Origin of the sequence: Roseateles cavernae, assembly GCF_040187885.1 — a bacterium.
Taxonomy (GTDB): domain Bacteria; phylum Pseudomonadota; class Gammaproteobacteria; order Burkholderiales; family Burkholderiaceae_C; genus Roseateles_E; species Roseateles_E cavernae.
In genome coordinates this window covers 114,324-226,598 of record NZ_JBDPLH010000007.1, presented here as the reverse complement: position 1 = coordinate 226,598, position 112,275 = coordinate 114,324, and the positions used below count along the sequence as shown (strand labels likewise).

The following is a 112,275-nucleotide window of genomic DNA, read 5'->3' as shown; positions in this document are numbered from 1 at the left end:
GCTGGGTCAGCTGGGCGCCGCTGAGGCCCTGGATCTGCTGGCTGTTCAGGGCCTGGATGGCGGCGCTGGACAGGGCCGCCGCCTGCTCGGGCTGCCAGGCCTGCAGGGTGGCGGCGCTCAGGCCGGCGATCTGGGCGCTGCCCAGCGCAGCGATCTGCTCGCTGCGCAGCGCGGGCAGGGCGCTGGTGGCGAAGTGTGCGATCTCGGCACTGCTGAGCGTGGCCAGCGCGGCCGGGCTCAGTGCCGCCACACCGTTCATGCCCAGGCCGGCACCCAGCGCAGCCAGCTGGGCCGTGCCCATCGGCGCGACCGCAGCCGCTGTCAGTACGGCGATCTGCTGGCTGCTGAGCTGGCCCAGGCGCTCGGCGCCCAGGGCCTGGAAGTCGGCGCCGTCCAGGGCCTGCAACTGCTGGCTGCCCAGCAGGGCCAGGCGTTCGGCGCTGAGGGCCTGCAGCGCGCTGCCGCTCAGCGCACCGATGGCACCGGCGCCCAGGGCCTTGAGCTGCTCGTCGCTGAGCTGGGCGATGGTGGCGCTGCCCAGCATCTGGGCCTGGGCCGCACCCAGGCCTTGCAGCTGGGCGGTGTCGAGCCGGGGCAGGCGGTCCTGCAGCGCCTTGATGTCGCTGGGCGCCAGCGCGGCGAGCTGGGCATGGCTGACGCCCGCCCACTGCTCGTCGCTGAGCCAGCCCAGCTGGCGCACGCTCAGGCCGTCGAAGGCCGCCGGCGGCAGGGCCTTGATATGGTCGGGGCTCAGCGCCTGGATCTGCGCGCTGCCCAACTGGCTCAGCTGTTGGGCACCGAGACCCAGCCATTGCGCGCTGCTGAGGGCCTGCAGCTGGGCCGGGCTCAGCGCCACCAGGTCGCCGGCCTCCAGACCGCGCAGCGCCTGGCTGCTCAGCGCGCCGAGCTGCTCGGTGCTGAACTGGACGATCTGGGCCGAGCTCAGCGTGTTCAGCCCGGCGGCGCTGAGTGCGCCGACCTGGGCCGTGCTGAGCCAGGCGATCTGCTGGCTGCCCATCACGCGCAGATCGGCCACGCTCAGCGCCGCGATGTCGCGGGTCTCGATGGCCTGCAGCTGGGCGCTGCCCAGCGACAGGAACTGGGCCGTGCTCAGGCCGGCGATCGCGTCGCTGCTGAGCGCGGCGATCTGCGCGGTGCTGAGCCGCTGCAGCTGCTCGTTGCTCAGCGCCTTGATCTGCCGGCCGCCGAAGCCGCCCCATTGCTCGTCGCTGAGCTGGGCCAGGGTCTGGGCGCTGAGGCCGCGCAGCTGGGTGGCGCTGAGGCCGGCCAGTTGCTGGTGGCCCAGGGCCTGCAGCTCGGCGCTGCTGAAACTCTCCAGCTGGGCCACGCTGAGCGCGCCCAGCTGGGTGCTGCCCAGCGCGCGGATCTGGTCTTCGTCGAGCGCCTGGATCTGCTGGCTGCTCATGGCCCGCAGCGCCTGGGTGCCCAGGGCCTGGATCTGGCCGCTGCTCAAGGCGCCCAGCTGGGCCTCGCTGAGCACCCGCGCGTCCGCCGTCGTCAGGCCGCGCAGCGCGGCCAGCGAGACGGCGCCGATCTGATCGGCGCCGAGCAGGCTCAGCTGCGCGCCGCTGAAGGCAGCGAACTGTGCGGCGTCCAGGCCGGCCAGCTGCTCGGGCCGCAGCGCCTGCATGTCCTCGATCGAGATCGCGGCCAGCTGCTTGGCGTTGAGCGCCTTGAACTGTTCGCTGCTGAGCGCCGCCAGCTGTTCCGAGCCCAGCGCGGCCACCTGGGCCGTACCGAGCGCGCGCAGCGCCGCCAGGCCCAGCTGGGCCAGGTGTTCGGGGCCCAGGGCCTGCAGCTGGGCAGGTGTCAGCGCGCCGATCTGCTGCGGTCCGAGTGCGGCCAGCTGCTCCTCATCCAAGGCCAGCAGCTGGGCGGGTGTCAGCTTGGCGATCTGGGCAGCGGTCAGCGCCAGCAGCTGGGGCTTGGACAGCGCGCGCAGCTCCTCGTCGCTGAACAGGCGCAGATGTTCGGGCTTGATCGCGGCGATCTGCTGCGGGCTCAGGGCGGCGATCTGGCCGTCGCTCAGCGCGGCCACGTCCTCGCTGCCCAGCGCGCCGATCTGGGCGACGCTGAGCACGCGCAGCTGGGTCTCGGTCAGCGCGGCAATCTGGGCCTCGCTGAGCGAGGCGAGCTGGGCACCGCTGAGCGCGCGCAGCGCCGCCGGGCTCAGCGTCGCCAGGATGTCGGTGCCCAGCGACTGCAGCTGACCGGCGCTCAAGCCACCGAGCTGGCGGCCGTTCAGGCCGGCCCACTGCTCCTCGCTCAGCGCCTGCAACTGGGCCGGGCCCAGTGCCGCGAACTGTGCGCTGCCCAGGCTGTTGAGCTGGCCCAGGCCCAGCGCGCGCAGGTCCTCGGTTTCCAGCGCCGCCAGCTGCGCGGGCTTGAGCACGGCCAGCTGGCTGTTGCTCAGGCCGGCGATCTGGGCCGTGCCCAGGCCCTGGATCTGCGCGGCGTTGAAGGACTGCAGGGCCAGCGGGCTCAGCATGCGCAGCTGGGTGCTGCTCAGCTCGGCCAGATGCTGGGGGCTCAGTGCGCCGATATGGGCGGGGGTCAGCGCGGTCAGGGCTGACGGGCTAAGGTGGCTGAAGTGTTCCGGGCTGAAGGCCTGCAGCTGGCTGCCGCTGAGACCTTGCAGATGCTTGACGCCCAGATGGCCGACCTGCTCGGGGCTCAGTGCCCGCAGCTGGCCGACGCTGAGGCTGGCGAACTGGACGCGCGAGAAGGCATTGAGCTGGACGCTGTCGAACTCGGCCAGCCGCTCCGGCCGTATCGTGGCGATCTGCTGGGGTGTCAGGCGCGCGATCAGCGCGGGTGTCCAGATCGACCCGGGGGTGCTGCTACTCATTTTTTCTCTCCCTTGGTCCTGGGACTCAAGTCCCGGCTCCATTTGTCCGATAAGCCTAAGTGGATCTGCGGCCGGCGGTCGCCGGAATAAGGCTGCGCTTCCGGTTCAGCGCCTGTTGTTTGTGCGTTGCTCCACCCTCTATTCGAGGCTGTCGCTGCGCGCGTGATCGGCGATGATGGTCGTCAACCCAGCCCACCTCCACCCGAGACCGATCAGACCATGCAGCACATGGCGGCCCCGCCCACGACAGGATTGATACTGACCGGCGGCGGTGCGCGCGCCGCCTACCAGGTCGGTGTGCTGGCGGCGCTGGCCCAGCTCAAGCGCGATGCCGGCGTCGTCGAGGGCAATCCCTTCAAGGTGATTGCCGGCACCTCGGCCGGCGCCATCAATGCCGCCACGCTGGCCTGCAATGCCGACGACTTCGATGGCGCGGTCGACGGGCTGACGCATCTGTGGCAGAACCTGCATGTCGAGCAGGTCTATGCGGCCGACTCCTTCGGCGTGATACGCACCGGCGCACGCTGGATGACGATGATGAGCCTGGGCTGGGCCTTGGCGCGCTGGAAGCGCTCGCGCCCGCGCAGCCTGCTGGACAATGCGCCGCTCGGAGCGCTGCTGCGCCGCTGGGTGCGCATGGAGCGGCTCGATGAGATGCTGGCGGCCGGCCATATGCACGCGCTGGCGATCAGCGGCTCCAGCTACACCTCGGGCCAGCATGTGACCTTCTACCAGACCCAGCTGCCGTTCGAGCCCTGGCTGCGCTCGCAGCGGGTGGCCGTCAAGACGCGGCTGTCGATCGAGCATCTGATGGCCTCGTCGGCCATCCCCTTCATCTTCCCGGCCGAGCTGCTGGACCTGGACGGCCGGCAGGAATGGTTCGGCGACGGTTCGATGCGCCAGAGCGCGCCGATCTCGCCGGCCGTGCATCTGGGCGCCGACCGGGTGCTGGTGATCGGCGCGGGCCGCATGCACGAGCCGCCGGGGGCGCGCCGCGAGGTGCTGGTCGAGGGCCACCCGAGCATGGCGCAGATCGCCGGCCATGCCTTGTCGAACATCTTTCTGGATGCGCTGGCGGTCGATGTCGAGCGCCTGCAACGCATCAACAACACGCTGGGTCTGCTGACGCCCGAGGCCCGCCGCGCGACGCCGCTGCGGCCGCTCGATGTGCTGGTGATCGCGCCGAGCCGGCGCCTCGATGATCTGGCGGCCGAGCACCAGGCCAGCCTGCCGCCGCCCATCAAGGCGCTGCTGCGCAGCGTCGGCGTGGCCGGCGAGGGCAAGGCCGCCAGCGGCTCGGCGCTGACCAGCTATCTGCTGTTCGAGCCCTCGTTCACCGGCGAGCTGATCATGCTGGGCATGGCCGACACGCTGGCGCGCCGCGCCGATGTGCAGCGCTTCTTCGGCTGGCCGGCCCAGGCGCCCAGCGTCGATCCGGCCGCGATGCGCAAGCGCCGCGCCGGTTTTGCCGAGACCCTCAGCCCGGCGTAGCCAGCGGCAGCAGCAATTCAGCGCGCAGGCCGCCCTCGGGGCGATTGATTAGCTGGAGGCTGCCGCCCTGGCGCTGCATCAGGTCGCGGGCGATATAAAGCCCCAGACCCATGCCGCCGGTGTCGCGGCTGCGCGAGCCCTCCAGGCGGTAGAAGGGCTGGAACACCGCCTCCAGCTGGGCCGATGGGATGCCGGGCCCCGAGTCGTCGATGCGGATGCAGACCTGGCGGCCCCGCGACTCGACCCGGATGTCGGCGCCGCCGCCATAGCGCAAGGCATTGCCCAGCAGATTGCCCAGCACCCGGCGCAGCGCCAGCGGGCGGGCCCGCGCGATGGCCGGCGCGGCGGTGTAGGCCACCGGGTGGCCCTGTTCGACCAGGTCATCGCTGAGCGCCTGCAGCAGCGCGTCGATATCGGTGTCCTGCAGCGGTTCGGCGGCCTGGGTCTGGCTGCGGAACAGTGCCAGCACCGTGTCGATCAGACCGTTCATCTCGCGGATATCGGCAACCGAGCGCTCGCGCAGCGCCGGTGCCGCGTCCATGGTTTCCAGCCGCATGCGCAGCCGCGTCAGCGGGGTGCGCAAGTCATGCGAGATCGCCGCCATCATCAGGCCGCGCTCGCTGAACTGGCGCTGCAGCTCGCGGGCCATGCGGTTGAAGACCCGCGCGGCTTCCCGCACCTCCTGGCTGCCGCTGTTTTCATCGAGTGCCGGCAGGGGCTCCTGGCCGCCCAGGGTCTCGCTCAGGGTCTGCGAGGCCTGCACCAGACGGCGCACCGGCGCGGCCACCCAGCGCGAGCCGAACCAGGCCGCGAGCGCGATCACCAGCAGGCGCACACCATAGTCCAGCAGCAGCGCGTCGGCGGGCAGGCCGGCCGCCTGCGGGGGCGGCTGGCCCGGGCCGTCGGGTGGTGGCGGGCCCGGCGGCGGCTCGCGCTGAGCCTGGGGCAGGCCGGGCGTGGGCGGCAGCGAGGGAAACACCGGCAGCCGGGCCGGCGTGCCGCGTTCGAAATGCAGCAGATGGACGGCCGCGAACGCGGCCAGGTGGCTGGCCACCAGGGCCGCCCACATCAGCAGGAACAGGCGCTTGGCCAGGGTGTCGGTGAACCAGCGCATGCTGCTCAGCCCAGCTTGGCGTCGAACAGATAGCCCTCGCCGCGCATCGTGCGTATCAGGCGCGGTTCGCGGGAGGAGTCGGCCAGCTTCTGGCGCAGCCGCGAGACGGTCAGGTCGATGCTGCGGTCATTGACCTCGACGCCCGGCGCGCGGGTCAGCTCGATCAGCTGCTCGCGGCTGAGCACCCGGCCGGGCCGCTCGACAAAGGCCGACAGCAGCCGGTACTCGGCGCTGGACAGGGCCACCACCACCTCGGCCGGCGAGACCAGCTGGCGCAGCAGCCGGTCGAAGCGCCAGCCCTCGAAGCGAAGCTCGCGCGGCGGCTCGGCGCTGGACGCTTGCTGGCGTTCGCCCGGCTGGACGCGCCGGCGTATCGCATGGATGCGGGCCACCAGCTCGCGCGGCTCGAAGGGCTTGGGCAGGTAGTCGTCGGCCCCCATCTCCAGGCCCAGCACGCGGCTGATCGGGTCGCCCTGGGCGGTCAGCATCACGATGGCCGTGCCGGGGTGCTGGGCGCGCAGCCACCGGCACAGCGACAGCCCGTTCTCGTCGGGCAGCATCAGGTCCAGCACGACGACATCGAAGGCCTGGGCGCCGACCCGGCGGCGCATCTCGGCGCCGTCGGCCGCAGCGGCCACCTGCATGCCGAAGCGCTGCAGAAAATCCTGCAGCGCGCTGCGGATCTCGCCGTCGTCATCCACCACCAGGCAGCGGATCGCGCTGGCGTTCATAAAGCCTTCCCTCGGTGCATCGGCGCACGATACACCAGCGCTCAAGCGGCGATGCCCACGCTCAGGCTGGCGCTGTAGCCGGCCGCGACGCTGCCACCCATCGTTGCGAGCTGGGTGCTCACGCCGTCGCTGAAGACGTTGTCGCTGGCAAAGCTGATCGCGGCCAGGTTGCGGATGCTGGCGCTGTAGGCGGCCACGCTGTTGTAGACGCTGCTGCAGACCTCGGTCGGGAAGGCGATCTGCGAGGTCTTGAGCTTGTTGCTGTAGGCGCTGGCACTGTTGACGCTGCGGAACACCTCGAAATGCATATGGGGCATGCGGCCGGCGTAGCAGCCGGGCACGATGGTGGTGAAGCTGACCGTGCCGTCGCTGCCGGTTTCCTGCACACCGCGCAGATAGTTTTCGGCCGTGATGCCGCTGGAGTACATCGAGTAGCGGCCTTCGGCGTCGCAGTGCCACAGATAGATCGCATAGCCGGCCAGGTCGGCACAGCCGCCGTTGGTGTTGAGCAGCTTCAGCGTGAGGGTCAGCGGCACGCCCGCTGCGCTACCGCTGGCGCCGGCGATGCTGCTGCGGATATCGCTGCGCACGATGCCGCTGAGGGCCAGGGCATTGGCGATGCCGCCACCCGCGCTGTTGGAGCCATCGCCGGGGTAGGGGCCGGCGGTCTCCTCGGGGATGACCGAGCAGCTGCCGGTGGTCGTGCCGCTTGTTGTTCCGGCGCCTGTTGTTGTGCCGCTGCTGGTCGCGGTGGCGGCGCTGTCCTCGCTGCCACCGCCTCCGCAGCCGAGCAGCATCAGACCGCCGGCACCGGCCAGCAAACCGAGCGCGCGGCGGCGCTGCGCCTGTTGTGACTGAAGGCGGGCCAGGTCATGGGCCAGGCCATGGTCGTGACTGTCGTGGCTGGTGGCTTTGTGCATGCAGGCTCCTGTTGGGGTGGACATCGGGGCGCTGATCGCCCGGTGTCTGCATTGGAGCCGCCGGCCTTGTCGGCAAGATAGGCAGATTGTGTCGGGCCTGACACATCAGCCGGGAGCCCGCTCCTCGTAGGGCAGGCCCTGTACCCGGAGTCCCTGGGCCGAGAGCCTGCGCGCCAGCGCCGCGCCGATGCCGCGCACCCGGCGCTGCAGATCGGCCCAGTCCTTGAACGGGGCCTGGGTCCGCGCGGCCAGCAAGCGCTCGGCCAGCGCCGGGCCGATGCCGGCCAGCGATTCGAGCTCGGCCTGGCTGGCGCTGTTGAGCTCCAGCGGCGCGGGCTCGGCAGCGGCCAGCACCGGCAGCGCCGCGAGGAGCCCCAGGAGCTGGCGACGCCGCATCATCATTGTCGTGCTCAGTCGCCGATCTGCGCCTGCACCATCGCGGCATACGCGCCGCCCCGGGCCAGCAGCTCGGCATGGCTGCCGCTCTCGATCACCCGGCCGGCACCCAGCACATGGATGGCATCGGCCGAGCGCACGGTGGACAGGCGGTGGGCGATCACGATCAGGGTCTTGCGGCCCTGCCATTGATCGAGCGCCTGCTGCACCGCGCGTTCGCTCTCGGTGTCCAGCGCCGAGGTGGCTTCGTCGAAGACCCAGATCGGCGCGTCCTTGTAGAGCGCGCGGGCGATCGCCAGGCGCTGGCGCTGGCCGCCGGACAGCATGCTGCCGTTGGCACCGATCGGACTGTCCAGCCCCAGCGGCAGGCTTTGCACAAAGTCCCACAGATGGGCAGCGCGCAAGGCCTGCTCCAGGCGTACCGGGTCGCGCGGCTGGGCATAGGCGATGTTGTCGGCCACCGAGGCGTCGAACAGCACGATGTCCTGCGAGACCACCGCGAACTGGCGGCGCAGATTGGCCTTCTTGAGGGTCTGGATGTCGACGCCGTCCAGCAAGACGGTGCCGCCATCGGGTCGGCCGAAGCCCAGGAGCAGATGGATGATGGAGCTCTTGCCCGCTCCCGAGGCGCCGACCAGCGCGGTGGTGCGTCCGGCCGGAATCGGCAGATCGAGCCCGTCCAGCGCGGCCCGCTCGGCCCCCGGGTATTGCAGCCGCACCTGCTCCAGGCGCAGCTCGCCCCGCACCGGCAACGCCAGCTCCCGCTGGCCCTGGTCGGGCTCGGACGGCAGGTCCAGCAGCTGCATGCAGCCCCGCGCGATCACGCGGGCATTGGTGATCGGCGTGGCCAGGTCGCTGAGATGGCGCAGCCGCGAGACCAGCAGCAGCAGCGCGGTGATATAGGCCGCGAAATCGGCCGCCGAGGCATGCTGGCTGCGCGCCTGCAGCAGGGCCAGGCTGACGATGATGGACAGGCCGACGCTGGCCACCAGCTGCGACAGCGGCGAGCTCAGCGCACCGGCCGCGACCTGCTTGAGGCTGTTGCGGCGCACCTGCTGGGCGATCTCGGCGAAGCGTTCTCGCTCGTGCTCGGCGGCGTCGAAGCTGCGCACCACGCGCCAGGCCCGGGTCAGGTCGTCGACCTTGGCGGAGAGCTGCATCTGGGCGTCGTAGCTCAGATTGCCCATCGCGTGGACGCGCCGGCTGACCTGCTTGACCACCACGGCCATCAGCGGCAGCGTGACCAGGGACAGCAGGGTCAGCTGCCAGTTCAGGAAGAACAGATAGCCCAGCATCGCGACGGTCGGCAGGCCGTCGCGCAGCAGGGTGGTCAGCACACCGCCCAGCAGGCTCAGGGCCTGCTGCGGGTCATTGACCACCTTGGTCACGACCGTACCGGGCTGCAGGCTGTTGTAGACGCTGGCGTCGGCGCGCAGCATCGCGTTCATCAGAGTCTGGCGCAGGTCCATCACGCTGCGCAGCACGGTCCAGTTCAGCAGGTACTGGCCGGCAAAGCTGGCCGCGCCGCGCAGCGCGAACAGACCGATCAGCACCAGCGGAATCCACCAGATCGAGAAGGTCTGCTGCTCGAAGCCCTTGCCGAACACCACCCGCAGCAGCTCCGGAATCAGCGGCTCGGTGGAGGCCGCCGCCAGGTAGGCGACAAAGGTCAGCAGCACGCCCAGACGATAGGGTTTGACATAGGCCAGCAGGCGGCGCAGCGTCGGGTCCATCTTCATGTCGAGGCCTTCGCGGCACGCCGCAGCCAGTAGTGCAGCCGGCAGGCGCGCCAGAGCCAGCCGCGCGCCAGATAGGCGCGCAGCAGGGCCGCAGCGCTCAGCGGCGAGTTGCCCTGGAACTGCTGCAGGCAGCGCGCCAGCGCCGCCCCGTCCGCATGGCGGGCCATGAAGCGGGCCGCGCTGACGAAGCCGCGTCCGGCATAGTTCGCCAGCGCAAAACGCGCTGCCGTGCCGATCGGCGGCTGCTGGGCGTCCAGCCGGGCCGGCAGGCCGGCCAGGGCCTGCATCATGTCGTCGATCTTGCGGGGGCTCAGCGTGGCGAGAATGCTGCCGCCGCGCTGGCGGTAGCCGACCCAGACGCGCGGCGCATAGACATAGCTGGTGGCGCGCAGCGCCAGGGCCGGGGTGGTGTACATGTCTTCGTAGTAGCGGCCGACGGGGAAGCGCAGATCATCGCCCCACAGCGCGCGTCGCGAGATTTTGCTCCAGCTGTGCAGCTGACCCAGCGCGAACAGGCCTTGCAGCAGGGCCGAGCGGTCGCTCAGCAGCCGGTCGCCCGGGCCGTCGAAGCTGCGGCGGTGCAACTCGCCGCGCCAGACATGCTTGCGCTTCATGCGCTCGCGCAGGGTCCGGAAGTCGCACAGCACCAGGTCGGGGGCATGGCCCTGCACGATGGCCGCCAGGTCCGCGATCGCGCCCGGCATCAGCTCGTCGTCGGAATCCAGGAACCACAGATACTCGCCGCGGCTGGCTTCGAGCAGGGTGTTGCGCGCGGCGCTCAGGCCGCTGTTGCGCTGGTGGCGCAGCAGGGTCAGCCGGCCCGGGTTCTTCTCGGCCAGGGTCTGCATCAGCGCGGCCGAGCCATCGGTCGAGACATCGTCGAGCAGCAGGATCTCGACGCCGGCATCAGCCTGCGACAGCACCGAGGCCAGGCAGGCGCGCAGCCAGGCCTCGACGTTGTAGACCGGGATCAGCAGGCTCAGCCAGGGCCGGGCTTCGGTGGGCGGGCTCATGCCGTCGGCGCGGCTTTTCTTTGCGCGCGCTTGAAGCGGCGCTGCGCGTTGAGACGGCGCAGCGCCAGGCTCAAGCGGGTCAGCCAGTCGGGGCGTTGCTGGCTGACGACGCTGTGCAGCACCAGGCGCGCCGTGCTGCGCCGCGACCCCAGGCCGTAGAGCTTGACCAGCTTGGCCTCGTCCAGGGCGGGGTTGAGTTCGGGGTTGTTCTTGTACAGATCGCCGCCCAGCGGTCGGGTGTGCTTGACCGGCGTGGCGTCGATGATGGCGACGGCCGCGTCGCGGCCGCGCGAGACCAGGCTGGGCCAGACCCAGTCGAGGCCCCAGCCGCTGCGGCTTTGCGAGAAGGTGGGCAGGCAGACACGCAGCGCATGCCGGTCAAACAGCGGCGCCATCACCTCGACAAAATCGACATGGCGCAGGATGTAGGCGGGGTTTTGCAGCACTGCCTTCCAGCTGTAGTAGGAGTCGGCAGTCAAGGCCGGCTGCGCCAGCGCCAGCGCATGGCCATGGAACAGCGCGAACATGCGGTTCAAGGTCTCGGTGCCTGCGGCCAGGTCGTCATCGGGAAACCAGAAGGCGTCGTATTGCTCCAGCAATTGCGGGTGGGCTTGCAGCAGCTCGGCAATGCAGGGCCATTTGGGACCGGGGCGGTGCTCGTAGTAGTCGGCGCTGTCCTGGTGCAGGCCGGGCTGCTTGCCGTAGTAGCTGACGAAGATGTCGAAGTCGCGGTTGGGCTGGGCGATCCAGCCGGGGTGCAGGGAGCCGTCGCCGGCCCGCAGCACGACGAGATTCTTGCGGCGCAGGGGCGGTGTCGCACTCATGCCTGCGGCTCCAGCAGCTGGTTTGCGGTCTTCAGCGCGGCGGCAACGATCTGGTCCATGTTGTAGTAGCGATACTGGGCCAGGCGGCCGACGAAGCTGACCTTGGGCAGCGAATCGGCCAGGGCCTGGTAGCGCTTGTAGAGCGTCTCGTTCTCGGGCCTGGGGATCGGATAGAAGGGGTCGCCCTCGGCCTGAGGATACTCACGCACGATCGAGGTGCCGGCGGCATGCTGACCGGTCAGATGCTTGAACTCGGTGATGCGGGTGTAGTCGTGCTCGTTCGGGTAGTTGACCGTGCCGACCTCCTGAAACTGCGCCACATCGGGCAGGTGCTGGTGATCAAAGCGCAGGCTGCGGTAGGGCAGGCGGCCGTAGCAGTGATCGAAGTAGGCGTCGATCGGGCCGGTGTAGATCAGATGCTGGGCATCGCTGTCGGCCTTGATGCGACGGAAGTCGGTCGCCAGCTCGATGCTGATCAGCGGGTGGTCCAGCATGCGCTCGAACATCGCCGTATAGCCCTGGGCGGGCATCAGCTGGTAGGTGTCGCTGAAGTAGCGGTCATCGTCGTCGCAACGGGTCGGAATCCGGGCGGCGACACCGGCCGACAGCTCGGCCAGGTCCAGCCCCCACTGCTTCCTGGTATAGCCGCGGAAGAATTTGTCGCACAGGTCGCGGCCCACCGAGTTCAGCACCACGTCCTCGCTGGTCTGCAGCGGCTCGCGCGGTTCGCGCACGCTGTCCAGATAGGCCTGTACCTCGTCGCCGCTCAGGCTCAGGCCATAGAGCCGGTTGATGGTGGTCCGGTTGATCGGGATCGGCAGCAGTTGCTGCTCCACCTGGGCGAGCACCCGGTGCTCGTAGAAGCGCCACTCGGTGAAGCGCGACAACCAGGCCAGCACCGCCTTGCTGTTGGTATGGAAGATGTGCGGGCCATAGGGATGGATCAGCAGGCCCTGGGCATCGCGGGTGTCGTGGGCGTTGCCGCCGATATGGGGGCGCTGGTCGATCAGGCGCACGCGCTTGCCGGCATCGGCCAGCACGCGGGCACAGACCGAGCCGGCAAAGCCGGCGCCGACGATCAGATAGTCAAACTGGGGCATGGGAACTTCTTGCTTCAGCGAACGTTCAATTCTGGAAAGGGATCCGGCAGCGCCTGCAGCGCCCGGTTGGCGCGGGTATTGCCGCGGCTGTAATGCCATTGTGTGCGACCCTTGCGCCAGCGCCGCGACCACCAGGCGCCGAACTCGCGGCTGCCTATGCTGGAGGTGGTGGCCTCGTCGGTCTGGCCGGCCGGGTAGGGTGTGAGGCCGAACAGGCGCAGATCCGCTTCCCACCAGTGGCGCAGGTCGACGTCGATGGGCCGGAAGAACGGCCGGCGGCTGCGCAGCAGTTTCAGGGCACCGTCGCGGCTGACCAGGTAGGCACAGGTCAGGCTGGGTGCGCGCTGGTAGCGGACCAGCTCGGCGGCACAGCCCGGCAGGGGCCAGCTTTGCAGCACCGACTCGGGCTCGCGACCGATCAGCTTGATCATGTCCCAGTGCGGCGGCAGGGCCGCCACGGCTCGCAGCGTGGCAGGCAGCTCCGGGCGCAGCTCGGCATCGTCCTCCAGCACCAGCGCATGGGGCGCGCCGCTGTCCACCAGGCGCTGCCAGACCTGCAGATGGCTGGCGTAGCAACCGATCTCGCCGGGCGCCATGGCTTGGTGGAAGCGGGCGCGGTTGAGTGCCGGGCTGTACAGCCTGGCCCGCTCTTCGGCGGACAGGTCCCGACCGTAGACGGCCGGCGTGACCTCGAAGGGCAGCGCCAGGCGCTGCAGCTGGGCTTGCATCACGGCCAGCCTGCGCGTGTCGCGGGGCAGATTGATCAGGTAGACAGGGCAGCTCATTGCTCGCGGGCCAATCGGTTGAACAGGTCTTCGTACTGGTTCGTCATGCCGGCGAGGCTGTGCTCGGCCAAGGCGGCATGGCGACCGCGTTCGGCCAGCGCGGCGGCGGCCTGGGGCTCGCGCAGCAACTCGGCCAGCACATCGGCCAGGGCTCGGGCATCGCGATGCGGCACCAGGCGGCCGGTGTCGCCGTCGCGCAGCAATTCCTGCACGCCCGGTACGGCCGTGCCGACCACGGCGCAGCCGGCCGCCATGCCCTCGACCAGGGACAGGGGCATGCCCTCGTAGTGGGTGGAGAGCACCGCGATCTGGTGCTGCATCAGCAGCTCGGGCAGTCCGGCTTGGAAGCCGAGGAACTGCACCTGCTGCTGCAGGCCCAGGCTTTGCGTCAGCGCCCGGGCGGCGCGCAGATGCCGCTCGCCGCCGCCGCCGGCCAGCAGCAGCGGTGGCCTGAGGCCTTGCTCGCGCAGCAGGGCCAGGGCCTGCAGCAGGGTGGCGTGGTCCTTCTGGCCGGCAAATCGGGCGGCCATCACCAGACCCGGCACGCGCCGGGCATAGGGATGGCGCTCGGCGTCGGCAAACGGTTCCAGCCGTATGCCATTCGAGATCGCCAGGGTCTTGTCCGCCGGCATGCCCAGCGCCAGCAGGCTGTGCCGCACGCCCTCCGAGCAGCCGACGATGGCATCGCTGCGCCGCGCCAGCCAGCGGGCTTGCAGCAGGCGCCAGCGGCTGTAGCGCTCGCGCGAGTTGTGCTCGACATGCACCAGATGGGGCACGCCCGCCAGCAGCCCGGCCCAGCGCCCCAGCAGGTGCTCGGGGAAGCCGTGGGCGACCAGCACATCGGGGCGGAAGCGGCGGCAGAGCTGCTGCAGGCGCCAGATCGTGGCCGCATGGCTCCAGCCCGGCACGAGTTCGATCGGCAGGCCTTGCTGCTGCAGTGCGGCGATGCGCTGCGGGTCGGTCTGGCGTTTTTTGCGCAGCACCAGCAGGGGCTCGCTGCGGCCGCTGGCCTGGGCCGCCCGCACCAGGTCGAGCGCCACCTGGGTGGCGCCGGAGAAGCCGCCGGTGACGAAGTGCAGAACCTTGGGTGGCGGGCTCATTCGCGCCAGTGATCCGCGATCCAGGGCGCCGGCTTGGCGCGGCGCCAGTTGCCGTTGCTGCGGCCGGCCAGCGCGTCGGGCGGGTTCATCACGCCGTGGAAGATCAGGATGCGGGCGCCCTTGGGAACCATGGGTGCGCGCCAGTAATTGCTGGGCCAGCGCGGGATGCAGTGGTATTTGTAGCTGGCGCACCAGGCCGCGTCCCAGTAGGTCAGCAAGCCTTTGGCCTGCATCTCGTTGGACAGATAGGCCTGCTCGTTGCGCACCTGGGCGCGGATGCTCTCGAACTCGCGGCGGAACTTGGCCAGCACATCGGCATGCGCACCGAGCGTGAAGCGATACACCGAGGAGTTGCCGGTGATGCGCCAGGGGCGTTTCCAGTCATGGATGATTAGGAACTCGCCGGGCACCTCGAAGAAGGGCGTGATGTCGTCGACGATGACGACATCGAGATCGAGGAACAGCGCCGTGCCCTTGAGGCCGTGCAGATCCGCCTCGAAGGTGGTCAGCTTGGTCCAGCCGCGCTCGGGAATGCCGGGCGGCAGGGCCAGGTCGGGGATGGGCAGGCACTGGACCTCGGCGCGGATGCCCTCGCTGCGGTCGGTCAGGCAGACGAAACGGAACTCGCCGCGCAGATGGCGGCGCACCATCGCATACAGACGGTTGACGTACTCGGGGCCGTACTTGCTGCCCCATTTCATGCAGAGGATGACGCGGTCGCTCGCCATGGTGTCTTTAGAGTTCTTCCACGTGGCGTGGCGGGTAGGTGTCCCAGTTCAGGCAGCCCGGGCATTGCCAGAAATAGTGCTGGGCCTCGAAGCCGCAGGCGGCGCAGCGATAGCGCTGCAGCGGCCGGCTGGCGCGGTCCAGCGCGGCGGCCATCAGCGGAGCTTCCTCCTCGCTGAGCTGGGCCTTGCTCTGGGTCAGCAGCATGCGGGCGGCGCTGAGGCTGGGCTCGGCGCGCAGATGGGTCACCAGGCGCTGGCGCTGGGCGGCGGCGGCCGGCTCCAGCTTGGCGATGGCCAGCAGCAGATGCATGCCGGGCGCGCGCTGGTACTGGGCCAGCAGCGTGGCCAGCGCCGGCTCGGTCGCGCCGATGGCCAGGGCCGCGTCCGCATAGTCGCCGGCCACCAGATTGAAGGCCTCGGGCTTGGCGCTCAGCAACTGGGCATAGGCGGCCATGGCCTGCTCGGGCTGACCGCGCCGGGCCAGCATCTGGCCGGCCAGCACATGGGCGCGGGCGGCCTGCGGCGCGGTCTTGCGGGCCTGGGCCAGCAGCTCCTGCGCCTCGCCGTGCTCGTTGCGGGCCTGGGCTTCCAGCGCCTGCTCGCAGAGATAGTTGGCGATGCGGGCCGCGAACGAGGCGGTGCCGCCTTGCTCCAGATGGCGGGCTACCTCGGCAGCCTTGCGCCATTCGCGCGAGCGCTCGTACAGCGACAGCAGGGCCAGCTCGGCCTCGGTCTCGAAGGCGGTGCCGCGCAGCGCGGCAAAAGCCTCCTCGGCACGGTCGAACAAGCCGGCCTTGAAGAAGTCCTGGGCCAGCGCATGCTGGGCGCGGTCGCGCTCGGCGCGCGGCAGGTCTCCGCGCTGCAGCAGATGCTGGTGCACCCGCACCGCGCGCTCGTACTCGCCGCGGCGGCGGAACAGATTGCCCAGCGCGAAGTGCAGCTCGGAGGTGTCGGGATCGTTCTGCACCGCCTCGATGAAGGCGTCGATGGCCTTGTCCTGCTGCTCGTTGAGCAGCAGATTCAGGCCCTTGAAGTAGGCCTTGGGGGCATCGCGCTGCTCACGCTTCCACTGCCGCGCATCGAGCTTGGAGGCCAGCCAGCCGAGGCCGAAGGCCACCGGCAGCGCGAACAGCAGCCAGCGCAGATCAAAGTCCATCGCGCACGCCGCTGGGGGTCTGAACTTCGGTGGACGTGGGAGCGTCGGAAACGGCCGGTGCGATGTCGCCGCCGCGCTGTGCGACGCGGCGGTGCTTCCACCAGGCCGGCACCATGGCCAGCACGCCTAAAGCGGCGCCGCAGCCGAAGGCCAGCAGCACGATGATGACCATCGGTGCGCGCCACTCGTGGCCGAAGAACCAGCGCACGGTGGCCTCCTGGCTGTTGTTCAGCGCGAAGGCGAAGAGGGCGAAGAAGATGAAGGCCCGGAAGAGCCAGACGAAGATACGCATCGAGGCAGATTCTAGGGGGCGGCGGTCGTGGCGCTCAGGCGTGAATCTCGCTGCCCTTGTCGTCGAGCACCGGCAGCTGTTCGTCGACCGACTCGCGCAGGGCCTTGCCCGGTTTGAAATGAGGCACCAGCTTCTCGGGGATCAGCACCTGCTCGCCGCTGCGCGGATTGCGGCCCATGCGGGGCGGGCGGCGGTTGATCGAGAAGCTGCCGAAACCGCGGATCTCGATGCGGTGGCCCTTGGCCAGCGCGTCGGACATCGCGTCCAGAATGGTCTTGACCGCGAACTCGGTGTCGCGCTGGGTGAGCTGGCCAAAGCGCTCGGCCAGATGGGCAACAAGATCGGATCGGGTCATGACGTGAAAATTCTTGTGATTGGAATTGAAACAGGCTCGCCCTCGAAAGAGTGGCGAGCCTGCGGCATCACCGGCAAGGCCCTAGGCTACCAGAGCCCGGGCCCTTGCGAGCAATGATTAGTTGCCTTGATTGTCCAGCTTGGCGCGCAGCAGAGCGCCCAGGCTGGTCGTGCCGGCGTTCTCACGCTCGGACGTGGCGGACAGACGCTGCATCGCCTCTTGGCTGTCTGCATTGTCCTTGGCCTTGATCGACAGCTGGATGTTGCGGGTCTTGCGGTCGATGTTGACGACGATGGAGGTGACTTCGTCGCCTTCCTTCAGCACGTTGCGGGCGTCTTCCACGCGATCGCGGGAGATTTCCGAAGCGCGCAGATAACCCAGCACGCCATCGGCCAGTTCGATCTCGGCGCCACGCGCGTCGACCGTCTTGACCTTGCCGGTCACCGACATGCCGCGGTCATTGACCGTGGTGTAGGCGGTGAAGGGGTCGCTGTCCAGCTGCTTGATGCCCAGCGAGATGCGCTCGCGCTCGACGTCCACGGCCAGCACGACGGCTTCGACTTCCTGGCCCTTCTTGAAGTTGCGCACGGCAGCTTCGCCGGTCTCGTCCCAGGACAGGTCGGACAGGTGCACCAGGCCGTCGATGCCTTGAGCCAGGCCGACGAACACGCCGAAGTCGGTGATCGACTTGACCGGGCCCTTGACCTTGTCGCCGCGCTTGACGTTCTCGGCGAACTCTTCCCAAGGATTGGCCTTGCACTGCTTCATGCCCAGCGAGATGCGACGCTTGTCTTCGTCGATCTCCAGCACCATGACTTCGACCTCGTCGCCCAGCGAGACGATCTTCGACGGTGCGACGTTCTTGTTGGTCCAGTCCATTTCGGAGACGTGCACCAGGCCTTCGATGCCCGGCTCGATCTCGACGAAGGCGCCGTAGTCGGCGATGTTAGTGACCTTGCCGAACAGGCGGGTGCTGGTCGGGTAGCGGCGAGCAACGCCGAACCACGGGTCATCGCCCAGCTGCTTCAGGCCCAGCGAGACGCGGTTCTTCTCGGCGTCGAACTTCAGGACCTTGGCGGTCAGTTCCTGGCCAACCGTCACGACTTCTGACGGGTGACGGACACGGCGCCATGCCATGTCGGTGATGTGCAGCAGGCCGTCGATACCGCCCAGGTCCACGAAGGCACCGTATTCGGTGATGTTCTTGACCACGCCGTTGACGATCGCGCCTTCGGACAGGGTTTCCAGCAGCTTGGCACGCTCTTCGCCCATCGAAGCCTCGACCACAGCGCGGCGCGACAACACGACGTTGTTGCGCTTGCGGTCCAGCTTGATGACCTTGAACTCCATGGTCTTGCCTTCGTACGGGCTCATGTCCTTGACCGGACGGGTGTCCAGCAGGGAGCCCGGCAGGAAGGCGCGGATGCCGTTGACCAGCACGGTCAGGCCGCCCTTGACCTTGCCCGACACGGTACCGGTCACGAAGTCGCCCGACTCCAGTGCGGTTTCCAGGCTCAGCCACGAGGCCAGGCGCTTGGCCTTGTCGCGCGACAGGATGGTGTCGCCGTAGCCGTTTTCGATGGCGTCGATGGCGACGGACACGAAGTCACCGACTTGAACTTCCAGTTCGCCCTGGTCGTTCTTGAATTCTTCGATAGGCACGTAGGCTTCGGACTTCAGGCCTGCGTTGACGACGACGAAGCTGTGCTCGACGCGAACGACTTCAGCGGAGATCACTTCGCCGGCGCGCATGTCGGACTTCTGCAGCGACTCTTCGAACATTGCTGCGAAGGAGTCCATGCCGGAAGCGGTTTGGGTTTGGGACATTCTGGTTTCCTGTGCGTCGACCAAGGCGTTTGGTCCAGGCGCGGTGGGTGCAAGACGGGCTTGCGGGTTAGGTTGTAGACATCGCCGCCCTCGATGAACTGGCGTTCGGAGGGAAGGGCGGCGGGCCCTGGCTTCTCAGGCCTGGACCGTCTCCCACTCAACGCTGGGTTTGAAACGGCCGGCGCTCTTCCCACCAAGCCAGCACCTGATCCCTTGATTGCTCAATGGTCTGGGCCGAGTTGTCGAGGCTTTGCGCGTCTGCGGCGGGCTTCAAAGGCGAGGCGCTGCGATTGCTGTCGCGAGCGTCCCGTGCTTCCAAATCCGCACGCAAGCCCGCGATATTAGCCGAAATACCCTTGGAAATCAATTGCTTATGGCGGCGCTCGGCGCGCGTCTGGGCGCTGGCGGTCAGGAATACCTTCAGCGCGGCGTCCGGAAACACGGCCGAGCCCATATCGCGACCATCGGCCACCAGGCCGGGCAGCTGGCGGAAATCGAGCTGCAGCTGGTTCAGCGCGGCGCGCACCTCGGCATGGACCGCCACCCGGGAAGCCATCAGGCCGACGGCTTCGGCACGCAAGAGCTCGCTAATGTCCTTATCACCCAGATAGGCCCGGCCTTTGCGGAAGCGCAGATCGAGGCCCGAGGCCAGCGCGGCGACGGCCGGACCATCGTCCAGATCGATGCCGGCACGCGAGGCGGCCAGGCCGGCGGCGCGGTACAGCGCGCCCGAATCCAGCACGATATAGCCCAGAGCATGGGCGACCTCATCGGCCAGCGTGCCCTTGCCGGACGCGGTCGGGCCATCGATGGTCAGCACCGGGATGTCGTCGGCGCGGGCCTGCACCAGTTCGAACAGGGTCTCGAAATAGTCGGGGAAGGTCTTGGCCACGCAGTGCGGTTCGAGAATGCGCACCGGCAGCGCGGGCTCGGCGACCAGCGCGTTGAAGGCAGCCAAGGAGAAGCACATCGCGACCCGGTGGTCGTCATAAGTGTGGATGGCGGCCGGCTGCCAGACCTTGGGCGGCTGCACACGCAGCCAGTCCGGGCCTTCGTCGACCTCGGCGCCGAGCTTGCGCAACTCGATGGCCATCGCGGCCAGGCGGTCGGTCTCCTTGACGCGCCAGGAGGCGATATTGCGCAGGGTGCTGGGGCCGTCGGCGTACAGCGCCATCACTGCCAGTGTCATCGCCGCGTCGGGGATGTGGTTGCAGTCCAGGTCCAGCGCCTTCAAAGGCCAGGCGCCACGCCTGACTTCGAGCCAGTTGGGCCCGGACTCGACCAGGGCGCCCATGGCCCGGGCGGCCTCGACAAAGCGCACATCGCCCTGCAGCGAGGCCGAGCCCACGCCTTCGATGCGGACCGGCGCTTCAAACGCTGCGATCGCACCCAGCGCGACAAAGTAGGAGGCCGACGAGGCATCGCCCTCGACATGGGCCTCGCCCGGCGAGCGGTAGCGGCTGCCGGCCGGTATCGTGAAACGCTGCCAGCCTTCGCGCCGCACCTCGATGCCGAAGCGCTTGAGCAGTTCGAGCGTGATGTGGATATAAGGCTTGGAGATCAGTTCGCCAATGACTTCGATCTGCACCTCCTGCTCGGCCACCAGGGGCAGGGCCAGCAGCAGCGCGGTCAGGAACTGGCTGGAGACATCGCCGCGCACGCGCACCGGCTCGCTCAGGCGCAGGCTCGATGGGCCGCGCAAGCGCAGCGGCGGATAGCCCGGCTGGCCCAGGCAGTCGATCTCGCAGCCCAGGCCGCGCAGCGCATCGACCAGATCACCGATAGGCCGCTCATGCATGCGCGGCACGCCGCTGAGCTCGAACTCGCCACCCTGGGTGGCGGCCAGCAGGGCCAGCGCGGCGGTCAGCGGCCGCATCGCGGTGCCGGCATTGCCCAGGAAGAGCTTGGCCTGCTGGGTGCCCAGACGGGCGCCGATGCCGGTGAGCTTGAGCGGGCCACCGTCGACCTGCTCCAGCGTGCAGCCCAATTCCTTCAGCGCGGCCAGCATCACGGCGGTGTCGTCGGAGTCCAGCAGGTCGTGGACCAGCGTCGTGCCCTCTGACAGGCCGGCCAGCAGCAGCACCCGGTTGGAGATGCTTTTGGAGCCCGGCAGGCGCACGGTACCGGCGGCGCTGCGCAGCGGCGGCAGGTCGAGGAAGGGAATCTTGAACATGGAAAAAGGGCGAATCAGTTGTCTTTGCGCGTGGTGGCGCGTGGCGCATTCATATGCCAATTGGCGCGGGCCTCGGCGATCAGGCGGATGCGGGCCTCAAGCGCGGCGGCATCGCCGCTGTGGATCATCGCTTCCAGTGCGTCGAGCGCCTGCCGGAACAGGCGCGACTGCGCCAGCAACTCGCCCTTGTTGGCCATCAGGATGTCGCGCCAGACCGCCGGCTCGCTGGCGGCGATGCGGGTGAAGTCGCGAAAGCCCGGGCCGGCCAGGCTCAGATAGTCGCGCCCGGCGGGCTGGCTGGCCACCGCCTGGAAAAAGGCGAAGGCCAGCAGATGCGGCAGGTGGCTGACGGCGGCAAAAGCAGCGTCATGGTTCTCCGGCGTCATCTTCAACACCTGGGAGCCCAGGGCCGACCAGATGTCGGTGGCCTTCTGCACCAGGCCGGCATCGGTCTCGGGGAGCGGCGTCAGGATGACCTGGCGGCCCTGGTAGAGCGCGGCGTCGGCGTTCTGCACGCCGCCCGACTCCTTGCCGGCGATCGGGTGGGCCGGCACAAAGGCGGGCAGCTTGTCGCCCAGCGCGCGTCGTGCCGCCTCGGCCACATCGCATTTGGTCGAGCCGACATCCATGAACAGCACCTTGCGTTCGACCAGATGGCGCACCGCGCGCAGGCTGGCTTCGGTGGCCGCCACCGGCACGGCCAGCAGCACGATGTCCGAGCCGGCCACCGCCTGCAGCGCCGACTCGGCCACCATATCGATGACGCCCAGGCGCTTGGCTGTTTCAGTGGTCGACGGCGACTTGCTGTAGCCGACGATGCGCTTGACCAGGCCGGCCTTCTTCATCGCCAGCGCGAACGAGCCGCCCATCAGGCCGCAGCCGATCACGCCCAGTTGTTTGTACATCTCAGTGTGAATCCAGCGGGTAAGTGCCCAGCAGTTTGAAGAAGGCGCAGGCCTCGCGCAACTCGCGCAGCGCCTGGGCCACATGAGGCTGGTCGGGGTGGCCTTGCAGATCGATGTAGAAGTAGTACTCCCACTGGCCCGAGCGGGCCGGCCGCGACTCGAAGCGCGTCATCGAGACGCCGCGTTCCTTCAGCGGCACCAGCATGTCATGCACCGCGCCGGGCTTGTTGGTCACCGAGACCACCAGGCTGATGCAGTCGTTGCCCGAGGCTTTCGGCGCCGGGTGCCGGTCCGGGTGAGTGACGATGGCAAAGCGGGTGCGGTTGTGGGCATCGTCCTGGATGGCGGGGGCCACCAGATGCAGGCCGTACTCGCTGCCGGCGCGCTCGCTGGCGATGCCGGCCAGGCGCTTGTCCAGCGAGGCCAGGCGCGCGCCCTCGGCATTGCTGGACACCGGGCGGCGCTCGGCATGCGGCAGATGGGTGGACAGCCAGCCATGGCACTGGGCCAGGGCCTGGGGGTGGGCGCAGACGGCCTGGATGTCGTCCAGAGAGTTTTCGCGCCGCAGCAGGTTGTGGCGCACGAACAGGCTGGTCTCGCCGATGATGAACAGCGGCGTGGTCAGAAAGAGGTCCAGCGAGCGCGCGACCACACCCTCGGTCGAGTTCTCGACCGGTACGACGCCGAAGTCGGCGGCGCCGGCGGTGGTGGTGCGGAACACCTCGTCGATGCTGGTGCAGGGCACTTGCACGATGGAGCTGCCGAAGAAGCCCAGCGCGGCCTGCTCGCTGAAGGTGCCGGCCGGGCCCAGATAGGCGACGCGGGTCGGCGTCTCGAGCGCGCGGCAGGCCGACATGATCTCGCGCCAGATCGGCGCGACACTGTCGCTCATCAAAGGGCCGGGGTTGTGCGACTTCAGGCCGCTGATGACCTGGGCCTCGCGCTCGGGGCGGAAGACCACCGAGCCTTCCTTCTTCTTCAGCTCGCCGACCTCGGAGGCCAGCGTGGCGCGGCGGTTCAGCAGCTGCAGCAGTTGCTGGTCGACCGCGTCGATCTGATCGCGCAGTTTCAGCAGTTCGGGATCGGCACCGGGATTGCTGCCGGGTTGGGGGCTATCAGCCATGGCTTGTCTCAAAGTCCTTCAGATACGTGACCAGCGCCTGCACGCCTTCCAGCGGCATGGCGTTGTAAATGGATGCACGCATGCCGCCCACCGACTTGTGGCCTTTGAGTTGCAGCAGCCCGCGCTCCCTGGCACCGGCCAGGAAGGCGTCGTTCAGGCGCTCGGTGTTGTATTCACCGCGCAGATAGAACGGAATATTCATGCGCGAGCGGCAGTCGGCCGCGACGCGGTTTTCAAACAGGCCCGAGCCGTCCAGCGCGCCGTAGAGCAGATTGGCCTTGTCGATATTGCGCTGCTCGATCGCGGCCAGGCCAGTCTTGCCGGCATGGCTGAATGTCTTCAGCCACTGGAACACCAGGCCCGCGACATAGATCGCGAAGGTCGGCGGCGTGTTGAACATCGACTGCGCATCAGCCACGATTTTGTAGTCGAAGGCCGAGGGGCAGGCCGGCAGCGCATGGCCCAGCAGGTCCTCGCGCACATAGACCAGGGTCACGCCGGCCGGGCCGATATTCTTCTGCGCGCCGCCAAAGGCCAGGCCCAGCTTGGACCAGTCGATGGCGCGCGAGAGCTGATGCGAGGACACATCGGCCACCAGCGGCGCGTCGCTGCCCATGGCCTTGATGTCGGGCAGGGTGTGGAACTCGGTGCCGTCTATGGTCTCGTTGCTGCAGATATGGACATAGGCCGCATCCTTGCGCAGCCGCCAGTCGCCCGGCAGCGCGGTGTAGCCGGTCGCTGCACCGTCGGCGGCGATCTGCACGTCGGCGTAGCGGCGGGCCTCCTCGGCGCTCTTCTTCGACCAGGAGCCGCTGACCACCACGTCCACTTTGCCGCCGCGTGAGAGGTTCAACGGCACGATCGCGTTCTCGGCCAGGCCACCGCCCTGCATGAACAGGATGCGGAAGTTGGCCGGCACCTGCAGCAGCTCGCGCAGGTCGGACTCGGCGCGCTCGGCAATCGAGACGAACTCGCGGCCGCGATGACTCATCTCCATCACGCTCATGCCCGAACCCTGCCAGTCCAGCATCTCCGCCGCCACCTGGCGCAACACCTCTTCGGGCAGGGCGGCGGGGCCGGCGGAGAAATTGAACGGGCGCTGGGTCATGGGTCGTGGCGGCTGAGCTCGTGAGACGGGTGTTGCTTACTTCTTCGCGGGGCTGGCGGCAGGCGCCGGCGGGGGGCTGATGCCCAGCTGCTTGGCCACGTTCTGCTCCAGCGTCTTGAGCCGGGTCTCGACCGTGCCGCGGGTCTCGGCGACCAGCTTTTCGGTCAGCGCTTTTTGCATCTCGGCGCCCATCTGGTTGTACTTCTTGTTGACCGGCGATTCGAACCAGGCCACCAACTGCTTGAGCTCCTCTTCGGTGAAGCGCTCTTCCAGCATCGCACCGACGGTGGACGGCGCCAGCTTGATGGCGCGGTCGCGCATCAGGCCGCCGGTTTCGTCGACAAACTTCTTGATGTCGGTATCGATGGCCTTGATGGTAGCTTCGCGCTTTTCCGGCGGCACTTGCTGCAGGGCCTGGCTGGCGCCCTGCATCAGCTGGGTGACGGGGCGCTGCAGCAGGCTGCGCCCCAGGGTCTCGAAGCCGGGCTGTTGCAGTTGCAGCAGCTTGGCCACCAGTTCCTTCTTGGCGGGGCTGCTGCTGGCGGCAGCCGGTGCGGGCTGGGCTGCCGGCGCTGCCTGGGCCAGCACGTTCTGGGCGGAGGCGGCCAGCAGTGCGGCGGCGGCGAGAGTTTTCAGGGACTGAGAGTTCAAAACATCATTCCTTGTTGGCATCGTCGGCAGCGCTGCTGTCGTCGGCTGGGGTTTCAGCATCGCTGCTGTCGTTGGCATCGTTTTCGACGATACGCTGCAGGCCCGACAGCTTGGCGCCATCGTCCAGCGCGATCAGGGTCACGCCTTGGGTGGCACGGCCCAGCTCGCGGATCTCGCTGACGCGGGTGCGCACCAGCACGCCCTTGTCGGTGATCAGCATGATCTCGTCATCGGCATGCACCAGGGTGGCGGCGACGACGCGGCCGTTGCGCTCGCTCTGCTGGATCGCGATCATGCCCTTGGTGCCGCGGCCGTGGCGGGTGTATTCGGTGATCGCGGTGCGCTTACCAAACCCGTTCTCGGTGGCGGTCAGCACGGACTGGTTCTCGTCCTCGGCCACCAGCATCGCGATCAGGCGCTGATCGGGCTCCAGCATCATGCCGCGCACGCCGCGGGCCTGGCGGCCCATCGGCCGCACATCGTCCTCGTCGAAGCGCACCGCCTTGCCGCCGTCGCTGAACAGCATCACATCATGCTTGCCGTCGGTCAGCGCAGCGCCGATCAGATGGTCGCCCTCGTCCAGGTCGACCGCGATGATGCCGGCCTTGCGCGGGTTGCTGAAGTCCTTCAGCGAGGTCTTCTTGACCGTGCCCAGGGCGGTGGCCATGAAGATGAAGTGATCCTCGGGGAAGACGCGGAACTCGCCGGTCAGCGGCAGCACAACGGTGATCTTCTCGTCCTGCTGCAGCGGGAACATATTGACGATGGGCTTGCCGCGCGAGTTGCGCGAACCCTGCGGCACTTCCCAGACCTTCAGCCAGTAGACGCGGCCGCGGTTGGAGAAGCACAGGATCCAGTCATGCGTGTTGGCGATGAAGAGCTGATCGACCCAGTCGTCTTCCTTGGTCTGCGTCGCCTGCTTGCCGCGGCCGCCGCGCTTCTGGGCGCGGTACTCGCTGAGCGCCTGGCTCTTGATATAGCCGGTGTGCGAGAGCGTCACGACCATATCGGTCGGTGTGATCAGATCCTCGGTGCCGAGTTCCTGGGCGTTGTGCTCGATCACGCTGCGGCGCGCGCCCAGCTTGGTCTGGCCGAACTCCTGGCGAACCTGGACTAGCTCTTCGCCGATGATGACGGTGACGCGCTCGGGCTTGGCCAGAATGTCCAGCAGATCGGCGATGACGGCCATCACTTCCTTGTACTCGCCGACGATCTTGTCCTGCTCCAGCCCGGTCAGGCGCTGCAGACGCATCTGCAGGATTTCGCCGGCCTGGTCGTCGGAGAGGCGGTAGAGACCGTCGGCCTGCATGCCGTACATCGCCGGCAGGCCCTCGGGGCGGAAGGCGCCGCGGCCGCCGGGGGTGTCGCCCTCGGCGCGCACCAGCATCTCGCGCACCAGCGAGCTGTCCCAGCTCTTGGCCATCAGCGCGGCCTTGGCGACCGGTGGGGTCGGCGAGGTCTTGATGGTTTCGATGAATTCATCGATGTTTGCCAGCGCCACCGCCAGGCCTTCCAGCACATGACCGCGGTCGCGCGCCTTGCGCAGCTCGAAAATCGTGCGCCGCGTCACGACCTCGCGGCGATGCTCCAGGAAGACCGTGATCAGATCCTTCAGATTGCAGAGCTTGGGTTGACCATCGATCAGCGCGATCATGTTCATCCCGAAGCTGTCCTGCAGCTGGGTCTGCTTGTACAGATTGTTCAGCACCACCTCGGGCACTTCGCCGCGCTTGAGCTCGATCACCACGCGCATGCCGGACTTGTCGCTCTCGTCCTGGATGTGGCTGATGCCCTCGATCTTCTTCTCGTGGACCAGCTCGGCAATGCGCTCCAGCAGGGTCTTCTTGTTGACCTGGTAGGGGATCTCATCAACGATGATGGACTGGCGCGAGCCCTTGTCGATGTCCTCGAAATGGACCTTGGCGCGCATCACCACCTTGCCTCGGCCGGTCCGGTAGCCTTCGCGCACGCCGGACATGCCGTAGATGATGCCGGCGGTCGGGAAGTCGGGGGCCGGGATGATCTCCATCAACTCATCGATCGAGCAGTCCGGGTTCTTCAGCGAATGCAGGCAGGCGTCAACGACCTCGTTGAGGTTGTGCGGCGGGATGTTGGTGGCCATGCCCACGGCGATGCCGGAAGCGCCGTTGATCAGCAGATTCGGCAGGCGGGCGGGCAGGACCAGTGGTTCCTTGAGGCTGCCGTCGTAATTGGGCCCGAAATCGACGGTTTCCTTGTCGATGTCAGCCAACAATTCGTGGGCGATTTTGTCGAGGCGAATTTCGGTGTATCGCATCGCCGCCGCGTTATCGCCGTCGATGGAGCCGAAATTGCCTTGGCCATCGATCAGCATGTGGCGCAGGCTGAAGGGCTGGGCCATTCGCACGATGGTGTCGTAAATGGCGGAGTCACCATGCGGGTGGTATTTACCCATGGTTTCACCCACGGCCTGTGCACTCTTGCGGTACTTGGCGTTGTAGGTGTTACCCATTTCATTCATGGCGTAAAGCACGCGCCGGTGCACCGGCTTGAGGCCGTCGCGGGCGTCGGGGAGGGCACGTCCGACGATCACGCTCATCGCGTAGTCGAGGTACGAACGCCGCATCTCCTCTTCCAGGCTGATGGGCAGGGTTTCCTTGGCGAACTGGGTCATGCGCGGGCGCGGCTCACACCCCGTGGTGCGGCCAACGTCAATAGAGACAGGAGCGCGAATTCTAATTGCGCGGCGCTGTAGTGGCTGCGCAACATTGGCGTGATGTGGTGCGGCGGGCGCCGCCACAATGCAAACCGTCTGGGTGCCCTATGGCACAATCGACGAGTCCCTAGGAGAAACCCGAATGCTGGGAATCTTCCTGAGGTTTAGTTCCAGCTTTGGAAAATTTCGCAGGGCAACTGCGGCCTTCCTTGAGAGGAGAATCATGAAGAAATTGAATCGCGTGGCGTCGCTCTTCGCAGTCGCTGTTGTTGCTTCGTCTGGCGCTTTTGCTCAGACCGTCGACAACTGGCGTGCAACAGACGGTACCGTCTGGAAGAACGGCACCAACGAATATTGCTGGCGCAACAGCAATTGGACCCCGGCTACTGCCGCCAAGGATTGCGACGGCGCCCTGAAGCCGGCACCGAAGGTTGAGCCGGTCGCTCCGGTCGCTCCGCCGCCGGCTCCTGCCGTGAAGCCGCCCGCACCGGTCGTGCCGCCCGCTCCTGTGAGCGAAAAGGTGACCTTCGCTGCTGACGCCTTCTTCGACTTCGACAAGTCGGTGCTGAAGTCCGAAGCCAAGGCCAAGCTGGATGACCTGGTCTCCAAGACCGGTGGCATCAATCTGGAAGTCATCATTGCCGTGGGTCACACCGACTCGGTCGGCTCCGATGCCTACAACCAGAAGCTGTCGGTGTCGCGTTCCGAAGCCGTGAAGGCCTATCTGGTCTCCAAGGGTGTCGAGAAGAACCGCGTCTACACCGAAGGCAAGGGCGAGAAGCAGCCGGTTGCTGACAACAAGACTGCCGAAGGCCGCGCCAAGAACCGCCGCGTGGAAATCGAAGTCGTCGGTACCCGCAACAAGAAGTGATCTCGGCGGCTTCGGCCGCTTGAGAACCAACCCCGCAGGAGCTCGGCTCGGCGGGGTTTTTTATTGCCCTATCATTGCCGCCCATGATCAATGCCGACCCTCAAGAGCTCGCCAAGTTCGGCGAGTTGGCCCATCGCTGGTGGGATCCCGACAGTGAATTCAAGCCCTTGCACCAGATCAATCCGCTGCGCCTGGGGTGGATCGACAGCCTGTGCCCGCTGGCCGGGCTTGATGTGCTGGATGTGGGTTGTGGCGGCGGGATCCTGACCGACTCGATGGCGCGCAAGGGCGCGCGCGTGCTGGGCATCGATCTGTCCACCAAGCCGTTGAAAGTGGCTCAGCTGCATGCCATGGAGGCGGGTACCGAGAACGTCGATTACCGCGAGATCGCGGTCGAGGCGCTGGCGGCCGAGCGACCGGCTTCGTTCGACGCCGTGACCTGCATGGAAATGCTGGAGCATGTGCCCGATCCGGCCTCGGTAGTGCGTGCCTGTGCCGACCTGGCCAAGCCCGGGGGCTGGCTGTTCTTTTCGACCCTGAACCGTAACTTCAAATCCTTCATGCTGGCCATCGTCGGCGCCGAGTATGTGCTGAAGATGTTGCCGGCGGGAACGCATGAGTACGCGCGCTTCCTGAAGCCTTCGGAGCTGGCGCAATTCGGTCGTGATGCCGGTCTCGAGTTGCACAGCAGCAAGGGTCTGAGCTACAACCCGCTGACCCAGCGCTACAGCCTTGGCACCGATACCGATGTCAATTACCTGATTGCCTGTCGCAAACCCTTGATATGAGTGCAGTCCTGAACCCGGCCGCTTCGCTGGCCCATGTGCGTGCCGTGCTCTTTGACCTCGACGGCACGCTGATCGACAGCGCTCCCGATCTGGCGGGTGCTGCCAACGAGATGCGCATCGAGCGCGGCCTTGATCCCTTGCCCTATGAGGCGCTGCGTCCGATGGTGGGCTCGGGCGCGCGCGGTATGTTGGGGCGGGCTTTGGACGTTGCGCCCGGTCATGCGGACTTCGAGCTGCTGCGCGCCGATTTTCTGGATCGCTATGAGCGCCGCATGCTGCGTCTGACCGCTGTGTTTGAAGCGATGCAGCCGGTGCTGCATGCGCTGAGCACGGCGGCCATGCCCTGGGCCATCGTGACCAACAAGGCCGAGCGCTTCGCGCTGCCGATGACACGGGCGCTGGGCCTGTTCGAGCAGGCCGGCGCGGTGATCGGGGGCGACACCACGCCGCATGCCAAACCGCATCCCGGCCCATTGCTGGAGGCGGCGCGTCGCCTCGGCATCGCGCCGGACCGGTGTGTCTATATCGGCGACGACGAACGTGATGTGCAGGCCGGTCGCGCCGCCGGCATGGCCACGGTCGCTGCCGGCTGGGGCTATCTGGGGCAGGGGGCTGATGTCGAAGCCTGGGGCGCAGATATTGTCATCAATGAGCCGGCCCAGCTCTTGAAAGAACTGGTTCTGCCTTAAACTACAGGTCTTAGGGGCCGACCCGGTTTCGACGTGGGTGCGGATCCGAAGTAGGGCATGTCGAGCACCAGTCCGCTCGTAAAACCACTGGAAACAAAGTAACTGCAAACGACTCTACGTTCGCACTCGCTGCTTAATTGCAGTTGAGCTTCTCAACGGCAGGCCGATGGGCCGGGCTCAAGTCGCAAGACGGAAAGCTGAGAAGTCATTCACATCGGCTGGTTTCTTGTCGGGTCACTCGATAGGGAACAAGATTTAGTGACTGGCGGGAAAGGTAGCGTGCCGCTGCGCGACCTGAACGCGAGATTCAAATCAGACGGCTACACATGTAGAACTGCTCGGTGATGGCTTGCGGACGGGGGTTCAATTCCCCCCGGCTCCACCACAACAAGGTTCGCAGAAGTTCGCGAACAACCAGAAGGCCCAAGTAAATCAACGACTTGGGCCTTTTTCTTTGTCTGCGTAGGACCGCTTGCATGTAGCGCGCGACCACACAACAGTCAGCAAAGCAGCACAAACCCAGATCCGGGATTTGTGCGGTATGCGCGGTGTGGCCGGGCTCAGCGACAAGGCCACCAAGCCAGCCCTCAGGCATGCGGTAGAAGGCGGCAAGGCGGTCACGAAAACACGGCACGGGCCTGATTCCCGAATGTTCAGTCGTCGGGCGCAGGCTGCGGTGCCGACGAATCACGGCCTTGGCATGCGTCCAACTGATCTCAATTCATTGAGAAAATCTGAGTCTTTCGGATCAGATCGCTTGTCGCGACCATCCTTCTAGCGCTCGATGCATGGGGCACCGACGCGGTTGCTGCCGAGAGGGATCCATGTCTGTCACCCGCAAAGTCATTCCGCTGCTGTCCGTGCCTGGCGGTGTCGAACCTGAGCTGCACATCCAGGCGCGCTCGGTGCGCGGCCTGTTTGCCCGCTGGCGCTGGTCCCTGGTGTGGCTGACGCAGCTGCTGTTCTATGGCCTGCCATGGCTGCAGTGGGACGGGCGTCAGGCGCTGTTGTTCGATCTGGAGGCGCGGCGCTTTTACATGTTCGCTGCGGTGCTGTTCCCGCAGGATCTGATCTATCTGACCGGGCTGCTGGTGTTCAGCGCGCTGCTGCTGTTCTTCGCGACCGCCATCGCCGGCCGGGTCTGGTGCGGCTTCGCCTGCCCCCAGACGGTCTATACCGAGATCTTCATGTGGATCGAGCATCGCTTCGAAGGGGACAGGCGGGCGCGTTTGCGGCTCGACGCGGCAGGCTGGGGTGCCGACAAGCTCGGCCGCCGCGGCGGCAAGCACCTGGCCTGGCTGGGTTTCAGCCTGCTGACGGGCTTCAGCCTGGTCGGCTGGTTCACGCCGATCCGCGAGCTTGTCGCGGCCCTGCCGGCGCTGGGGCCTTGGGAGATGTTCTGGACCTTGTTCTATGGCGCGGCGACCTATCTGCATGCCGGCCTGTTGCGTGAGAAGGTCTGCCAGCATGCCTGCCCCTACGGCCGTTTCCAGGGCTCGATGCTGGATCCCGCGACCCTGGTGGTGAGCTATGACGAGGTTCGCGGGGAGCCGCGCGGCGCACGCTCGCGCGGGGTGGACGCGAGGGCGCTGTCGCAGGGCGACTGTGTGGACTGCAGCCTGTGCGTGCAGGTCTGTCCGGTCGGCATTGATATTCGCCAGGGGCTGCAGGCGGCCTGTATCAGCTGCGGCCTCTGTATCGACGCTTGCAATCAGGTGATGGACAAGCTGCGGGCGCCGCGCGGGCTGATACGTTTCAGCGCCTTGCAGGGGCACGCATCGCAGCGGAGGGCAGGGCCTGCCTGGCTGCGGCCTCGCGTCTTGGTCTACGGCAGCTTGTTGATGCTGCTCGGCGCAGCGCTGGTTTGGGCATGGCTGGCGCGGCCGGCGCTCAGGATGAATGTGCTGCGTGATCGCGCGGTGCTGTCTCGCCGGGCCGAGGACGGTGCGGTGGAGAACCTCTATCGCCTGCAGCTGATGAATGCCAGTCTGCAGGCACGACGGCTGAGCCTGCAGGCCAGCACGACCGGCGCCGAGCCGCTGGCCCTGCAGCTGGCCTATCGCGGCGAGCTGCAGGTCGAGCCGGCCGGGACGAGCAGCACCGTGGTGACGCTGCGCATGGCCGAAGCCGATGCACAGCGGCTCGCCAGCGGCAAGCCGCTGCCGATCCGCTTCGAGCTGCGCGACGCGCAGGGCAAGTCGGTGGAAACGGTCCGGGCCGATTCCACCTTCATGCTGCGCTGAGCCTCCGGGCCTGCTCGGTCTGCAACAGCCCCATCACTAGCCGGGAGGCATCGGCCTCCAGCAACTCGTCTTCGCGAAAGAAGAGCTGGTCCAGCGTGAGCAGCGCACGGCGCTGCGGGCGCTCGTCGCCGGCCAGCGGCGTTAGGTGCAGGCCGTCCTGCTCGCCATCGAGCAGGGCGAGACCCGGCGGGCGTTGCGCATCCCATTGCACCGGGCTGAGCACGATGAAGGCACAGCCCTGCGGGTGCAGGATGCTGCCGATGGGACCGTTCAGGCGCAGCCCGCGGCCGGTGTCGGTGGCGATGACCGAGGCGCTGCCCAGCTCCGCCAGGGCCTGCATGGCCACCCCGGGCCAGGCGCCGAACACCGAGCCGTCCAGCAAGGCCGGCAGGCGGTACTCGCGCAGCCCCCTGTTGCGGCAGCGGCGCAGCGCTTCCACGCTCAGGCGCTGCGACTGCAGCACTTCGGCTGCGAAAGCCTTGCGCTGGCGCAGATCCTGTATCGCCTCGGCCAGATCGGCCGCGCTGCCGCCCTGGCCGCCCTCGGCCGGCGGGATGCCCAGGCTGATCAAGCCCGCGTCGGCGATGTGCTGCAGGCAGTCGGCCAGCGAGGCGCTGGCGTCGGGGAGGTGGTTCATGAGCTGGTCCGATAACGCCAGGAGCTGGCTGGAAATCCGGCACGCCATGGCGTACCGAGGGGCTGCACGCAGTGTTGCCGCAGGTGTCTGCGCCCAAAAGCATCAGAATCTTGAGAGTTCAACGTATCAGACACGCCCAGGAACCCGATGAAACGTTACGAGGTCTATGCCGAGTCCATTGCCCAGCGCATCCGCAGCGGCAGCCTGAAGCCAGGGGACCGCCTGCCCTCGGTGCGCGAGGCCCGGGGGCAGCAGGGGCTCAGTGCCTCGACGATTTTCTCGGCCTACTACCTGCTGGAAACCCAGGGGCTGGTCGAGGCGCGGGCGCGTTCGGGCTATTACGTGCTGAGCCGAGCCGGCCGCAGCGAGCCGGAGCCCGCCGCCAGCGAACCGCTGAGCCACAGCATGGCGGTGGATGTCTCGGCCCTGGTGTTCCAGGTGCTGGCCCAGGCGCGCCAGCGTGAGCTGGTGCCGCTGGGGTCGGCATTCCCGTCGCCGACCCTGTTTCCGCTGGAGGCGCTGGCGCGCGGCATGGGGCGGGCGATGCGGGCCATGGATCCGTGGCGCACCGTGGAGGACATGTCGCCGGGCAATGGCGAGCTGCGGCACCAGATCTCGCTGCGCTATGGCCTGGCCGGCATCGATGTGCCGCCGTCCGAGATCGTCGTGAGCAATGGCGCGATGGAGGCGCTGAATCTCTGCCTGGAGGTGAGTACGCAGCCGGGTGATGTGGTGGCCATAGAGACGCCGTGCTTCTATGCGGCGCTGCAGGCCCTGGAGCGGCGCGGGCTGCGGGCGGTGGAGGTGGAGACCCATCCGCGCACCGGCGTCGATCTGGACTCGCTGCAGCGCGTGCTGGCACAGCATCCGGTCAAGGCCTGCTGGCTCATGCCGACCTTCCAGAACCCGATGGGCGGCACCATGCCCGATCAGGCCAAGGCCAGTCTGGTCGAGATGCTGAGCGCACGGCGCATCCCGCTGATCGAGGACGATGTCTACGGCGAGCTGCACCACGGCCCGCGCCGCCCGCCGCCGGCCAAGGCCTGGGACCGCGAGGGCTGGGTGATGCACTGCAGCTCCTTCTCGAAGTCGCTGGCACCGGGCTACCGGGTGGGCTGGGTGGCGGGTGGGCGTTTCGCGACCGCGCTGGGGCGGCACAAGCTGATGAGCTCGCTGGCCGCCGCCATGCCCTCGCAGCTGGCGCTGCAGGAGTTCCTGCAGCAAAACAGCTTCGACCGCCATCTGCGCAGCCTGCGGCATGCGCTCAGCCGCCAGCAGGCCTCGGCGCTGCGGGTGATAGCGCGTGAGTTCCCCGCCGGCACCCGGGTGACCCGGCCCGAGGGCGGCTATTTTTTATGGGTCGAGCTGCCGGCCGCCGTGGACGCGCTGGACGTGCATCGCCGCGCGATGGCCTGCGGCGTCGGCGTCGCGCCCGGGCATCTGTTCTCCGCCGACCGGCGCTACCGCCACCATCTGCGCATCAACCATGGCTATCCGGGCGATACCCGTTTCGAAGCGGCACTGTGCAGCCTGGGGCGCATCGTCAGCGAGCTGGCCCTGATGTGAGGGCTTGTGCGACCATAGGGCAGTAGCACCGGCAAAGCCGGGCACACCGCATGTCCATCGACACGCGGAGGACTGCAGTTTTAAGGAGGCCGCAGTTGAAAGCACTACTCGCCACCGCCGTTGCGGAACTCGCGCGTGAGCCCTCTCGGGGGGCGCATGCCGCGGCAAGACCATCGCTGGCACGCGCCCTGCACGCTATCCGCACCCATCTGGACATGGATGTCGCCTTCATCTCTGAGATGGTGGAGGGCCGCCGGGTCTTTCGCCATGTCGATGCGCGCCCGGGAAATGATCTGGTGCAGGTCGGCAATTCCGATCCCTTGGAAGACAGCTACTGCCAGCGCGTCATCGACGGCCGGCTGCCCGAGCTGATGACCGACGCCTGCTTGAACGCCGAGGCCCTGAGCCTGCCGGTGACGCGTGCCTTGCCGGTTGGTGCACATCTGAGCGTGCCGATCCGGCTGGGCGACGGGCAGCTGTACGGCACCTTCTGCTGTTTCAGCCACGCGCCGGACAGCAGTCTGACGGCGCGTGATCTGGCGATGATGCGTGTCTTTGCGGAGATGGTTGGAGAGCAAATCCAGGAGGAGCTGTCGACGCGCCAGGCCATTCAGCGGCTGGATCAGCGCATCGACACGGTGCTCGAGCGCGGCGGTTTGCAGATGGTCTATCAGCCCATCTTCGATGTGCTGAGCAACCGTGCCATCGGCTTCGAGTCGCTGGCACGCTTCTCCTCGGACCCCTACCGGTCGCCGGATGTCTGGTTTTCCGAAGCGGCCATGGTGAACCGCGAACTGGAGCTGGAGTCCCAGGCCATCCGCATCGCGCTGGGCGCGCTGCCGCAACTGGCTCCCGATGTGTATATCGCCGTCAACGCCTCTCCCGAGATGATTGTCAAAGGCGACTTTGCCGGCATGCTGCAAGGATTCCCGCTCGACAGAATCGTGGTCGAGGTCACGGAGCACCAGGCCGTTGAGCGCTATGAGGACATTGCCGCCGTGCTGAGCCCTCTGCAAGCACAGGGCCTGCGCGTCGCCATCGACGATGCCGGCGCCGGCTATGCCAGCTTCAGGCACATCCTGAATCTGCATCCCCACATCGTGAAGCTCGACATCAGCATCACGCGCGCCATCGACACCGATCACTCGCGGCGCGCTCTGGCGGCGGCCCTGCGCGGATTCGCTGCCGAGACCGGCTGCAGCATCGTCGCCGAGGGTGTCGAGACCTCGTCCGAGCTGGACACCCTCCGGGGACTGGGCATCGGCAGTGCTCAGGGTTATCACCTGGGCCGGCCCATGCTGCTGCAACAGGCGAGGGCGCTGATCCACTGAGCTCCGTCAGACCGCGCTCAGCCTGTTTCCTGCCCCAGTCAGACCGTCAATACACAGGCCTCCTGAAATTTGCGCAAACGCATGAATGCTGGGGCGCAAACGTTTAGCGTTTTCCTTGAGCTGCCATTACACTGACATTTCCTACAATCCGTCCGGTCTCGCCTCTGCGCTTGTTCGATGTCCGTCCCCGTGGCGAGGCTGGCAGCGTGGCGAGCTGTGTTCAACCAGTCTTGATGGGTACGCAATGATCGCTCAATCCACGCTCGTCGGCGCCATGCTGGCCGCCTCCCTGTCCGCCGTTTCGCTGTCGGCGTCGGCCCAGGCTCAGCCGGCCATCATCTTCGACATGGGCGGCAAGTTCGACAAATCGTTCAACGAGTCGGCTTACCGCGGCATCGAGCGCTGGAAGCAGGAGAGCGGCAAGACCTATCTCGAGTTCGAGATCAGCAACGACACCCAGCGCGTGCAGGCGATCCGCCGCATGGCCGAGCGCGGCGCCAGCCCCATCATCTCGATCGGCTTTGCCCAGGCCTCGGCGCTGGAGCAGGTGGCCAAGGAATTCCCGAAGTCGCAGTTCGCCATCATCGACATGGTCGTGAACCTGCCGAACGTGCAGTCGGTGGTGTTCAAGGAGCATGAGGGCAGCTTCCTGGTCGGCGCGATGGCCAGCCTGTCGAGCAAGACCGGCAAGGTCGGCTTCATCGGCGGCATGGACATCCCGCTGATCCGCAAATTCCAGTGCGGCTACGAGCAGGGCGCCAAGGTGGCCAACACCAAGGCCGAGGTGTTCAGCAATATGACCGGCACCACCGCCAGCGCCTGGAACGATCCGACGCGCGGTGGTGAGCTGGCCAAGGCGCAGTTCGCCAAGGGCGTCGATGTCGTGTTCGCCGCCGCCGGCGGCACCGGCTCGGGCGTCTACCAGGCCGCCAAGGATGCGTCCAAGCTGGCCATCGGTGTGGACAGCAACCAGAACCATATGCAGCCCGGCACGATGCTGAGCTCGATGGTCAAGCGCGTCGACGTGGCCGTCTACAACGTGCTGAAGTCCTACAAGCCCGGCCTGAGCGTGCTGGGCCTGAAGGAAGGCGGCGTCGACTACGCGATGGACCAGCACAACGCCAAGCTGGTCAGCGCCGCGCTGAAGACCAAGGTCGATGCCTACAAGGCCGACATCATTGCCGGCAAGATCAAGGTGGCCGACTACATGGCCGACAACGCCTGCAAGTACTGATAGCCCGAGAGCACGAGCACTGATTCCTGATGTCAGAAGCAAGCAGCGGCACACGAGTGCCTCCGGCGGTACGCCTGTGCGGGATCAGCAAGCGCTTCGGCGCGGTGCAGGCCAATCGCAGTGTGAATCTGAGTGTGGCCCCGGCCACGGTGCACGGCCTGGTCGGCGAGAACGGCGCCGGCAAGAGCACCTTGATGGCCATTCTCTATGGCTATTACCAGGCCGATGCCGGCCATATCGAGGTGGCCGGTCGCTCGGTGGCGATCGCCAACTCGCACCAGGCGATCGCGCTGGGCATAGGCATGGTCCACCAGCATTTCATGCTGGTCGAGACCCTGAGCTGCCTGGACAATGTGATGCTGGGCGCCGAGCCGGCCTTCTTCCTGGGCCGCGCCAAGCGTGAGGTGCGGGCCAAGCTGGAAGCGCTGATGCGCGACACCGGCCTGCATGTGCGGCTCGACGAGCTGGTCGGCGACCTGCCGGTCGGCGAGCTGCAGCGCCTGGAGATCCTGAAGGCCCTGTACCGCGGCGCCAAGATCCTGATCCTGGACGAGCCGACCGCCGTGCTGACCCCGCAGGAGACGCTGCAGCTGTTCGAGACCTTGCGCCGCCTGAAGGCCATGGGCACGACCATCATCCTGATCACCCACAAGCTCAAGGAAGTGATGGCCTTGTGCGACGAGGTCACGGTGATGCGCGCCGGCCAGGTGATCAAGACCAGCGCGATCGCCGACACCAGCCCGGAGGATCTGGCCGAGGCCATGGTCGGGCGCAAGGTCAATCTGGGCCGCAGCGGCGGCGCCAGGCGCGGCGACAGCCTGCGCCTGCAGGCGCAAGACCTGGCCCTGCGAGATGCGCAGGGCGTGGCGGTGCTGTCGGGCATCACGCTGCGGCTGCAGGCCGGCGAGATCGTCGGCGTCGCCGGCGTCTCGGGCAATGGCCAGAGCGAGCTGCTGGAGGTCTTGTCGGGCATGCGCGCGCCCGATGCCGGCCGGCTGAGCGTCGGCGCGGCGAGTTTCGATGCCGCCACCGCCTGGCTGGAGCCCGGCCAGGCGCGGCTGCTGAAGCTGGCCCATGTGCCGGAAGACCGCCAGGTCTGCGGCATGGTGATGAGTTTCCCGGCCTGGGAAACCGCCGCGCTGGGCTATCACGAGCAGGCGCAGTACCGCGCCGGCCCGGCCGGCTGGGCGATGAATCAGGGCCATATGCGGGCGCAGACCGCCGAGATGATGGAGCGCTTCGATGTGCGGCCGCGCGATGCGCAGCTGGGCTCGTCGAAGTTTTCCGGCGGCAACCAGCAGAAGCTGATCCTGGCGCGCGAGATCGGCCAGGCGCCGACCGTGCTGCTGGTGGGCCAGCCGACGCGCGGCGTCGATATCGGCGCCATCGAGTTCATCCACCAGCAGCTGCGCACGCTGCGCGATGCCGGCTGCGCGGTGCTGCTGGTCAGCTCCGAGCTCGATGAGATCCTGGCGTTGGCGGACCGGGTGCTGGTGATGAATGGCGGCCGCATTACCGGCGAGCTGGCCATCGATCAATGTGATGAGAAGAGTCTGGGCCTGCTGATGGCGGCCCAGGCGGCGGAGCCCGTGGAGTCATGAGTAGCAGTCAATCCTTGCAACTGCCGCGCTGGATGGATATCGGCCTGTTGCCGCTGTGGAATCTGTGTGTGGCGCTCGCGGTGGCGGGCTTGGTGGTGCTGGTGATCGGGCAGAGCCCGACCCAGGCGCTGGCGGTGCTGCTGCAGGGTTCTCTCGGCAGCGTGCGCGGCCTGGGCTACACGCTGTACTACACGACCACCTTCATCTTTGCCGGTCTGGCGGTCGCGATGGCCTTTCATGGCGGCCTGTTCAATATCGGCGGCGAAGGCCAGGCCACCTTCGGCGGGCTGGGCGTGGCCCTGATGGCGCTGGCCTTGAGCGCGAGCCTGCCGGCCTGGCTGATGCTGCCGCTGCTGGTGGTCTCGGGTGCTCTGTTCGGCATGGTCTGGGCCCTGGTGCCGGCCTATCTGCAGGCCTGGCGCGGCAGCCATATCGTCATCACCACCATCATGTTCAACTTCCTGGCCAGCAGCCTGAATGTCTATCTGCTGGTCAATGTGCTGCGGCCCAAGGGCAGCATGGCGGTGGAGAGCGCGAACTTTGCCGACAGCGCCCGCATGCCGGCCCTGCACAACCTGGCGCAAAGCCTGGGTGTCGAGATGCCCTCGTCGCCGCTGAATCTGAGCCTGCTGCTGGCCCTGCTGGCCTGTGTCTTCGTCTGGTGGTTTCTGTGGAAGAGCCGCGCCGGTTATGCGCTGCGCTCGGTCGGCAGCGCGCCCAAGGCGGCGCACTATGCCGGCATCCGGCCACGCATGCAGGTGCTGATCGCGATGGGCCTGTCCGGCGCGCTGGCCGGCATGGTCGGGGTCAACGAGATCTCCGGCGTGCAGGGCAAGCTGACGCTGGACTTCGTCGCCGGCGCCGGCTTCACCGGCATCGCGGTCTCCCTGATGGGCCGCAACCATCCGGTGGGCATCGCTCTGGCCTCGCTGCTGTTTGGCGTGCTCTACCAGGGCGGGGTCGAGGTGGCCTTCGAGGTGCCCGGCTTCAGCCGCGAGATGGTGGTGACGGTGCAGGGGCTGATCGTCTTGTTTGCCGGCGCGATGGCCATGGTCAGCGCGCCGCTGTTTGCCAAGCTGTATGCGGCCTTCCAACGCACGGCGGTGTCCCATGGATGAAGTGCTGATCGGATCCGTGCTGGCGTCCACCCTGCGCGTGACGACGCCGCTCTTGCTGTGCGCGCTGGCCGGCCTGCTGTCGGAGCGCTCCGGCGTCATCGACATCGGCCTGGAAGGCAAGATGCTGTTCGCAGCCTTTGCCGCGGCCGCTGCGGCCAGCGCCAGCCACTCGACCGGCATGGGGCTGATGGCGGCCATCGCCGTGGCCTGCGCGCTGTCGCTGCTGCACGGCTTTGCCTGTGTCAGTCATCGCGGCGACCAGGTGATCACCGGCGTGGCGCTGAATATGGTGGCCGCCGGCCTGACCGTGGTGCTGGGCATCGCCTGGTTCGCCCAGGGCGGCCAGACCCCGCCGGTCGGCACCGAGGTGCGCCTGACGGGCTTGAGCACCGCCTATGCCGAGCCGGTGGCCGGCGACTGGTGGGGCGCGGTGATCGGCCACGGCCTGCTGAGCCATAACGTGCTGGTCTACCTGGCCTTCTTCCTGGTCGCTGCGGTCTGGTTTTTCCTGGAGCACACCAAGCCGGGCCTGCGCCTGCGTGCGGTCGGCGAGAACCCGGCCATGGTCGACGCGGCTGGCGTCTCGGTGCCGCGGCTGCGTTATGCGGCGCTGCTGATGAACGGGCTGCTGTGCGGCCTGGCCGGCAGCTATCTGACCCTGGCGCAGAACGCCAACTTCAGCCCGAATATGACGGCCGGCCGTGGCTTCATCGCGCTGGCCGCGATGATCTTCGGCAAGTGGAAGCCGGTGCCGACCATGTTCGCCTGCCTGCTGTTCGGCTTTCTGGATGCGGTGGCGATCCGGATGCAGGGCGTGGCGCTGCCGGCGGCGCTGGGAGGTGGCGAGGTGCCGGTGCAGCTGATCCAGGCCTTGCCCTATATCCTGACCGTCGTGCTGCTGGCCGGCTTCATCGGCCAGGCGCTGGCGCCCAAGGCGCTGGGCCGACCCTATATCAAGGAACGTTGATCATGACCCTGACGCCCGAGTTGCAGCAGCGCCTGCTGGAGGCCTCGCTGCAGGCCCGCCAGCGTTCCTATTCGCCGTATTCGCGCTATGCGGTCGGTGCCGCCGTGCTCGACGAGCACGGCCTCATCCATCTGGGTGCGAATATGGAGAACGCCGCCTATCCTCAAGGCTGGTGTGCCGAGGCCACGGCCCTGGGCGCGATGCTGATGGCCGGCTCGCGCCGGGCCCAGGCGGTGCTGGTCAGCGGCCCGGGGCCCGACATCATCACGCCCTGTGGCGGCTGCCGCCAGAAGCTGCGCGAGTTCGGTGGCCCCGATCTGCTGATCATCGCGGCCGACCCGGGCGGCATCCGCCAGCAGTGGACGCTGGAGCAGCTGCTGCCCTTCAGCTTCGGCCCCGAACATTTGAAGACCTGAACTCCCGGGAGACAAGAACAATGAACACACAGGAACAGGCGATCACCGCCACCGTTGCCAAGCTGCAAGCCCTGTTCGGCCCGGCCCCCGAAGTGGCTGTGGTGCTGGGCTCGGGCTGGGCCGGCGCGGTCAGCCATGTCGAGGGCGCGCAAAACCTGCCCTATACCGAGCTGCCGGCCTTTCCGCAGCCCAAGGTTGAGGGCCATGTCAACGAGATCGTCGTCGGCCAGATTGGCGCCCAGCGCGTCGTGATGCTGCGCGGCCGTGCCCACACCTACGAGAGCGGCGACTGCACCGGCATGGCCGGTGCGCTGCGCAGCTTGAAACGCTGGGGCGTCAAGGTGCTGCTGCAGACCAATGCCTCGGGCTCGCTGCGCGCCCACACGCCGCCGGGCAGCCTGATGCTGATTGCCGACCACATCAACGCGCCGCAGCGCTCGCCGCTGATCGGCGAGCCGGGCAGCGAGCGCTTTGTCGACATGAGCACGGCCTATGACGCCGAGCTGCGCGGCCACGCCAAGAAGGTGGCCCAGGCCCAGAACATGAAGCTGGGCGAGGGCGTCTATGTCTGGGCCCTGGGTCCGCAGTTCGAGACGCCGGCCGAGATCCGCATGTTCGCGGCCTGGGGCGCCGATGCCGTGGGCATGAGCACCGTGCCCGAGACCATCCTGGCCCGCCATGCCGGCCTGCGCGTGATGGGCATCGCGTTAATGACCAATATGGCCGCCGGCCTGTCGGCCGAGGCCCTGACCCATGCGCTGACCTTGCAGCAGGCCCAGGCCTCGGGCGACAGCGCGGCGAAATTCCTGGCCCAGGTGATTGCGGGCCTGGCCGAGCTGCCCTCGCTGCGGGCCTGATGGTCATGGACCTGCATGTTGCCGCCCGCCAGGCCTTGGCCTGCCTGGATCTGACCAGCCTCAACGAGGCCGACAGCGCCGCCGATATCGAGGCGCTGTGCCGCCGTGCCCAGACCGAGTTCGGCCCGGTGGCGGCGGTCTGCGTCTGGCCGCGCTTTGTCGCGCAGGCGAGGGCGCTGCTGCCGGCCGCGATCAAGGTGGCGGCGGTGGCCAATTTCCCTGCTGGCCCACTCGATCTGGCGCGCGCGCTGGCCGATGTCGAGGCGATTGCGGCGGCCGGTGGCGACGAGGTCGATGTGGTGCTGCCTTACCGTGCGCTGATAGCCGGGCAGGCGGCCGAAGTCGCCGAGTTCCTGGCCGAGGTGCGCCACGCCAGCCGCCCGCTGACCCTGAAGGTCATCATCGAAAGCGGCGAGCTCAAGACCGGCGAGCTGATTGCCGAGGCGACCCGTCTGGCCCTGATGGCCGGGGCCGATTTCGTCAAGACCAGCACCGGCAAGAGCCCGCTGTCCGCCACGCCGCAGGCGGCGGCGGTGATGCTCGGCGAGATCGCGGCGAGCGGCCTGCCGCACGCTGGTTTCAAGGCCTCCGGCGGCATCCGCACGGTGGCCGAGGCCCAGGTCTATCTGCAGCTCGCCGCCGACAAGCTCGGCGCTGCCGCGCTGACGCCGCAGCGCCTGCGTTTCGGTGCCAGCGGCCTGCTCAACGACATTCTCGCGACGCTGTCGGGCCAGGCCCCGGTGCCCGCCACCAGCGCCTACTGATTCATTCAAGAGAGGAGCGGCAGCGATGATGCTGGCTCAGGAAATCATCCGCAGCAAGCGCGACGGCGCGGCGCTGTCCGAGGCGCAGATCCAGGCTTTTGTGCGCGGCCTGGTCGATGGCAGCTGGAGCGAGGGCCAGGTTGCGGCGCTGGGCATGGCCGTGTTCCTGCGCGGCATGGGGCGCGACGAGTGCGTGGCGCTGACGCGGGCGATGATGCACTCCGGCCGTGTGCTGAACTGGCCGGACATGCCCGGCCCGGTGCTGGACAAGCATTCCAGCGGCGGCGTCGGCGACAAGGTCAGCCTGATGCTGGCGCCGCTGGTGGCCGCCTGCGGCGGCTATGTGCCGATGATTGCCGGCCGTGGCCTGGGCCATACCGGTGGCACGGTCGACAAGCTCGAAGCGATACCCGGCTACACGACGACGCCGGCCCCGGCCGAATTCGACCGCATCGTGCGCTCGCTGGGCTGCGCCATCATCGGCCAGACCGCCGATCTGGCCCCGGCCGACAAGCGCTTTTACGCCACCCGCGACGTCACCGCGACGGTCGAGAGCGTGCCGCTGATCACCGCCTCCATCCTGTCCAAGAAGCTGGCCGCCGGTCTGCAGGGCCTGGCGATGGACGTCAAATGGGGCAACGGCGCTTTTGCCGACTCGCCGGCGATGGCGCAGCAGCTGGCCCAGAGCATTGTCGAGGTGGCCAATGGCGCCGGCATGAAGACCCGGGCGCTGATCACCGATATGAACCAGGTGCTGGGCAGCGAGGTCGGCAATGCGCTGGAAATTCACGAGACCATTGCCTATCTGAGGGGCGAGCCACGCGAGCCGCGCCTGCACGAGGTGACGCTGGCGCTGGCCGCCGAGATGCTGCTGCTGGGCGGCCTGGCCGGTGACGAGGCCCAGGCGCGTGCCAAGCTGCAGCGGGCGCTGGACAGCGGCGCGGCGGCCGAGAAGTTCGCGGCGATGGTCGCGGCGCTGGGCGGCCCGGCCGACCTGCTGGAGCGGCCGGCCGCCTATCTGCCCGAGGCGCCGGTGCTGCGCCCGGTGCCGGCCTTGCGAGCCGGTCGCCTGACGGCGATGCGCACCCGCGAGATCGGCCTGATCATCGTCGAGCTCGGCGGTGGCCGCCGCCAGGCCGGCGATGTGATCGATATGCGCGTGGGCCTGTCCGGCATGCGCCAGCTGGGCGATGAGCTGCAGGCCGGCGAGCCGCTGGCCTGGGTGCATGCGGGCAGCGAGCCCGATGCCGAGCGCGCGGTGGCTTCGCTGCAAGCGGCCTGCGAACTCGCCGAGCCCGGCGCGCCCTGGCAGGCCTTGCCGCTGATCGCGGCGCGGGTCGGCTAGACTTTCGCCCCCTCTCCCTCTCCTTGTCTCCGCCATGTCCGACTCTCCCGACACCCCGCCGCGCCGCGCGATCAAGAGCTTTGTCACGCGCGCCGGCCGCATGGGAACGGGCCAGATCAAGGCCCTGGCCGAGCTGGGCCCGCGCTTTGTGCTGCCCTTCAAGCCAGAGCTGCTGAAGCCGGCCGAGGTCTTCGGCCGCGAGGCGCCGCTGGTGCTGGAGATCGGCTTCGGCATGGGCGGGGCCACGGCCCAGATCGCGCAGACCCTGCCGGACCATGATTTCATCGGCTGCGAGGTGCATGAGCCCGGTGTCGGCGCCTTGCTGAAGCTGATCGACGAGCAGCAGATCGCCAATATCCGCATCGTCCAGCACGACGCGGTCGAGGTGCTGGCGCAGATGATTGCGCCCGGCTCGCTGGCCGGCGTGCACATCTTCTTTCCGGACCCCTGGCACAAGAAGCGCCACAACAAGCGCCGCCTGATCCAGGCCGAGTTCGTCGCCACCTTGATCCAGCACCTCAGGCCCGGCGGCTATCTGCATCTGGCCACCGACTGGGAGCCCTATGCCCAGCAGATGCTGGAGGTGCTGAGTGCCGAGCCGGGCCTGGAGAACAGCGCCACAGCCTATGCCGAGAAGCCGGCCTACCGGCCGTTGACCAAGTTCGAGAACCGCGGCATCCAGCTGGGCCACGGCGTCTGGGATCTGGTGTTCAGGCGCAAGACCTGACCCGCTGCTAGAGTGCGGCCATGTCTGAAGCTACACAACTCGCCGGCAAGCATGTCTTGCTGGGCCTCTCGGGCGGCATCGCCTGCTACAAGTCCGCCGAGCTGGTGCGGCTGCTGATCAAGGCCGGCGCCACCGTGCAGGTGATGATGAGTGAGGCCGCCGAGGCCTTCATCACGCCGGTGACCATGCAGGCCCTGTCCAACCAGCCGGTGCTGATGAGCCAGTGGGACGCCCGCGAGCTCAACAATATGGCCCATATCAACGCGACACGGCGCGCCGATGTGATGCTGGTCGCGCCGGCCAGTGCCGACTTCATCGCCAAGCTGGTGCAGGGCCGGGCCGACGATTTGCTGAGCCTGACCGCACTGGCTCGGCCTGCCGAGCGTTGCCCGCTGCTGGTGGCGCCGGCGATGAATCGCGAGATGTGGGCGCACCCGGCCACGCAGCGCAATATCGCGCAGCTGCGTGCCGATGGTGCCGTCGTGCTGGGCCCCGGCAATGGCGACCAGGCCTGCGGCGAAATCGGCGATGGCCGCATGCTGGAGGCCGCCGAGCTGCGAGACGAGCTGATCGCCTTCTTCCAGCCCAAGCTGCTGGCCGGCAAGCAGCTCCTGATCACGGCCGGTCCGACATTTGAGCCCATCGACCCGGTGCGCGGCCTCACCAATCGCTCCAGCGGCAAGATGGGTTTTGCGATCGCGCGCGCGGCGGCCGAGGCTGGCGCCGAGGTCACCTTGGTGGCCGGGCCGGTGCATCTGGCCACGCCGCGCGGCGTGCGACGTGTCGATGTGCAGACCGCGCTGCAGATGTATGACGCGGTGCTGCCGCGCGCGGCGGCGCACGATGTCTTCATCGCGACCGCCGCGGTGGCCGACTGGCGGCCGGCGCAGATCAACGAGCACAAGATCAAGAAGGACGGCAGCAGTGCCAGCGCGGCGCCGAGCTTTGAGCTGACCGAAAATCCCGACATCCTGGCCGCCGTGGCGGCGCTGGCGGACAAGCCGTTCTGTGTGGGCTTTGCCGCCGAGAGCCGCGACCTGCTCAAGCATGCGCGCGAGAAGCTGCTGCGCAAGGGCGTGCCGTTGATCGTCGGCAATCTGGGGCCGGCCACCTTCGGCCGCGACGACAATGCGCTGCTGCTGGTCGATGCCCAAGGCCAGCGAGAACTCCCTCACAACGACAAACTGAGCCTGGCGCGCGATCTGATCCGCGAGATCGCGGCGCGCCTGCAAGAACAAAAGCCATGACCACGACGACTGTTGACCTGAAAGTGCTCGATGCCCGCATGGCCGAGCAACTGCCCGCCTACGCGACCCCCGGCTCGGCCGGTCTGGATCTGCGCGCCTGCCTCGATGCGGCCGTCACCTTGGAACCCGGTCAGACCACCTTGATCCCGACCGGCCTGGCGATTCACATCGCCGACACCGGCCTGGCCGCGCTGATACTGCCGCGCTCGGGCCTGGGCCACAAGCACGGCATCGTGCTCGGCAATCTGGTCGGCCTGATCGACAGCGACTACCAGGGCCAGCTGATGGTCAGCTGCTGGAACCGCGGCCAGACCACTTTCGTGATCGAGCCGATGGAGCGCATTGCGCAGCTGGTGCTGGTGCCTGTGGTGCAGGCTGCGTTCCGGCGCGTCGAGGATTTCGATGCCTCCGCGCGTGGCGAAGGCGGTTTTGGATCGACCGGAAAGTCTTGATCAATGAAGTGAAGCGTCCGGCGGCGCGCCGCTGACCAGGCTGAACACCGCCTCGCCGACGCTGCCGGCCTCGATCTCTTCCTCGCTGGCCTCGCGCACATCGCGCACCTTCAGGTGCATGCGCAGGCCGATGCCAGCCAAGGGGTGGTTGCCGTCAAGCACCACATGTTCGGGATAGACCTCGGTGACGGTATAGACACGGTCGGCCGGCATGTCTTCGCTGGCCGCACCTTCGGGCAGGCCTTCGAACTGCATGCCTTCCGAGACGTTCTCGGGCAGCACGGCGCGGCTCTCGAAACAGACCAGGGCGGAGTCGTACTCGCCAAAGGCGTCTTCGGGCTCCAGCGCCAGGCTGGCTTCGAAGCCGATCTCCTGGCCGGCCAGCGCTTCCTCGACCTTGGTGAACAGGTCGTCGCCGCCGTAGAAAAACTCCAACGGCTCGCTCAGCTCGTCGATCAACTGGCCTTGGGCATCTTCAAGTCTCCAGCTCAGGGAGACCACACAGGGGGCGGAAATTTGCATGGGCGGGATGATCGCATACCGCAGGCAGGCCACAATCCAGGCCCATGAATATTGACCAATCCACGCCACTTCTTGGCGGTTTGTCCCCGGCGCAATTCATGCGCAGCCACTGGCAGAAGAAGCCGCTGCTGGTGCGCCAGGCCCTGCCGGGCATCACGCCGCCGGCCACGCGCGCCGAGCTGGCACGGCTGGCTGCCAGCGAGGATGTCGAATCGCGTCTGGTGACGGCCTTCGATGGCCGCTGGAGCCTGCGCCAGGGCCCTTGCCCGAAGCTGCCGCCCTTCAGCAAGCCGCACTGGACCTTGCTGGTGCAGGGGCTGGATCTGCATCTGCAGAGCGCGCATGACTTGCTGGCGCGCTTTCGCTTCATCCCCGAGGCGCGGCTCGATGATCTGATGATCTCCTATGCCAGCGACGGCGGCGGCGTCGGCCCGCATTTCGATTCCTACGACGTGTTTTTGATCCAGGTCCACGGCAAGCGCCGCTGGCGCATCGGCCGCCAGCCGGACGCGCGGCTGCGCGACGATGTGCCGCTGAAGATCATCGCCAACTTTCAGCCCGAAGAGGAGTTCCTTCTGGAGCCGGGCGACATGCTCTACCTGCCGCCCGGCTGGGCGCATGACGGCGTGGCCGAGGGCGAGTGCATGACCTGTTCGGTGGGTTTTCGCACGCCCTGGCGGGCCGAGCTGGCGCGCGAGCTGCTGCCGCGCCTGATGGATGACGAGACCCGGCCGCAGGCCAACCGCATGTATGCCGACCCCAAGCAGCCGGCCACCGCCGAGCCGGGCCGGGTACCCGAGGCCTTGCTGGCCTTTGCCCGCGATGCCGCCGAGCGCGCGCTGCGCGAGCCGCTGGCGCTGGAGCGGGCGCTGGGCGAGGCGCTCAGCGAGCCCAAGCCCAAGGTCTGGTTCGAGCCCGGCGCGGTCTTGCCCGATGGCGCCGCTGCGCGCCTGGACCGGCGCAGCCGCATGTTGTATGACCAGGCCCATGTCTTCATCAATGGCGAGTCCTACCGGGCCGGTGGCCGCGACGCCAAGCTGATGCAGCGCCTGGCCGATCTGCGCCGGCTCTCCGGTGCCGAGGTCGCCAAGCTCAGCGAGGGCGCCCGCGAGCTGCTGGATCAGTGGGCCGAGGACGGCTGGGTGCAACAGGATTTGTAAGAGGAGCGGGGCATGGCAGTGAGCTTGACCGAGGGCATCATCACGGGTCGCCAGGACTTTGTGCAGGCCTTGCGCGAGGGCCTGCAGTACGCAGCCGAGCAGGGTGGGCGCGAGCTGCTCTGGCTCGATGCCGATTTCGCGGCCTGGCCGCTGTCGGAGCCGGCGATGCTGGAGGCCTTGAAGCAATGGGCCCTGCCGCATCGGCGGCTGCGGATCGCGGCGGCCCAGTACGACACGGTGCAGCGCCTGCATCCGCGTTTCGTCCAATGGCGGCGGACCTGGGACCATGTGGTGCAGGCGGTGCAATACCAGGCCGAGGATGTCGGCGTCGGTCGGCCGGTGGGGCTGCTGATGGCGCCGGGGCTGTTCAGCCTGCGCCTGCTGGATGCCCAGCAATGGCGGGCCGCGCTATCGGTGCGAACTGCGGATGAGGTGGCTTGCAGGGAATGGTTTGATGCGGTTTGGCAACGTTCGACGGAATCCTTTTCAGCAAGTACCCTGGGCCTGTAAGGAGTTTCCCCAAGTGACGCTACAATGCTGGGCTAGGCGAGGGAAGCGTTCGAGGTTTCCACGTCTTGTTCTACTGAGGCACGCTGTCGGGTGGTAGTGCGGCGCTGCTTCAAGAAATACCGGTAATTGTTTCTTCGTCTAATTGATTCTTTGAGGACACGTATGAAAAAGTCGATCCTGTTGGCCTCCCTGCTGGCTGCTGTTGCTCTCTCCGCTTGTGGCAAGAAGGAAGAGGCTCCTGTCGCCGCTGAGCCGGCTTCGGCTGCTGCTCCGGCTCCCGTCGCTGATGCGGCCAGCGCTGTTGTCGACGCTGCTTCGGCTGTCGCCGGCGCCGCTGCCGACGCCGCTTCGGCTGTCGCCGACGCTGCCGCTTCGGCTGCCAGCAAGTAATCGGTTTTCCGGTCACTGAAAGCCGCCCGGCGCAAGCCGGGCGGCTTTTCTTTTGGGGTCGCCGATCTGAACTGCCTCAGTTCAGATCCAGCCATTCCATACCCAGGGTCTGGCTGGCCACCGGAATATCTGCCGGCGCCGCACCCAGTATCTCGGCCAGTGCCGCCGCCGCCAAAGCCGGCGAGTTATTGCGCTCGCTCAGATGCGCCGCCACCACATGCCGCAAGCCCTGATGCAGGCACTCATTCAGCAGCGCGGCGGCCGACGCATTCGAGAGATGGCCATGGCTGCCCAGGATGCGGCGCTTCAGGCTTGCCGGATAGCTGCTGGCCCGCAGCAAGGCCTCGTCATGATTGCATTCGAGCAGCAGGGCGTTGCAGTGCTGCAAGTGCTGTACCACCGAGGGCGTCAGCGAGCCGATATCGGTGATCACGCCCAGACGCCGGTGGCCGTCGCTGGCGCTCAGCTGCAGCGGCTCGTTGGCGTCGTGCGGGACCGCGAAGGGCCGCAGCTCGATGTCGCCAAGCGTCAGCCGCTCGCCGTCCTGGGTCAGGTGCAGCAGCGCTGGGTCGAAGTCCGGGCTGCCGATGGCGCGCCAGGTGCCGCGGCTGGTGAAGATCGGCAGCCGGTACTGGCGGGCCAGGCTCAGCGCGCAGCCGGCATGGTCGCCGTGTTCATGGGTGATGAAGATCGCGCTGAGCTGCTCGGGGGCGCTGCCGGCGCGCGCCAGGCGACGGCCGAGCTCGCGCAGGCTGAAGCCGCAGTCGATCAGCACGGTGGTGCTGGTGATGCCTTGGCTGGCTTCGATCAGGGTGGCGTTGCCGGCGCTGCCGCTGCCCAGGCTGCAAAAACGCATCGAAAAGCCTGCTGTGTGATGAAGGTTGGACCGAGGTCGTACAAGAAAAAAGCCGCCGCTGCGTCAGCAGGCGGCGGCCATGTCGGAGCTTAGGTTGCTTCAGCGCAGATCGTCCATCAGCAGGTTCAGAATGCGCTTGGCGTTCTCGTCGGTCTGCTGCTGGCCCTGGTTGTTGAGCACGCTGACCGTGCTGCGCTCGCCCTCGGACTTGACCGAGACGCGGTAGCGGTTGGCGGTCACGGCCTGCTCGCCCTTGAACAGGCGCTGGAAGAAGTTGGGTTCTTCCTTGCCGGCCTGGGTCGGGTCGGCATAGCGCAGGAAGAACAAGCCCTGGCTGCGGTCGCGGTCCTCGACGGTGAAGCCGTGGCGATCCAGCGACTGGCCGACCCGGCGCCAGGCGCGCTCGAAGCCCTCATTGACCTGCAGCGTGTCGGGCACTTCGCTCAGCGGCCGGCTGCGCGCGCCGCCGCGCGAGGGCGGCAGTTCGGACGAGGGGATCGCGACCGGTGCGGCGGCGCCCGCCACCACGGCCTTGGCCGCTTCGGTCTGACCGCCCAGCTTGAGCATCAGGCGCGACAGCATCTCGCCTTCCAGCGAAGCATCGGCGGCACGCGGCTGCCAGGCGGTCTGCTCGCGCTGGCTGGTGGTGTAGACCTCCTGCATGCCGCGATGGCTGATATAGATGTCGGTGCCGCCGCCGGCCACGCGCTCGATGCGGGTGCGGTACATATCGCGCTCGCCGGTCGAGTAGACCGAGTCCAGCACCGTGCCTATGGTGCGGCGGATGAAGTCCTGCGGCAGCTTGGCGCGGTTCTCGGCCCAGCTGGTTTCCAGCAGGCCCACGGCGGCATCGTCCTTGACCAGCTCGAAGCCGGACTCCTGCCAGAAGGCACGCAGCTGCGGCCACAGCTGGTCGGCATTGGCCGTGCTGCGCAGCCAGCGCACCTCGCCGTTGCGCTCCAGGCTGACATTGCCGGCCGCCTTCAGCGCCACCTGGTTGCTGGGGGCTGCAGCGGCCGCACGCGCTGCGCCGCCGCCTTGCTGCAGTGCCGAGGCGCTGACCGAGCCGCCCTGGACCTGGGAGCGGTTGTCGCGGGCCAGCTGGGTCAGGTCCGGCGGCACGTCCAGGCCGGTGGTCTGGCGGGCGGCGGTGCGGTAGTCGACCTTGTCGGAGCTCAGTACGCCGTCAAAGGAGCTGCAGGCAGCCAACGAGGCGATCAGCGCGGTGCTCAGGGCGGTGCGGGCCAGGCGCGTGGCCTTGGCATCGATGGGAAAGGAACGGGTCACGCTAGACATCTCCGGACTGAAGGCTGGATAAACGGGAAGAACCTGGAGCAAGAAGCCCCGGGTCAGAGCAGGCCTGCTTCGCTCATGGCTTGCGCCACGCTGGCCTGGCCGGCGGCCGTCAGCGGCGTGATCGGCAGGCGCAGTGCCGATTTGCAGCGGCCCAGGCGCTCCAGCGCCCATTTGGTGGGGGCCGGGCTGGGTTCGCAGAACAGCTGCTTGTGCAGGCCCAGCAGCTGCATATGAATGCGGGTGGCCTCGCGCACATTGCCGGCCAGCGCGGCCTTGCAGAGCTCGTGCATCGCGCGCGGTGCGACATTGGCGGTGACGCTGACATTGCCATGACCGCCCAGCAGCATCAGGGCCACGGCCGTGCCGTCATCGCCCGAATAGATCGAGAAGCCGGCCGGCGCATGCTTGATCAGGTAGGCGGCGCGCTCGATATTGCCGGTGGCTTCCTTGATGCCGATGACGCCGGGCAGGGCCGCGCAGCGCAAACTGGTCTCGGGCGCCATATCGGCGACGGTGCGGCCGGGCACGTTGTACAACATCATCGGGATGTCGACGGCCTCGGCGATGGCCTTGAAATGCTGGTAGATGCCTTCTTGCGAAGGCTTGTTGTAGTAGGGCACGACCGACAGCGTGCAGTCGGCGCCGACCTGCTTCGCGAAGCGGCTCAGATTGATCGCCTCGGCGGTGGAGTTGCCACCGGTGCCGGCCATGATGGGCACGCGGCCGGCTGCATGCTCGACCGCCACGCGGATGATCTCGCAGTGCTCCTCGACGCTCACGGTGGGCGATTCGCCGGTCGTGCCGACCACGCCGATGCAATCCGTGCCTTCGGCAATATGCCAGTCAATCAAGCTGCGCAGCGCGGCGTAATCGACGCTGCCGTCCTCTTGCATCGGCGTCACAAGCGCGACGATGCTGCCAACAATCGGTGTCATGGAATTCCTCGCAATCGGCGGATTCTACTGAAGCGCGCCGGCCTCTTGGCTCAGTCCAGGCGGTAGCGCTGGAAAACCCCCGGCTCGCTGCTTTCACGAACCGCAGCAACGCGCTGCAGATAGCGCGGGTTGACCCCGTCCAGAAAACCGTCCTCATAGGCGACGACGCGCAGCCCGGCACAGGCTTGCAGCAACTCGCCGGGCCGCAGCAGAAACTCCGGATTGGATGGTCGGCCCACACTTTGCTGGCCTTGGGTAAAGGTTTCGTAAATCAGCCAGCCGCCCGGTGCGACGGCCGCCGCGATGCGCGGCAGCAGCGGGCGCCACAGGTAATTGGTGACCAGCACCAGGTCAAACCGGCGCTCGCCCAGCGGCCAGGGGCCGGCTTCGATATCGGCCACCAGGGTGTCGGCCAGGCCGCTCAGCGCGGCCAGGGCCTGGGCATCGCGGTCCACGGCGGTGACCCGCATGCCTAGGGACGCCAGATGGCGCACATGGCGGCCCGAGCCGCAAGCCAGGTCCAGCGCGCTGGCACCGGCCTTGCAGGCCTGGGGCCAACGCAGCAGCCAGGGGGAGGGGGGGCTCAACATCTCAGAAACAGGCCCAGATCTGTTCGGACAGCTGCCGCATCAACTCGGGCTGCAGATAGGAAGCAAAGACGGCGGCCAGCAGCAGCAGGGCCGCCGTCCAGGCCAGGCCGCGCCGCCAGTTCATGCCGCAGCGGGCGCGGCACGCGCGATGGCATGCTCGCGCACCGGCAGATTGATCAAGGCCGCGGCCACACCCAGCGCGACGGCCAGCCACCAGACCACGTCATAGCTGCCGCTGCTGTCATAGAGCTTGCCGCCCAGCCAGACGCCCAGGAAGCTGCCGACCTGATGGCTCAGAAAGACAAAGCCGCTCAGCATCGACATATGCTGGATGCCGAAGATCTGCATCACCACCGAGTTGGTCGGCGGCACGGTGGACAGCCACAGCACGCCCATCACGGCGGAGAAGATATAGACGCTGGTCGGCGTCAGCGGCGCGAGCAGGAAGGCGACGATGGCCACCGAGCGCAAGGCATAGATGCCCGACAGCAGATAGCGCTTGGGCATGCGCTGGCCCAGGCTGCCGGCCGCATAGGTGCCGAACACGTTGAAAAGACCGATCAGGGCCAGCGCATAGGTGGCGACCTGCGGTGACAGGCCGTTGTCCTTCAGGTAGCTGGGCATGTGCACGCCGATGAAGACCACCTGGAAGCCGCAGACGAAGTAGCCGGCCATCAAGAGCTGGAAGCTGCGGTAGCCAAAGGCCTCGCGCACCGCCTGCGCGATGCTCTGATTCTGGGCGCTGTGCGCACGCGACTGCTCCGGTTCCCGCAGTCCGAAGGCCAGCGGGACGATCAGCAGGGCTGCCATCGACAGAAAGAACAGCGCGTTCTGCCAGCCGGTGCCCGAGATCAGCCAGTTCTCCACCGGCACCATCAGGAACTGGCCGAAGGAACCGGCCGCAGCGGCGACACCCATGGCCCAGGAGCGCTTCTCCGGCGCCACATTGCGGCCGATCACACCGTAGATGACCGCATAGGTGGTGCCCGACTGCGCCATGCCGATCAACAGGCCGGCGCTGCCGGTGAAGGCCAGGCCCGAGGTCGACAAGGCCATCAGCACCAGGCCCAGCGCATACAGCAGGCCGCCGACCACCAGCACCTTGAAGGCGCCAAACCGGTCGGCCAGCATGCCGGCCAGCGGCCCGGCCAGGCCCCAGGCGATGTTCTGGATCGCCAGCGCGAAGGCAAAGGTCTCGCGGGTCCAGCCCCGCTCCATCGTGATCGGCTGCAGCCACAGGCCGAAGCCGTGGCGTATGCCCATGGACAGCGTGACGATCAGCGCGCCGCACAGCAGCACCTGGTTCATGGACAGTTTGGGTGGGGCGGTGGCGGTGCTCATCTGCGCACTGTAGCCAAAGCCGGACGACCCTGCTCGGGCCCAGCCAAAGCTTGACAGTCTCCTAGAATCGCGCCCCATGGCGACCAAAGCAAATTCAAGCACCACCCCTGGCAGTTCCCCGGGCTCCTATGGCGAGGCCTCCATCCGCGTGCTCAAGGGCCTGGAGCCCGTCAAGCAGCGTCCGGGCATGTATACCCGCACCGACAACCCGCTGCACTGCATCCAGGAAGTCATCGACAACGCGGCCGACGAGGCCCTGGCCGGCTTCGGCAAGCGCATCGACCTGATCCAGCATCTCGACGGCTCGGTCTCGATCGCCGACGACGGCCGCGGCATCCCCTTCGGCCTGCACCCCGAGGAGGGCGTGCCGGTGGTCGAGATCGTGTTCACCCGCCTGCATGCCGGCGGCAAGTTCGACAAGGGCTCGGGCGGCGCCTACAGCTTCTCGGGCGGCCTGCACGGGGTCGGTGTCTCGGTCACCAATGCGCTGGCCAAGCGCCTGGAGGTGACGGTCTGGCGCGACAAGCAGGTCGCGACCCTGGCCTTCGAGGCCGGCGATGTGGTCGAGCCGGTGACGGTGCGCGCGATGGCCTCGGGCGACCGCAAGCAGGGCACGACGGTGCGGGTCTGGCCCGATGCCAAGTATTTCGAGGCGGCCGATCTGCCCAAGGGCGAGCTGGTCCATCTGCTGCGCTCCAAGGCGGTGCTGATGCCCGGCGTCACGGTGACCCTGAAGCATGAGAAGAGCGGCGAGATCCAGACCTGGGCCTACAAGGGCGGGCTGCGCGACTATCTGATGCAGACGCTCAGCGCCGACCCGCTGATCCCGCTGTTCGAGGGCGAGCAGTACGCGAGCAAGGCCGAGACCGAGAATTTCGCCGAGGGCGAGGGCGCCGGCTGGTGCGTGGCCTTCACCGAGGAGGGGCAGGTCATGCGGGAAAGCTATGTGAACCTGATCCCGACGGTGGCCGGCGGCACACATGAGTCGGGGCTGAAGGACGGCCTGTTCGGCGCGATCAAGGGCTTCATCGAGATGCATTCGCTGCTGCCCAAGGGCGTCAAGCTGATGCCCGACGATGTGTTTTCGCGCGCCTCCTTCGTGCTGTCGGCCAAGGTGCTGGACCCGCAGTTCCAGGGCCAGACCAAGGAGCGGCTGAACTCGCGCGATGCGCTGCGCCTGGTGTCCACCTATGTGAAGCCGGCGCTGGAGCTGTGGCTGAACCAGCATGTGGACTATGGCAAGAAGCTGGCCGAGCTGGTCATCAAGCAGGCGCAGACCCGCCAGCGTGCCAGCCAGAAGGTCGAGAAGCGCAAGGGCTCGGGCGTGGCTGTGCTGCCCGGCAAGCTGACCGACTGCGAGAGCCGCGACATCCTGCACAACGAGATCTTTCTGGTCGAGGGCGACTCGGCCGGCGGCAGCGCCAAGATGGGCCGCGACAAAGAGACCCAGGCCATCCTGCCGCTGCGCGGCAAGGTCTTGAATTCCTGGGAGGTCGAGCGCGACCGCCTGTTCGCCAATAACGAGATCCACGACATCTCGGTGGCGCTGGGCGTCGATCCGCATGGCAAGAACGATGCCGCCGACCTCAGCGGCCTGCGCTACGGCAAGGTCTGCATCCTGTCGGACGCCGATGTCGACGGCTCGCACATCCAGGTGCTGCTCCTGACCCTGTTCTTCCGTCACTTCCCGCGCCTGGTCGAGGCCGGCCATGTCTGCATCGCGCGTCCGCCGCTGTACCGTGTCGACGCGCCGGCGCGCGGCAAGAAGCCGGCCGCCAAGATCTATGCGCTGGACGAGGGCGAGCTGACAGCGACCCTGGACAAGCTGCGCAAGGAAGGCGCGCGCGAAGGCTCCTGGAGCATCAGCCGCTTCAAGGGCCTGGGCGAGATGAGTGCCGAGCAGCTGTGGGATACGACGCTGAACCCCGAGACGCGCCGCCTGGCGCCGGTGCGCTACGGCGAGCTGGACCTGGGCCAGACCGAGGAGGCCTTCAACAAGCTGATGGGCAAGGGCGAGGCCGCCTCGCGCCGCGAGCTGATGGAGATCCACGGCGATTCGATCGAGGTGGATGTGTGAAGACGGTCTACAACGACAGGCATGGCCTGCATGCGGCCACGCACGAGTTCTTCCGGGGCCAACGGGTGCCGGCCTTCGAGATTCCGGCCCGCGCCGACTATGTGCTGAAGGCGCTGCGGGACGCGGCGCTGGGCGAGGTGCTGGCGCCGAGCGATCACGGGCTGGCGCCGCTGGAGCGCGTGCATGCGCCGGCCTATCTGCGCTTTGTGCAGGGCGCGCATGCCGAGTGGCTGGCGCTGGGCGGCGAGGGCGATGCCTTCCCTGCGGTCTGGCCGGTACGCAGCCTGCGCTCGGATGTCGAGCCCAAGAGCTTCGCCGCCCGCATGGGCTTGTATTCGATGGACAGCGGCACGCCGCTGACCGCGGGTTCCTGGCAGGCCGCCTACTGGGGCGCGCAGGCCTGCCTGAGCGGCCTGGATCTGGTGCTGACGGGTGGCGAGCGTGCGGCCTATGTGCTGACCCGCCCGCCCGGCCACCATGCCGGCGCCGATTTCTTCGGCGGCTACTGCTTTGTCAATAACGCGGCGGTGGCGGCCCAGGCGGCACTGGATCGCGGGCTGCAGCGCGTGGCCATCCTCGATGTCGACTACCACCATGGCAATGGCACGCAGGCGATCTTCTACGAGCGCGCCGATGTGTTCTACGCCAGCATCCACGGCGATCCGCAGACCGAGTACCCCTTCTTTCTCGGCCATGCCGACGAGCGCGGCACCGGCGCCGGTGCGGGCTGCAATGCCAACTACCCGCTGCCAGCCGGTGCCAGCAACGACGAGTGGTTTGCCGCGCTCGATGCCGCGCTGGCCCGGCTGCGCGCCTATGCACCGGAGTTGCTGATCGTCTCGCTGGGCGTGGACACCTATGGCGGCGACCCGATCTCGCACTTCAAGCTGGACCGGCCCGAGTTCACGCGCATGGGCCAACTGCTGGCCGCGCAGGGCTGGCCGACGCTGCTGCTGCAGGAGGGCGGCTACGCGACCGAGGCGATAGGCCTGAATGTGGTGGCGGTGCTGCAGGGTTTCGAGGGATGAGCGTGCCCCGCGTCAGCCTGCGCCCGACCATGCTGTCCGATCTGGACTATGTCGTCACGGTCGAGCAGGACGCCGCCAATCTGCCCTTCATCACGCCCTGGGAGCGCACCCAGCACGAGGGCGCGATCCGCTTCCCGGATTCGCGCCATTTCATCGTCGAGTTCGGTGATTCCAACGAGCGCGCCGGTTTCGTGATCCTGCAGGGCTGCCGCAACCCGCACCGCTCGGTCGAGCTCAAGCGCATCGTGCTGGGCCCCAAGGGCCTGGGCCTGGGCCGGGCCTGCGTGCGCCAGCTGAAGAAGCTGGCCTTTGCCCAGCTGCAGGCGCATCGCTTCTGGCTCGATGTGAAGGCGCTGAACACCCGCGCCTATGCGCTCTACCAGAGCGAGGGCTTTGTCGAGGAAGGGCGTTTGCGCGAAAGCGTGCGCGTCAGCGTTGGCGCTGATGGCTATGACAGCCTGATCGTGATGTCCATGCTGGACCGCGAGTACCAGGCCCGCATCGCCCTGGGCGAGGAGGGCGCGTGAGAGGCCTCGCTGTTGTGTGCCTGCTCTTGCTCAGCGGCCTCGCTCAGGCCGAGCTGTGGGGCTATGTCGACGGCGCCGGCGTTGCCCATCTGGCCAGCCGCCCGCTGGACAGCAACTATGGCCTGGTGCTCGGCGTCGCCGAGCCGGATCGCCGCGTGCCCGGCAAGCTCGATGGCAGCCAGGGCCTCTTGACCTGGCTGGAGTTCGCGCCCGAGGTCAAGGCGGTGCAGCCCTTCTTGCGCGAGGCTGCGGCGCGTCACGGCGTCGATATGGAGCTGCTGAAGGCGGTGATCGCGGTCGAGTCCGGCTACCGGCATGACGCGGTTTCGCCGCGCGGCGCGGTCGGCCTGATGCAGATCGTCGCCCCGGCCGAGCAGACCCAGCGCCTGCTCGACCCCCGTACCAATGTGCTGACCGGCGCGCGCAAGCTGGCCGGTCTGATCCAACGCTTCGGCCGCATCGATGTGGCCCTGGCGGCCTGGAATGCCGGCGAGGGCGCGGTGCGCCGCCATGGCGGCGGCATGCCGCCGTTCGCCGAAACCCAGGCCCATGTCCATCTGGTGCTGGAGCTTTACTGGGCCCTGCTGCAACGCAGCCTGCCGGCCCAGGCCCAGCACCTCCGAATTCACAGCAGTCCAAAATGACCCAGACCACGATTGATTTCACCCCGCCCGCCGAGGAGGGCAACGAGGCGCTGACCCTGGCGCACTATGCCCAGCAGGCCTATCTCGAGTACGCGCTGTCGGTCGTCAAGGGCCGGGCCCTGCCCGATGTCTGCGATGGCCAGAAGCCGGTGCAGCGCCGCATCCTGTACTCGATGGACCGGATGGGCCTGTCCTTCAGTGGCACGACCGGCGCCAAGCCTGTGAAGGGCGCGCGCGTGGTCGGCGATGTGCTGGGCCGATTCCACCCCCATGGCGACCAGTCGGTCTATGACGCGCTGGTGCGCATGGCCCAGGACTTCAGCCAGCGCTACCCGCTGATCGATGGTCAGGGCAATTTCGGCAGTCGCGACGGCGACGGTGCGGCGGCGATGCGCTACACGGAAGCCCGCCTCGCGCCCATTTCGCGGCTGCTGCTCGATGAGATCGACGAGGGCACGGTGGACTTCGCGCCGAACTACGACGGTTCGACCCAGGAGCCGACCCAGCTGCCGGCGCGCCTGCCCTTCGTGCTGCTCAACGGTGCGTCCGGCATCGCGGTGGGCCTGGCCACCGAGGTGCCCAGCCACAATCTGCGCGAGGTGGCCGCGGCTGCGGTGGCCCTGCTGAAGAACGACAAGCTGAGCGATGACGAGCTCTTCGGCCTGCTGCCCGGCCCCGACTATCCGGGCGGTGGCCAGCTGATCAGCGCTGCCGAGGACATCCGCTCGGCCTATTTGAGCGGTCGTGGCAGCCTGAAGCTGCGTGCGCGCTGGAAGATCGAGGACCTGGCGCGCGGCCAGTGGCAGCTGGTCGTCACCGAGCTGCCGCATGGCACCAGCTCGCAAAAGGTGCTGGAGGAGATCGAGGAGCTGACCAACCCTAAGGTCAAGGCCGGCAAGAAGGCCCTGAGCCAGGAACAGCTGCAGCTCAAGGCCAGCGTGCTGGCGGTGCTGGACTGCGTGCGCGACGAGTCCAGCAAGGATGCGGCGGTGCGCCTGGTGTTCGAGCCCAAGAGCCGCACGGTCGAGCAGCAGGAGCTGATCACGACCCTGCTGGCCCACACCAGCCTGGAAACCTCGGCCTCGATCAATCTGACGATGATTGGCGCCGATGGCCGGCCGACGCAGAAGAGCCTGCGCCAGATCATTGTCGAATGGCTGGGCTACCGCCAGGCCACGGTGCAGCGCCGCACCCAGCACCGTCTCGCCAAGGTGCTGGACCGCATCCATGTGCTGGAAGGCCGGCAACTGGTGCTGCTGAACATCGACGAGGTGATACGCATCATCCGCAATGCCGATGAGCCCAAGCCGGCGCTGATCGAGCGCTTCCGCCTCTCCGACCGCCAGGCCGAGGACATCCTGGAAATCCGCCTGCGCCAGCTGGCGCGGCTGGAGGCGATCAAGATCGAGCAGGAGCTCAAGAGCCTGCGCGAGGAACAGGCCAAGCTGGATGACATCCTGGCCAATCCTGGCGTGCTCAAGCGCACCGTGGTCAAGGAGATCGAGGCCGATGCCAAGCAGTATGGCGATGAGCGCCGCACGCTGATCCAGGAGGAGAAACGCGCGGTGGCCGAGATCAAGGTGGTCGACGAGCCGGTCACCGTGGTCGTCAGCATGAAGGGCTGGGTGCGGGCGCTGAAGGGCCATGAGGTCGATGCGGCAGCGCTGGCCTTCAAGTCCGGCGACACCTTGTACGGCACCTTCCCCTGCCGCAGCGTCGATCCGCTGATCGTGTTCGGCAGCAATGGTCGGGTCTATTCGGTGCCGGTGGCGGTGCTGCCCGGCGGGCGCGGCGATGGTCAGCCGATCACGACCCTGATCGAGCTGGAGAGCGGCACGCAGATCGCCCATTACTACGCCGCCAACACCCAGCAGCGCCTGGTGCTGGCCGGCACCGGCGGCTTCGGACTGATCGCCCAGGTGGGCGATCTGATCGGCCGGCAAAAGGCCGGCAAGACCTTCCTGAGCCTGGAAGGTGAGGAGAAGCCGCTGCCGCCGGCCGCCTTGCCGGCCGGCGAGGTGTTGGGTGTGCAACTGGCCTGCCTGTCGCTGAACGGCCGCCTGCTGACCTATGCACTGGACGAGCTGAAACACCAGCCCAAGGGCGGGCGCGGCCTGACCCTGATCGACTTGGAGCCCAAGGATGCGCTGCTGAGCGTGGCGGCCTTTACCCAGGCTCTGCAGGTGCTGGGCAGCGGGCGCGGTGGCAAGCCCAAGGAAGAGCTGCTTAAAGGCACAAATCTTGCTCAGTATTCTGGCAAGAGGGCTCGAAAGGGCAAGGCGGTAGAGGGTTTGCAGAAAGTGGCGCGCGTTCTGCCCGCTTGAAGGGCAGGCGGTACGGAAATGGTGCAAGCCGAAGTTTTGGGCTTGGCAACCTTGGCTTACAAGTGGCCCCTTGAACCGGGGGGTGCTTACAAAAAGGTACAAGAAACAAGGGCTTAGCCCCTAACACAAGGGACGCGGGGGGTGGAACAGGAGTTGCGCTGCAGTGCACAATAAGTCATGAGTTCTTCGTACTCGTTTGTTCAACCTGGGAGTTTGTTTATGAAGTTGAAACCTCTAGTCGCTGCGGCGGCTCTGGCCTTGAGTGGTGTTGGTGCTCAAGCCGCGTCTTTTGATTGGGGCTCGCATGCCTTGCTGGAAAGCGCTTTGGCTGGAACTGCCGGTGGCTTGGTGTATGACACCTTCAGCTTCTCTCTGGCAGAGACGTCCACGGTGGCCAGCAGCGTCAGCTCGTTCGGCACGTTCGCTCCTGCGACGTACAGCCTGTTCAGCCTGGGTGGTGACGGTCTGGTCGGTACTGCTGACGATGCGGGCGTTGCTGCCTGGACCTTTGGTGGCGCCCCAACCGTCAATGAAGTGACCCTGAGCGCTGGTAACTATTACTACGCTGTGTTCGCTTTGGCCACCACGGCCGGTGCTTACTCGATCAACTCGGCCGCCGCTGCCGTGCCGGTGCCCGAGCCCGAGACCTATGCTCTGATGCTGGCCGGCCTCGGCGTGGTCGGTTTCGTTGCACGCCGTCGCAAGACGAGCTGAGCCCTCCGGCTCGAATGAAAAAGCGGACCTCGGTCCGCTTTTTTTATGCGCTCTCCGAAAGAGAGCTCAGAGCGCGCAGGCCCGGGCGCAGTCCGTCACCAGGGCCGGGCCCTTGTAGATCAGGCCCGTGTAGAGCTGCACCAGATCGGCCCCGGCCTGCAGCTTGGCGCGCGCATCGGCGCCGCTGAGCACGCCGCCGACGCCGATGATGGGATAGCCCGAACCCAGCGCCGCGCGCAGCAGGCGTATCACCCGGTTGCTGGCCTCGAACACCGGCCGGCCCGACAGGCCGCCCATCTCCTGGGCATGCTGCATTCCCTTGACCGCGTCGCGGGCGATCGTGGTGTTGGTGGCGATCACGCCGTCGATGCCGTTGACTTTCAGTGTCTGGGCGATCACCGCGACCTGATCCTCCTCCAGGTCCGGCGCGATCTTGACGAACATCGGCACGCGCCGGCCACTGCTTTGCTCCAGCTGCAGCTTGCGCTGTTGCAGCCGGGAGAGCAGCGCGTCCAGCGCCTCGTCGCTCTGCAGCGCACGCAGGTTCTTGGTGTTGGGGCTGGAGATATTGACCGTGATGTAGTCGGCATGGGGGAACACGCCCTCCAGGCCCAGCAGATAGTCGTCGGCCGCCTGCTCGATAGGCGTCACGGCGTTCTTGCCGATGTTCAGACCGACCAGGCCGCCACTCGCGCGGAAACTGTGGGCGCGCTGCACATTGGCGATGAAGCTGTCCAGCCCCTCGTTGTTGAAGCCCAGCCGGTTGATCAAGGCTTCGGCCTCGGGCAGGCGGAACATGCGCGGCTTGTCATTGCCCGGCTGGCCCTTGGGCGTCACGGTGCCGACCTCGATGAAGCCGAAGCCCATCGCGCCCAGGCCGTCGATGCAGCGGCCGTTCTTGTCCAGGCCGGCGGCCAGGCCGATGCGATTGGGGAAATTCAGACCTGCCACAGTGACCGGATCGCTGATGCGGCGCTGCGCCCACAGGCATTGGGCCGGGGTGTTTTGCAGCCGGGCGATGGAGCCCAGGGTCAGTTCGTGGGCATGTTCGGGATCCAGGCCGAACAGAAATGGGCGGGTAAGGGCATAAGGCATCAATGACATGGCCGGATTGTCGCATCGGCCCACCGATAATCCGGGCCCAGAAGGAGACTGCGATGAAGCCGCTCGATGACCCCCAACATGACCGTGAAATCGGTTCGCGTGATGCGACCCGCGATACCACCCGCACCGACGACACCCGCATCGGCGCCGTGCGCCCGCTGATCTCGCCGGCCCTGCTGCTGGATGAGCTGCCGCTGCCCGACGCCTCGCTGGAGCTGGTCGAGCGGGCCCGCCAGGAGATCGGCGATGTGCTGCATGGCCGCGATGACCGCCTGCTGGTGGTCGTCGGCCCCTGCTCGATCCACGACCACGACCAGGCGATGGACTATGCCCGCCTGCTGAAGAAGACCCGCGACGAACTGCAGCAGGACCTGCTGATCGTGATGCGGGTCTATTTCGAGAAGCCGCGCACCACGGTGGGCTGGAAGGGCTATATCAACGACCCGCGCCTGGACGGCACATTCCACATGAACGAGGGCCTGCGCCTGGCGCGCCAGCTGCTGCTGGACGTCACGGCACTGGGCCTGCCGGCCGGCACCGAGTTCCTGGACCTGCTGTCGCCGCAGTACATCTCCGACCTGATCGCCTGGGGCGCGATCGGCGCGCGCACCACCGAGAGCCAGAGCCACCGCCAGCTGGCCTCGGGCCTGAGCTGCCCTGTCGGCTTCAAGAACGGCACCGACGGCGGCATCAAGGTCGCCTCGGACGCGGTGCTGGCGGCCAGTGCCAGCCATGCCTTCATGGGCATGACCAAGATGGGCGCGGCCGCGATCTTCGAGACCCGCGGCAACGAGGATTGCCACATCATCCTGCGCGGCGGCAAGGCGCCCAACTACGACGCCGCCAGCGTGCAGGCCGCCTGCGAGGCCCTGAAGGGCTCGGGCCTGCGCGAGCAGGTGATGATCGACTTCTCGCATGCCAATAGCAGCAAGAAGTACGAGCGCCAGATCGAGGTTGGCCGCGATGTGGCCGCCCAGATGGCCGCCGGCGACAAGCGCATCACCGGCGTGATGGTCGAGAGTCATCTGCAGCCGGGTCGGCAAGACCTGGCCCCGGGCCAGACCAAGGCCGACCTGAAGCCCGGCGTCTCGATCACCGATGCCTGCCTGGGCTGGAGCCAGACCGAACCGCTGCTGCGCGAGCTGGCGGCCGCCGTGCGGCAACGCCGCGGCTGAGCCCGTTTCATTCCGCAGCTGGCGCCGTGCCCGGTCGTTTCGCGACCGGCCACGGCGCCTTGTCGCTTGGTGCTGGGCGCCATGCGGTGCCGTCCTTAGAGTTCGTTCATCCCAAGTCGAACCCCGAGGACGCGCATGAAAAATACCCTTCTGATTCCCCTGCTGGCCTTGTTCAGCCTTTTCAGCCTGCGCACCGAGGCGGCCGAGCTGGACCTTGATGTGCAGGGCCTGAGTGCCGGCAGCGGCCAGCTGCTGGTGGCCGTGTTCGGCGCCGAAGGCTGGCTGCGCCAGCCGATCGCCGCCGGCCGGCAGGACGCCTCGGCCCAGCAGGGCGGGGTGCTGCGCGTCCTGCTGAAGAACGTGCCCGAAGGCCTGGTGGGCGTCAGCATCATCCATGACCTGAACGGCAACGGCCGCCTGGACATGAACGCGATGGGCATGCCGCAGGAGCCGACCGCCTTCTCCAATAACGCGGTCGGCCAGTTCGGCCCGCCGCGCTTCGAGCAGGCCAGCTTCGAGCTGAAGGGCGACGGCGCCCGCCTGACGATCAAGCTCAACTGAATAGGGAGGCTTGTCATGCAACGACGTGATTTCCTCGGCGCCGGCGCCGCGACACTGCTGGGCACGGCCGCCCAGGAAGCCCTGGCCCTGGGCCTGCCGGCCGACTTCGACGCCAGCGCGGCGCCCGAGTTGCGCCCCTTTTCTGGCTTGTCCGATGAGGTGCCGCAGGCCGGCGCGTTGCGGGTCGAGGGCCGCATTCCGGCCGGCCTGCGCGGCGTCTACTACCGCAACGGCCCGGGTCTGATGGCGCGCGGCGGCGAGCGCTACCGCCACTGGTTCGACGGCGACGGCCTGGTGCAGGCCTGGCGCTTCGAGGATGGCCGGGTCAGCCACAGCGCGCGCTTTGTGCAGACCACCAAGTTCAAGGCCGAGGCGCGCGAGCAGCGCTTTCTGGTGCCGGCCCTGGGCACGGCCATCCCGCCGCGCATGCCCGTGCACGGACCCGACAGCATGAATGTCGCCAATACCAGCGTGCTGCGCCAGGCGGGCCGGCTCTACGCGCTGTGGGAGGGCGGCAGCGCCTACGAGCTCGACCCGGCAAGCCTGGAAACCAAGGGGCTGCGCGTCTGGTCTCCCGAGCTGGCCGGCCTGCCGTTCTCGGCCCATCCCAAGCAGGAGGCGGACGGCACGAGCTGGAACTTCGGCACCGCCCACGGCCGCATGGTGATCTACCAGCTCTCGCCGGCCGGTGCGCTGCTCAAGAGCGCGGTGTTCGCGATGCCGGCCTCGGCGATGGTGCATGACTTCGCGGTCTCGCAGCGCTATCTGGTCTTTCTGCTGCCGCCGGTGCAGCTGGATCTGCCGGCCCTGCGCTCGGGCGGCAGCATGCTGGACGCGATGCGCTGGCAGCGCGATCAGCCCACGCGCGTGCTGGTCATCGCCAAGGCCGATCTGAGCCAGCGGCGGGTGCTGGAGATGCCGGCTGCTTTTGTCTTCCATTTCGGCAATGCCTGGGACGCCGACGGCGAAATCCATCTCGACTATGTGCAGGGCGCGCCGCTGCCCGAGATCAATGCCGATATGGAGCAGCAGATGCGCGGGCGGCGCCCACCGCCGCGGCATTCGACGCCGCGCTTCATGCGCATCACGCTGGCCGGCGGTGGGCGAATCGAGCTGCAGTCGCGCGACGAGGCGGTGGAGTTCCCGGTGGTCGATCCGCGCGTGGTGGCGCAGCGCTACAGCAAGCTCTGGTACCCGACGGCGGTGGATCTGGGCCCGCGCTGGGGCTTCAACGGCCTGATGGGCCTGGACCTGGACAGCGGCCGGCGCGAGCGCTTCGTGTTCGGCACCGACACCGTGATCGAGGAGCATGTGCTGGTGCCCAAGCCGGGCAGCAGCCAGGAAGGCGAGGGCTGGCTGCTGGGCATGGGCTATGACACAGGGCGGCGGCAGAGCTTTGCCAGCATCTTCGACGCCCAGGCGCTCGCCGCCGGGCCGCTGGCGCGGGTCTGGCTGCCGCACTGGCTGCCCTACGGTTTTCACGGGCGCTTCTACCCCGCTTGAGATAATCGGGTTTTCGACAGCTGCGGTGCTTTGCGATGACTCAAGACGAACTGAAAACCCTGGTGGGCCAGGCGGCCCTGAACTATGTGACGCCCGGCAGCATCGTCGGTGTGGGCACCGGCTCGACGGTGGACAAGTTCATCGATGCGCTGGCCGCCAGCGGCATGGCCATCGCCGGCGCGGTATCCAGCTCGCAGCGCAGCACCGAGCGCATGCGCGGGCTGGGCATCCAGATCCTGGAGGCGGCCGAGGTGACGAGCCTGCCGGTCTATATCGACGGCGCCGACGAGATCGATCAGGCCGGGAACATGATCAAGGGCGGCGGTGCCGCGCTGACGCGCGAGAAGATCGTCGCCGACCTGGCCGAGCGCTTTGTCTGCATTGCCGACGAAAGCAAGCTGGTGCCGGTGCTGGGCGGCTTCCCGCTGCCGGTCGAGGTGATCCCGATGGCGGCGGCCCAGATCGCGCGCCGCTTCGCCGCGATGGGCGGTCAGGCCACGCTGCGTGCCGGCTGCGTCACCGACAACGGCTGCCAGATCCTCGATGTGCGCGGCCTGCAGATCCGTGAGCCGGCGGCCTTCGAGGCCGAGGTCAGTCTGTGGCCCGGCGTCGTCACGGTCGGCGTGTTCGCCCGCAACCGTGCCAGCGTCTGCCTGCTGGGCACGGCCGAGGGCGTCCGGACGCTGGACTTCACAGCCTGAACACGCCGATCGCGGTCGACAGCCGGCCGGACTGATCCTTCAGGCTTTCGGCCGCCGAGGCGGCTTCCTCGACCAGGGCCGCGTTTTGCTGCGTCATCTGGTCGAGCTGGGTCACGGCGGCATTGATCTGGTTGATGCCGTCGCTTTGCTCGCGCGAGGCGGCGCTGATCTCGCCGATGATGTCGGAAACCCGCTGCACGCTGGAGACGATGTCGCCCATCGTCGTGCCGGCGTCGCGCACCAGCTTGCTGCCCGACTCGACCCGCTCGGCGCTGGCGCTGATCAGGGTCTTGATCTCCTTGGCCGCCGTGGCGCTGCGCTGGGCCAGCGAGCGCACCTCGGAGGCCACGACCGCGAAGCCGCGGCCCTGCTCGCCGGCGCGGGCCGCTTCCACCGCCGCATTCAGCGCCAGGATATTGGTCTGGAAGGCGATGCCGNGGCCGCCGTGGCGCTGCGCTGGGCCAGCGAGCGCACCTCGGAGGCCACGACCGCGAAGCCGCGGCCCTGCTCGCCGGCGCGGGCCGCTTCCACCGCCGCATTCAGCGCCAGGATATTGGTCTGGAAGGCGATGCCGTCGATCGTGCCGATGATGTCGCTGATGCGGCGCGAGCTGTTGTTGATCTCGTCCATCGTCGACACCACCTGGGCCACCACGGTGCCGCCGCGCTGCGCCACCTCGGCGGCCGAGTGGGCCAGCTGGTTGGCGGTGGTGGCCGACTCGGCCGTCTGCCGCACCGTGCCGGTGAGCTGCATCATCGAGGCGGCGGCTTGCTGCAGGTTTGACGCGGTCTGCTCGGTGCGGGCCGACAGGTCCAGATTGCCGGCGGCGATCTCGGAGCTGGCGGTCGAGATGCTGTCGGTCGAGCCGCGCACCTCGCCGATCAGCTTCAGCAAGGCCTCCTGCATGGTCTTCAGCGAGCGCAGCAGCTGGCCCGTCTCGTCATTGCTGCGCGGCGTGATCGGGCGGGTCAGGTCAAAGTTCGCAATCGCATCGGCCACCGTGGCGGCCTCGCGCAAGGGGCCGGTGATCGAGCGGGTCAGCCAGACGGCCAGGGTCGCACCGACCGCCAGCGCGCACAGCGCGAACACCACCAAGCCGGTGCGGGCCGTGCTGTTGGCGGCGTCCACCCGCTTGGCGGCGGCGTCCAGCTGCGCGCGTTCTTCCTGCACGATCTCCTTGATCGCGTCCTGGAACTTGGCGGCGGCCGGCTGGAACTGGCTGTCGAAGATCTGCCTGGCCTTGTCGGCGTCGCCGGCCTTCTTGGCGGCGCTGACGGCGTCGCGGCTGCTCAGATAGCCTTTGCGGGCCTCGGAGAGCTGCTCGAACAGCTTGCGCTCGGCGGGCGAGCTCATCTGCTTGTCCAGTGCCTTTTGCAGCTCGGTCGATTGCTTGGTCGACTCGGCGGCCGAGGCGGCGAAGAACTCGGCCAGGCTCGGGTCGGCGCTGATCGCGATCGCGCTGGTGCGGTTCACGCCATTGGTGATGTTGCGGTACCAGTCGGAGGCCAGGCGTTCGCTGACCAGGGAGTTCTCGTACATATCGCTGGTTTCGGCCGCGACCCGGCTGAGTGCCCAGAAGCCCAGGCCGGAACCGGCAAAGGCAATCATCAGCACCAGACTCAGAACCACGGTCAGGCGCTGGCCGATGGAACGGCCGGCAAACAGGCTGCTAAGCATAGAGGTCTCCCGAATAGGCTGGGTGCGCGGGCGGTTGCCGCGTTTCGCCCCTGGTTATCGGCGCTTGTTGCGCAAAGCTGAGGGCGCTCTGGCCTGGCGGGGCGATCTACGACTGGGTCGGACGCCGTGACTCGCGCACCCGAAAGCGTGCCGGATCGATGGCGTCCAGCAAATCGGCCTCCAGCGGCAGCGGCGCGCCCGTCAGCTGTGCGGCCGCGACCTGGCCGCACAGTGCCGCCCAGCTGATGCCGCGCGAACCCAGCGCGGTGCACAGCAGCAGGCCGGGCAGGCGTGGCAGCAGGCGGGGCTGATCCTCGCGGCCCTGCGGGTCCAGCGGCAGCCCGCCCACCAGCGGCAGGCGATCGGGGGCCAGCAGCCGCCAGCCGACACGGCCGCTCAGCGCCGCTTCGGGCACCTCGGGCAGACGGGCCAGCTCGGCCCATTGCTCGAGATTGCGGCGCTGGTCGGCCGGGCGCAGCGCCGGGTCGTCATCCCCGTCCTGGCTGGTGGCGCCGCACCACAGCCCGCCGGCGCCGTCGGCCAGCGCATAGCCGGCACCGGCCAGCGGCAGGGCCGGCAGCGGCGTGGCCTGTGCCAGATGGCTGATCTGGCCGCGCTGGCGTGTCAGGGGCAGTGCCAGATCGGGGGCCAGGTCTTGCAGCAAGCGCTGGCTCTGGTGACCGCCGGCCAGCACCACGGCCGGCGCCTCGGCCAGCAGGTCGCCGTCCTCGTCCAGCGCCCGCCAGCCGGGCCCGCCCGGGCGCAGGCTGGCGACACGCCGGCCCAGCCTCAGCGGGGTGTCGCCGAGCAGGGCGCGCACATAGTCGGCCGGCGGCAGCGCACCGCCGCCGGGGTAGAACCAGGCCGGCCGGCCATGGGCGAGGCAGGCCAGCGCCTGGGCAGCCTCGGCATCGAGCGCCTGCACATAGTCCTCGGGCAGGCCCAGGCGGGCGATCTGGGCGCGCATGCGAGCGATGTCGCGCTCGGCCTCCAGGCGCAGCAGGCCGCGCTGCAGCCAGGGCAGGGCGGGCAGCTCGGCCAGCGCGCGCCCGGTAGCCAGCGCGGCGGCGCGGTTGAAGCGGGCGTGCAGGCCATCGTCGGGGTTCAAGGTGCCATGGAACAGGCCGCCCGGGTTGCCCGAGCTGCCCTGGGCCACGGCCGCGTGGCTGTCCAGCACCGTGCAGCCCAGGCCCTCGCGCCGCAGCGCCCAGGCGCAGGCGGCCCCGGCCAGTCCGGCGCCTATCACCAGCACCTCGCGCGCCGTCGGTGCCAGCGCCTGCCGCGCGGCCGGGCGCTGCAGCAGGTGGCGCGGCGCGAAGCGGGCCACGCTCATGCGGCCTTTCTTCGCAAAGCCGGGCCGCTTCTCGACCGCAAAGCCGGCGGCCGACAGTCCCTCGATCACCGCCGGCGCCGTGCTCCAGGTGCTGGCGCTGGCACCGGGCTTGGCCAGGCGGGCCAGCAGCTTCAGCGTGTAGCCGTCCCACATCGCCGGATTGCGCGCCGGCGCGAAGCCGTCCAGATAGATGGCATCGACCTCGGCCACCAGGGTCTTGAGCCAGTCGCGCACATCGCCCAGCGCCAGCAGCAGCTGCACCCGGCCGCCTTCGAAACTCAGGTTGTGCAGATTGGGCGTCAGCGGCGGCCAGGCGGCCAGCAGCTCGGCGGCCAGGGCTGGCTCGGGGCTGGCGGCATGGGCGCGCGCCATGTCTTCGCGGCGCAGCGGATGTTTTTCGATGCTGATGAAGAACAGCCGCTCGCAGCGCGCCGGATCATCGCGCCAGGCCGCCCAGCTCGCCAGGAAGTTGTTGCCCAGGCCGAAGCCAGTTTCCAGGATCACGAAGCGCGCCTGGTCGGCCCAGCGCTGCGGCAGCCCGTTGCCGCCCAGAAAGACATGGCAGGCCTGGCCGAAGGCGCCGGCGCGGGCGTGATAGATATCGCCGAACTCGGGGGCGGCCGGGGCGGCGGCATCGCCGAAGTCGACGCGGGCGGGGAGGATGGGCTGAGTCTTCATGCGCGGGCCGCGAGTATGCCCCAGCGCCGGCTCAGAGCGTGACCGTCTCCCCGTGCTGGGGCACGCGCACGCGCCAGCCCAGCTCGTCCTGGATGCGGCTGCGCAAGGCGTCGCTGGCCTCGGGCTCGCCGTGCACGACAAAGGTCTGGCGCGGCGGCGTCTTGAAGCCGCGCAGCCAGGCCATCAGCCCCTCGGCATCGGCATGGCCGGAGAAGCCCTCCAGATGGCTGACCTCGGCATTGACCGGCACGAAAGCGCCGTGCAGCTTGATCTCGCGCGCGCCGCCCACCATCTTGGCGCCACGGCTGCCGCCGACCTGGAAGCCGGGGAAGACGATGTGGTGGCGTGCGCCCGGTGCCAGGGTCTCGATGTAGTTCAGCACCCGCCCGCCGGTGGCCATGCCGCTGGCCGAGATGATGATGGCCGGCCGCGTGATGGCGCGGGTGGCGGCCTTCAGCGAGTCGGCCGGCTTGGCGATCAGGCTCACGCCCTCGCACAGCCGCGCCGCCTCGCGCAGGCCGATGCGCAGCAGCTTGGCGTGCTTGACGATGATGTCGGTGGCCAGCGTGGCCATCGGGCTGTCCAGCAGGATGGGGATGTCATGGGGCAGCTCGCCGGCGGCGCGCAGGCGCTGCAGCACCAGCAGCAGGGCCTGGGCGCGGCCGACCGCGAAGCTGGGCAGCAGCACGCTGCCGCCACGCTTGAGCGTGCTGCGGATGATCTGCGCCAGCCGGGCCTGCACATCCTCGGGCGGGTGGACGCGGTTGCCATAGGTCGACTCGACCAGCAGCACATCGGCCTGCTCGACGGTCTGCGGCGGCGGCATCAGCAGATCGTTGCTGCGCCCCAGATCGCCGGAGAACACCAGGGTCTGACCGGCGGCCGTGACGCTGATGGCCGAGGCTCCCAGCAGATGTCCCACCGGCGTGAAGCGGATCTCGGCGGCGCCCAGGCGCAGCCGGCCGTCGCGCGGCAGACCGACAAAATGAGCCAGCGCCTTCTTGGTGTTGGCGGCGGTGTAGAGCGGCAGCGCGGTCTCGTGGCGCGAGGTGTGGAAGCGGTTGGCGCGGCGCGCGTCCTCTTCCTGCAGCTTGGCGCTGTCCAGCAGCAGCACCTCGCAGAGATCGCGGGTCGCGCCGGTCGAGAAGATCTGGCCCTTGAAGCCCTGGCGCACCAGGGCCGGTATATAGCCACTGTGGTCCAGATGGGCATGCGAGAGCAGCACCGCGTCGACGCTGTGCGGCGCGACGCCGAAGCCCGCCCAGTTGCGCTCGCGTAGGGTCTTGTAGCCCTGGAACAAGCCGCAATCGAGCAGCAGGCGCTGCTCGCCGATGTCCAGCAGATGGCGTGAGCCGGTGACGGCGTCGGCCGCGCCGAGGAAGGTCAGCTTCATCATGTCTCCCGATCTGGGTCTGTCCGGGGCGATTCCAGCACCGGCAGGGTCGGGCCATCTTGATGCATCTCAAGTGTCGGGACGAAAAAAAGCCCGGCGCTTGAGCCGGGCTTTGTCGGGCCTGAGCCGGGGCTCAGCGCTTGGTCTGGGTCAGGCGTGCGCCGCCCGGGTTGCGGCCGCCGCCACCTGCGGGACGCGAGCCGGCCGGCTTGGCCGCAGCGGGGCGAGCGCCGCCGCCATTGCCCGAGGGGCGCTGGCCTTGGGGGGCGGCGCCACGCGGTGCGCCCTCACGCGGGGCCGAGCCACGCGGTGCACCATCACGCGGGGCTGCGCTGCGCGGTGCGCCGTCGCGGGCGCCGTCACGCTGACCGCCACGAGGGGCCGAACGGCCAGCGCCGCCGCCACCACGCGAGTTGCCGCCGCGACCGCCGCCGGAGCGGCTGCCATTGGTGTTGAGCACCATGCGGCCCAGCACGATGGGTTCGGGGCGCTCGCTCGGATCGGGCGCGAAGCCGGGGATGATTTCCTTCGGGATCTCGCGCTTGATCAGCTTCTCGATCTCCTTCAGGAAGCCGTTCTCGTCGACGCAGACCAGCGAGATCGCCTCGCCCTGGGCACCGGCGCGGCCGGTGCGGCCGATGCGGTGCACATAGTCCTCGGGGACATTGGGCAGCTCGAAATTGATCACATGGGGCAGCTGATCGATGTCGATGCCGCGCGCCGCGATATCGGTGGCCACCAGCACCTGCAGATCGCCGGTCTTGAACTCGGCCAGCGCCTTGGTGCGGGCACCCTGGCTCTTGTTGCCGTGGATGGCCATCGCGCTGATGCCCTGGTCGTTCAGATAGTCGGTCAGGCGGTTGGCGCCATGCTTCATGCGGGTGAAGACCAGCACCTGGTCCCAGTCGCCCTGCTTGATCAGATGGGCCAGCAGTTCCTTCTTGCGCTCGCGGCCCACCGGGTGGACCTTTTGTGCAATCGACTCATTGGTCTGGTTGCGGCGCGCCACCTCGATCAGCGCCGGCTGGTTCAGCAGGCGGTCGGCGAGGTTCTTGATGTCGTCGCTGAAGGTGGCCGAGAACAGCAGGCTCTGCTTCTTGGCCGGCAGCAGGGCCAGCACCTTCTTGATGTCATGGACGAAGCCCATGTCCAGCATGCGGTCGGCCTCGTCCAGCACCAGGATCTGCACCTGGCTCAGGTCCAGCGTGCCTTGCTGGGCGTGGTCGAGCAGGCGGCCGGGGGTGGCCACCAGGATGTCGACGCCGTCGCGCAGGCGGTTGATCTGCGGCTGCATGCCAACGCCGCCGAACATCACCATGCTCTTCAGCGGCAGGTACTTGCCATAGGTCTGCACGCTTTCCTCGACCTGGGCCGCGAGTTCGCGGGTCGGGGTCAGCACCAGCGCGCGGATGGCCGGCTTGCCGCGCTTGTTGGTGGCCGGCGCGCCCGTCGACAGGCGGTGCAGCAGCGGCAGGGTGAAACCGGCGGTCTTGCCGGTGCCGGTCTGGGCGCCGGCGAGCAGGTCGCCGCCCTGGAGGACGGCCGGAATGGCCTGCGCTTGGATCGGGGTGGGGGAGGTATAGCCGGCGTCGGCAATGGCCTTCAACAGGGGGGCGGCCAGGCCCAGGGAATCAAATGTCATCGACTGCAATGTGTGCACGGTGCCCTGTGAGCATGACCGCGCCTTCAGGGGGCGCCAGTCTTCGGGTCATGCAAGGAGCGTGCTTGAGCTCAAAAAAATAACGCCGCGCAAAGACTGTGATGCGCAGCGTTGGGCTCGATTATAGCGGCCGGGCCGGCGGCTGCCGGGGTTGGCGGCGGCAAAGCCTGGATGAGGTGTGCATAAAGCAGCGACAATAGCGGCTTCGGCCGTGTCGATCCGACCGGCTCTTGCAAGACTCAGCAGGCCCTTGACGGGCCTGCAGATTTTTAAGCCTCTCAGGACCCAGCATGGCTCAGTACGTCTTTTCAATGAACCGCGTCAACAAGACGGTTCCCCCCAAACGCCACATCCTGAAGGACATCTCGCTGTCCTTCTTCCCGGGCGCCAAGATCGGCGTGCTGGGCGTCAACGGCTCGGGCAAGTCGACCATCCTGAAGATCATGGCCGGCGTCGACAAGGAGTACGAAGGCGAGGCCATCGCGATGCCGGGCATCAAGATCGGCTATCTGGAGCAGGAACCCAAGCTGAACCCGGACCAGACCGTGCGCGAAGCGGTGGAGGAGGGCATTGGCGGCGTGCTGGCCGCGAAGAAGCGCCTGGACGAGGTCTATGCCGCTTACGCCGAGCCGGACGCCGACTTCGACGCGCTGGCCGCCGAGCAGGGCGAGCTCGAATCCATCATTGCCGCTGCCGGCTCCGAGAACACCGATCTGCAGCTGGAACTGGCCGCCGATGCACTGAACCTGCCGCCCTGGGATGCCCAGATCGGCGTGCTGTCGGGCGGCGAGAAGCGCCGCGTCGCGCTGTGCCGCCTGCTGCTGTCCAAGCCCGACATGCTGCTGCTGGATGAGCCGACCAACCACCTGGACGCCGAATCGGTCGAGTGGCTGGAGCAGTTCCTGCAGCGCTTCCCCGGCACCGTGGTGGCCATCACCCACGATCGCTACTTCCTGGACAACGCCGCCGAGTGGATCCTGGAGCTGGACCGCGGCCATGGCATCCCCTGGAAGGGCAACTACTCCGACTGGCTGGACCAGAAGGAAAAGCGCCTGGAGACCGAGCAGAAGTCCGAAGACGCCCGCATGAAGGCGATGAAGGAAGAGCTGAAGTGGGTGCGCTCGAACGCCAAGGGCCGTCAGGCCAAGAGCAAGGCGCGTCTGGCCCGTTTCGAGGAGCTGTCGGACGTCGAATACCAGCAGCGCAATGTCACCAACGAGATCTTCATTCCGGTGGCCGAGCGCCTGGGCAATGAGGTGATCGAGTTCGAGAACGTCAGCAAGAGTTTTGGCGACCGCGTGCTGATCGACAACCTGAGCTTCAAGGTGCCGGCCGGCGCCATCGTCGGCATCATCGGCCCGAACGGCGCCGGCAAGTCGACCCTGTTCCGCATGCTGCAGGGCACCGAGACGCCGGACAGCGGCACGGTCAAGATCGGCAAGACTGCGCGCATGGCTTTTGTCGACCAGAGCCGCCAAAGCCTGGATGCCGACAAGACCGTCTGGCAGGACGTTTCCGGCGGTCTGGACAACATCACGGTTGGCAAGTTCGTGATGCCCAGCCGCGCCTATCTGGGCCGCTTCAACTTCAAGGGCAACGACCAGCAGAAGATGGTCGGCCAGCTCTCCGGCGGTGAGCGCGGCCGCCTGCACCTGGCCAAGACCCTGGCCCAGGGCGGCAATGTGCTGATGCTCGATGAACCGTCCAACGACCTGGACGTCGAAACCCTACGCGCGCTGGAAGAGGCGCTGCTGGAGTTCGCCGGCTCGGCCATGGTGATCTCCCATGACCGCTGGTTCCTGGACCGCATCTGCACCCACATCCTGGCCTGCGAAGGCGATTCGCAGTGGTTCTTCTTCGACGGCAACTTCCACGAGTACGAGGCCGACAAGAAGAAGCGCCTGGGCGAAGAGGGCGCGCGTCCGAAGCGCATGCGCTTCAAGCCGATCAAGTGATCCTCGACAAGGCCTGCGGGCCTTGTTTCACAGATCTTTACATGGCCTGAATGCGGGCCTTACGTCGCGGTTTCAAGATTCAGTCACCCCCTACTGACTGATGGAGACCCTGATGTCCAAGTTCAATTCCAAGTCGATTCTGACCCTGTCCGCGCTGGCGGCGCTGCTGAGTCTGGGCGCCCTGTCGGCCCAGGCCAGGGTGGGCGGCCACCATGGCGGGCACGATGCGATGGGTGGTGGTCCGCGTGTCGAGCGCATGCTGGAGCAGGTCGATGCCAGCGAGGCCCAGCGCAGCGAGGTCAAGCAGATCATGCGCAGCGCCGCTGCCGATCTGAAGCCGCAGCGTGACGCGCTGCGTAAGCTGCATGCCCAGGGTCAGGCCTTGCTGACCGCCCCCAGCATCGACGCCGCAGCGGTGGAGTCGCAGCGCCAGCAGGCCCAGGCCCTGCACGATCAGATCAGCAAGCGCATGAGCCAGGCCCTGGTGGCCGCCGCCAATGTGCTGACGCCCGAGCAGCGCGGCAAGCTGGCCGAGCGCATGGCCAAGCGCCAGGCGCGGATGGCGGAACACCGCGCCGAGCGGACCAAGGCCGACGCCCCCAAGCAGTCCCCCAAGCAGTAAGAGCCCGGAGACTCGCTTATGCTTGACACCTCCATGTCCACGGGCCTGGTGGCGGCGCGTCGCGCGGGCAGCCACCGCCGAGCGCAGCCCCAGCCATCCATGAGTACCCGACTGCTTCTTGTTGACGACGATGCCCGCCTGACCTCGATGCTGGGCGACTACCTGACGGCCGCCGGCTTCGAGGTCGAGACCGCGCACAGCCTGGCCCAGGGCCGGCAGGCGCTGGAGGCGGCCCTGCCGGATCTGCTGGTGCTGGACCTGATGTTGCCCGATGGCGACGGGCTGGACTTCTGTCGCAGCCTGCGCGGCGAGGCCCGCACCCGGCGCCTGCCGGTGCTGATGCTGTCGGCGCGCGGCGAGCCGATGGACCGCATCCTCGGCCTGGAACTGGGCGCCGACGACTACCTGGCCAAGCCCTTCGAGCCGCGCGAGCTGCAGGCCCGGGTCAAGGCCCTGCTGCGCCGCGCCGAACCGGAAGGCCAGGCCGACGATGTGCTGCGCTTCGGCCGGCTCGAGATCGATCTGGCGGCGCGCGTCGCAAGGCTGGACGGCAAGCCCTGCGACCTCACCAGCCATCAGTTCGATCTGCTGGTGGTGCTGGCGCAAAGCCCCGGCCGGGTGCTGTCGCGCGACCAGATCATGGACGCGCTCAAAGGCCATCCGCTGGATGCCTTCGATCGCTCGATCGATGTCCATGTCTCGCGCATCCGCGCCTTGATCGAGGACGACGCCAAGAACCCGCGCCGCGTGCTGACGGTGCGCGGTGTCGGCTATGTGTTTGCGCGCAAGCAGGACGCCGACGGCTGAGGTGGCCCGCTCTTGAAATCGCTCTATCTCCGCATCTATCTGACCCTGGTCGTCCTGCTGCTGGCCTTCGCCTTCGGCTCGGCTTGGCTGTTCCAGCGCCAGATCGAGCAGGAGCGCGGCGGCTTCGAGGCGGCCGCGATGGAGCGACTGAGCTCGATGGCGCTGCTGATCCATGGCGCGCTGCCCGAGGCGGATGCGCCGCGCGAGCGGCAGGCCGAGGCACTGCGCGACTGGGGTCAGCGCCTGCGCATGGCGATCGCGCTGGACGATGCCAAGGGCGAGCGGATCGCGGCCTCGGAGCAGTTCGAGCGCCGCATCAAGGACCCCGGCGTGCGTCAGCTGCAGGTGCCGCTGGAGGATGGTCGCAGCCTGTGGATGTTGCGGGGCGGGCTGCGCTCCGCGGTGGGTCCAAGCCCACCGGGTGAGCGCGGCGAGCGCATCGTGCGGCCCCCGCGGCGCGATGAGGGCCCCTGGCTGCTGGCGCCTTTCGGGCCTCGCCCCAGCGGCGAGGCTCTGGTCATTCTGCTGGTGCTGCTCTTCCTTGCTGTGGCGGTCAGTGCCTATCCGGTGGTGCGGCGCCTGACCCGGCGTCTGGAGAATCTGCAGCGCGGTGTCGAATTGTTCGGCGCCGGCAATCTGCAGCACCGTGTCAAGGACGGGGGGCGCGATGAGGTGGCCGCGCTGGCCGCCAGCTTCAATCGCACGGCCGATCAGATCGAGGCCCTGCTGCGCTCGCACCAGAGCCTGCTGGCCAATGCCAGCCATGAGCTGCGCTCGCCGCTGGCGCGGCTGAAGATGGCGTTCACGATGCTGGAGGGCTCCAGCCCGGCGCAGCGCGCGCGGCTGCAGCAGGAGATAGACACCAATATCGGCGAGCTCGATGCCTTGGTCGAGGAGGTCTTGCTGGCCAGCCGGCTGGAGTCCGGTGCCCAGGTGCTGCAGCAGGATCCCGTTGACCTGCTGGGCCTGGCGGCCGAGGAGGCCTCGCGCACCGGCGCCCTGGTCGATCCGGACGAGGCCGCGCTGGACTTCAAGGTGCCCGGCGAGGAGCGCCTGCTGCGCCGCGCGCTGCGCAATCTGCTCGAGAACGCGCGCCGCTACGGCGGTGAACAGGTGCTGCTGGAGCTGCGCCGGCGCGGCGCGAGCATGGAGCTGAGGGTCTGCGACCGCGGCCCGGGCGTGCCACCCGAGATGCGCGAGCGCATCTTCGAGCCCTTCTTCCGCCTGCCCGGGCATGCCGAACTGGCCGGCGGTGTCGGCCTGGGCCTGAGTCTGGTCAAGCAGATCGCGCAGCGCCATGGCGGCGAGGTGCGCTGCGAAGGCCGCGAGGGCGGCGGCAGCTGCTTTGTGCTGAGCCTGCCGCAGCGGGTGACCTAGACGCCGGGCAAGCCCTCGTCCGACTGGCCGCACAAGGGCAGGTCAGGGCGGCGCTCGCGCGCGGGCAGCTGGCGCCGGATGTCCTGCAGCGCGCTGCGCAGGCCTTCTTCGAGCACCGGGTGATAAAAAGGCAGTTGCAGGGCCGCGATCACGTCGACACCGTGCTGTATCAGCCAGGCCAGTTCGTGGCCCAGATGCTCGGCGCCTGCGCACACCATCTCGGCGCCGATCAGCCGACCGCCGGCGTCGGCATGGACCAGCATCAGGCCATGGCTCTGGCCCATGATGACCGAGCGTCCCTGGGTGCCGAAGTTGCTGCGGCCGGTCAGCGCGCCGGCCGGCAGCTCCGCCTGGCCGAGGCCGCAGCGTGCCATCGGCGGCTCGGTAAAGGTGATGGCCAGCGGCGTGCGGCGGGCCAGGCATGGGGCCTGCGGATGCAGCGCATACCAGGCCGCCAGCCGGCCGTCGTCGGCCGCCTCGTGCATCAGCGGCGTCAGCGCGTTGACATCGCCGGCAAAGAACACCGCCGTGTCACCGGCGCGCAGGCTTTGCGCATCGATGGCCGGCAGGCCCCGGGCATCGAGCGGCAGGCCCAGCGCGGCCAGGTTCAGCCCCTCGACGGCCGGCGTGCGGCCCAGCGCGGCCAGTACCGCGTCGACCTCGATGCGCTGCGCGCCGAACTCAACCACCAGGCCCGGGTCGGCGGCTCGCAAACGAGCCTCATGGCCTTGATGCATCGTGACATGCTCGGCCAGCGCCTTGTGCGCCAAGGCGGCGAGCTCGGGCTGGGCCATGCCGGCCACACGGGCGCCGCCGCGCCCGAAGGCGTGGACCTCGACACCCAGCATCGCCAGCGCCTGGCCGAGCTCGCAGCCCAGCGCACCCAGGCCGACCACGGCCAGCCGCGCTGGCAAGGTCGGCAGCTCGAACAAGCTGTCGCTGGTGAGCACCCGGCTGCCGAAGGCCTGCCAGGCCGGTGGCAGCAGGGGCCGGCTGCCGGTGGCGACGATGATGGCATCGGCGCTGAACAACTTGACGCCGGCGGCGCTGCGCGCCTCGAGGCGGTCCGGGGCGACGAAACGGGCGCTGGCCTGCAGATAGTGCGTGCCCATCTTCTCGACAGCGCGCACCGGGCCGCTGACGAAGTGGTCGCGCAGCCCGCGCACCTGCTGCATCACGGCCGCCGAGTCCAGCGCGGGCCGGGGGCCTTTGAACAGCTCGCGCCGGTACAGGCCGTGGCTGGCATGGACCTCGCGCGCCACCTGCAGCAAGGCCTTGGACGGCATGCAGCCGACCCGCGCGCAGGTCGTGCCCAGCGGGCCCGGGTCGATCAGCAGGATGTCCTCGCTGAGTTCGCGGGCCTGCTTGTAGGCGCTGAGGCCGGCGGTGCCGGCGCCGAGAATGATCAGGCGGTGGTGAGGCATGGCAGCTGTCCTTGGTGAGCGCTTGAGCATATCGGAGCCCGTGCCGCCCAAGCTCAGGGCCGCACGGCCGGTGTCTCCATGGCCAGACCGGCGCCGCGCCGGGCCAGATAGAGCTCCAGATCGAGCAGTTCCTGCGCATCCCAGGCGAAGGGTTCGGCCCGCACCCCGCTCATGCAGTTGCGCAGCCGGCGCTGCAGCGAACCCATGCCCTGCCATTCCAGCCGGTACAGCGGGTAGCCGTTGACATGGCCTGGCGGTATCAGGCTGCCGGCCAGACGCTGTCCGACGTTCGCCTGATGGCAGATCGCGCAGCTCAGATGGAGCTGGCCGATGCGGGCGTTGAACAAGACCTGACCCCGCGCGCGCGCCGGCTCCAGCCGCGCGTCGGTGGGCGGCGCCAGCGGCAGGCCACGCGATTGCAGGCCGATGAAGGCCGTCAGCCCCAGCAGCTCGGCGCTCTCGGCCGGCCAGGGCGGCCGGCCCTGGTGGACGCTGCGGCACTGGTTGATGCGCTGGGCCAGGTTCAGCGGCCCGGCTGTGCGGCTGTCGAAGGCCGGGTAGCGGGCGGCCACGCCGACCATGCTCTGCTTCGCATCGCCATGGCAGGAGGCGCAGGCCTTGTCGGGGCCGCGCGCCCACAGCTGGGCGCCGTCCTGCACCCACAGCATGGCCGGGTTCTGGGCGTCGTCGCGCTGCATGGCTTGCAGCGCCGGGCTCAGCTGCTCGAAGCCCGAGCCTGCGCCGGCGGGCAGGGCGGTCGCGAGCAGCAGCGCCGGCCAGGCCTTCATGTCGCGGTCAGCGTGACGGTCTCGGTCTGCGCGAAGCCCTGATCGCCGGTCCAGCTGAAGCTCAGCGTGCCGCTGTCGCCGACCCGCAGCGGGAAGGCCAGATAGGGGTTGGCGGCGATGGCGGCGAACAGCTCGGTGCTGAAAACGAGTTCGCCGTTGTAGCGGCACTCGAAGCGGCGCAGGATGTTGCGCGGCAGCAGGCTGCCGTCGCCGTCGCGCCGGTAGCCGGTCTCCATCGGATGCGCGATCAAGGTGCGGACCTCGATGATGCTGCCGCGCGGCGCACTGGCGGGCAGGGTGATCAGCGTGCGAGCCATGGCTTGCTACTCCACGCAGGCGGCCAGCGTGACCACCACATCGGCGCCAGCCTGCCAGCAGCTGCCATCGGACAGGCGCGCCAGCGCAACAATCTGCTGGCTGGTGGCCAGCCGGATGCGGGTCGACAGCGCCGCCCGGCCGGCGTGCGGGCCCAGCCGGCAATGCAGCACCTCCAGCTGCGGGTTCTGCGCGGTGAACAGCGCGATCTCGCGCACATGGTCGGTGGCCGTCATCGGGCTGTCGACGGTGATGCTGATGGGCACGGCGTTGCCGTTCTCGACCAGGGGCGCGATCTCCAGCGTGATGCGGCCGCGCTGGACCGACGTGCCGGCGGCAAAGCCGGCGACCGCCGCGCGCAGCGCCTCGGGTGTGGCGTCGGCCGGCCGCAGCACCAGGCTCATGCCCAGACCCAGGCAAAGACGGCGCGAGCGGTCCATGCCTCAGTCCTTCAAGGTCTGCAGATAGGCCACGACATCCTCGACCTGCTGGGCATCGAGCACCGGTTGGCCGCGCCAGTCGCGGCCGACCTGGTTCAGGCCGTCGACGCGGTGATAGGCCGGCATGATGGAGTCGGGGTTGATGCGCTGGCTGTCGACGATGCGCAGGCGCAGCTGGCCGGCGCTCCAGCGCGCACCGGCACCCGCCAAGCTGGGCGCCAGCGTGCCTTGGAAGCGCTCCTCGGGAATCGGTGCGCTGTGGCACAGCAGGCACAGTCCGCTCTGGCGGCTCGCGACGATGGCGCGGCCGCGCTGCGCATCGCCCTGCAGCCCTTGCAGCGGCTCGGGGATGGCATCGACGGCGCTCGCCGACGCCAGCAGCAAGGTGGCCAGCAGCATCGCGCTCAGGCCGCCAGCTGATCCTTCAGCGGCAGCTGACGGATGCGCTTGCCGGTGGCCGCGAAGATCGCATTCAGCACCGCCGGCGCGGCCACCGCGATGGTGGGCTCGCCGACCCCGCCCCAGAAGCCGCCCGAGGGCATCACCACCGTCTCGACCTTGGGCATGTGCGCCATCTTCAGCACCCGATAGTCGTGGAAATTGCTCTGCTCGATGCGGCCGTTCTTGACTGTGCATTCGCCGAACAAGGCGGCCGACAGGCCGTAGACAAAGCTGCCCTCGACCTGGGCCTCGATCTGCTGCGGGTTGACCGCATGGCCGCAGTCGGTGGCGGCGACGATGCGATGGATCTTCAGCGCGCCCTTGGGCCCGACCGAGACCTCGGCGCAGGCCGCGACATAGCTGCCGAAGCCCATGATCTGGGCCAGGCCGCGATGGTGGCCCTGGGGCGCGGGTCGGCCCCAGCCGGCCTTGTCGGCCACCGCGTTCAAGACCGCCAGGTGCTTGGGCGAGCCGGCCAGCAGCTCGCGGCGCAGCGCCAGCGGGTCGCGCTGGGTGGCATGGGCGATCTCGTCCAGAAAGCACTCCATATAGATCGCGTTCTGGTTCAGATTGACGCCGCGCCAGAAACCCGGTGGCACCGGCGGATTGCGCATCGCATGCTCGATCAGCAGGGCCGGGAACTTGTAGCCCAGATGTCCTTCGGGGCCATCGGCGTTGAGCCCCTGAAACACCACCGGGTCGCGGCCGTCGCGGATGTTCTGCGGGAAGATGCCGGCCACGATGGACTGGCCCGAGATGCGCATCGATAGACCCGTGATCTTGCCCTGCGCGTCCAGGCCCGCCGTCAGCTTGCACTGCGTCACCGGGTGGTAGCGGCCGTGCTGCATGTCTTCCTCGCGCGACCAGATCATCTTGACCGGCGTGCCAGGCATTTGCCTGGCGATGGCCACGGCTTGGCGTACCCAGTCATGCACCGCGCCGCGCCGGCCGAAGCCGCCGCCTAGCAGCAGCTTGTAGACCTCGCACTGCGCCGGCGGCAGACCGGCGGCCTCGGCGGCGGCGGCCAGTGCGGCCTCGCCGTTCTGGGTCGGGGTCCAGACCTCGCAGCGCTCGGGAGTCCAGCGCGCGGTCGCGTTCATCGTCTCCATCGTCGCGTGGTTCTGGAAGGGGTAGCCGTAGACTGCCTCCAGCCGGCGGGCCGAGGCCGCGATGGCCGCCGGCGCATCGCCCACCTTGCTGCCGGCCACCGCGTCTTTCGCCTCCAGCCCTTCCTTCAGCGTCGCCGTGATGGCGGCGCTGCTGAGTTGGGCGTTCGGACCCTCGTCCCAGACGATGGGCAGCTGGTCCAGCGCGGTCTTGGCGCGCCACCAGGTATCGGCCACCACGGCCACCGCACTGTCGCCGACCGGCAGCACGGCTTTGATGCCGGGGCGCTTCAAGGTGGCGGCGGCGTCGAAGCTCTTGAGCTTGCCGCCGAACACCGGGCAGTCCTTGATCGCGGCATTGAGCATGCCGGGCAGGGTCAGGTCCATGCCGTAGACCTGGGCACCGGTCAGCTTGTCGCGGGTGTCCAGGCGGCGTATCGGCTGGCCGACCAGGGTCCAGGCGCCGGGCTCCTTGAGCTTGATCTCGGCCGCGGCCGGGATGGGCAGCTTGGCGGCTGCGGCGGCCACCTTGCCGTAGCTGGTGCTGCGGCCACTGGTCTTGTGGCTGATCAGGCTCTTGGCCGTCGTGCATTCGGCGGCCGGCACTCCCCAGTCGGCGGCCGCCGCCTGGACCAGCATCAGCCGCGCTGCGGCGCCGCCCTTGCGCACATAGTCATGCGACTCGCGGATGCCGCGGCTGCCACCGGTCGAGAAATTGCCCCAGGCGCGCTGACGTGCCAGGTTTTGCCCGGGCGTCGGGTACTCGGTCGTGACCTTGGCCCAGTCGCACTCCAGCTCCTCGGCCACCAGCTGGGCCAGGCCGGTCAGCGTGCCCTGGCCCATCTCGGAGCGGGCGATGCGGATCACGACGCTGTCGTCGGGCTTGATCAGCACCCAGGCATTGATCTCGGGCGCGGCCGCCGTGGCCTGCGCCTGTGCCTGTGCCGGCAGCGGTACATGAAAGCCCAGCATCAGTCCGCCGCCGCCGAGGGCGCTGCGCTGCAGGAACTGGCGGCGTGTCGTGGTCGAGGTCTGGCTCATGCGGCACCCCCATCGACGATGCGAATCGGGATGGCCGCGCGCTTGGAGCCGCCGGCCACATGGTGGATGGCGGCGCGCACCCGGTTGTAGGTGCCGCAGCGACAGATATTGCTCATCGCCGCGTCGATGTCGGCGTCGCTGGGCCTGGGTTTCTCCTTCAGCAGCGCGACGGCCGCCATGATCATGCCGCTCTGGCAGAAGCCGCATTGCGGCACGTCCAGCGCGGCCCAGGCCCGCTGCACCGGGTGGCTGCCGTCGGGCGACAGGCCTTCGATCGTGAGGATTTTTTCCCTGCTCCCGACCGTGGAGACGGGCCGCACGCAGGAGCGTGTCGGGACGCCGTCGATATGGACGGTGCAGGCACCGCACTGCGCGATGCCGCAGCCGTACTTGCTGCCGGTCAGGCCGAGCTGTTCACGCAGCACCCACAGCAGCGGGGTGTCGGGTTCGGCCTCGAACTCGCGCAGCGCACCGTTGACATTCAACTGAGCCATGGGTCATCTCCTGAGCTTCGCAGTGACGGGCCGCGCAAGACTAGCAGGATTGACCGGGGCGCGCTGACGCTCAGTGTTTCTTGTATTGGGTGGCGCCGAACAGCACCTCGCGGGCCTGGTCGGTGACCAGGGGCTTGCGCTGCTGGCTCAGCACCTCGACACCGCGTTGCACCGCCGGACGGGCCGAGATCTCGTCGAACCAGCCTTTCAGATGCGGATAGTCGCCCAGCTCCACCCCCTGGTTCTTCCAGGAGCGCAGCCAGGGGAAGGTGGCGATGTCGGCGATCGAATACTCGGGCCCGCCCAGATAGGTGCTGGCGGCCAGGCGCTTGTTGATGACACCGTAAAGACGCCGGGCCTCATTGCTGTAGCGATTGATCGCGTAGTCGATCTTCTCGGGCGCGTAGATGCGGAAGTGGTGGGCCTGGCCCAGCATCGGGCCAACGCCGCCCATCTGGAACATCAGCCATTGCAGCACCTCGTACTTGGCCGCCGTGCCGGCGGGCAGCAGGCGGCCGGTCTTGCCGGCCAGGTAGAGCAAAATGGCGCCCGATTCGAACAGCGAGATCGGTTTGCCCTCGGGGCCATCGGGGTCGACGACGGCGGGAATCTTGTTGTTGGGGCTGATGGACAGAAAGCCGGGCTCGAATTGGGCCCCGGCGCCGATGTCCACGGGGATCACCTTATACGGCAGGTCACATTCTTCCAACATGATGTGAACTTTGTGCCCATTGGGTGTGGGCCATGAATAGACTTCAATCATTGTTTGTTCTCCACGCTGCGCAGTTCATTGTCCTAGTCCATGTTAATTAAGCAAGTTAAACGCTGGTTTGTCGCGCGGGCCAATGCCGCGCGATGGAAGCACATGGCCGATTGGGCCGACAGCCGCGGCGCGCAGTTTCGCCAAAGCCGCGATGCACGCGGCTTCCAGATCGAGCAGGCCAAGGCCGCGCCGGGCGGCGCGCTGCGCATCGAGTGGGCGCCTTCGCAGCGCAGCTATATCGAAGGCAATGAGCTGCGCATGCGTTGCGAGCTGGGCCTGCACCCGGATCTGCAGATGATGGTGCTGGCGCGCTCGCTGATGGAGCGGCTGGAGAAGGCGGTGTTCGAGGCCTACACCGACACGCTGAAGACCCGGGTCGATACCGACACGCCCGAGGAGATGCGCTGGCTGGTGATGTTCGCCAAGCTGAAGAACTATCCGCACAAGCTGGTCAAGGAGCGCTTCGGTGCCGTCGCGATCAACCAGGAGGTGGTGTCGGCCTGGCTGGAGAACGCGCTCAGCGACCTGCTGATACAGGCCAGCCAGGACCTGCTGCCCGAGGAGCGGCCTTTTGTGCTGATGGTGCTGCGCGGCAATGTCTATCTGCGCGTCTCCATGCAGGAACCGACCCTGGCCGAGATCCAGGGCCTGGTGAAGCTGCTGGAGACGGCCTGCCGCGAGGCCCAGCGCGTCAATGCGCGGCTGGCCGATGGCGGGCCTTGGCCGACCACCACCTCGGTGGCCTGGCAAAGCCAGCCGCCGCTGGGTGAGCTGCCGGGGCGCTGACGCTCAGGCGGCGCGCTGCGCGAACTGCCAGCCCAGCTCGGCCATCGGCCGGGCGCCGGCCGCCGCCTCGCGGGCCCGCTCGCTGGAGGCCGTGCCGGCCTCGACCCGCTTGGCAATGCCTTGCAGGATGGCGGCGATGCGGAACAGGTTGTAGGCCAGGTAGAAGTTCCAGTCGCGCATCACCAGGGCCATGTCGGCGCGGCCGCTGCGCTCGCAGTAGCGGCGCACATAGGCAAGCTCATCGGGAATGCCCAGCGCGGCCAGATCATGGCCGCCGAGGCCGCGCGCCGCGCCCGAGGTCTGGATATGCCAGGACATGCAGTGATAGCTGAAGTCGGCCAGCGGATGACCGAGGGTCGACAGCTCCCAGTCCAGCACCGCCAGCACGCGCGGCTCGGTCGGGTGGAAGACCAGGTTGTCGAGCCGGTAGTCGCCATGGACGATGGCCACCTCGCGCTCGTCGCGCGCCGAGGCCGGGATGTTCAGCGGCAGCCACTCGATCAACCGGTCCATGGCCTCGTTGGGGCCGGTGACCGAGGCCTGGTATTGCTTGCTCCAGCGGCCGATCTGGCGCTCGAAGTAGTTGCCGGGCTTGCCGTAGCTGGCCAGCCCGGCGGCCGCGAAGTCGACGCTGTGCAGCGCCGCCATCACGCGGTTCATCTCGTCATAGAGGGCGCCGCGCTCGGCCGGGCTCATGCCGGGCAGGCTCTGGTCCCACAAGACCCGACCCTCGATGAACTCCATCACATAGAAGGCGCGGCCGATCACGGCCTCGTCCTCGCACAGCGCCAGCATGTGCGGCACCGGCACCGCCGTGCCCTGCAAGGCCTTCATCACGGTGAACTCACGCTCGATCGCATGGGCCGAGGGCAGCAGCTTGGCGACCGGGCCGGGCTTGGATCGCATCACATAACTGGCGCCGGGCGTGATCAGCTTGTAAGTCGGGTTCGACTGGCCACCCTTGAACTGCTCGACCGTCAGCGGGCCGGCAAAACCTGGCACCTGGTCGGCCAGCCAAGCGCTCAGCGCTTCGGTATCGAGGGCTTGCGCGAGTGCTCGCGTGCCGGTGAATGCGTCGTCCATGGGTCTCCTTATGGGGTGTTCGGTCGGCCCGCGGACGCGGCAGCCGGGATCAGCGCGCTGCGATGGCCATCAGCTTTTCCTTGCTCAGCAGCACCAGGCGGGTGGGTTCGACGCGCACCGCGCCGTCGCGCTCGAAGCCCTTGAGCTCCTGGTTGACGCGCTGGCGCGAGGCGCCCAGCATCTGGGCCAGATCTTCCTGCGCGAGCTGCAGGCCGATGCGGATTTCCTCGCCCTGCGGCACGCCGTAGGAGCGCGCCAGCAGCAGGATCTGCTTGGCCAGGCGCGAGGCCAGCGGCCGGGTGTTCAGATCCTCGACCACATCGAACATCAGGCGCAGGCGCCGGCAGTTCAGCCGCAGCAAGGCCTCGTAGAGCTCGGAGTGACGCGACAGCAATTCCTTGAAGTCGGGCTTGCGCACCACCAGCAAGGTGGTGTCGCCGTGGGTGGTGGCGTCGTGGGTGCGCGGCATGCCGTCGAACAGCGAGATGTCGCCGAACCAGGTGCCGGGCTCCACATAGGTCAGCGTGATCTGCTTGCCCGAGAGCGAGACCGAGCTGACCCGCACCGCCCCCTTGGCCACGCCGACCCATTCCTCGGCCGGTTCGCCTCGGCAGGACAGCAGGGCGTTGTCGCCCAGACGGCGCACCGTGGCACGCGAAAGAATGTCGCCTCGCAAGTGCGCGGACAGTTTGGAGAACCACGACCCCGACTCGATATTGCTGCGTTCAGGAATTGTAAGAACCGTGCTATTCATGCTTAGTCGCTGACGTGACAGCTACAGGCTGCCCTTCGCGGTCATTGTCCATGAGTCTGCCGCGGCACCGACAAGAGGCGGGCACTGTGTGAACAATGGAACAGCTGCGGCTTCGGCGTGCTGATGCTGGGTTTGACCGCACTTGTTGTCGCGCCCGACATGCTAGAGTGCCCAGCAAACAACACACCATCCCTGCATGTATCGAGCCTCGTCTCGCAAGGGTTTGCCCCCCCGCGTTCTCAGCGTGTTCGTCCTCAGTGCGGCAGCGCTAGGCCCCGTGCAGGCGCTGGGTGTCGGACGGCCGCTGACCCTGTCGGCGCTCGGGCAGTCGCTGAACCTGGTGTTCCCGGTGCGGCTGGCCAGCGGCGAGACCTTGAGCCTGGACTGTGTGCGGGCCGAGGTGCTGTCCGGCGAATCGCGGGTGCCGGCCAATCTGATCCAGCTGCAGCTCGAGGGTGATGGCGAGGCGGCGGTGCGCGCGGTGCGGCTGCAAAGCCTGGTGCAGATCGACGAGCCGCTAGTCACGATCAATCTGAGCCTGGGTTGCCCGGCCCGCTTCACCCGCCAGTACACCGCCTTCATCGATCCGCCGGGAGCGGCCACCACGCCGGCAGCGACGCCGGAGCCGGTGCTGCGCCAGTACTCGCCGGCGCTGAGTGCGGCGCTGGCCACGGCCGAGGCCAGGCCCGAGGCCTTGCTGGCGCCGGGCCAGGCCGCCGCTTCGGCGGCACCAGCCCCCCCCGTGGTCAAGCCGCTTGCCAAGGCGCCGGTGCGGCCCCGGCGTCCGGCGCGCAGCCCCAAGCCCAGCCCGGCCCCGATGCTGCAGCTGGAGCCGGCCGAGGTGCTGGCGACCGCGCCGGCCGCGTCAGCCCCCGCCGCATCGGCGCCCGATGCCGCCACGCTGGCCCGCCTGGCCCAGCTTGAGCAGACCTTGCTGAAACTGCAGGCCGAGAATCAAGCCACCCGTCAGGAGCTCAAGCAGGTCAGCCAGCGGCTGGTCGAGGCCCAGGCGGCGGGCTCGCAGGGACCCTGGGTTTACGGATTGGGGTTGCTGAGCCTGATGCTGGCGGGCAGCAGCCTGTATTTCTGGCGCGCCCGTCGCGGCGAGCAACTGTCGCAGGAATCGGCCTGGTGGGACCAGGCGCGCAGCGAGCGTGCGGCCGATCCGGTGGTGCCGGCCGAGCCGAGCAAGCCGGTGGTGCCGACCGCCCCGGCCGTGCCGGCTGCAGCGGCCCCCCCTGCGGCGGTCGAGGTCGTGTCCCACTGGGGCAGCTTGACCTCAGATGAGCCGACCCTGGCCCTGCCCAGCCTGGTCGCGGCGGCACCGCCCCGTCCACAGCCGCCGGCTGTTGCCGCGCTTGAGCAGGCGCCGGAGCCGATCAGCTTCCAGCTGGTGGAGGCGCCGGCTGTCGCGCCGGCGGCCCCGGCCAATGACGTGGTCTCCACCGTCACGGTGGAGGAACTGATCGATCTGGAGCAGCAGATCGATTTCTTCATGGTGCTGGGGCAGGACGCGGCGGCGATCGAGTTGCTGGAAGGGCGCCTGCAAGGTTCGGGCGCCGAGGTGGCCCTGCCACATCTGAAGCTGCTGGAGGTCTTGCAACGGCGTGGCGATGAGGCGGCGTTCGCGATCGCCGCCCAGCGCTATGCCGCCGCATTCGGCATCGCGGCGCCGGCCTGGGGTCCGGCCATCGGTGCCGGCGCCGGGTTGCAGGCGCAGTCCTCCACGCTGGCGCGGCTGCAGGCCTGCTGGCGCGACAGCGGCGCCTGCATGGCCGTGCTGCAGCGCTTGCTGACAGGCCGGCCGCAGGGGTCAGGTCTTGACGGCGGCCTGCTGGACCTGGAAAGCTATCGCGAGCTTCTGATGCTCTACGGTGTCGCGCGCGATCTGTCCGAGCACGAGGTGCGCGGCAACGAGATCGACCTGTTCCTGCCGCTGGATACGCCCGGCTCCAGCGGCATGATGGCGACGATGGCCTGGCAGCCGCCGGCCGGCCAGCGCCCGCCGGCATCGCAGGCGCTGGAGGTCGATATCTCGCTGGACGAACCCGAGCGTCCCTGATCCGCGTGCCGGCTCAGAGCCCGCTCAGCTTGCTCAGTGCCAGCCTCAGGGTTTCGTCCTGCTTGGCAAAGCAGAAGCGGATGATGGGCGCGCTGCTGCCCCCGGCATAAAAGGCCGACAGCGGGATCGCGGCGACGCCGACCTCGCGCGTCAACCACTGGCAGAACTCGGCATCGCCCATCCCGCTGATGGCCGAATAGTCGACGCACTGGAAGTAGCTGCCCTGGGTGGGCAGCAGCTTGAAGCGGCTGCCGCTCAGGCCGGCCGCGAACAGATCGCGCTTGCGCTGGTAGAAGTCCGGCAGGGCCAAATAGGGCGCCGGGTCGGCCATATAGGCGGCCAGGCCGTGCTGGACCGGGGTGTTGACGGTGAACACATTGAACTGATGCACCTTGCGGAACTCGGCCGACAGCGCCGACGGCGCGGCCACATAGCCGACCTTCCAGCCGGTGACGTGATAGGTCTTGCCGAAGCTGGAGATCACGAAGCTGCGTGCCGCCAGCGCCGGAAAGCGCGCCACGCTCTGGTGAGCCTGACCGTCGAACACCATGTGCTCGTAGACCTCGTCGCTGATCAGCAGCACCTCGGTGCCCTCCAGCAGCGCGGCCAGCTGCCGCATCTCGGCATCGCCCCAGACGGTGGCGCTGGGGTTGTGCGGCGTGTTGATGATCAGCGCGCGGGTGCGCGGGCCGATCGCGGCGGCGATGCGCTCGAAGTCGGGGCGGAAGCTGCCCGGCGTCAGCGGCACGCGCACGATCACCCCGCCGGCCAACTCGATATTGGGCGCATAGCTGTCGTAGCAGGGCTCCAACACAATGACCTCGTCACCCGGATGCACGATGGCCAGCAGGGTGGTGAAGATGGCCTGGGTGGCGCCGGCGGTGATGGTGATCTCGCTGCCGGGGTCGTAGCGGTGACCGTAGAGCGCCTCGATCTTGGCCGCGACGGCTTCACGGAGCAGGGGCACGCCGGGCATCGGCGGGTACTGGTTGTGGCCGGCAGCCATCGCGCGGCTGACCGCATCGATCAGGCGTGGATCGCAGTCGAAGTCGGGGAAACCCTGGCCGAGGTTGACGGCCTGGTGCTGATGGGCCAGCGCCGACATGGTGCTGAAGATCGTGGTGCCCACATGGGGCAGGCGGCTTTGCAATCGCATGGTGCTCGGGGTCTGGGGAGTCAAAGTCCATAGTCGCTGGTGTCGCCGCTCATCGCGCGCTCCAGCAGCTTCTTGTCGAGCCGGTCGGACAGCAGCTCGGCAAAGGCATAGACATAGTTGCGCAGATAGGCGCCGCGCTTGAAGGCGATGCGGGCCACGTTCTGGCCGAACAAATGGCCCAGCGGCCGCGACACCAACTCGCCGCCGGGCGCATCCTCGCGCACCGCCATCTCGGCGACGATGCCCGCGCCCATGCCCAGCTTGACATAGGTCTTGATGACGTCGGAGTCGATCGCCTCCAGCACGATATTGGGCGTCAGATGGCGGGCCGCGAAGGCGCGGTCGATGCGGGTGCGACCGGTGAAGCTGGGGTGGTAGGAGACCAGCGGCTCGGCCGCCAGCTGCTCCAGGCTGACCCGCTCGACCTGGGCCAGTGCGTGGCCGGCCGGCACGACCAGCACATGCTGCCATTCGTAGCAGGGCAGCGAAACCAGCTCCTCATGCTCGGACATCGCCTCGGTGGCCAGGCCGACATCGGCGGTCTCGTCGATCAGCATGCGCGCGACCTGCTCCGGATTGCCCTGGTGCAAGCTGATATGGACCTGCGGGAACTGGCGGCGCAACTGGGCCACCGGACCGGGCAGCACATAGCGGGCCTGGGTGTGGGTGGTGGCGATCGACAGGGTGCCGGCGTCCTGCTTCGAGTACTCCTCGCCGATGCGCTTGAGATTGCCGACCTCGCGCATGATGATCTCGATCGACTTCAGCACCTGCAGGCCCGGCTCGGTGATGCGGCGCAGCCGCTTGCCGTGGCGCGAGAAGATGTCGACGCCCAGCTCCTCCTCCAGCTCCAGGATGGCTTTGGAGACGCCGGGCTGCGAGGTGAACAGTGCCTTCGCGGTCTCGGTGAGGTTGAGGTTGCGGCGCGCCGCTTCCTGGACAAAGCGGAATTGATGCAGGTTCATGCGGTGGGTGCGGAGGTGAAGGCCAGGCTGGCCTCGGCCATGGCTTGCATGACGGGGTCTTGTTCGCCGATGGCGGGGTGCAGCAGCCATTGCACGCCGGCATGCTGCTGGCGCAACTGCTCGACCAGCGGTGGCACGTCGCGCCGCACATGGCCGCCGCCGCCCAGGAACAGCGGCACGATATGGATGCGCCGGCAGCCCTGGGCGGCCAGTTGCTGCCCTGCGTCCGCGATGCCGGGCGACAGGAATTCCAGATAGGCCAGGCTCACCGGCATCTCGGGCCGCTGCGCGGCGATGCGGCGCGCGACCTCCTCGAAAGGGCGGGCCCAGGCCGGGTCGCGCGCACCATGCGCAAACAAAAGCATGCCGTCCATCTCGGAGTCCATTCAGCGGTTCAGCGGTAGCGCACCAGCCAGCCGAAGGCGGCCAGCGAGATGCCTAGATAGATCAGGCTGGGTGTGGCGGCCACCGCCCACGGCGTCCAGCCCTTGAGCAGGCCCAGATGGCCGGCCAGATTGTTCAGCAGCACAAAGCTGATGCCCCCCATGATGCCGCCAAAGACCTTCAGGCTGATGCCGCCGGCGCGGCCATGCAGATAGGCGAAGGGCAGGGCCAGCGCCACCATCACCAGGCAGGCAAAGGGGTAGAAGGCCTTGCGCCAGAACTGGATGTCATGCTGCTGGGCCGACTGCTCCTGGGCCGACAGATGCTGGGTGTAGCGGTAGAGCTCGGCGGTCGACATGGTCTTGGCCGGCAGCAGCGCGGCGCTGATCACATTGATGGTCAGGCCACTGGGCCAGTCCAGCGTGGCTAGTTTCTGTTCGCTGACCTGGGGCGTGCCGTCCGCCGCCGTCTGCCAGCGGGTTTGCAGGACCTCGCTGAGGCGCCAGACACCATTGGGTTCGACCTTGGCGCTGGCCGCCTCGGTGCGCGACAGCAGGCCGCCCTGGGCGTCGAACTCGAAGATGCGCACCTTGTCGAGCTCGCCCGGCGCCTTGGCGCGCTGCACATTGACCGAATAGCTGCGCTCGACGCCGCCGATCTGCTGCTTGTCCTTGAGCCAGGCACTGTTGCCGCTGCGGGCGACCCCACCGGTTAGCCGGGCGCGCTGCTGCTCGGCCTGGCGCTCGAACTGCGGGGCCACATAGTCGCCCACCACAAAGGTCAGCGCGGCAAAGCCCAGCGCCAGCGTCGTCAGCAGGCTCAGCGCGCGGCCGGGGCCCAGGCCGCCGGTGCGCAAGATCGTGAACTCGCTGGACTGGGCCATGCGGGCCAGCGAGTAGATGCTGCCGATCAGCACCGCGATCGGGAACAGCTCGTAGAAGTGGCCCGGCTGTTCCAGCAGGGACAGCCAGGCGGCCTGGCCGGCACCGATGCCACGGCGGCCCAGACGGTCGAGTTCGTCGACAAAGTCGATGAAGTAGAACAGCGACAAGAAGGCCAGCACGACGAACAGCACCGAGCCCAGGATGTCGCGGTAGAGCAGGCTGCGTACGGCTCTCATGCGGCCGCTCCCTTGGCCGCTCGGCCGCCGCTGCGCCTGGGCAGCAGCAGCCGGTTGCCCTGGTCGCGCAGCCACAGCAGGGACAGCGCGATGAAGAGGGCGCCGCCATGCACGGTGGCCAGCGCGCCGCCCATGCCCATGCGCCCGGCGGCGACCCAGGACTGCGACAGATTGATCAGATTGAAATAGACCACAAAGCTCAGCAGGGCGAACAGCAGGTTCCAGTTATTGGCCCGGCGCGGGTTGGCGGCCGACATGCCTATGCCCAGCAGCACCATATTGACCGCGCCCAGCGCGATGCCCAGGCGCCAGGTCAGCTCGCCGCGCTGGCGCAGATTGGTGCTGCGCAGCAGGTCCAGCGTGTCCATGGCCTTGGGCGGCAGGGCCTCGACCGAGCGCATCACCTGGCTGTCGGCCAGCAGCCGGTAGCGCTCGAAGCGGGCCAGGCTTTTCTCGCCGCTCTGCCGGTTCATCTCGTTGCGCTGGCCTTGCTCCAGCACCAGATAGCGGTCGCCGTCCTCCAGTTCGATATGGCCTTTGTGCGAGGTCGTGACCGACTCGCTGTGTTCGGTATTGCTGAGGATGAAGACATTGCGGCCGACCCGGCCGCCATTGCCGGCGTCGCTGTCGCGGTCGATGAAGAAGACCCGGGAGCCGTCTCGCGAGCTCTGGAACTGGCCCGGCGCGACGCGCGACAGATCCGAGCGCTTCTCGTAGCTCTCCTTGAGTTGGGCGCTGTTGCGGTTGCCCCAGGGCCAGACCACCAGTACCAGCGCGAGGATCACGATCAGCACCGGCCAGGCGGTGCGCAGCACCGGCTTGACGAAACGCGACAGCCCGATGCCGCTGGCGAACCAGATCGTCATCTCGGACTCGCGGTACATGCGGCCCAGGGTCGCGACGATGGCGACGAACAGCGACAGGCTGAGCATGGTCGGCAGATGGCCCAGGGCGGCGTAGCCCATCAGCAGCAGCACGTCCTGCGGCGCCACGCTGCCGCCGGCCGCCTGGCCGAGGGTGCGGATCAGCATCATGGTCAGGACGATGGTCAGGATGACCACGAGGGTCACGCCGAAGCTGCGCGCCAGCTCTTTGCGTACGGTGGAATCGAATAACATCCGGGCACTTTATTTATTCCACGACATTATGGACTTCCGTACTCAGTCTGCGTCCCTGGACGCGTTGGCCGGCGTCAACGCCGATGCTTTGATCCTGCTGGTCGGCGGCGATACCGTGCCGGCTGGGTTGGATGCCAGCGTCGCGGCGGCGCTCAAGGACGCGATCAAGCTCGGCGATTTCGAGCTCAAGGCCGGCAAGACGCTGGTGCTGCAGCGCGTGGCCGGCATCAAGGCGCCGCGTCTGGTGCTGGCCGCCATCGGCAAGCCCTCGGTCAAGGCCGCCCGCGCGGCCGTGCTGGCGGCGGTGACGGCGCTGAAGAGCCGCGGCGCCGCGCACGCCGCTGTGGCGTTTGCCGGTATTGACGGCCTCAGCGAAAGCCTGGTCGAGCAGACCGTGCTGGCGGCCGCCGAAGCGCTTTATCTGTACCGCAACACCAAGCCCAGCGCGGCCAAGCCGGCGGCGCTGGGTAAGCTGACCCTGCTGGCCGACAAGGCCGACGCGAAGACGCTCAAGACCGGGCTGGCGCGCGGCGAAGCCATCGCTGCCGGTATTGCGGTGGCGCGCGAGGCTGCCAATCTGCCGCCGAACTATGCAACGCCGACCTATTTGGCCGAGCAGACCAAGGCCTTGGGCCGCAGCCATGGCATCAAGGTCGAGGTGCTGGACCAGAAGGCGGTCGAGAAGCTGGGCATGGGCAGTTTCCTGTCGGTGGCCAAGGGCTCGGACGAGCCGCTGCGTTTCATCGTCGCCCGCTATGAAGGCGCGGCCAAGACGGTGGCGCCGGTGGTGCTGGTCGGCAAGGGCATCACCTTCGACTCAGGTGGCATCTCGCTGAAGCCGGGCGCCGGCATGGACGAGATGAAGTTCGATATGGGCGGCGCGGCCAGCGTGCTGGGCACGCTGCGCGCGGTGGCCGAGCTCAAGCCCAAGCTGAACCTGGTGGTCATCATCGCGGCCTGCGAGAACATGCCCAGCGCCCGTGCGGTCAAGCCCGGTGATGTCGTGACGTCGATGTCGGGCCAGACCATCGAGATCCTGAACACCGATGCCGAAGGCCGGCTGATCCTGTGCGACGCGCTGACCTATGCCGAGCGCTTCAAGCCGGCGGTGGTGGTCGACGTGGCCACGCTGACCGGCGCCTGTGTGATCGCGCTGGGCGGCGTGCGCAGCGGCATGTATGCCAGCGACGACGAGCTGGCGGCCTCGCTGTCGGCCGCTGGCGAGGCGGCGCTCGACCCCTGCTGGCGCCTGCCGCTGGACGACGAGTATGAAGAGGGCCTGAAGAGCAACTTCGCCGATGTGGCCAATGTGGCCGGTCGCGAAGGCGGCTCGATCACGGCGGCCAAGTTCCTGCAGCGCTTCGCCTCGAAGTACCGCTGGGGCCATCTGGACATCGCCGGCACGGCCTGGAAGGGCGGCGGCGCCAAGGGCAGCACCGGCCGCCCGGTCGGTCTGCTGACGCATTTCGTGCTGTCGCAGGCGCGTTGATGCGGATGGTTCGGGGCGAGCCGGCATGACGGCGGTCAGCTTCTACACCCATGTGCCGGAGCGCCTGAGCTATCTGTGCCGCCTGCTGCGCAAGGCGCAGCAGAGCGGTGCCAAGGTGGCGGTGGTCGGCCCGGCCCCACTGCTGGATCGGCTGGACGCCGCGCTGTGGAGCTTCGAGCCGACCGAGTTCGTGCCCCATCTGCGCTGGCGCGGTGCCGCCCAGTCCGGCCTGCTGACCGCCACGCCTATCGTGCTCGCCGAGCGGGCCGGCGAGCAGCCGCATCGCGAGGTCTTGCTGAACCTGGGCCCTGATCTGCCCGCGGACTTCGAGCAGTTCCAGCGTGTGCTGGAGGTGGTGTCGCGCGAGCCCGAGCAGGTGCAGGCGGGCCGCCAGCGCTTCAAGACCTACAAGGCCATGGGGCATGAGGTCACCCATCACGAGGTTGGCGCTTGAGCCCGCATCCGCCGCGCGTCGTGCCGACGCTGACCGAGGTGCTGGACGAAGGCAGCTGGCAGCCCATGCCGCCAGCGACCAGCGTTGAGCCGGCCCCCGGCGAGGTGGATTTTGAGCTGGATCTGGGCTTTTCGGCGGCGCCATCAGCGCCGCCTACCCCCGTGCCGGAACCGCTGGACGAGGTGGCAGACCGCATGCGCGAGGCCTTGAGCCCTGCGCTGACTCAGGACCTTGATCAGTGGCTGGAACACAGCCTGCGGGCGACGCTGGAGCGGGCGACCGCGCAACTGCATGAGTCCCTGATGCTGGAGTTGCGGCAGCAACTGACGCCGCGTCTGGAGCAGATGGTGGAGCGTGCCGTACAGGACTGGCTGCAGCGCGAGCGGCGGGGCTGCTAGCTCGGACGACCCTGTCAACCACGGCCGGGAATCCGCGTTCTGGCAGGGCTGAGTTCGAATTCAATCTGTGGCCAAACCCGTTCCCAGGCCCGCGCTTTCCCCATGGAGAAGCGTTCTGATTTCGGTTATGTTCCTTGGGTTGATATCTCAACAGCAATAGCTCTCCTTCTTCCAACTCGGAGGTAATTCATGCAAGTTAAGTTGAATGTGATTGTTGGCGCGGTCGCTGTGGTGCTGAGCGGCACCGCGATGTCGCAAGAGCTGGTCGTCAAGATCGGCCATGTCGGCCCGACCAGCGGCGCGATTGCCCACCTGGGCAAGGACAATGAGTTGGGCGCCCGCATGGCCATCGATGATCTGAACGCCAAGGGCGTGACCATCGGCGGCAAGAAGGCCAAGTTCGAGCTGCTGGCCGAAGACGATGCCGGTGATCCGAAGCAGGGCACGGCCGCGGCACAGAAGCTGATGGACTCCAAGGTCAACGGCGTGATCGGCCACCTGAACTCGGGTACTTCGATTCCGGCTTCCAAGGTCTATAGCGACGCTGGTGTGCCGCAGATCTCGCCGTCGGCGACCAATCCCAAGTTCACCCGCAATGGCTACAAGACCGCCTTCCGCGTCGTCGCCGATGACGTGCACCTGGGTGGCACGCTGGGCAAGTACGCCGTCAAGGAGCTCAAGGGCAAGTCGATCGCCGTGATCGATGACCGCACGGCCTATGGCCAGGGCGTGGCCGATGAGTTCGAAAAGGGCGTCAAGGGCGCCGGCGGCAAGGTCGTCGGCCGCGAGTTCACCAATGACAAGGCCACGGACTTCACCGCCATCCTGACCTCCTTGAAGGCCAAGAAGCCCGATGTGGTCTTCTTCGGCGGCATGGATGCGGTGGCTGGCCCGATGCTGCGCCAGATGAAGCAACTGGGCATCGAGGCCAAGTTCATGGGCGGCGATGGCATCTGCTCGGGCGAGCTGCCCAAGCTGGCGGCCGGCACGATGGCCGACAACCAGGTGGTCTGTGCCGAAGCCGGCGGTGTTGAGGGCGAGTCCAAGAAGTCGATGGATGACTTCAAGGCCAAGTTCAAGGCCAAGTACAAGGCCGATGTGCAGATCTACGCACCTTACGTCTATGACTCGGTCAATGTGATGGTCGATGCGATGGTCAAGGCCGGTTCGGCCGAGCCGGCGAAGTACCTGCCGGTGCTGGCCAAGACCGATGGTTACAAGGGCGTGACCGGCACGATCTCGTTTGACAACAAGGGCGACATCAAGAATGGCGCGCTGACCCTGTTCACCTACAAGGCCGGTGCCCGTCAGCAAATCGCTGTCGTGCGTTAAGCCAGCCACGCTCAAACCATCGTCGTTTTTCGACATTGAGCCCAAGCGCCCACTTCGGTGGGCGCTTTTTTGTTGCCGTCAGGCGAGTGTTGTTCGGCGCGAGGCCGCGCAATGGCGCGAGCTTGTGCAATACGCACGCGGCCGGCCAGTCGCCATGTCAGCGGCTCATCCAAATGCGTTCTACTGCGTCATCGGCAGGTTCAAGTCACCGTCAGCGTCTCGGAATCGATTGTTCTCGACCGTTTGTTTGCCCATGCTGTCAGGGCTTGGGATCAGGGTTTGGCAGTCAAGATCAGTTCCCCGCTTTCAAGGACAGCGCACCCTTTAAACGGGGGGCTTTCAAGAGAGGGTCAGGAGGGCATGATTCGGGCGCAATGCGGATTTCCGATGTCGGCCTGCCAGGCAGTTCGGGTCCCGTTCGGTTCGAGAGGGGTGGCTAGAAAGTCGCTTGTACCGAGCCAGGGCAGCCGGCAGGCAGTTCCTCAATGACGGCATATCGTTTTTGAGGTAGGCGGAAATCAAACTCGGAAGCGGTGTCCAACTGCCGAGTCCAGCGATTGGGGATGAGCATGGTTCGAATATTCAATCACTATTTGCATCGGCGTACGCTGCTTCAGGTTTTCTTCGATCTAGGCCTGATCATTGTGGCCGTGTTTGCGGTGGTACTCAGTCAGGGCGAAGGCGCCGGCCAGGTGATCCCATTCGCGGCCTCCCAAGGTCTGTCGCTGGCAGGCTGTATGTTTGTGATCAATTCGGCCACGGGTTTCTACCAGCATGTGCACAACCGCTCGGTGACCGAGTCCTGCGCACGCGGCCTGCTCGCCCTGCTGGTGGCCCTGCCGCTGGCTTATGGCATTTTCAGTTTTCTGCCGACCAGTGCAGACAACCGCGACTTGATGACTTTTGCGGCCATGGCATCGGTTGCCGCCGTGCTGGTGCATCGCGTCTATGCCGCACATTCGGTGTCCCAGTCGCAGACCAAGACCAAGATTCTGATCTTCGGTTCGGGCGAGGCGGCCAAGACCGTGGGTCACACACTCCGGGCTGCGGATCCTCATGCCCAGATCGTCGGTTACTTCGCCGGTCCGAATGAGGTGGAACCGGCCGTGCCTCGCTCGCAGCTGATTGAGGCTCAGGGCAGCTTGACCGAAACGGCCTTGCGTCTGGGCGTCGACGAAATTGTCGTGGCCTTGTCGGAGCGTCGCGGAGGCAGCATGCCTTTGCGGCAGTTGCTGGATTGCAAGCTGTATGGCGTTCGTGTCGTCGACATCGCCACCTACTTTGAAAAGACCCTGGCTCAGATCAAGATCAGCCATGTCAATGCCGGCTGGCTCATCTTTGGTGACGGTTTCAACCAAGGGGTGATCCGCACCGCCGTAAAACGCAGCTTTGATCTGGTGTTCTCGGCCCTGATCCTGCTGCTGGCCGCGCCCATCATGCTGGTGACGGCGGTGATGGTGGCATTGGAGTCACGCGGCCCGATTTTCTATCGCCAGGAGCGCGTCGGGCTGAATGGCGAGGTTTTCAAGGTCATCAAGTTCCGCAGCATGCGTACCGATGCCGAGAAAGACGGCAAGCCGCGTTGGGCCAGCGTCAATGATGACCGTGTGACGCGCGTAGGCCGATTCATTCGCCGGGTGCGCATTGATGAACTGCCGCAGCTGATCAATGTGCTGAAGGGCGAGATGAGCCTGGTCGGCCCGCGGCCCGAGCGCCAGTACTTTGTCGACGAATTGGTCGCGCAAGTTCCTTATTTCGCAGTGCGCCATAGCGTCAAGCCCGGCGTTACCGGCTGGGCACAGGTTCGTTACGAGTACGGCTCCACGGTCGAGGATTCGGTCGAGAAGCTGCAGTACGACCTCTACTATGTGAAGAACCACACCTTGTTCCTTGATCTGCTGATCATGTTGGAGACGGTGGCGGTTGTGCTGACAGGCAAGGGTGCCCGCTGAGCCCGATCGAGTTGGCGGCCCGGTGCCGCTGGCTGGCTCCGCCTGATCGCGCATGGTTGAACAAGGCATGCTAGCCGGGGAATTCGATATCAGCCTGCTGTCCTACGGGCTGGCTTGTCTGTGCTACTTCGGCCTCTTCATTTTGTATGCAGGCCGCTTATGGCGCATCGGTGATCGCCTGACCCCTGCCAACTGGCTTTTCTGTGCCGCTTTGCTGGCGAGTGTTGTCTGGGCTGCGATCGGTTTGGGGGCGCATTACCGTCCTTGGCGATGGCTGGGTGATTTGCTGCTGCCGACCGCCGATATCCTGCGCTACGGCCTCTGGTTTGGCTTCATTTTGCTGCTGTTGCGGCCAGCATGGGCTGAGCGCCCGCAGCGTGCTTTGCCCCTTGCCGCAATCGCGGCTCTGCTGCTGGCGCTGAGCCTGCAGCTGATCCAGGAATTCGGCCCTTATCGGATTTCCGCACTCGAGCGTCCTGTTGCATTCTCCGGCCTGGCTCTCGCTGTGGTGGGCCTGATGCTGGTCGAGCAGTTGCTGCGCAGCATCAAGGGTGATGCCCGCTGGAGCGCCAAGCCCGTTTGCCTCGCCTTGGGCTCGCTTTTCATCTTCGACCTCTATACCTACTCCCAGGCCGCGCTGTTCAGACAGTTTGATGGCGATGCGATCGGCATACGTCCCGCAGTGCACACGATTGCTGCACCCTTGCTGTTCATCGCCTCACGTCGGCACAAGGATTGGTTGTCCAAACTGCATGTCTCGCGCGCGGCAGTGTTCCATTCGGCGACCCTGCTGATCGCCGGCGCCTATCTCCTGCTCGTCTCGGCGGTCGGTTACTACGTTCGCTACACCGGGGGCAACTGGGGGCGGGCCTTGCAGATGGCGCTGATGGTGGTCGGTCTGCTGGCCTTGGTGATGGTGCTGCTCTCGGGTGCCATGCGAGCCAAGCTGCGCGTCTACATCAGCAAGAACTTCTTCAGTTATCGCTATGACTATCGAGAGGAGTGGCTTCGTTTCACGGCGATGCTGTCGTCTCAGAGTTCACCGCAGGAGCTGGGGATCTCGGTGATCAAGGGCTTGGCCAATCTGGTGGAGAGCCCCGCAGGCACCTTGTGGCTACGGCATGGCGTGCAGGCCGAGTATTCGCAGTCGGCGCATTGGAATATGCCGGCGCGCAGCGAGCGCGAGCCGGCCGACTCGCCGATGGCGCAGTTCCTTCGCCAGCGGCATTGGATTGTCGACTTTGATGAACTGCGGCGCGCACCGCAAAACTATCCCGGCTTTGAATGCCCACCCTGGCTGCATGACGATGCGCGCTGCTGGCTGCTGGTGCCCCTGGTGGTCGGTGCCGAGCTGATCGGCTTCGTGCTGCTCGGCCGACCCCGTACGCCCTTGGAGCTCAACTGGGAGGTGCGCGACCTGTTGCGCACGGCGAGCAGCCAGGCCTCCAGCTACCTGGCCCAGATGCAGGCCACCGAGGCGCTGCTCGAGGCGCGCAAGTTCGACGCCTTCAACCGCATGTCGGCCTTTGTGGTGCATGACCTGAAGAACATCGTGACCCAGCTGTCCTTGATGATGAAGAATGCTCGCCGGCTGCGCGACAACCCCGAGTTCCAGGAAGACATGCTGGCCACGGTCGAGAACTCCTTGGAGAAGATGCGCCAGCTGATGCTGCAGTTGCGTGAAGGGGAGTCGCCCCACGGCCTGTCGCGCGGGGTGGACCTGGCGCCGATTGCGCGTCGCCTCGCTGCCGCAGCCCAGAGCAAGGGGCGGGAGTTGCAGCTGGATATTCAGGCTGCGGCAAGTACCCGTGGCCATGAGGAGCGAGTCGAGCGGGTCATCGGTCATGCGGTGCAGAACGCTTTTGATGCCACCCCCGAGCAGGGCCGGGTGTGGCTGCAACTGAATGTCGAGGGCAGCTATGCGCGCATCGAGGTGGGCGACACGGGTTGCGGCATGTCCGAGGAGTTCATCCGAACCCGCTTGTTCAAGCCCTTTCAGACCACCAAGTCCAGCGGCATGGGCATCGGTGCGTTCGAGAGTTTTCAGTACCTGAATGAGCTCGGAGGCAAGATCAACGTGGACAGTGCAATTGATCGAGGCACCAGAATTACCATCTTGCTCCCTCTGTTCCGCGCCTCGCAGGCTTCGGACCTGGGTATGCTCGGCGCTAAATGACAACACCCCGCCAACAACCGCTGCTGATCGTCGAAGACGACCTGGCTTTGCAGAAACAGATCAAATGGTCGCTCGATGGTTTCGAGTCGGTGCTGGCTGACGATGGCCCTTCGGCGCTGCTGCAGTTTCGGCGCCACTCACCCGCCGTGGTCACGATGGATCTGGGCCTGCCACCCGACCAGGACTCGGTGACCGAGGGCTTCAAGCTGCTGGAAAAGATGCTGGAGCTCGACCCTGGCGTCAAAGTCATTGTGTTGACCGGCCAGAATGACCAGAGCAATGCGCTGCGAGCCATTCGTCTTGGCGCCTACGACTTCCTGGCCAAGCCGGTCGATCCCGATGTGCTGAGCTTGACGGTCGAGCGCGCCTATCGGCTTTACGAGTTGCAGCAGGAGAACAAGCGCCTGCAGACCCAGCAGCAGAGCGAGGCCCTGGGTGGCCTGGTGACGCGCGATGCGCAGATGCAGAAGTTGTGCCGCACGATTGAGAAAGTAGCGCCCAGCGACGCGACCGTGTTGTTGCTCGGCGAGAGCGGTACGGGCAAAGAGCTGCTGGCCCAGGGGCTGCACGATGCCTCCAGGCGCAAAGGTCGCTTCGTCGCGATCAACTGCGCGGCCATTCCCGAGAATCTGCTGGAAAGCGAGCTGTTCGGCTATGAGCGCGGCGCGTTCACCGGTGCCAATAAAACGACCATTGGCAAGATCGAGACGGCCAATGGCGGCACCTTGATGCTGGACGAGATCGGCGATCTTCCCCATGCCCTGCAAGCCAAGCTGCTGCGTTTTCTGCAGCAGCGCACCGTGGAGCGGGTGGGCGGTCGACAGGAGATTGCCATCGATGTTCGCGTCGTCGGTGCCACTCACCAGGACCTGAAGCAACTGATTGCCGATGGACGTTTCCGCGAGGATCTCTACTACCGACTGGCCGAGATCGTGGTCGAGATCCCGCCTCTGCGCCAGCGTCAGGGCGATGCGGTGTTGTTGTGCCATTCCTTTTTGCGGCGCTATGCGGCCGAGCAGCGCCGCAGCCAGCTGAGCCTCAGTGAGGAGGCGGTCCGCATGATCGAGGCCTATCACTGGCCGGGCAATGTCCGTGAGTTGCAGAATCTGATGAAGCGTGCGGCCATCATGGCCGATGGCGATCGCCTGACCGGGGAAGACCTCGGCTTGCCGCACCCCGCCAACGATGCCGATGAGGCGATGGCGACCCTGGATCTGCGTACTGTCCGAGAGCGTGCCGAGCGCGCTGCGGTCGTGACGGCGCTGGCGCGTGCCGATGGCAGCATCGTCAAGGCCTCCGAGATACTGGGCGTGAGTCGCCCGACCTTGTACGACCTGATGAGCAGGCTGCAAATCAAGTAACACTGAAGGGGAGAGCGCAGTGAAAGTCAAGCAAGCAATCAAGCGTACCAGCGTGGGCACGAAGACTTTGGTCGTGTGGCTGGCTGCACTGTCGATGACGGGATGTTTCAGCGACTCTCCCGAGCAATTGCTGGCCTCGGCCAAAAGCCATCTGGAGAAGAAAGACAGCAAGGCGGCGGTGATACAGCTGAAGAACGCTTTGCAGGGCAATGCCAATCTGGCGGAGGCGCGCTTTCTGCTGGGCAAGATCCTGCTTGAAAGCGGTGATGTCAGCGGCGCGGTGATCGAGCTTGGCAAGGCACGCGAGCTCGGCTATGCGAATGATGAGCTGACTGCCCTGCTGGCTAGGACTTTGTCTTTGCAACTGCAGTTCGACAAGTTGCTCGCGGACTATGCCAAAGTCGAGTTGACCGCTCCCAAGCCAATGGCCGATCTGCAGACGACCTTGGCAACCGTTTACGCCTTGCGCGGCAATCAGGACGAGGCAAGGAGCCGTATCGATCGTGCATTGAAGCTCGATGCGGGCAACGTGAGCGCTCAGCTGGTCCAGGTGCGCTTGCTGGCCGGTTCCGGCGGCACAGGGCTGGCCTTGCCAGCCCTGGAGTCGGTGCTCTCCAAGCATGCCGAGTTCGCCGAGGGTTGGCAGCTCAAGGGCGAGTTGCTGGCTTTTGCGGGGCGAAACGATGAGGCGATCGTGGCTTTCCGGCAGGCCTTGAAGTTTGACAAAAGCAATGTCGCTGCGCACAACGGTCTCTTGTCTCTGCTGACTGCAAAGGGTGATCGCGCCGCGACCGACAAGGCGCTGGCCGCCTTCAAGGCCGCCTTGCCCAATCACCCACAGCTGCGCCTCTTCACCGCCAATCAGGCGATGGAATCCGGCGACCTGAAGACCGCGCGGGAAAACGTGCAGGTGTTGTTGAAGGGGGCCCCTGAAGACGGGCGAGTTCAGTTCCTTGCGGGGGCCATCGAGTTTCGCCGGGGCGCCCTGCTGCAGGCGGAGAATCATCTGAACAAGGCGCTTCGGCTGGCGCCGAATACCAAACGCGTCAGGGTCCTGCTCGCGCGAACCCATTTGCGTGCCGGCGAGGCTGCCAAGGCGCTGACCGTGCTGCAGCCGGCACTAAATGACGGCAAAGCAGATGCCGACATCTTTGCCGCCGCTGCCGAGGCGCACTTCCAACTGGGCAATGCCAAGCAGGCCGAGGACTATCTGCAGCAAGCGGTCAAGCTCAACCCCCAAGACGCGCGCAGCCGTACAGCCCTGGCTGTCGCCAACATCGGCAAAGGCCGCAGCGACCAGGGTCTCGACGAACTGCGTGCCATCTCGGCAGAGGACAGCGGCGCAACGGCCGACCTGGCTTTGATCAGCGCCTTGGTACGCAAGGGCGAGAGCGACAAGGCTTTGCAGGCGATCGATGCGCTCGAGCGGAAACAGCCCAACAAACCCTTGGCGCCCATGCTGCGCGGCGGTGTCGAACTCAGGCGTGGCAACCAAGTGCAGGCCCGTTCGGCCTTCGAGGCAGCCTTGAAGGCCGATCCGGTGTACTTCCCGGCCGCAAGCAGCTTGACCGCGATGGACGTCGCGGACAAGAAGCCCGAACTGGCCATCAAACGCTTCGAGAAGATGTTGGAGACAGACCCGCGGCATGTGCAGGCCCAGATGGCCATCGTCGGCTTGCGGGCTCAGGCCGGCGCGCAGCCGGGCGAGCTGATCGAGCTGTTGACCAAGGCGGTCAAACAGAATCCCGAGGCGCTGGCGCCTCGGGCGGCCCTGGTGCGCCTGCAGCTTGAGCGCAAGGAAAACAAGCTGGCGCTCGCGGCGGCTCAGGAAGGCGTGGCGGCCTTGCCCGACAGTCCTGAGTTGCAGGAATTGCTTGGGCAGGTCCAGATGGCGACCGGTGACAGCAACCAGGCCCTGATCGCCTTCAACAAGATGGCTTCCCTGCAACCCACATCGCCTCAACCCTTTATGCGCATCGCCGAGTTGCACATGGCAGGCAAGAACCAGGCTGCGGCGGCGCAAAGCTACAAACGAGCCTTGAGCGTCAGGCCTGATTTCGTGCCCGCCCATACTGCCCTGCTGACCCTGGAAATTGCGGCTGGGAAGATCAGCGAAGCCCGAGCGCAAGTACGCACCTTGCAACAGCAAAGCCCCCAGAACCCGGCCGGCTACGAGCTTGAAGGAGATCTCGAAGCCCAGCAGAAGAATTGGCCCAAAGCGGTGGCGGCCTACCGCAGCAGCCTGGACAAACGTGCTCAAACCGACTTGGCCATCAAGTTGCATCGCAGCCTGCTGGCCGCAGGCAAGGGGGGGGAGGCCGCCACCTTCGAGGCGGCATGGCGCAAAGACCGCCCCAAGGACAGCGCGTTTATCTTCTACCTCGGGGACGGCGCGCTCTTGCGCTCCGATCATGGCCAGGCCCTGACGCTCTATCAGGAGGTCCTCAAACTCCAGCCCGACAACCCGGCCGCCAACAACAATGTGGCCTGGTTGCTCAAGATGACCAAGAAACCCGGCGCCCTGGCGTATGCAGAAAAGGCCAATCGCCTGCGTCCCAATCAGCCTCCGTTCATGGACACGCTGGCGGAGATTCACGCCGATGCGGGGCAGTTTGACAAGGCCTTAGAGGTTCAGCAGCAAGCCGTGAAACTGGCGCCCGATGTGCATTTGCATCGACTGCATCTGGCACGCTATTACCTGCGGGCCGGGCAGAAATCGGCAGCCCAGGACGAGCTGAAGAAACTGGCTGAACTGGGCGACAAGTTTGCCCAGCACGATGAGGTGAAAAAACTGCAGGCTGAACTCTGAGCCGCAAATGTGACAGCTTGTGAGTGACACTGGGCTCTGTTAGCCTCGCCCGCATCAGGGTAGAAGGCGGCCAACGGAGAATGTGGCATGACGCAAATTCAGCGATCCAGTTTTAGGAAGAAGTTTCACCATGGACTGCGGCGTCTTTTCGGCGTGTTGCCGGCCCCGGCGCGCTTCGAGATTTACCGTCGGATGGTTGATTGCGACCCCGATCCCGATGCTCGGCTGCAGCTGAAGATTGCCGAAACTCGCGAAGAACTCGAGGACTGTTTCAAGATTCTTCACGATGCTTATGTGGCCAGCGGCTTCATGAAACCCGATCCTTCGGGCATGCGCATCACGCCGTATCACGCCTTGCCTACCACCACCACGCTGTGTGCCAAGTACGACGGGCGCGTGGTTGGCACCATCTCGATGATCAGAGAAGGTGTGTTTGGTTTCCCGCTGCAGTCTGTGTTTGATCTGGAGCATGTGCGGGCTCAAGGCGGCCAGATCGCCGAGATTTCCGCCTTGGCGGTTCATCCGGACTTCCGTAAAACGGGGGGAGCCATCCTGTTCCCGCTGATGAAGTTCATGCACGAGTACTGCACCGAGTTCTTCGATACCCGGCATCTGGTGATCGCGGTGAATCCCGAGCGGATCGAGCTCTATGAGGCCTTGTTGTATTTCCAGCGCTTGCAGGAGACCGTGGTCGACAACTACGACTTCGCCAATGGCGCGCCGGCCGTCGGTGCCACGCTTGACCTCAAGCATGCATCGGATGTTTTTCGCGCCGGCTATCGGGGCCGGGCCGCTCGCAAGAATCTGCACAAATATTTCTTCCAGCTCAAGCTCGAAAATATTCAGCTGCCGCGGCGGCGCTATTTCACGACCAATGATCCGGTCATGACGCCGGCCCTGCTGGACCACTTCTTCAACAAGAAAAGCAAGGTGTTTGAGGAACTGGATGATCGGAAGAAAGCGCTGCTCTGGTCCATCTACGGTTTGGTGGAGTACCGCTCGGTGCTGCCGATGCTGCGCGGAGACGCTGTGGCCGGACATCCCTTGCGTCAGCATCAGCGCTACTCGATCCGTTGCCCCGGCGTGGTGACCTTTGATACGCCGGAGGGTAAAAGGCCTTTTGTGCTGCATGTCATCGAGGTCTCGCTATCGGGCTTCCAGGCGGAGTGCAAGCTGGATCTGGAGCTTGGGCAGTCCGGCCAGGCGACGATAGAGCTGGGTAAATCCGAACATTCGACGGTCACTGTCTCGGCGGTGCGCCGGCGTGAGACCGATGCCGGCGTCTTCATTGGTTTCAGGCTTGATGAGCCTGATCGCATCTGGCGTCAATGCGTGGCCGCACTCGAGGTCGGTCAGACCTCGGATGATCTGATGCAATGAAGCGCCGGCTGCTGCTTCTTCGGTCGGCATGTGTCGCGGGCCTGCCTTGGTGGGCGGCGCCGGCGAACGCCGATCTGCCGGCCTTGATCAAGCGGGTGAAGCCGTCTTTGCTATTGGTCGGCACCTATGCGGAGACCGACAGTCCCCGGTTCGCATTTCGCGGCACCGGATTTGTTGTCGATGATGGTCGGCACGCGATCACCAATGCCCATGTGCTGCCACCGGCCTCGGACGAAGAGCGGCAGCGAAAGTTGGTCATCCAGGTGCCGCAAGGCGATGGGCGCTGGAGCATGCGGTCGGCCACCGTGCTCAGCCTTGACAATGCGCATGATCTGGCGCTGCTGCGTTTTGATGGCCCCGAAGTCCCGGCCCTGCAACTGAGTCAGAGTGCCAGTGCTCAAGAAGGGCAGGCGATCGCCTTGATGGGTTTTCCGGTCGGTGGTGCCCTGGGCTTTTCCCCGGTCACGCATCGGGGCATCATCGCAGCGATCACAAGCATTGCCTTGCCACCGCCCAGTGCTCAGACACTCAATGCCCGGGCGATACGCCAGTTGCGCGACGGTGCTTTCGATATTCTCCAGCTGGATGCCACGGCCTACCCCGGCAATAGCGGCGGCCCGGTCTTCAATCTGGATACGGGCGAGGTGCTGGGCATCGTCAACATGGTCTTCATCAAGGGCAGCAAGGAGACCGCCTTGACCCAACCCACGGGAATCAGCTACGCCATCCCTGCGCACTATGCGGCGAGCTTGCTCGCCAAGCGCTAGCAAGCTCGGCGCTGCCGCCCTTCGCCAATCAATATTTCTTTCACTCCCACCACGCAAGGTCCGCCATGAGTCAGGTACAGCCCTTGTCGATTTGCATGCTCTCGGACGATTTCCTGCCCGGAGCGACCGGGGTCGGGACGCATTTGCAGGCCGTCGCGGGTCATCTCAGCCGGCGCGGCCACCGCATCAGCATCATCACCTCGCGTCGGTCCGGTGAGCCGGAGCAGGAGGTCTGGCGCGGCGTGCAGGTCTATCGCGTGCCGACGCTCAAGCTGTTCGGTTTCTACCAGGCTCTGCCTTCGGGTGCCGAGATCGAGCGTCTGCTGCGCAAGATACGGCCCGATGTGGTCCACCATCATTATCTGGGGGTGATGCTGCTGCGCGCGCTGAAGGTCTGCAAACGACTGGGGCTGAAGCAGGTCTACACCTATCACATGACCGAGGATCACCTGACCCAGCCGCTGCCGATGCGGCCATTCCGACGCCTCATTGTTCGAAAGATCGTCTCGATCTGCAACCGCGTCGATCTGCTGATCTCGGTGTCCAAGAACCTGGCTGAGCAGTTGCCGACCAAAGGCATACACACACCGGTGCATTTCATCAGCAACCCGGTCGACTTTGCGGATCCGCAAACGGTTGAGCCGATGGCCAGGGAGGCCGGTTTCGTGGTGATGTTTGCCGGGCGCTTGAATCCGGAAAAGAACATCCCCTTCTTGCTGCGCAGTTTCGCGCTCATGCTGAAGCGGGTGACGGATGCTCAGTTGCTGATAGCCGGGGCGGGCGCCGATCTTGATGCTCTTCAGAGGCACTGTGTGGCCCTAGGCATTCAAGAGCGCGTCAAGTTCCTGGGTTTTCTGAACCATGATCTGCTGGCCCGCTACTACGCGGCTTGTGATGTGTTTGTGCTGCCGTCTTGGGTCGAGACTCAAGGCCTTGTGGCGATGGAGGCCATGTGGTTTGCCAAGCCGATTGTGGTTGCTCGCAGCGTGGTCTCCGCGACCGAGTTGGTCGATGAAGGTGCCAACGGTTTTCTGGTCGAGCCGGAGAATGACCAGGAACTTGCCGATCGCCTGGTGCAGTTGTCCGCCGATGCCGGCCTCAGAGCCGCGCTAGGCGCTGCGGGTCGGCGCAAGTCGACACAGTACGAGGCCGAGTCAGTGGTTGACTTGATGGAGTCAAGCTATAGAGAGGTGGCCGCGACAGCGCGCTGATTGCTGGGCCTGCCCGAGACGGGGGCGAACCTATCCGGGAATGAATGACAACAAAAGAGGGCGCCGAAGCGCCCTTTGTGCTTATCGGTGAGAACCGATCAGCTTTGCACGCTACGGCGGCGGCGGGCGCAGCCCAGGCCGAACAGAGCTGCACCGACCAGTGCCAGCGATGCCGGTTCCGGAACGGTCTTGATCAGGTCGAGCTCCAAGTCGATCTTGGTCGTGCTGCCGCTGAAGTTGATGACGGTCTGCAGGGCACCGACATTGCTCAGATCAGCGCCACCACCGGCGGAGATGCGGATCGCGCCGCTCGGCAGCACGGCGTTGGGGCCGACGAAATCGGCAAACGAGATCGCGCCCTGGTCCGGCACGCCGCCATTGACAGCGCTCGATTGCAAGATCAGCTTGGTCCACTGAGTGGCGCTGGTGTAGACCTCGATGGTGAAGTCAAAGCCCAGATCCGACTCAAGCACGTCAATCTTGAAGGCGTTGGCGGTCGCTGCCAGATTCTTTCCACCCAGACCCGTGTAGTTGATTTGGCCTTCGAAAGCAGCCTTCGTCGATGCGGTTGCACCGATATCACCCAGCACGCTGCCATCCCAACGAACGTAGGCTTGGCCGTGAGTGCCAGCAGCGGTGCTGTAGCTCAGCACGCCACCGTTGGCCGAGGCTTGGATGCCAGCGCCGGTGTTGTCAGAAGCGACAGAGCCATTCTTGATGACAAAAATGTCTCGCTGACCGCCGATGATGCTGGCGGCCGGGCCGGAAACGCGGCTGTAGACGCCATTGGCATCGGTCACGTTGTCCAGCAGGACGCCGGTAGCAAGGGTACCTTGATTGACAGAGAAGTCATCAATCACAACACCAGCGTGAGCAACATGACCGGCCAGGGTCAGTGCGGCTGCCAGTGCAACTTTGCGCAGAATCGTCATATCCATCTCCTTATCGAAAAGCTGCTCGAAGGGGCAGCCCACCCGTGCATTCTTTAAGCAGAGATCGTGCCATTGATGTTTTTACTATCTAGATCAATCACTTAGGGGGCGATCTTACGGGTCAAGTGGCCGGAGGGGATCGTTCGTGTAAATTATTCCGACAGTGCTTGTCGGCTCGGGGTCCCTTGGTGCTGATGCAGCATCGCAGCACCCAGCAATATCAGCGCGATACCTGCGGCTCTGGCTGGGCTGATGTGCTCGGCGAAAACTGTTGCCCCGATCGCAACGGTCACCAGATTGGCGAGTGCAAGTTGGACCGGCACGATCAGGGAGGCTCGCCCGCGTTGGAATGCTGCCTGAAGCAGTATCAAGCCTGCGATGTTGAAAATCACGACGCCGAGTAGCAAAGGGTTGCTCAACGTCTGCAGCGAAAGCGAGCTGTCTCCAGTCTGCGTCTGCGCGGTCAGCGCTTCGGTCAGCGCAGCGCCCATGCCAAAAGCCAAGCCGACGACGATGGCCAAAGGAAGCTCTCGCTGGCTGGACCGCCGGCCTAGATAAAGAATGACGCTGCCACCGATGGTCAATACGGCGGCAGCGATCAGCAGGCTGGTGACGTCGGGTGCGATCAAGGGCTTGGCCTCGGCCTGCCAGGACAGCGCCAATGCGCCAGCCACCGTCAGCGCCAGGCCCAACCACTCCGCGCGGTTCATCCGTTCTTGCAGGAATACAACCGCCATCAGCACCAGCAAGACATCACCGGCCGACATCAGGGGTTGAACCAGCGAGATTTCGCCCAAGGCGGTGGCCTGGACAAAAAGCACCCAACCGATGATTGTGCTGCCCAGGCCCAGCAGCCAACGCCAGTCCGTCAGCAGTGATGCCGCGACACTGCGCCAGGAGGCATGTCCGATCTTGGGTTGGTGCTCGGCGGACAGCTTCCATAGAAAGTAGCCCAGCTGAATAAAGAGCGTCGCCAGCAAGGTGGTGATCACCACGATCATGATGGCGCTCCCGCCTGGGTGTTGATGATCAGATCCTCCAGGGGTCTGCGAAGCGAGCGCGAGCTGGGGGAGGGGCCAGCGCCGACCCTGCCCATATAAACCGCTGCTCGGGCTAAATCGGCGCCGATCAGCAGTTCAAGGCGAGACTTGACGTCGATCGCTGCCGCCATGGCTCCGCTGACGCTGGAGAACCGTCGTTGTTCTCGGGCGTATCTTGCGAAGACGAGCGGCGTCACCTCCGGCTGCAGCTGCAGCTGCAGCTCCGTGGTTTTCAGCCAGAAGCGCTGCATGGCCCGGCCGGCTTCGACGTAGTCATCGACGGTCTTGGGCTGTGCGGGCGCGTACAGCACAAAGTGGGCCGCGCAGGCCAGGCTGGGGGCGAAGTCCATCTGCAGCCGAGGCGCCCAGGTGCCGGCGAGAAATCGATTGAAAAATTGCACCCGACCCCAGCTCTTCATGACAAAGCGCATCAAGCGGGTCGTGGCCGCATCGACGCCCAAGGCCTGGTCAGGGACCTTGGTCGCGCTGAACTGGCAATCCCAGTCGATGATGTCGCAATGCACCCGGTAGGCTTCGGGCGTGGTCAGGCGCAGCCGGGCCGAGCGAAACATCAGCAGGGCGGTCTGCAGCCGGGTGGCAAAGCCCTCCAGCCAGTGCACCTGATAGCCGGCCGGCAAGCAGTCCTGCAACTGCTGTTTCTCGGCCGCACTCAGTGCACGGGTGCTCAGCGGTCGGCGCTGCACGCTGCGACGCTCGATCTGCTCGATCAGAGCATCCCGCCTCATGCTCGGGTCGGCGTGGAGGCGCAGATCGAAAGTCGGCTTCGATTCCGGCAGCCCGGTCCGCCGGCTGATATCCAGAACTAGGCCATGAGCGCTCGCGGCGATCGCCGCGGTTTCAAGCAGGGCGCCCAGTGAAATCTGACTTGGATGCCCGTCAAGGTCATAGACGCAGTGCTCGCGCGTATCGAAGCCGTGCACAACGACATGCTCGGGCGAGAGGATCTCGAAGCGCCACGGCTGGGTGTTGTCGCCGCTGGGTGCCCAACGGGCGAGGTCCAGAATCTGCAGAACTTGATCTCGAGTCGGCATGGTGCGCGTGCTTCAGAAGAGGTTGCTCATGGTATACAAGGACCCCCTTGGAAAGCTGCTCAAGGCAGGTTTGGGGTGTTTGGATTTACAGGTGCTTGCGAACTGCCGATGATGAGGGCGCCGCGCCATTGAAGGCCGGAAGAAAAGAGGTGCACTTGGAGCCGACATTGACTTTTGATTATGAGCGCGCCTTTTCGCGAAATATCGGCTGGGTCTCCGTTGCGGAGCAGGCGCGGCTGCGTCAGGCGCGGGTGGCGATAGCCGGGCTGGGTGG

General features: G+C 67.1%; 100 protein-coding genes, 1 other RNA gene and 3 pseudogenes (2 of these 104 running past the window's edge). 50 read left to right on the top strand and 54 right to left on the bottom strand.

What is annotated here, in order from left to right:
• Positions 1-2,869, bottom strand: partial view of a hypothetical protein gene (locus tag ABGI63_RS18780; protein WP_349743903.1) — the 5' portion only. 1,679 nt of this gene lie to the left of the window's left edge; 2,869 of the gene's 4,548 nt are visible here — the first part of the coding sequence; it begins with the start codon at positions 2,867-2,869; the stop codon falls past the left edge of the window.
• A 228-nt stretch (positions 2,870-3,097) separates the two neighbouring features.
• Between ABGI63_RS18780 and ABGI63_RS18775 the strand changes: the two genes are divergently transcribed.
• Entirely contained in the window at positions 3,098-4,360 is a 1,263-nt protein-coding gene (locus ABGI63_RS18775) for a patatin-like phospholipase family protein (RefSeq protein WP_349743916.1), read from the top strand.
• Here the strand turns inward: ABGI63_RS18775 and ABGI63_RS18770 are convergent.
• The 21 genes from ABGI63_RS18770 to gyrA form a co-directional block, all read right to left on the bottom strand.
• Positions 4,347-5,474, bottom strand: coding sequence for an ATP-binding protein (locus ABGI63_RS18770; protein WP_349743902.1), 1,128 nt, complete (start codon positions 5,472-5,474; stop codon positions 4,347-4,349). The two genes, ABGI63_RS18775 and ABGI63_RS18770, sit on opposite strands and share 14 nt — an antisense overlap.
• Before the next feature lie 5 nt (positions 5,475-5,479).
• Positions 5,480-6,205: a response regulator gene (locus tag ABGI63_RS18765; RefSeq protein WP_349743901.1), complete on the bottom strand. Its 726-nt coding sequence runs from the start codon at positions 6,203-6,205 to the stop codon at positions 5,480-5,482.
• A gap of 41 nt (positions 6,206-6,246) precedes the next feature.
• Positions 6,247-7,125 carry a dioxygenase family protein gene (locus ABGI63_RS18760; RefSeq protein ID WP_349743899.1) on the bottom strand — a complete coding sequence of 293 codons (879 nt, stop codon included), beginning with the start codon at positions 7,123-7,125 and terminating at the stop codon, positions 6,247-6,249.
• 105 nt (positions 7,126-7,230) lie between these two features.
• On the bottom strand, positions 7,231-7,527 hold the full coding sequence (locus ABGI63_RS18755) for a ComEA family DNA-binding protein (RefSeq protein WP_349743897.1): 297 nt from the start codon (positions 7,525-7,527) through the stop codon (positions 7,231-7,233).
• An 8-nt stretch (positions 7,528-7,535) separates the two neighbouring features.
• The gene (locus tag ABGI63_RS18750) at positions 7,536-9,260 is read right to left on the bottom strand and encodes an ABC transporter transmembrane domain-containing protein (RefSeq protein ID WP_137940831.1); all 1,725 of its coding nucleotides are present in this window, start codon (positions 9,258-9,260) and stop codon (positions 7,536-7,538) included.
• Positions 9,257-10,273 carry a glycosyltransferase family 2 protein gene (locus tag ABGI63_RS18745; protein WP_349743896.1) on the bottom strand — a complete coding sequence of 339 codons (1,017 nt, stop codon included), beginning with the start codon at positions 10,271-10,273 and terminating at the stop codon, positions 9,257-9,259. The genes ABGI63_RS18750 and ABGI63_RS18745 overlap by 4 nt, the downstream gene beginning before the upstream one ends.
• Complete coding sequence (locus ABGI63_RS18740) at positions 10,270-11,097, bottom strand: hypothetical protein (protein ID WP_137940829.1); 828 nt, start codon at positions 11,095-11,097, stop codon at positions 10,270-10,272. The genes ABGI63_RS18745 and ABGI63_RS18740 overlap by 4 nt, the downstream gene beginning before the upstream one ends.
• Positions 11,094-12,197 (bottom strand): UDP-galactopyranose mutase, encoded by a 1,104-nt coding sequence (gene glf, locus ABGI63_RS18735; RefSeq protein ID WP_349743895.1) that lies wholly within the window; start codon positions 12,195-12,197, stop codon positions 11,094-11,096. Before glf ends, ABGI63_RS18740 begins: the two co-directional genes overlap by 4 nt.
• A 14-nt stretch (positions 12,198-12,211) precedes the next feature.
• The gene (locus ABGI63_RS18730) at positions 12,212-12,982 is read right to left on the bottom strand and encodes a glycosyltransferase family 25 protein (RefSeq protein ID WP_349743893.1); all 771 of its coding nucleotides are present in this window, start codon (positions 12,980-12,982) and stop codon (positions 12,212-12,214) included.
• Complete coding sequence (locus ABGI63_RS18725; protein ID WP_349743892.1) at positions 12,979-14,082, bottom strand: glycosyltransferase; 1,104 nt, start codon at positions 14,080-14,082, stop codon at positions 12,979-12,981. The genes ABGI63_RS18730 and ABGI63_RS18725 overlap by 4 nt, the downstream gene beginning before the upstream one ends.
• A complete protein-coding gene (locus ABGI63_RS18720) occupies positions 14,079-14,810 on the bottom strand; it encodes a glycosyltransferase (RefSeq protein WP_349743891.1) in 732 nt (243 codons plus the stop codon). The genes ABGI63_RS18725 and ABGI63_RS18720 overlap by 4 nt, the downstream gene beginning before the upstream one ends.
• Before the next feature lie 7 nt (positions 14,811-14,817).
• Positions 14,818-15,966 carry a lipopolysaccharide assembly protein LapB gene (gene lapB, locus ABGI63_RS18715; protein WP_137940824.1) on the bottom strand — a complete coding sequence of 383 codons (1,149 nt, stop codon included), beginning with the start codon at positions 15,964-15,966 and terminating at the stop codon, positions 14,818-14,820.
• Positions 15,956-16,258, bottom strand: a complete 303-nt coding sequence (locus ABGI63_RS18710) for a LapA family protein (protein WP_349743890.1) — start codon at positions 16,256-16,258, stop codon at positions 15,956-15,958. The genes lapB and ABGI63_RS18710 overlap by 11 nt, the downstream gene beginning before the upstream one ends.
• Before the next feature lie 34 nt (positions 16,259-16,292).
• Entirely contained in the window at positions 16,293-16,613 is a 321-nt protein-coding gene (locus ABGI63_RS18705; protein ID WP_137940822.1) for an integration host factor subunit beta, read from the bottom strand.
• A gap of 117 nt (positions 16,614-16,730) precedes the next feature.
• Complete coding sequence (gene rpsA, locus ABGI63_RS18700; protein ID WP_137940821.1) at positions 16,731-18,440, bottom strand: 30S ribosomal protein S1; 1,710 nt, start codon at positions 18,438-18,440, stop codon at positions 16,731-16,733.
• A 157-nt stretch (positions 18,441-18,597) separates the two neighbouring features.
• A complete protein-coding gene (locus ABGI63_RS18695) occupies positions 18,598-20,613 on the bottom strand; it encodes a bifunctional 3-phosphoshikimate 1-carboxyvinyltransferase/cytidylate kinase (RefSeq protein WP_349743889.1) in 2,016 nt (671 codons plus the stop codon).
• Positions 20,614-20,627: 14 nt separating this feature from the next.
• The gene (locus ABGI63_RS18690) at positions 20,628-21,518 is read right to left on the bottom strand and encodes a prephenate dehydrogenase (RefSeq protein ID WP_349743888.1); all 891 of its coding nucleotides are present in this window, start codon (positions 21,516-21,518) and stop codon (positions 20,628-20,630) included.
• A 1-nt stretch (position 21,519) separates the two neighbouring features.
• Positions 21,520-22,641 (bottom strand): prephenate dehydratase, encoded by a 1,122-nt coding sequence (gene pheA, locus ABGI63_RS18685; RefSeq protein WP_349743887.1) that lies wholly within the window; start codon positions 22,639-22,641, stop codon positions 21,520-21,522.
• Positions 22,634-23,749 (bottom strand): 3-phosphoserine/phosphohydroxythreonine transaminase, encoded by a 1,116-nt coding sequence (serC, locus tag ABGI63_RS18680; RefSeq protein WP_349743885.1) that lies wholly within the window; start codon positions 23,747-23,749, stop codon positions 22,634-22,636. The genes pheA and serC overlap by 8 nt, the downstream gene beginning before the upstream one ends.
• Before the next feature lie 36 nt (positions 23,750-23,785).
• Positions 23,786-24,400 (bottom strand): DUF2059 domain-containing protein, encoded by a 615-nt coding sequence (locus ABGI63_RS18675; RefSeq protein ID WP_349743883.1) that lies wholly within the window; start codon positions 24,398-24,400, stop codon positions 23,786-23,788.
• A 4-nt stretch (positions 24,401-24,404) separates the two neighbouring features.
• Positions 24,405-27,053, bottom strand: coding sequence for a DNA gyrase subunit A (gene gyrA, locus ABGI63_RS18670; RefSeq protein WP_137940815.1), 2,649 nt, complete (start codon positions 27,051-27,053; stop codon positions 24,405-24,407).
• Positions 27,054-27,318: 265 nt separating this feature from the next.
• Between gyrA and ompA the strand changes: the two genes are divergently transcribed.
• The 5 genes from ompA (at position 27,319) to ccoG (ending at position 31,686) form a co-directional block, all read left to right on the top strand.
• Positions 27,319-27,966 carry an outer membrane protein OmpA gene (gene ompA, locus ABGI63_RS18665; RefSeq protein ID WP_137940814.1) on the top strand — a complete coding sequence of 216 codons (648 nt, stop codon included), beginning with the start codon at positions 27,319-27,321 and terminating at the stop codon, positions 27,964-27,966.
• Positions 27,967-28,049: 83 nt separating this feature from the next.
• On the top strand, positions 28,050-28,754 hold the full coding sequence (gene ubiG / locus ABGI63_RS18660; protein WP_432767440.1) for a bifunctional 2-polyprenyl-6-hydroxyphenol methylase/3-demethylubiquinol 3-O-methyltransferase UbiG: 705 nt from the start codon (positions 28,050-28,052) through the stop codon (positions 28,752-28,754).
• Positions 28,751-29,443 carry a phosphoglycolate phosphatase gene (gene gph, locus ABGI63_RS18655; protein WP_349743880.1) on the top strand — a complete coding sequence of 231 codons (693 nt, stop codon included), beginning with the start codon at positions 28,751-28,753 and terminating at the stop codon, positions 29,441-29,443. Before ubiG ends, gph begins: the two co-directional genes overlap by 4 nt.
• A 13-nt stretch (positions 29,444-29,456) precedes the next feature.
• Positions 29,457-29,828: a transfer-messenger RNA gene (ssrA, locus tag ABGI63_RS18650) on the top strand.
• Between the two features lie 439 nt (positions 29,829-30,267).
• Entirely contained in the window at positions 30,268-31,686 is a 1,419-nt protein-coding gene (gene ccoG, locus ABGI63_RS18645) for a cytochrome c oxidase accessory protein CcoG (RefSeq protein WP_349743878.1), read from the top strand.
• Here the strand turns inward: ccoG and ABGI63_RS18640 are convergent.
• On the bottom strand, positions 31,673-32,323 hold the full coding sequence (locus tag ABGI63_RS18640) for a hypothetical protein (protein ID WP_349743877.1): 651 nt from the start codon (positions 32,321-32,323) through the stop codon (positions 31,673-31,675). The two genes, ccoG and ABGI63_RS18640, sit on opposite strands and share 14 nt — an antisense overlap.
• A 147-nt stretch (positions 32,324-32,470) precedes the next feature.
• Here ABGI63_RS18640 and ABGI63_RS18635 point away from each other — a divergent pair, with 147 nt between their 5' ends.
• The 13 genes from ABGI63_RS18635 to dut all read left to right on the top strand — a co-directional run bounded on the left by ABGI63_RS18635 (position 32,471) and on the right by dut (position 45,948).
• Positions 32,471-33,889 carry an aminotransferase-like domain-containing protein gene (locus tag ABGI63_RS18635; protein ID WP_349743876.1) on the top strand — a complete coding sequence of 473 codons (1,419 nt, stop codon included), beginning with the start codon at positions 32,471-32,473 and terminating at the stop codon, positions 33,887-33,889.
• A gap of 50 nt (positions 33,890-33,939) precedes the next feature.
• Positions 33,940-35,220 carry a sensor domain-containing phosphodiesterase gene (locus ABGI63_RS18630; RefSeq protein ID WP_349743875.1) on the top strand — a complete coding sequence of 427 codons (1,281 nt, stop codon included), beginning with the start codon at positions 33,940-33,942 and terminating at the stop codon, positions 35,218-35,220.
• Between the two features lie 244 nt (positions 35,221-35,464).
• The gene (locus tag ABGI63_RS18625; protein ID WP_269841725.1) at positions 35,465-36,454 is read left to right on the top strand and encodes a BMP family lipoprotein; all 990 of its coding nucleotides are present in this window, start codon (positions 35,465-35,467) and stop codon (positions 36,452-36,454) included.
• A gap of 29 nt (positions 36,455-36,483) precedes the next feature.
• Positions 36,484-38,055, top strand: a complete 1,572-nt coding sequence (locus ABGI63_RS18620) for an ABC transporter ATP-binding protein (protein ID WP_349743874.1) — start codon at positions 36,484-36,486, stop codon at positions 38,053-38,055.
• Positions 38,052-39,173: an ABC transporter permease gene (locus ABGI63_RS18615; RefSeq protein WP_349743872.1), complete on the top strand. Its 1,122-nt coding sequence runs from the start codon at positions 38,052-38,054 to the stop codon at positions 39,171-39,173. The genes ABGI63_RS18620 and ABGI63_RS18615 overlap by 4 nt, the downstream gene beginning before the upstream one ends.
• On the top strand, positions 39,166-40,140 hold the full coding sequence (locus tag ABGI63_RS18610; RefSeq protein ID WP_349743871.1) for an ABC transporter permease: 975 nt from the start codon (positions 39,166-39,168) through the stop codon (positions 40,138-40,140). Before ABGI63_RS18615 ends, ABGI63_RS18610 begins: the two co-directional genes overlap by 8 nt.
• Positions 40,141-40,142: 2 nt before the next feature.
• The gene (gene cdd, locus ABGI63_RS18605) at positions 40,143-40,556 is read left to right on the top strand and encodes a cytidine deaminase (RefSeq protein ID WP_349743869.1); all 414 of its coding nucleotides are present in this window, start codon (positions 40,143-40,145) and stop codon (positions 40,554-40,556) included.
• A gap of 20 nt (positions 40,557-40,576) precedes the next feature.
• On the top strand, positions 40,577-41,413 hold the full coding sequence (locus ABGI63_RS18600; RefSeq protein WP_349743868.1) for a purine-nucleoside phosphorylase: 837 nt from the start codon (positions 40,577-40,579) through the stop codon (positions 41,411-41,413).
• Between the two features lie 5 nt (positions 41,414-41,418).
• Positions 41,419-42,177, top strand: coding sequence for a deoxyribose-phosphate aldolase (gene deoC / locus ABGI63_RS18595; protein WP_349743866.1), 759 nt, complete (start codon positions 41,419-41,421; stop codon positions 42,175-42,177).
• 25 nt (positions 42,178-42,202) lie between these two features.
• Positions 42,203-43,522 carry a thymidine phosphorylase gene (deoA, locus tag ABGI63_RS18590; protein ID WP_349743865.1) on the top strand — a complete coding sequence of 440 codons (1,320 nt, stop codon included), beginning with the start codon at positions 42,203-42,205 and terminating at the stop codon, positions 43,520-43,522.
• 34 nt (positions 43,523-43,556) lie between these two features.
• Positions 43,557-44,249: a tRNA (guanosine(46)-N7)-methyltransferase TrmB gene (gene trmB, locus ABGI63_RS18585; RefSeq protein WP_349743864.1), complete on the top strand. Its 693-nt coding sequence runs from the start codon at positions 43,557-43,559 to the stop codon at positions 44,247-44,249.
• 20 nt (positions 44,250-44,269) lie between these two features.
• The gene (gene coaBC, locus ABGI63_RS18580) at positions 44,270-45,496 is read left to right on the top strand and encodes a bifunctional phosphopantothenoylcysteine decarboxylase/phosphopantothenate--cysteine ligase CoaBC (protein WP_349743863.1); all 1,227 of its coding nucleotides are present in this window, start codon (positions 44,270-44,272) and stop codon (positions 45,494-45,496) included.
• On the top strand, positions 45,493-45,948 hold the full coding sequence (gene dut / locus ABGI63_RS18575; protein ID WP_349743861.1) for a dUTP diphosphatase: 456 nt from the start codon (positions 45,493-45,495) through the stop codon (positions 45,946-45,948). The genes coaBC and dut overlap by 4 nt, the downstream gene beginning before the upstream one ends.
• Here dut and ABGI63_RS18570 read toward each other — a convergent pair whose 3' ends face one another.
• Positions 45,949-46,470 carry an FKBP-type peptidyl-prolyl cis-trans isomerase gene (locus tag ABGI63_RS18570; RefSeq protein WP_349743859.1) on the bottom strand — a complete coding sequence of 174 codons (522 nt, stop codon included), beginning with the start codon at positions 46,468-46,470 and terminating at the stop codon, positions 45,949-45,951.
• A gap of 44 nt (positions 46,471-46,514) precedes the next feature.
• Between ABGI63_RS18570 and ABGI63_RS18565 the strand changes: the two genes are divergently transcribed.
• The 3 genes from ABGI63_RS18565 to ABGI63_RS18555 all read left to right on the top strand — a co-directional run bounded on the left by ABGI63_RS18565 (position 46,515) and on the right by ABGI63_RS18555 (position 48,530).
• The gene (locus ABGI63_RS18565) at positions 46,515-47,630 is read left to right on the top strand and encodes a JmjC domain-containing protein (RefSeq protein WP_349743858.1); all 1,116 of its coding nucleotides are present in this window, start codon (positions 46,515-46,517) and stop codon (positions 47,628-47,630) included.
• A 12-nt stretch (positions 47,631-47,642) separates the two neighbouring features.
• Entirely contained in the window at positions 47,643-48,140 is a 498-nt protein-coding gene (locus tag ABGI63_RS18560; RefSeq protein WP_349743857.1) for a hypothetical protein, read from the top strand.
• Positions 48,141-48,302: 162 nt separating this feature from the next.
• Positions 48,303-48,530: a hypothetical protein gene (locus ABGI63_RS18555; RefSeq protein ID WP_349743856.1), complete on the top strand. Its 228-nt coding sequence runs from the start codon at positions 48,303-48,305 to the stop codon at positions 48,528-48,530.
• Between the two features lie 76 nt (positions 48,531-48,606).
• Here ABGI63_RS18555 and ABGI63_RS18550 read toward each other — a convergent pair whose 3' ends face one another.
• From ABGI63_RS18550 to ABGI63_RS18525, 6 genes are all read right to left on the bottom strand, one after another.
• Positions 48,607-49,386, bottom strand: a complete 780-nt coding sequence (locus ABGI63_RS18550; RefSeq protein ID WP_349743855.1) for an MBL fold metallo-hydrolase — start codon at positions 49,384-49,386, stop codon at positions 48,607-48,609.
• A 99-nt stretch (positions 49,387-49,485) separates the two neighbouring features.
• A complete protein-coding gene (gene bamC / locus ABGI63_RS18545) occupies positions 49,486-50,673 on the bottom strand; it encodes an NlpB/DapX family lipoprotein (protein WP_432767439.1) in 1,188 nt (395 codons plus the stop codon).
• Between the two features lie 62 nt (positions 50,674-50,735).
• On the bottom strand, positions 50,736-51,617 hold the full coding sequence (gene dapA / locus ABGI63_RS18540) for a 4-hydroxy-tetrahydrodipicolinate synthase (protein WP_137940745.1): 882 nt from the start codon (positions 51,615-51,617) through the stop codon (positions 50,736-50,738).
• Positions 51,618-51,667: 50 nt separating this feature from the next.
• Entirely contained in the window at positions 51,668-52,207 is a 540-nt protein-coding gene (locus tag ABGI63_RS18535) for a class I SAM-dependent methyltransferase (protein WP_349743853.1), read from the bottom strand.
• A gap of 1 nt (position 52,208) precedes the next feature.
• On the bottom strand, positions 52,209-52,331 hold the full coding sequence (locus ABGI63_RS18530) for a hypothetical protein (protein WP_349743852.1): 123 nt from the start codon (positions 52,329-52,331) through the stop codon (positions 52,209-52,211).
• Positions 52,328-53,548, bottom strand: coding sequence for an MFS transporter (locus ABGI63_RS18525; RefSeq protein WP_349743851.1), 1,221 nt, complete (start codon positions 53,546-53,548; stop codon positions 52,328-52,330). Before ABGI63_RS18525 ends, ABGI63_RS18530 begins: the two co-directional genes overlap by 4 nt.
• A gap of 76 nt (positions 53,549-53,624) precedes the next feature.
• On the opposite strand from ABGI63_RS18525, the gene ABGI63_RS18520 reads away from it, so the two are divergent.
• The 6 genes and pseudogenes from ABGI63_RS18520 to ABGI63_RS18495 all read left to right on the top strand — a co-directional run.
• Positions 53,625-55,625: a DNA topoisomerase IV subunit B gene (locus ABGI63_RS18520; protein ID WP_137940742.1), complete on the top strand. Its 2,001-nt coding sequence runs from the start codon at positions 53,625-53,627 to the stop codon at positions 55,623-55,625.
• Complete coding sequence (locus ABGI63_RS18515; protein WP_349743850.1) at positions 55,622-56,653, top strand: histone deacetylase family protein; 1,032 nt, start codon at positions 55,622-55,624, stop codon at positions 56,651-56,653. The genes ABGI63_RS18520 and ABGI63_RS18515 overlap by 4 nt, the downstream gene beginning before the upstream one ends.
• Positions 56,650-57,180, top strand: coding sequence for a GNAT family N-acetyltransferase (locus ABGI63_RS18510; RefSeq protein WP_349743848.1), 531 nt, complete (start codon positions 56,650-56,652; stop codon positions 57,178-57,180). Before ABGI63_RS18515 ends, ABGI63_RS18510 begins: the two co-directional genes overlap by 4 nt.
• The gene (locus ABGI63_RS18505; protein ID WP_349743847.1) at positions 57,177-57,824 is read left to right on the top strand and encodes a lytic transglycosylase domain-containing protein; all 648 of its coding nucleotides are present in this window, start codon (positions 57,177-57,179) and stop codon (positions 57,822-57,824) included. Before ABGI63_RS18510 ends, ABGI63_RS18505 begins: the two co-directional genes overlap by 4 nt.
• A complete protein-coding gene (parC, locus tag ABGI63_RS18500; RefSeq protein ID WP_349743845.1) occupies positions 57,821-60,148 on the top strand; it encodes a DNA topoisomerase IV subunit A in 2,328 nt (775 codons plus the stop codon). The genes ABGI63_RS18505 and parC overlap by 4 nt, the downstream gene beginning before the upstream one ends.
• A 249-nt stretch (positions 60,149-60,397) precedes the next feature.
• A pseudogene (locus ABGI63_RS18495) lies at positions 60,398-60,862 on the top strand (FxDxF family PEP-CTERM protein); the annotation flags it as partial.
• Positions 60,863-60,928: 66 nt separating this feature from the next.
• On the opposite strand, the gene ABGI63_RS18490 reads toward ABGI63_RS18495, so the two are convergent.
• Complete coding sequence (locus tag ABGI63_RS18490; protein ID WP_349743844.1) at positions 60,929-61,966, bottom strand: quinone-dependent dihydroorotate dehydrogenase; 1,038 nt, start codon at positions 61,964-61,966, stop codon at positions 60,929-60,931.
• 53 nt (positions 61,967-62,019) lie between these two features.
• On the opposite strand from ABGI63_RS18490, the gene ABGI63_RS18485 reads away from it, so the two are divergent.
• From ABGI63_RS18485 to rpiA, 4 genes are all read left to right on the top strand, one after another.
• A complete protein-coding gene (locus ABGI63_RS18485) occupies positions 62,020-63,141 on the top strand; it encodes a 3-deoxy-7-phosphoheptulonate synthase (RefSeq protein ID WP_349743843.1) in 1,122 nt (373 codons plus the stop codon).
• Between the two features lie 135 nt (positions 63,142-63,276).
• Positions 63,277-63,702, top strand: a complete 426-nt coding sequence (locus ABGI63_RS18480) for a DUF2141 domain-containing protein (protein ID WP_349743842.1) — start codon at positions 63,277-63,279, stop codon at positions 63,700-63,702.
• Positions 63,703-63,717: 15 nt separating this feature from the next.
• Positions 63,718-65,205 (top strand): carotenoid oxygenase family protein, encoded by a 1,488-nt coding sequence (locus tag ABGI63_RS18475; protein WP_349743841.1) that lies wholly within the window; start codon positions 63,718-63,720, stop codon positions 65,203-65,205.
• A 35-nt stretch (positions 65,206-65,240) separates the two neighbouring features.
• A complete protein-coding gene (gene rpiA, locus ABGI63_RS18470) occupies positions 65,241-65,906 on the top strand; it encodes a ribose-5-phosphate isomerase RpiA (RefSeq protein ID WP_349743840.1) in 666 nt (221 codons plus the stop codon).
• Here rpiA and ABGI63_RS18465 read toward each other — a convergent pair.
• From ABGI63_RS18465 to ABGI63_RS18445, 5 genes and pseudogenes are all read right to left on the bottom strand, one after another.
• Positions 65,896-66,339 (bottom strand): annotated as a pseudogene (locus ABGI63_RS18465) (methyl-accepting chemotaxis protein); the annotation flags it as partial. The gene rpiA and the pseudogene ABGI63_RS18465 overlap by 11 nt on opposite strands.
• Before the next feature lie 140 nt (positions 66,340-66,479).
• Positions 66,480-67,583: pseudogene (locus ABGI63_RS18460) on the bottom strand (MCP four helix bundle domain-containing protein); the annotation flags it as partial.
• Between the two features lie 106 nt (positions 67,584-67,689).
• On the bottom strand, positions 67,690-69,594 hold the full coding sequence (mnmC, locus tag ABGI63_RS18455; RefSeq protein ID WP_349743838.1) for a bifunctional tRNA (5-methylaminomethyl-2-thiouridine)(34)-methyltransferase MnmC2/FAD-dependent 5-carboxymethylaminomethyl-2-thiouridine(34) oxidoreductase MnmC1: 1,905 nt from the start codon (positions 69,592-69,594) through the stop codon (positions 67,690-67,692).
• 31 nt (positions 69,595-69,625) lie between these two features.
• The gene (locus tag ABGI63_RS18450) at positions 69,626-70,987 is read right to left on the bottom strand and encodes an MBL fold metallo-hydrolase RNA specificity domain-containing protein (protein WP_262968194.1); all 1,362 of its coding nucleotides are present in this window, start codon (positions 70,985-70,987) and stop codon (positions 69,626-69,628) included.
• 133 nt (positions 70,988-71,120) lie between these two features.
• Positions 71,121-72,629 (bottom strand): DEAD/DEAH box helicase, encoded by a 1,509-nt coding sequence (locus ABGI63_RS18445; RefSeq protein WP_349743837.1) that lies wholly within the window; start codon positions 72,627-72,629, stop codon positions 71,121-71,123.
• Between the two features lie 308 nt (positions 72,630-72,937).
• Here ABGI63_RS18445 and ettA point away from each other — a divergent pair, with 308 nt between their 5' ends.
• The 4 genes from ettA to ABGI63_RS18425 all read left to right on the top strand — a co-directional run bounded on the left by ettA (position 72,938) and on the right by ABGI63_RS18425 (position 77,408).
• A complete protein-coding gene (ettA, locus tag ABGI63_RS18440; RefSeq protein WP_137940728.1) occupies positions 72,938-74,602 on the top strand; it encodes an energy-dependent translational throttle protein EttA in 1,665 nt (554 codons plus the stop codon).
• A gap of 112 nt (positions 74,603-74,714) precedes the next feature.
• Positions 74,715-75,224, top strand: coding sequence for a Spy/CpxP family protein refolding chaperone (locus ABGI63_RS18435; RefSeq protein ID WP_349743836.1), 510 nt, complete (start codon positions 74,715-74,717; stop codon positions 75,222-75,224).
• 99 nt (positions 75,225-75,323) lie between these two features.
• On the top strand, positions 75,324-76,031 hold the full coding sequence (locus tag ABGI63_RS18430) for a response regulator (RefSeq protein ID WP_349743834.1): 708 nt from the start codon (positions 75,324-75,326) through the stop codon (positions 76,029-76,031).
• A 12-nt stretch (positions 76,032-76,043) separates the two neighbouring features.
• Complete coding sequence (locus tag ABGI63_RS18425; protein WP_349743832.1) at positions 76,044-77,408, top strand: sensor histidine kinase; 1,365 nt, start codon at positions 76,044-76,046, stop codon at positions 77,406-77,408.
• On the opposite strand, the gene ABGI63_RS18420 is transcribed toward ABGI63_RS18425, so the two are convergent.
• The 8 genes from ABGI63_RS18420 to ABGI63_RS18385 form a co-directional block, all read right to left on the bottom strand.
• The gene (locus tag ABGI63_RS18420; protein WP_349743830.1) at positions 77,405-78,832 is read right to left on the bottom strand and encodes a dihydrolipoyl dehydrogenase; all 1,428 of its coding nucleotides are present in this window, start codon (positions 78,830-78,832) and stop codon (positions 77,405-77,407) included. The two genes, ABGI63_RS18425 and ABGI63_RS18420, sit on opposite strands and share 4 nt — an antisense overlap.
• Positions 78,833-78,885: 53 nt before the next feature.
• Positions 78,886-79,620 carry a sulfur oxidation c-type cytochrome SoxA gene (soxA, locus tag ABGI63_RS18415; RefSeq protein ID WP_349743829.1) on the bottom strand — a complete coding sequence of 245 codons (735 nt, stop codon included), beginning with the start codon at positions 79,618-79,620 and terminating at the stop codon, positions 78,886-78,888.
• Positions 79,617-79,937, bottom strand: a complete 321-nt coding sequence (gene soxZ, locus ABGI63_RS18410) for a thiosulfate oxidation carrier complex protein SoxZ (RefSeq protein WP_349743827.1) — start codon at positions 79,935-79,937, stop codon at positions 79,617-79,619. Before soxZ ends, soxA begins: the two co-directional genes overlap by 4 nt.
• A 6-nt stretch (positions 79,938-79,943) precedes the next feature.
• Positions 79,944-80,375 (bottom strand): SoxY-related AACIE arm protein, encoded by a 432-nt coding sequence (locus tag ABGI63_RS18405; protein ID WP_349743825.1) that lies wholly within the window; start codon positions 80,373-80,375, stop codon positions 79,944-79,946.
• A gap of 3 nt (positions 80,376-80,378) precedes the next feature.
• Entirely contained in the window at positions 80,379-80,774 is a 396-nt protein-coding gene (gene soxX, locus ABGI63_RS18400; protein ID WP_349743824.1) for a sulfur oxidation c-type cytochrome SoxX, read from the bottom strand.
• Between the two features lie 5 nt (positions 80,775-80,779).
• Positions 80,780-82,963 (bottom strand): xanthine dehydrogenase family protein molybdopterin-binding subunit, encoded by a 2,184-nt coding sequence (locus ABGI63_RS18395; protein WP_349743823.1) that lies wholly within the window; start codon positions 82,961-82,963, stop codon positions 80,780-80,782.
• Complete coding sequence (locus tag ABGI63_RS18390; protein WP_349743822.1) at positions 82,960-83,457, bottom strand: (2Fe-2S)-binding protein; 498 nt, start codon at positions 83,455-83,457, stop codon at positions 82,960-82,962. The genes ABGI63_RS18395 and ABGI63_RS18390 overlap by 4 nt, the downstream gene beginning before the upstream one ends.
• A 70-nt stretch (positions 83,458-83,527) precedes the next feature.
• On the bottom strand, positions 83,528-84,220 hold the full coding sequence (locus tag ABGI63_RS18385) for a glutathione binding-like protein (RefSeq protein WP_349743821.1): 693 nt from the start codon (positions 84,218-84,220) through the stop codon (positions 83,528-83,530).
• 102 nt (positions 84,221-84,322) lie between these two features.
• Between ABGI63_RS18385 and ABGI63_RS18380 the strand changes: the two genes are divergently transcribed.
• Positions 84,323-85,006, top strand: a complete 684-nt coding sequence (locus ABGI63_RS18380) for a hypothetical protein (RefSeq protein ID WP_349743820.1) — start codon at positions 84,323-84,325, stop codon at positions 85,004-85,006.
• A gap of 3 nt (positions 85,007-85,009) precedes the next feature.
• Here ABGI63_RS18380 and ABGI63_RS18375 read toward each other — a convergent pair whose 3' ends face one another.
• Together ABGI63_RS18375 and ABGI63_RS18370 are read right to left on the bottom strand one after the other, a co-directional pair.
• A complete protein-coding gene (locus ABGI63_RS18375; protein ID WP_349743819.1) occupies positions 85,010-86,089 on the bottom strand; it encodes a phosphotransferase in 1,080 nt (359 codons plus the stop codon).
• A gap of 49 nt (positions 86,090-86,138) precedes the next feature.
• Positions 86,139-86,843: a Crp/Fnr family transcriptional regulator gene (locus ABGI63_RS18370; protein ID WP_349743818.1), complete on the bottom strand. Its 705-nt coding sequence runs from the start codon at positions 86,841-86,843 to the stop codon at positions 86,139-86,141.
• Positions 86,844-87,087: 244 nt separating this feature from the next.
• Here ABGI63_RS18370 and ABGI63_RS18365 point away from each other — a divergent pair, with 244 nt between their 5' ends.
• Entirely contained in the window at positions 87,088-88,905 is a 1,818-nt protein-coding gene (locus ABGI63_RS18365; protein ID WP_349743817.1) for a type IV pilus assembly protein FimV, read from the top strand.
• A 13-nt stretch (positions 88,906-88,918) separates the two neighbouring features.
• Here ABGI63_RS18365 and ABGI63_RS18360 read toward each other — a convergent pair whose 3' ends face one another.
• The 5 genes from ABGI63_RS18360 to lptF are packed head-to-tail and all read right to left on the bottom strand — an operon-like array spanning position 88,919 to position 93,648.
• Positions 88,919-90,061 carry a pyridoxal phosphate-dependent aminotransferase gene (locus tag ABGI63_RS18360; RefSeq protein ID WP_349743815.1) on the bottom strand — a complete coding sequence of 381 codons (1,143 nt, stop codon included), beginning with the start codon at positions 90,059-90,061 and terminating at the stop codon, positions 88,919-88,921.
• A 20-nt stretch (positions 90,062-90,081) separates the two neighbouring features.
• Positions 90,082-91,026: a CysB family HTH-type transcriptional regulator gene (locus tag ABGI63_RS18355; RefSeq protein WP_349743813.1), complete on the bottom strand. Its 945-nt coding sequence runs from the start codon at positions 91,024-91,026 to the stop codon at positions 90,082-90,084.
• A complete protein-coding gene (locus ABGI63_RS18350) occupies positions 91,023-91,400 on the bottom strand; it encodes a sirohydrochlorin chelatase (protein ID WP_137940903.1) in 378 nt (125 codons plus the stop codon). Before ABGI63_RS18350 ends, ABGI63_RS18355 begins: the two co-directional genes overlap by 4 nt.
• 20 nt (positions 91,401-91,420) lie before the next feature.
• Entirely contained in the window at positions 91,421-92,530 is a 1,110-nt protein-coding gene (gene lptG / locus ABGI63_RS18345) for an LPS export ABC transporter permease LptG (protein ID WP_349743812.1), read from the bottom strand.
• Entirely contained in the window at positions 92,527-93,648 is a 1,122-nt protein-coding gene (gene lptF, locus ABGI63_RS18340) for an LPS export ABC transporter permease LptF (protein WP_349743811.1), read from the bottom strand. The genes lptG and lptF overlap by 4 nt, the downstream gene beginning before the upstream one ends.
• A gap of 28 nt (positions 93,649-93,676) precedes the next feature.
• On the opposite strand from lptF, the gene ABGI63_RS18335 reads away from it, so the two are divergent.
• The 11 genes from ABGI63_RS18335 to ABGI63_RS18285 all read left to right on the top strand — a co-directional run bounded on the left by ABGI63_RS18335 (position 93,677) and on the right by ABGI63_RS18285 (position 108,977).
• Complete coding sequence (locus ABGI63_RS18335) at positions 93,677-95,137, top strand: leucyl aminopeptidase (RefSeq protein ID WP_349743810.1); 1,461 nt, start codon at positions 93,677-93,679, stop codon at positions 95,135-95,137.
• A 25-nt stretch (positions 95,138-95,162) separates the two neighbouring features.
• Positions 95,163-95,591 (top strand): DNA polymerase III subunit chi, encoded by a 429-nt coding sequence (locus ABGI63_RS18330; RefSeq protein WP_349743809.1) that lies wholly within the window; start codon positions 95,163-95,165, stop codon positions 95,589-95,591.
• Positions 95,588-95,989, top strand: a complete 402-nt coding sequence (locus ABGI63_RS18325) for a hypothetical protein (protein WP_349743808.1) — start codon at positions 95,588-95,590, stop codon at positions 95,987-95,989. Before ABGI63_RS18330 ends, ABGI63_RS18325 begins: the two co-directional genes overlap by 4 nt.
• Positions 95,990-96,178: 189 nt before the next feature.
• Positions 96,179-97,321, top strand: a complete 1,143-nt coding sequence (locus ABGI63_RS18320) for a branched-chain amino acid ABC transporter substrate-binding protein (RefSeq protein WP_137940706.1) — start codon at positions 96,179-96,181, stop codon at positions 97,319-97,321.
• A 563-nt stretch (positions 97,322-97,884) separates the two neighbouring features.
• Positions 97,885-99,273, top strand: coding sequence for a TIGR03013 family XrtA/PEP-CTERM system glycosyltransferase (locus ABGI63_RS18315; protein ID WP_349743807.1), 1,389 nt, complete (start codon positions 97,885-97,887; stop codon positions 99,271-99,273).
• A gap of 52 nt (positions 99,274-99,325) precedes the next feature.
• Positions 99,326-101,449: an XrtA/PEP-CTERM system histidine kinase PrsK gene (gene prsK, locus ABGI63_RS18310; protein WP_349743806.1), complete on the top strand. Its 2,124-nt coding sequence runs from the start codon at positions 99,326-99,328 to the stop codon at positions 101,447-101,449.
• Positions 101,446-102,810, top strand: a complete 1,365-nt coding sequence (prsR, locus tag ABGI63_RS18305; RefSeq protein WP_349743805.1) for a PEP-CTERM-box response regulator transcription factor — start codon at positions 101,446-101,448, stop codon at positions 102,808-102,810. Before prsK ends, prsR begins: the two co-directional genes overlap by 4 nt.
• 19 nt (positions 102,811-102,829) lie before the next feature.
• The gene (gene prsT, locus ABGI63_RS18300) at positions 102,830-105,619 is read left to right on the top strand and encodes an XrtA/PEP-CTERM system TPR-repeat protein PrsT (RefSeq protein WP_349743804.1); all 2,790 of its coding nucleotides are present in this window, start codon (positions 102,830-102,832) and stop codon (positions 105,617-105,619) included.
• Positions 105,620-105,706: 87 nt separating this feature from the next.
• Positions 105,707-106,999: a GNAT family N-acetyltransferase gene (locus ABGI63_RS18295; protein ID WP_349743803.1), complete on the top strand. Its 1,293-nt coding sequence runs from the start codon at positions 105,707-105,709 to the stop codon at positions 106,997-106,999.
• A complete protein-coding gene (locus tag ABGI63_RS18290) occupies positions 106,996-107,766 on the top strand; it encodes a S1C family serine protease (RefSeq protein WP_349743802.1) in 771 nt (256 codons plus the stop codon). The genes ABGI63_RS18295 and ABGI63_RS18290 overlap by 4 nt, the downstream gene beginning before the upstream one ends.
• 65 nt (positions 107,767-107,831) lie before the next feature.
• On the top strand, positions 107,832-108,977 hold the full coding sequence (locus tag ABGI63_RS18285) for a glycosyltransferase (RefSeq protein ID WP_349743801.1): 1,146 nt from the start codon (positions 107,832-107,834) through the stop codon (positions 108,975-108,977).
• 98 nt (positions 108,978-109,075) lie between these two features.
• Here ABGI63_RS18285 and ABGI63_RS18280 read toward each other — a convergent pair whose 3' ends face one another.
• The 3 genes from ABGI63_RS18280 to ABGI63_RS18270 form a co-directional block, all read right to left on the bottom strand.
• Positions 109,076-109,909 carry a PEP-CTERM sorting domain-containing protein gene (locus ABGI63_RS18280; RefSeq protein WP_349743800.1) on the bottom strand — a complete coding sequence of 278 codons (834 nt, stop codon included), beginning with the start codon at positions 109,907-109,909 and terminating at the stop codon, positions 109,076-109,078.
• A gap of 152 nt (positions 109,910-110,061) precedes the next feature.
• Entirely contained in the window at positions 110,062-110,910 is an 849-nt protein-coding gene (locus ABGI63_RS18275) for a DMT family transporter (RefSeq protein ID WP_349743799.1), read from the bottom strand.
• The gene (locus ABGI63_RS18270; RefSeq protein WP_349743798.1) at positions 110,907-112,001 is read right to left on the bottom strand and encodes a nitroreductase family protein; all 1,095 of its coding nucleotides are present in this window, start codon (positions 111,999-112,001) and stop codon (positions 110,907-110,909) included. The genes ABGI63_RS18275 and ABGI63_RS18270 overlap by 4 nt, the downstream gene beginning before the upstream one ends.
• Before the next feature lie 95 nt (positions 112,002-112,096).
• Here ABGI63_RS18270 and ABGI63_RS18265 point away from each other — a divergent pair, with 95 nt between their 5' ends.
• Positions 112,097-112,275, top strand: the 5' portion of a protein-coding gene (locus ABGI63_RS18265) for a ThiF family adenylyltransferase (RefSeq protein WP_349743797.1). Its footprint extends 757 nt past the window's final position; 179 of the gene's 936 nt are visible here — the first part of the coding sequence; it begins with the start codon at positions 112,097-112,099; its stop codon lies beyond the right edge, outside the window.

Excerpts from the sequence above, each read along its gene's own strand:
- ABGI63_RS18775 (WP_349743916.1), top strand. The coding sequence starts at position 3,098 with ATGGCGGCCCCGCCCACGACAGGATTGATACTGACCGGCGGCGGTGCG.
- ABGI63_RS18770 (WP_349743902.1), bottom strand. The coding sequence starts at position 5,474 with ATGCGCTGGTTCACCGACACCCTGGCCAAGCGCCTGTTCCTGCTGATG.
- ABGI63_RS18765 (WP_349743901.1), bottom strand. The coding sequence starts at position 6,205 with ATGAACGCCAGCGCGATCCGCTGCCTGGTGGTGGATGACGACGGCGAG.
- ABGI63_RS18760 (WP_349743899.1), bottom strand. The coding sequence starts at position 7,125 with ATGCACAAAGCCACCAGCCACGACAGTCACGACCATGGCCTGGCCCAT.
- ABGI63_RS18755 (WP_349743897.1), bottom strand. The coding sequence starts at position 7,527 with ATGATGATGCGGCGTCGCCAGCTCCTGGGGCTCCTCGCGGCGCTGCCG.
- ABGI63_RS18750 (WP_137940831.1), bottom strand. The coding sequence starts at position 9,260 with ATGAAGATGGACCCGACGCTGCGCCGCCTGCTGGCCTATGTCAAACCC.
- ABGI63_RS18745 (WP_349743896.1), bottom strand. The coding sequence starts at position 10,273 with ATGAGCCCGCCCACCGAAGCCCGGCCCTGGCTGAGCCTGCTGATCCCG.
- ABGI63_RS18740 (WP_137940829.1), bottom strand. The coding sequence starts at position 11,097 with ATGAGTGCGACACCGCCCCTGCGCCGCAAGAATCTCGTCGTGCTGCGG.
- glf (WP_349743895.1), bottom strand. The coding sequence starts at position 12,197 with ATGCCCCAGTTTGACTATCTGATCGTCGGCGCCGGCTTTGCCGGCTCG.
- ABGI63_RS18730 (WP_349743893.1), bottom strand. The coding sequence starts at position 12,982 with ATGAGCTGCCCTGTCTACCTGATCAATCTGCCCCGCGACACGCGCAGG.
- ABGI63_RS18725 (WP_349743892.1), bottom strand. The coding sequence starts at position 14,082 with ATGAGCCCGCCACCCAAGGTTCTGCACTTCGTCACCGGCGGCTTCTCC.
- ABGI63_RS18720 (WP_349743891.1), bottom strand. The coding sequence starts at position 14,810 with ATGGCGAGCGACCGCGTCATCCTCTGCATGAAATGGGGCAGCAAGTAC.
- lapB (WP_137940824.1), bottom strand. The coding sequence starts at position 15,966 with ATGGACTTTGATCTGCGCTGGCTGCTGTTCGCGCTGCCGGTGGCCTTC.
- ABGI63_RS18710 (WP_349743890.1), bottom strand. The coding sequence starts at position 16,258 with ATGCGTATCTTCGTCTGGCTCTTCCGGGCCTTCATCTTCTTCGCCCTC.
- ABGI63_RS18705 (WP_137940822.1), bottom strand. The coding sequence starts at position 16,613 with ATGACCCGATCCGATCTTGTTGCCCATCTGGCCGAGCGCTTTGGCCAG.
- rpsA (WP_137940821.1), bottom strand. The coding sequence starts at position 18,440 with ATGTCCCAAACCCAAACCGCTTCCGGCATGGACTCCTTCGCAGCAATG.
- ABGI63_RS18695 (WP_349743889.1), bottom strand. The coding sequence starts at position 20,613 with ATGTTCAAGATTCCCTTCCTCGACCTGCCGCCGCTGCGCAGCGCCGCC.
- ABGI63_RS18690 (WP_349743888.1), bottom strand. The coding sequence starts at position 21,518 with ATGTACAAACAACTGGGCGTGATCGGCTGCGGCCTGATGGGCGGCTCG.
- pheA (WP_349743887.1), bottom strand. The coding sequence starts at position 22,641 with ATGGCTGATAGCCCCCAACCCGGCAGCAATCCCGGTGCCGATCCCGAA.
- serC (WP_349743885.1), bottom strand. The coding sequence starts at position 23,749 with ATGACCCAGCGCCCGTTCAATTTCTCCGCCGGCCCCGCCGCCCTGCCC.
- gyrA (WP_137940815.1), bottom strand. The coding sequence starts at position 27,053 with ATGACCCAGTTCGCCAAGGAAACCCTGCCCATCAGCCTGGAAGAGGAG.
- ompA (WP_137940814.1), top strand. The coding sequence starts at position 27,319 with ATGAAGAAATTGAATCGCGTGGCGTCGCTCTTCGCAGTCGCTGTTGTT.
- ubiG (WP_432767440.1), top strand. The coding sequence starts at position 28,050 with ATGATCAATGCCGACCCTCAAGAGCTCGCCAAGTTCGGCGAGTTGGCC.
- gph (WP_349743880.1), top strand. The coding sequence starts at position 28,751 with ATGAGTGCAGTCCTGAACCCGGCCGCTTCGCTGGCCCATGTGCGTGCC.
- ccoG (WP_349743878.1), top strand. The coding sequence starts at position 30,268 with ATGTCTGTCACCCGCAAAGTCATTCCGCTGCTGTCCGTGCCTGGCGGT.
- ABGI63_RS18640 (WP_349743877.1), bottom strand. The coding sequence starts at position 32,323 with ATGAACCACCTCCCCGACGCCAGCGCCTCGCTGGCCGACTGCCTGCAG.
- ABGI63_RS18635 (WP_349743876.1), top strand. The coding sequence starts at position 32,471 with ATGAAACGTTACGAGGTCTATGCCGAGTCCATTGCCCAGCGCATCCGC.
- ABGI63_RS18630 (WP_349743875.1), top strand. The coding sequence starts at position 33,940 with ATGTCCATCGACACGCGGAGGACTGCAGTTTTAAGGAGGCCGCAGTTG.
- ABGI63_RS18625 (WP_269841725.1), top strand. The coding sequence starts at position 35,465 with ATGATCGCTCAATCCACGCTCGTCGGCGCCATGCTGGCCGCCTCCCTG.
- ABGI63_RS18620 (WP_349743874.1), top strand. The coding sequence starts at position 36,484 with ATGTCAGAAGCAAGCAGCGGCACACGAGTGCCTCCGGCGGTACGCCTG.
- ABGI63_RS18615 (WP_349743872.1), top strand. The coding sequence starts at position 38,052 with ATGAGTAGCAGTCAATCCTTGCAACTGCCGCGCTGGATGGATATCGGC.
- ABGI63_RS18610 (WP_349743871.1), top strand. The coding sequence starts at position 39,166 with ATGGATGAAGTGCTGATCGGATCCGTGCTGGCGTCCACCCTGCGCGTG.
- cdd (WP_349743869.1), top strand. The coding sequence starts at position 40,143 with ATGACCCTGACGCCCGAGTTGCAGCAGCGCCTGCTGGAGGCCTCGCTG.
- ABGI63_RS18600 (WP_349743868.1), top strand. The coding sequence starts at position 40,577 with ATGAACACACAGGAACAGGCGATCACCGCCACCGTTGCCAAGCTGCAA.
- deoC (WP_349743866.1), top strand. The coding sequence starts at position 41,419 with ATGGACCTGCATGTTGCCGCCCGCCAGGCCTTGGCCTGCCTGGATCTG.
- deoA (WP_349743865.1), top strand. The coding sequence starts at position 42,203 with ATGATGCTGGCTCAGGAAATCATCCGCAGCAAGCGCGACGGCGCGGCG.
- trmB (WP_349743864.1), top strand. The coding sequence starts at position 43,557 with ATGTCCGACTCTCCCGACACCCCGCCGCGCCGCGCGATCAAGAGCTTT.
- coaBC (WP_349743863.1), top strand. The coding sequence starts at position 44,270 with ATGTCTGAAGCTACACAACTCGCCGGCAAGCATGTCTTGCTGGGCCTC.
- dut (WP_349743861.1), top strand. The coding sequence starts at position 45,493 with ATGACCACGACGACTGTTGACCTGAAAGTGCTCGATGCCCGCATGGCC.
- ABGI63_RS18570 (WP_349743859.1), bottom strand. The coding sequence starts at position 46,470 with ATGCAAATTTCCGCCCCCTGTGTGGTCTCCCTGAGCTGGAGACTTGAA.
- ABGI63_RS18565 (WP_349743858.1), top strand. The coding sequence starts at position 46,515 with ATGAATATTGACCAATCCACGCCACTTCTTGGCGGTTTGTCCCCGGCG.
- ABGI63_RS18560 (WP_349743857.1), top strand. The coding sequence starts at position 47,643 with ATGGCAGTGAGCTTGACCGAGGGCATCATCACGGGTCGCCAGGACTTT.
- ABGI63_RS18555 (WP_349743856.1), top strand. The coding sequence starts at position 48,303 with ATGAAAAAGTCGATCCTGTTGGCCTCCCTGCTGGCTGCTGTTGCTCTC.
- ABGI63_RS18550 (WP_349743855.1), bottom strand. The coding sequence starts at position 49,386 with ATGCGTTTTTGCAGCCTGGGCAGCGGCAGCGCCGGCAACGCCACCCTG.
- dapA (WP_137940745.1), bottom strand. The coding sequence starts at position 51,617 with ATGACACCGATTGTTGGCAGCATCGTCGCGCTTGTGACGCCGATGCAA.
- ABGI63_RS18535 (WP_349743853.1), bottom strand. The coding sequence starts at position 52,207 with ATGTTGAGCCCCCCCTCCCCCTGGCTGCTGCGTTGGCCCCAGGCCTGC.
- ABGI63_RS18530 (WP_349743852.1), bottom strand. The coding sequence starts at position 52,331 with ATGAACTGGCGGCGCGGCCTGGCCTGGACGGCGGCCCTGCTGCTGCTG.
- ABGI63_RS18525 (WP_349743851.1), bottom strand. The coding sequence starts at position 53,548 with ATGAGCACCGCCACCGCCCCACCCAAACTGTCCATGAACCAGGTGCTG.
- ABGI63_RS18520 (WP_137940742.1), top strand. The coding sequence starts at position 53,625 with ATGGCGACCAAAGCAAATTCAAGCACCACCCCTGGCAGTTCCCCGGGC.
- ABGI63_RS18510 (WP_349743848.1), top strand. The coding sequence starts at position 56,650 with ATGAGCGTGCCCCGCGTCAGCCTGCGCCCGACCATGCTGTCCGATCTG.
- parC (WP_349743845.1), top strand. The coding sequence starts at position 57,821 with ATGACCCAGACCACGATTGATTTCACCCCGCCCGCCGAGGAGGGCAAC.
- ABGI63_RS18490 (WP_349743844.1), bottom strand. The coding sequence starts at position 61,966 with ATGTCATTGATGCCTTATGCCCTTACCCGCCCATTTCTGTTCGGCCTG.
- ABGI63_RS18485 (WP_349743843.1), top strand. The coding sequence starts at position 62,020 with ATGAAGCCGCTCGATGACCCCCAACATGACCGTGAAATCGGTTCGCGT.
- ABGI63_RS18480 (WP_349743842.1), top strand. The coding sequence starts at position 63,277 with ATGAAAAATACCCTTCTGATTCCCCTGCTGGCCTTGTTCAGCCTTTTC.
- ABGI63_RS18475 (WP_349743841.1), top strand. The coding sequence starts at position 63,718 with ATGCAACGACGTGATTTCCTCGGCGCCGGCGCCGCGACACTGCTGGGC.
- rpiA (WP_349743840.1), top strand. The coding sequence starts at position 65,241 with ATGACTCAAGACGAACTGAAAACCCTGGTGGGCCAGGCGGCCCTGAAC.
- mnmC (WP_349743838.1), bottom strand. The coding sequence starts at position 69,594 with ATGAAGACTCAGCCCATCCTCCCCGCCCGCGTCGACTTCGGCGATGCC.
- ABGI63_RS18450 (WP_262968194.1), bottom strand. The coding sequence starts at position 70,987 with ATGAAGCTGACCTTCCTCGGCGCGGCCGACGCCGTCACCGGCTCACGC.
- ABGI63_RS18445 (WP_349743837.1), bottom strand. The coding sequence starts at position 72,629 with ATGACATTTGATTCCCTGGGCCTGGCCGCCCCCCTGTTGAAGGCCATT.
- ettA (WP_137940728.1), top strand. The coding sequence starts at position 72,938 with ATGGCTCAGTACGTCTTTTCAATGAACCGCGTCAACAAGACGGTTCCC.
- ABGI63_RS18435 (WP_349743836.1), top strand. The coding sequence starts at position 74,715 with ATGTCCAAGTTCAATTCCAAGTCGATTCTGACCCTGTCCGCGCTGGCG.
- ABGI63_RS18430 (WP_349743834.1), top strand. The coding sequence starts at position 75,324 with ATGAGTACCCGACTGCTTCTTGTTGACGACGATGCCCGCCTGACCTCG.
- ABGI63_RS18420 (WP_349743830.1), bottom strand. The coding sequence starts at position 78,832 with ATGCCTCACCACCGCCTGATCATTCTCGGCGCCGGCACCGCCGGCCTC.
- soxA (WP_349743829.1), bottom strand. The coding sequence starts at position 79,620 with ATGAAGGCCTGGCCGGCGCTGCTGCTCGCGACCGCCCTGCCCGCCGGC.
- soxZ (WP_349743827.1), bottom strand. The coding sequence starts at position 79,937 with ATGGCTCGCACGCTGATCACCCTGCCCGCCAGTGCGCCGCGCGGCAGC.
- ABGI63_RS18405 (WP_349743825.1), bottom strand. The coding sequence starts at position 80,375 with ATGGACCGCTCGCGCCGTCTTTGCCTGGGTCTGGGCATGAGCCTGGTG.
- soxX (WP_349743824.1), bottom strand. The coding sequence starts at position 80,774 with ATGCTGCTGGCCACCTTGCTGCTGGCGTCGGCGAGCGCCGTCGATGCC.
- ABGI63_RS18395 (WP_349743823.1), bottom strand. The coding sequence starts at position 82,963 with ATGAGCCAGACCTCGACCACGACACGCCGCCAGTTCCTGCAGCGCAGC.
- ABGI63_RS18390 (WP_349743822.1), bottom strand. The coding sequence starts at position 83,457 with ATGGCTCAGTTGAATGTCAACGGTGCGCTGCGCGAGTTCGAGGCCGAA.
- ABGI63_RS18385 (WP_349743821.1), bottom strand. The coding sequence starts at position 84,220 with ATGATTGAAGTCTATTCATGGCCCACACCCAATGGGCACAAAGTTCAC.
- ABGI63_RS18380 (WP_349743820.1), top strand. The coding sequence starts at position 84,323 with ATGGCCGATTGGGCCGACAGCCGCGGCGCGCAGTTTCGCCAAAGCCGC.
- ABGI63_RS18375 (WP_349743819.1), bottom strand. The coding sequence starts at position 86,089 with ATGGACGACGCATTCACCGGCACGCGAGCACTCGCGCAAGCCCTCGAT.
- ABGI63_RS18370 (WP_349743818.1), bottom strand. The coding sequence starts at position 86,843 with ATGAATAGCACGGTTCTTACAATTCCTGAACGCAGCAATATCGAGTCG.
- ABGI63_RS18360 (WP_349743815.1), bottom strand. The coding sequence starts at position 90,061 with ATGCGATTGCAAAGCCGCCTGCCCCATGTGGGCACCACGATCTTCAGC.
- ABGI63_RS18355 (WP_349743813.1), bottom strand. The coding sequence starts at position 91,026 with ATGAACCTGCATCAATTCCGCTTTGTCCAGGAAGCGGCGCGCCGCAAC.
- ABGI63_RS18350 (WP_137940903.1), bottom strand. The coding sequence starts at position 91,400 with ATGGACGGCATGCTTTTGTTTGCGCATGGTGCGCGCGACCCGGCCTGG.
- lptG (WP_349743812.1), bottom strand. The coding sequence starts at position 92,530 with ATGAGAGCCGTACGCAGCCTGCTCTACCGCGACATCCTGGGCTCGGTG.
- lptF (WP_349743811.1), bottom strand. The coding sequence starts at position 93,648 with ATGTTATTCGATTCCACCGTACGCAAAGAGCTGGCGCGCAGCTTCGGC.
- ABGI63_RS18335 (WP_349743810.1), top strand. The coding sequence starts at position 93,677 with ATGGACTTCCGTACTCAGTCTGCGTCCCTGGACGCGTTGGCCGGCGTC.
- ABGI63_RS18330 (WP_349743809.1), top strand. The coding sequence starts at position 95,163 with ATGACGGCGGTCAGCTTCTACACCCATGTGCCGGAGCGCCTGAGCTAT.
- ABGI63_RS18320 (WP_137940706.1), top strand. The coding sequence starts at position 96,179 with ATGCAAGTTAAGTTGAATGTGATTGTTGGCGCGGTCGCTGTGGTGCTG.
- ABGI63_RS18315 (WP_349743807.1), top strand. The coding sequence starts at position 97,885 with ATGAGCATGGTTCGAATATTCAATCACTATTTGCATCGGCGTACGCTG.
- prsK (WP_349743806.1), top strand. The coding sequence starts at position 99,326 with ATGGTTGAACAAGGCATGCTAGCCGGGGAATTCGATATCAGCCTGCTG.
- prsR (WP_349743805.1), top strand. The coding sequence starts at position 101,446 with ATGACAACACCCCGCCAACAACCGCTGCTGATCGTCGAAGACGACCTG.
- ABGI63_RS18295 (WP_349743803.1), top strand. The coding sequence starts at position 105,707 with ATGACGCAAATTCAGCGATCCAGTTTTAGGAAGAAGTTTCACCATGGA.
- ABGI63_RS18290 (WP_349743802.1), top strand. The coding sequence starts at position 106,996 with ATGAAGCGCCGGCTGCTGCTTCTTCGGTCGGCATGTGTCGCGGGCCTG.
- ABGI63_RS18285 (WP_349743801.1), top strand. The coding sequence starts at position 107,832 with ATGAGTCAGGTACAGCCCTTGTCGATTTGCATGCTCTCGGACGATTTC.
- ABGI63_RS18280 (WP_349743800.1), bottom strand. The coding sequence starts at position 109,909 with ATGACGATTCTGCGCAAAGTTGCACTGGCAGCCGCACTGACCCTGGCC.
- ABGI63_RS18275 (WP_349743799.1), bottom strand. The coding sequence starts at position 110,910 with ATGATCGTGGTGATCACCACCTTGCTGGCGACGCTCTTTATTCAGCTG.
- ABGI63_RS18270 (WP_349743798.1), bottom strand. The coding sequence starts at position 112,001 with ATGCCGACTCGAGATCAAGTTCTGCAGATTCTGGACCTCGCCCGTTGG.